This window comes from Acidovorax sp. LjRoot74 (assembly GCF_964254355.1).
In the GTDB taxonomy this organism is placed as follows: domain Bacteria; phylum Pseudomonadota; class Gammaproteobacteria; order Burkholderiales; family Burkholderiaceae_C; genus Acidovorax.
The window spans coordinates 3,183,408-3,294,774 of the sequence record NZ_CAXUTI020000001.1; the positions used below are offsets into that span (position 1 = coordinate 3,183,408).

Sequence of the window (111,367 nt, forward strand, 5' to 3'; positions counted from 1 at the left end):
CAGCCGGGCAAGCCCGCCTGAAGGGTGACGCCATGACGGGCAACGAATCCTTCCAGCTCGCATCCCTGTCCAAAGCCATGACCGCCGCCCTGGTGGCCCACTGGGTGGAACAAGGCAAGCTGCGCTGGGACAGCCGCCCCACCGACCTGCTGCCCGAAGCCGCCGCCAAGCAGCACCCGGCCTATACCAACGCCACCCTGGCGCAGTTGCTGGACCACCGCAGCGGCCTGCCCACCTTCAACGACCCGGGCGAGGTTGCGCAGATTGCCGACTTTGTGGCCGCCCTGCCCCTGCCCCACCCCGCCACCGATACAGCGCGGCGCCGCGTGCTTTCGGGCTGGCTGCTGTCGCTGACGCCCGTGGTCGGTGCCGGGGAGTTTGCGTACTCCAACGCGGGCTACACCGTGGCCGGGGCCATGCTGGAGGCCGCCACGGGGCAGGACTTTGAGACGCTGATGCGGCAATGGGCCGAGCCACGCGGCCTGCAGCCGCAGTGGCAGCCCCCAGCCAACGCGGCGCAAGGCCATGAGGGCCCCGCCCCGGGCCGGTTGCAGCCCGCCACCGCTTTTGCACCCGAGGTGCAACCCTGGGTGGATGCGGCCAAGCCGTCGGGGGACGTGTGGATGACTCCCGCAGGCTACGGCCGGTGGCTGGCCGAACACCAGCGCGCCTTTCAGGGCCGCAGCCACAGCCTGCCTGCGGCCTATGTGCAGCGGCTGCGCGCCCTGCGCAGCGGCGACTACGCGCTGGGCTGGGAGGGCTCCTGGCTCCACGGCAAGGGGGCCCTGGTGCACAGCGGGGCCAACCAGGGGTTCATGGGCCTGACGGTGCTGGCACAAGACGGGCGCAGTGCCTACTTTGCGCTGACCAACACCTTGAGCGTGGAGCCCGACAGCACCAGCTGGGTGATGGATGCGCTGAACCGGGGGCTGCTGGACCTGCTGAACCGCTGACCTGCGCCACCATGTATCGCCAACAAACACCACCCCCTGCGATCCCCACCCACCGCATGGTCCAGGAGGCCCCCGTCGATGCGGGCGACTTTGCCGACTGGCTGGACCACACCCTGCAAGGGCTGCACAGCGGCACCATGGCCCCGGTGCCCTGTGGCGACTGCCGGGGGTGCTGCGCCTCGGGGTACTTCATCCCCCTGACACCGTCAGACTCCGCCGCCGCCATGGCCATCCCTGCACCACTACTGAGCCCGGCCCCGGGCATGCCACCCGGCTACCAGGTGCTAGGCCGCACCGCCCAGGGCGCCTGCCCCATGCTGGAGCACAACCACTGCAGCATCTACCCAGCAAGGCCCCAGGCCTGCCGCGCCTACGACTGCCGCGTGTTCGCCGCTGCGGGCATGGCCGCAGGCCCCGACAGCTTCTCGCGCATCAATGCACGGGTGCGCGCCTGGCGTTTCTCCTACGGCAGCAGTCACGCACGGGCCGCCCACCAGGCCGTGCAGGCGGCAGCCCGGTTCATGGAGGAGAAGGCATCGGCCTTCCCCGGCGGCCGCGTGCCCCGCAGGCCAGACGAACTGGCCCTGCTGGCCCTCAAGGTGCATGCGGTGTTTCTGCGGGCGGATCTGCCCACCCTGACCGGCACCGCCATCGCGGAGGCCGTCATTGCCTCTAGCCGCGATTTCGATGCCAGAGGCCCCGACGCCCACCCACGGCAATGAGGCCCGCAGCGTGCACCACTCGCCCCCGGTGCCTGCGCGTGACCTGCGGGCGCAGGGTGTTGATCACTGCACAGGCATCGGCCGCACCAACCGCACCGGCAGCCTGCTCGCCCGTGCCGCATCGCCCCGCGCCTCGCCGGTAGACAGGTTCACGGCCCACCCGTTGATCATGGCGGCCTGCCGGGCGCTGTCACCCGCGCGGCCTTGGGCGATGTTGCCGTAGGTGTATTGGTTGACGCTGGGCGCACTCACGTTGCTGGTGGCCGACCAATGCCACTGGCCTGGGGCGGCGGGGAACAGGATGGGGTTCAGGCCGGGGGGCGATAGCGATTTGTCCACCAGCCGCTGCAGCTCGGCCGCGCGGGGAATGCGCCAGCCCACGCCTTCGGCCTTCCAGCGCTCGGTGGCCAGGGCCGTGGCTTCGGCGCGGTCCAGCAGCTGGGGTTTGCCTGTGCAGGTTTTGCCGGTCCATTGCATGCCTTCCACGCAGCGGGGCCAGGCCAGGCCCGCGCGGTGGTCCAGCACATAGGCGCCGTCGGTAGACAGCGACCAGTCTTGCGTTGCGGTGGAATCAGCAGCACGCACAGGCAGGGTAACGAAGGCGCCCACCAGCAAGGCAGAAAGTAGCGGGAGTGGTTTCATAGTCAAAAGCAGGCCAGGGAAAGGCGGTTGAAGACGGCAGGCTCAGCAAGTTGGATAGCGACACCCTAACCACCCCACCGGATCGGCGCCCCCCCGCAGATCAAGAAAGCTGCATTGCGCTTTTATTTGGCTTACCTGGCTTGGCGGGCACGCCAGCCGGTGCACCCGACGCTGCCAGTGCCTCGGCCAGAAACCCCACAAACGCCTGCACGCGGGTGGAGAACTGGTGGCGCTGGGGGTACACCGCATAGATGTCTGCCGCCGGGGTCTGGTAGTGCGGCAGCACGGGCTCCAGCAGGCCCTGGGCCAGGTGGCGGTTCACGTCCCACTCGGCGCGCATCACGATGCCGTGGCCCTGCAGCGCCCACAGCACGGCGATCTCGCCGTCGTTGGTGGTGAGGTTGCCGGTGATCTTGATCGACTCGGTGTGCGCCTTGCTGCCGCGCCCGGTGGTCAGGCGCCACAGGCCATAGGCCTCGTCGCCCTGGCGGATGCCGATGCACTGGTGCTCCATCAGGTCGCGCGGCACGCGGGGCCTGCCGTGGCGGTCGAGGTAAGCCGGGGCGGCGCACAGCACGCGCCGGTTGGGGGCGATGCGGCGGGCAATCACGCGGCCATCGGGCGGCTCGCCAAAACGCACGCACAGGTCATAGGCGTCGTCGGTGATCGGCGGTGGGTGCACCGACAGCTGCAGTTGCACATCCACCTCGGGGTAGCGGCGCACAAAGTCCGAAATCACCGGGGCAATGTGCATGCGGCCAAAGCCCAGCGTGGCGTTCACGCGCAGCAGGCCCTTGGGGCTGGCCTTGGACTGCACGATGAGTTCATCAAGCGCATCGATCTCGCGCAGGATGCGGCGCGCGTGCTCCAGCAGCAGCTCGCCCTCGGGCGTGAGGCTCATGCGGCGCGTGGTGCGGTTGACCAGCACCACGCCCAGCCGCTTTTCCATCTGCGCGAGGTGCTTGCTGACCGCCGCTGTAGAGACACCCATTTCGCGCCCGGCGGCGCTGAGGCTGGGGCTGGCGGCCAGCGCGGAGAAAAAGCCCAGTTCTGTGGGCTGAATGGTGGAACTCATCGAATAGATCTCGCGCAGTCTTTTAACTGCAGGTTAACGATGGATTCACTCTAGCGCCGTTCTGCAAAGGCGTCCAGGCCTACAGTCCTTCTCACCGTTTGGTTTCTCTTGTGTCTCTTTTCCACGCCCGGGCTTGCTGCGCGGGCTTTCCAGACTCTTCTACACCCAGGCATCTGCATGACAACCTATCAAATCGCCACCATCCCCGGAGACGGCATCGGCAAGGAAGTGATTCCTGCGGGCCAGCGCGTGCTCGAAGCGCTGGCTGCGCGCCACCCCGGCCTGCAATTCCAGTTCGAAAACTTTGGCTGGGGCGGCGACTGGTACCGCGCCCACGGCGTGATGATGCCGGCCGATGGGCTCGATGCCCTGCGCGCCAAAGACGCCATCCTGTTTGGCTCGGCGGGCGACCCGGACATCCCCGACCACATCACGCTGTGGGGCCTGCGCCTCAAGATCTGCCAGGGGTTCGATCAGTACGCCAACGTGCGGCCCACGCGTATCCTGCCCGGCATCGACGCACCGCTGAAGCGCTGCACGCCCAAGGACCTGGACTGGGTCATCGTGCGCGAAAACTCTGAGGGCGAATACTCGGGCGTGGGCGGCCGCGTGCACCAGGGCCACCCCATCGAGGCGGCCACCGATGTGTCCATCATGACCCGCGTGGGGGTGGAACGCATCCTGCGCTTTGCCTTCCGCCTGGCGCAGTCGCGGCCCCGCAAGCTGCTCACCGTCATCACCAAGAGCAACGCCCAGCGCCATGCGATGGTGATGTGGGACGAGATCGCCGCGCAGGTGGCGACCGAGTTCCCGGACGTGAAGTGGGACAAGGAACTGGTGGACGCCGCCACGGCCCGCATGGTCAACCGCCCCGCCACGCTCGACACCATCGTCGCCACCAACCTGCATGCCGACATCCTCAGCGACCTGGCCGCCGCGCTGGCGGGCAGCCTGGGCATTGCGCCCACCGGCAACATCGACCCCGAGCGCCGCTACCCCAGCATGTTCGAGCCCATCCACGGCTCGGCGTTCGACATCATGGGCAAGGGCCTGGCCAACCCCATCGGCACTTTCTGGTCGGTGGTGATGCTGCTGGAGCACCTGGGCGAAGTAGATGCCGCCCGCGCCGTGATGCAGGCCATCGAGCAGGTCACCGCCAACCTCGCCCTGCACACCCGCGACCTGGGCGGCACGGCCACCACGGCGCAGGTGACCGATGCAGTGTGCGCGCTGATCGGCAGCGCACCGGCTGCACGCAAAGCGGCCTGACCGCACATGCCCCAGGCCCGCACAGACGGGCCGGGGCGCCACCCGGCGGGCAAAAAAACAAGGCCGCCGCACCCCCATCCTTTCGGAGACAAACCATGCACCGCCCTACCCGCATCGCCACCCCGCAGCGCCGCCAACACCTGATGGCCCTCGCAGCCGTGGCCGCCGCTTGCCTGCTGCCCGGCACGGCCGTCCACGCGCAGGCCTGGCCCAGCAAACCCGTCACCATCGTCGTGCCGTTTGCCGCAGGCGGCACCACCGACGTGCTGGCGCGTGCGCTGGGCGAAAAGCTCAGCACCGCATTGGGCCAGCCCGTGATCGTGGAAAACCGGGGCGGCGCGGGCGCCACCATTGGCGCCGACTATGTGGCCAAGGCCGCACCCGACGGCTACACCCTGCTGATGGGCGCGGTGCACCACACCATTGCCACCAGCGTCTACAAGAAGCTCGGCTACGACTTTCAAAAGAGCTTTGCGCCCATCACCACCGTGGCCCTGGTGCCCAACGTGCTGGCCGTGAGCGCCACCACACCCGCCAAGGATGTGAAGGAACTCGTGGCCCTGATCAAGGCCGCGCCCGACAAGTTTTCGTATGGCTCCAACGGCGCGGGCACGGCGCAGCACCTGATCGGCACGCAGTTCTCCACCGCCATCGGCCAGCCGCTGCTGCATGTGCCCTACAAGGGCAGCGGCCCGCTGACCACCGACCTGCTGGGCGGGCAGGTGTCAATGTCGTTCGACACCATCACGCCCGTGCTACCCCACATCAAGGCGGGCAAGCTGCGCGCGCTGGCGGTGACCACGGCCAAGCGGTCTTCCTCGCTACCCGACGTGCCCACGCTGCAGGAGGTCGGGTTTACGGGCTTCGATATCGGCACCTGGTTTGGCGTGCTGGCCCCGGCACGCACGCCTGCCGATGTGGTGGCCAAGCTCAACACCGAGATGGTCAAGGTGATCCAGTCGCCCGACTTCAAGAAGCGCATGCAGGACATCGGCGCCGAGCCCATCGGCAACACACCCGCGCAGATGGCCGAGCAGATCGCCAGCGACACCACCCGCTTTGGCAAGCTGGTGGTGGACAACAAGATCACGACCGATTGATTGAGCGTGATCTGGCGGGGGCGGGTTGGTATAACGCCAGCCATGACGCCCACCACCATCGAGCCCACCGTCCCCGCCGCCCTGATCCGCGCCCTCGAAGAGCGCGCCTTCAACGCCTGGCCCGCGCGCCAGACAGTGTTCCACCGGGGCTGGGTGTTCCGGCTGTCGGGCGGCTACACCAAGCGCGCCAACTCGGTCAACGCACTGCTGCCCGGCGCGCCGTTTGACGGGGTGCGCGAGGCGGCCACCACGCTGTATGCGCGGCACGGGCTGCCCGCCGTGTTCCGCATCTCGCCCCTGGCCCCGCCCGAGGCCGACCAGGAGCTGGCCGAGGCGGGCTACCAGCACTTCGACCCCTCCCTGGTGTTGCACCGGCCGCTGGCCCTGGGGTCGGCCGGCAAGCCTGATGGCAGCACCCACATCAGCACCACGCCCACCGCCGCCTGGCTGGAGGGTTTTGCCGCTGCCAACAGCGTGCCCCTGCACCACCGCGCGCTGCACAACAGCATGCTGGACCACATCGCCCACCCTGCCGCGTTTGCCCTGCAGCACGATGCGCAAGGCCAGCCCGTAGGCTTTGGGCTGGCGGTGCTGGAACGCGGCGCCGTGGGCCTGTACGACCTGGCCGTGGCGCCCGAGCACCGGGGCGGCGGGCGCGGGCGCGCGCTGGTCACCGCCCTTCTGCACTGGGCGGCAGAGGCCGGGGCGGCCAGTGCCTATTTGCAGGTGCGCGCGCAGAACGTTCCGGCGCTGCGGCTGTATGAATCGATGGGTTTCAAGACAGCGTATGGCTACCACTATCGGGTGCCAGGCTGAGGGGGGTTCAGCCCCCTCTCCCCTCGCGGGAGAGGGTTGGGGAGAGGGGGTGAATCGATGCGGCGTGCCTGCGCGCCCCCTCTCCCCGGCCCTCTCCCACGAGGGGAGAGGGAGTGAAGACAGGGGCGGTCATGGATGCGGCTATTGAGACCGTAATCTGAAGAAAAAATGGCCGCCTGCGCGCGTCCATCATCCCTTTATAGCTATTAAATGAGTAGCACAAAGAGTCGGTAGAACAACACTTACCGGTGGCTCAATCTGCGCACCGCCCAGTCGCCCAAACTCTGCACGGCCTGTACAAAGAAGATCAGTACCAGCACCACGGCCAGCATGATCTCGGGCAGGAAGCGCTGGTAGCCGTACCGGATGCCCAGGTCACCCAGACCACCGCCGCCAATCGCACCGGCCATGGCCGAATAACCGGTCAGGCTCACGAACGTGATGGTCAGGCCCGCCACGATGCCGGGCAGCGCCTCGGGCAGCAGCACCTTCCACACGATCTGGCTGGTGGTGGCGCCCATGGCCTGAGCGGCTTCGACCAGGCCGTGGTCCACCTCGCGCAAGGCGGCTTCGACCAGGCGGGCCACGAAAGGCGCAGCGGCAATGGTCAACGGCACCACGGCGGCGGCGGTGCCGATGGACGAGCCCGTGATGAAGCGCGTGAACGGGATGATGGCCACCAGCAGGATGATGAAAGGCGTGGAGCGCACGGCGTTTACCAGCCAGCCTACGAGCTTGTTGACGGGGCCGTTCTGCAGCACGCCGCCATGGTCCGTGAGGCGCAAAAACACGCCCAGCGGCACGCCGATGAGGCCGCCCACGATGCCGGAGATGCCCACCATGATGAGCGTCTCCCACAGCGAGGAGGCAAAGAGGTCCAGCATGGCCGGAGTGAAATGGTCGAACATGGTTGGCCTCTTCCTCAGATTTCAATCGTGACTTCTTGCACCGCCACGCCGCCCGCGCGCAGATGCTCCACCGCGCCGCGCAGTTGCATGGGCTGGCCGCTGGCATACACCGCCAGCGAGCCGAAGGTCTCGTCCTGGATCTCGTCCACCTGGCCGTGCAGGATGCTCATGTCCACACCAAACTCGCGGATCAACTGCGACAGGATGGGCTGGTAGGCGCTGTCGCCCGAGTACGACAGGCGCAGCAGCCGCCCCGCGTGGTCGGGCGCCGTGGCGGCCAGCTGGCGGGTGAGCTTGCGCACATGGTCGAGCACGCTCACGGGCAGCTCTTGCGGCAGGATCTCGTCGATCAGGCTCTTGGTGATGGCCTGCTGCGGGCGGGTGAACACGTCCAGCACGCGGCCCTGCTCCACGATGCGCCCGGCCTCGATCACGGCCACGCGGTCGGCCACCTGCTTGATGACCTGCATCTGGTGGGTGATGAGCACCACCGTGAGGCCCAGCTCGCGGTTGACCTGGCGCAGCAGGTCGAGGATGGAGCGGGTCGTCTCCGGGTCCAGCGCCGAGGTGGCTTCGTCAGACAGCAGCACCTTGGGGCGGCTGGCCAGCGCACGCGCAATGCCCACGCGCTGCTTTTGCCCGCCGCTGATCTGCGCGGGGTAGCGGTCGGCCAGGTGCGCCAGGCCCACCAGCTCCAGCAACGGGTTCACGCGCTCGCGGATCGCGGCCTTGTCCATGCCCGCCAGCTCCAGCGGCAATGCGGCGTTGTCGAACACGGTGCGTGACGACAGCAGGTTGAAGTGCTGGAAGACCATGCCGATCTCGCGGCGGGCCTCGCGCAGTTGCGCGTCGTTCAGCTGGGTCAGGTCGCGGCCATTGACGATCACCTGGCCGGTGGTGGGCCGGTTGAGCAGGTTGATGACGCGCACCAGCGAGCTTTTGCCCGCGCCGCTCTTGCCGATGATGCCGAACACTTCGCCCGGCTGGATGCTGAGGTCGATGCCACGCAGGGCTTCGACGGGGCCTTGTGAGCCCTGGTAGGTTTGGGTGATACCCCGTAAATCGATCATGGAAAGCAGTGCGCGGCAGCGGCCTCACGGTGAGTGGCCGCTGCCGCGCGGGTCTGAAAAAGGATGGGCGACTGTATCGGCGAATCGTAAGTTCACAAACGATTAAAAAATCGGGTGATTAGATCGCTGAGTTATGAAGGCCGTGGTACACAGACTTCGATAACTATGAATTTCATAGCTATCAGGGCAATACCTTAGAGCGGTAAGCGCCATTTTTCCTTGAATTTTCCTGACACCCACGGAGGTGGCATCTGGCAACATTTCTATATTTCAACTTTTGTTGTATTATCGAACCATGCAAGAAACCGACGTCATCCGATCCCTCGCCGCCCTCGCCCAAGAAGTGCGCCTGCGGGTGTTCCGCGCCCTGGTGGTGGCGGGCCAGGAGGGGCTGACGCCCGGCGGGCTGTCCGAGCAGCTGGGCATTGCACCCAACACGCTGTCGTTCCACCTCAAGGAGCTGACCCACGCGGGCCTGGTGAGCCAGGAGCGCCAGGGCCGCAACCTGATCTATCGCGCCTCGTTTGCCACCATGAACGACCTGCTCGCCTACCTGACCGAGAACTGCTGCCAGGGCGCCGCCTGCCTGACCGACGAGGCCACCGCTGCCTGCAAGTGCTGATCACCCCCACCAACCCCCACGACCCCCAGCCGAAAGGAAGCCACCATGAAGCGATTCCACGTCCACATGCATGTCGATGACCTCGCCAAGAGCATCGCGTTCTATTCCAGGCTGTTCGCGGCCGAGCCTGCGCGGGTCGAGACCGACTACGCCAAGTGGATGCTCGAAGACCCGCGCGTGAACTTCGCCATCTCCACCCGGGGCGACAAGCCCGGCGTGGACCACCTGGGCTTCCAGGTCGATGAGGCGGACGAGCTGGCCGAGCTGAAGGCCCGCGCCCAAGGCGCCGACATGGCCCTGCTGGACGAAGGCGCCACCACCTGCTGCTACGCCCGCAGCGACAAGCACTGGATCACCGACCCGCAGGGCGTGGCGTGGGAACACTTCCACACGCTGGGCAACATCCCCGTGTTCAACGAAGCCGCTGCACAGCAACCCCAGCCAGCCCAGGCCGCCTGCTGCCCCACGGGCGCACCGTCGGCCCCCGCGCCCGGCCAGGCCGCCTGCTGCGGCCCCACCGCCAACAACCCCAACAAATGCTGCTGAGCCCAGGCCTACGATGAGCACCCCACGCAATCCTTTGAACGTGCTGTTTCTTTGCACGCACAACTCTGCCCGCAGCATCCTGGCCGAAGCCCTGCTCAACGCCATGGGCCAAGGCCGCTTCAAGGCCTATTCAGCCGGCAGCAGCCCGCGCGACACCCAGCAGCCCCACCCGCTGGGCCTGCAGGCGCTGGCCCATGCAGGCATCCCCACCGAAGGGCTGCGCAGCAAAAGCTGGGACGAGTTTGCCGCCCCAGGCGCGCCGCACATGGACCTGATCGTCACCGTGTGCGACAACGCGGCGGGCGAGGTCTGCCCCTTCTGGCCCGGCCACCCGGCCACGGCGCACTGGGGCTATGCCGACCCGTCGGCGGGTGATGGCTCGGACGCCGACAAGGCCGAAGCCTTCCGCAAAACCCTGCACGCCATCAAGCAACGCCTGGAACTGCTGGTGAACCTGCCGGGCGACAAGCTCGCCGCTACCGTGCTGCAAGCCACGGCCCGCAACCTGTCCGCCCACTGAACCTGGATTGACATGACGCTGCAGCAAAACCCATCAGCATCCGCACTGGCCGGTGCCCAGCCCCCCTCCCCCGCCGCAGGCATGGCGGTGTTCGAGCGCTACCTCACCGTCTGGGTGCTGCTGTGCATCGTGGTGGGCATTGCGCTGGGCCAGTGGCTGCCCGGCGCGGCCCGCGCCGTGGGTGCGCTGGAGGTGGCGCGGGTCAACCTGCCGGTGGGCCTGCTCATCTGGGTGATGATCATCCCCATGCTGCTGAAGGTGGACTTTGGCGCGCTGGCCGAGGTGCGCCAGCATGTGCGCGGCATTGGCGTGACGCTGTTCGTCAACTGGCTGGTCAAGCCGTTTTCGATGGCGCTGCTGGGCTGGCTGTTCATCCGCCACTGGTTTGCGCCCTACCTGCCTGCCGACCAGATCGACAGCTACATCGCCGGGCTCATTTTGCTGGCCGCCGCGCCCTGCACGGCCATGGTGTTTGTGTGGAGCCGCCTCACCGGGGGCGACCCGCTGTTCACGCTGTCGCAGGTGGCGCTCAACGACAGCATCATGATCGTGGCGTTTGCGCCGCTGGTGGCCTTCTTGCTCGGCCTGTCGGCCATCACCGTGCCGTGGGACACGCTGCTCACCTCGGTGGTGCTGTACATCCTGATCCCGGTGGTGATCGCCCAGTGGCTGCGCAAGCGCCTGCTGCGCAAGGGCCAGGCTGCGTTTGACGCCGCCGTGGCGCGCACCGGCCCCTGGTCCATCGCCGCGCTGCTGGCCACGCTGGTGCTGCTGTTCGCCTTCCAGGGCGAGGCCATCCTGCAGCAGCCGCTGGTGATCGCGCTGCTGGCCGTGCCCATCCTCATCCAGGTGCTGTTCAACTCCGCCCTGGCCTACGGCCTGAACCGCGCGGTGGGCGAAAAGCACAACATCGCCTGCCCCTCGGCGCTCATCGGCGCGTCCAACTTCTTCGAGCTGGCCGTGGCCACGGCGATCAGCCTGTTTGGCTTTCACTCCGGTGCAGCACTGGCCACCGTGGTGGGCGTGCTGATCGAGGTGCCGGTGATGCTGGCGGTGGTGGCCGTGGTCAACCGCAGCAAGGGCTGGTACGAGGCGCGGGGCTGACGGGTGCACCGCTGGGGCAGTTCAGGCCCCTGCGACAGCGCCGCGCGCCTGCACCCGGCGTGAGATCAGCAGCCCCAGCACAAAGATACCCACCGCCGCCACCGTGAACACCGGCGGCAGCCAGCCCCGGTCCACGCTGAACGCCACCAGCAGCACACCCGTGGACTGGCCGAGGAACAGCAGACACGCAAACAGCGTGACCGCCGTGCCGCGCGCCTCGGGCGCCATCTGCGTGGCCTGCACCTGCAGCGTGTTGTGCAGCATGTAAAAGCCGATGCCCGCCAAAAAGCAGCCCAGCATGGCCCAGCCCACCGCAGGCGCCCAGGCCAGCGACAGCAGGCCGATGGCAATGAAGCTGGCCCCCAGCACGGCCAGCCCCCGTTCGCCCAGCGCCGCCAGCCAGCGCCGCGCAAACACGCTGTAGATCAGCCCGCCCACGCCATACAGCACCATCACACCGCCAGCTGCTGAGGCCGACAGGCCAAAGCCATCGACCATGCGCGCGGGCACAAAGGCCAGCGTGCCAAACGCGAGTGCGCCCTCAATCGCCACCACCGTCAGCACCCAGCGCACACGCGGAATGCGCAGCAGCGCCGCCGTGCCCGCAAGGTAGTTGGCCAGCGAAAACGCCGGTGCACCCGGCGCCACCGCCCTGCGCAGCGCCCCGCTGGCACGCGCATGGCGCAGCAACAGCGTGGCGGCCGTGAAGAACAACACGGCCAGCACCCCCAGCGCCGCGCGCCAGCCCAGCGTTTCGGTCGCAAAGCCGCCAAACCACTGGCCCGCCATCATCCCGGTCACCGTGGCCACCATCAGCCGCGCCAATGTCTCTTGCCGCTGCTCGTAGGCCACCTCATCGCCAATCCACGCCATCGACAGCGGAATGATCCCGGCCGCCGCCGCCCCCATGGCCGCCCGCGCCACCACCAGCACGTTGAAGCTGGGCGCCAGCGCCGTCATGGCGCTGAACACCGCACAGGCCGCCGTGGCGCCGATGATCACGCGCACCTTGCCCACCCGGTCGCCCAGCGGTCCATACACCAGCTGCAGCACGCCATAGGCCACGGCAAACGCCGCAATCACGGCCGAGGCGTCGCCCGTGGTGATCTGGTATTCCAGCGACAGCGCCACCAGCATCGGGTCGCACACGCGCATGGACGCCATGCTGCAAAAGGCCGCCAGGCTGATCAGCCGCAGCATCGTCGAAGAAGAAGTCATGGGCGCCGATTGTGGTGCGGCACGCGCCTGCGCGCTGGCGGGGTGCGCCATGCACCCTGGGGGTTGAAGGCCACAGGGCACGCATGCCACACGACACATACGGCATGTGCTGCACGCGCACACAGGTACTGACACTTTTTTGGGTGGCAAGCGCCAGTCCTGCGCTTACCATGCGCCCCGGATTGATGCGCCCCATCCATCGATCAATCAACCAAGCAAACAACACACGAGGAGAAACCGAGCATGAACAAAAGAAACTTTGTGGCTGCCAGCGTCGGCCTGGCAGGCCTGTGGACCGCCACCACCAGCAGCCACGCAGCCCCACCCGCCAAAACATCCGCCAGCCCCGCCCTGCTCACCATCAGCGGCGCCATCACCCAGCCCAACCGGGGCGCGCTCGATGCCACCATCGACCAGATGATGGGCAAACACGGCATCCAGTTCGACAAGGCCCACGCGCTGGACGCCGCCGCCCTGCAGCGCATGCCCGCCGTCACCATCAAGCCCACGCTCGAATACGACAGCAAGCCCCACACGCTCAAAGGCCCGCTGCTCACCACCGTGCTGGCCGCAGCGGGCGTGGCCGCTGGCAGCCCCGTGCAGCTGGTGCTGCGCGCAGTGGACGGCTACAACGTCACCATCAGCCTGGCCGACGCGCAGACCTACCGCATGATCGTCGCCACCCACATCGATGGCCAGCCCATGGCCCTGGGCGGCCTGGGCCCGCAGTGGGCCGTGTACGACGCGGATGTGCTGCCCGCCTTCAAGGACAAGCCCGTGAAGGAACGCTTTGGCCTGTGCCCCTGGGGGCTGTATCACATTGAGGTGAAGAAGGCCTGAGCCAACACATGCCACTGCCCGCCTGCTTCAACTGCCGCGCCAGCGTTGCTCCCGGGAGCAGCACCTGCCCGCGCTGCGGCACCTGGTTCAGAGGCCACCCCTACATGCCCCGGGATGATCTCAGCCCGCGCGAAGCAGGCTGGGGTTTGTCCAGCAACCTGGTACAGAGCGCAGGTTTCCGGTGGGCGTCGCTGCTGGCACCCCTCTGGCTACCGCCCTGCATCATGGTCTGGCTGGGCGCCCCACCCGTTGCGGTGGCCCTGATGCTGGCCCTGTTCATCTTTATCCCGGGGCTGTATGTCGTCACCAACCTGCCAGGCTGGTCGCCCTGGGCCAAGCTCGCAGCCTCCATCGGCTACGTGGCGGTATCAGGCACCCTGGGGCTGGCTTGCATGGCGTGGGTTGGCAGGCTGCTGCAGCCAGCCTGACCCTCGCATCTCTTACTGGATTTCGCTCTCTTTTTGATAGCTACCAGCGCTTACCCATCAGGCGGTAGAGCCCATTTTTATTCAAATCAACTTGCCCGCCGCGCCACCCGCACCCCCAGCGCCGCCAGCGACGCCACCGTGGCCAAACCCACCACCCCCAGCCAGCCCCACTGCGCCAGCACCAAGGCGCCCAGCGCCGCACCGGCCGACATGCCGATGAACATGCCGGTGAACAGCAGCGCATTGAGCCGGCTGCGCGCCGCGGGGTCGATGCCGTAGACGATGGTCTGGTGCGCCACCAGCGTGGCCTGCACGCCAAAGTCAAAGCCGATGGCACTGGCCACAATCAAACCCAGCTGCGCCTGCGCAGGCAGCAGCGGTGCCAGCGCCATCACCGCAAACGACGCAGCCGCCAGCCCCGCGCCATAGCGCGTCACCACCTCGGGCCCACGCTTGTCGGCCAGGCGCCCGGCCAACGGCGCAGCCAAAGCCCCAGCCGCCCCCGCCAACCCGAACGCGCCCGCCGCCGCCGTGCCCAGCCCAAACTGGATGTGCAACATCACCGCCAGCGTGGACCAGAACGCGCTGAAACCCACCGCCAGCAGCCCCTGCGCCCAGGCCGCGCGGCGCAACGCGGCGTGCTGGCGCCACAGCGCCACCATCGATCCGATCAGCGCGCCATAGCCCAACTGCGTGGTGGGCGCAAAGCGCGGCAGCCCGCGCCACACCGCCACCGTCAGCAGCGCAATGGCCACCGCCGCAGCCACATACACCGTGCGCCAGCCCCACTGCTGCGCCACAAAGCCGCTGACCACGCGCGACAACAAAATGCCCAGCAGCAGCCCCGTCATCACCGTGCCCACCATGCGCCCGCGCTGCGCGGCCGGGGCCAGCGTAGCGGCGGCGGGCACCACGTCTTGCGCCACCGTGGCCGCCAGGCCCACGGCCAGGCTGGCCGCCAGCAGCGCGCCCATGCCGGGCGCCAGGCCGCTCAGCAGCAGCGCCAGCATCAGCGCGATGGACTTGATGACGATGATGCGGCGCCGGTCAAACCGGTCGCCCAGCGGCGCCAGCAGCAAGATGCCAAGCGCGTAGCCCAGCTGCGTGAGCGTGGGCACCAGCCCCACCACGCGGCTGTCGGCCTGCATGTCGGGCCCCAGCACACCCAGCATGGGCTGGCTGTAGTACAGCGACGCCACGCTCAGCCCCGCCGTGGTGGCCAGCAGCAACAGCAGCGGCGCACTCACCGCCCCCTCCGCAGGGGGCACCACCGGGGCCCGCCCCGCTGCACCGCTTGCATGCACATTTTGAATGGAAGACATCACAACACCATTGGTTAGAAAGGAATGGTGCGATTGTTCTAGCCCGCCGCCGCACTGGGTAGTGGGCTGCACTGCAGATTCGTTATACGCTTGGCGTATGACCAGCACCCAGCCAGCCTTGCAACCCGGCGCCGACCGCATCGAGCTGATGCAGACCTTTGTCCGCATCGTCGAGGCTGGCAGCCTGTCTGCCGCCGCCCAGCAACTGGGCACCAGCCAGCCCACCGTGAGCCGCCGCCTGCAGGCGCTGGAGCGCAGCCTGGGCATCAAGCTGCTGCAGCGCTCCACCCATGTAATGAAGCTCACCGAAGACGGCGACCGCTGCTTTGCCCACGCCAAGGCCCTGCTGGAAGACTGGCGCGCCATGGAAGACGACCTGCGCGGCACCGCCGACACCCCGCGCGGCACCCTGCGCGTGCTGGCGCCACACGCCTTTGGGCAAGACCAGTTCATCGCCCCGCTGATGGCCTACCTGCGCCGCTACCCCGAGGTGGACGTGGAATGGATGCTGCACGACCGCCGCCCCAACTTCATCGCCGAAGGCATCGACTGCGCCATCCAGGTCGGCGCGGTGGACGACCCCAGCGTGGTCGCGGTGCGCCTGGCCGAAGTGCCCCGCATCGTGCTGGCCGCCCCCGCCCTCATGGCCGGGCGCCCCACGCCCCAGCACGCACAAGACCTGCAGCCCCTGCCCTGGCTGGCCCTGAGCACCTTCTACCGCCGCGAGGTCACGCTGACCCAAGAGCCCGGCGGCGAGGCCCACACGTTTGGCATCACCCCGCGTTTGGCCACCGACAGCCTGTACGCCCTGCGCAGCGCCGCCCTGGCCGGGCTGGGGGCGTGCATTTCATCGGCGTGGATCGTGGACAACGATGTGCGGCAGGGAAAACTGCTGCACTTGGTGCCCAACTGGCACGCGGCGCCGCTGCCGGTGTACTTGGTGTACCCGTATGCACGGTTTTATCCGGCGCGGTTGCGGTTGTTTTTGGAGGCGATGCGGGGGGCGATGCCGGGGTTGGTGGGGATGCGGGCGGTGGGGTGAGGGTTGAGGCTAGTCACAGGGATCTGACAAAGTGCTTGCAGCCTGTCAGGCCTCACAGCCATCTGCGCACTCTCCCTTTGTATGCCTCGTACTCTGCCCCAAAGAGCGAAGCCAACACGCGTTCTTCCGGGATGATCTGGAATCGGGTGATGTAAAGCACGAACCCCAGAGCCCATAGGACAGCGAGCGGATTTTCCAGAAACACTGCCCAGGCCAACAGGGTTAGCAAGAACCCAACGTACATGGGATTGCGCGTGCACCGGTAGACGCCTTGAACAACCAAAGAAGACGCCGAGCTTGCCTTTGTCGGGCTCACTGTGGTCTTGGCGCGCCGAAACGCAACGACTCCGGCAAAGCTGATGCTCAGGCCAACGCACACCAAGACAACAGCAAAGAGCACGCTGACCGGATGGGGCAACTGCAAGAGGCCTCCAGCGGACGGCGTCGTCATCCACATAAGAAGCGCCAGGACAAGCGCAACGACCGGGGGCGGAACCTTCAGTTCAAGCAAGCTCATATCACCGTATCACTCCATGACGAGGTCGTGCCCGGCATGCACAGCCACAGACTCACCGGATCGGCGGCAAGTGTTGCGGCTCGCTTCGTCGCCACGACCGTGTTTCTCGCAATAGCCCACAGCAACCCCAAAAGGGTACTCGGCGTCCTCAAACCACCATTGATTGCTGGGCAAAGATGCCCGCCATCGCGCCCTGCCATGTTGACTGGGTGACCGAGGGCAAGAAGGGCGTCGCGAGGTCGCCAGCTGCGTAGATGCCGGGCACGCTGGTTTGGCGGCGCTCATCAACCTTGAGGACGATGCCGGTGGGCGTATCGACCGTGGCGAGGCCCAGTGATGCATGCAGGCTTGCGGACGGCTTGTTGCGCGGCTGGGCAAACAGGATATCGACGGCGACGTTGCGGCCGGTATCGAGATTGACGGTGGCGATGTGACCCTGCTGGTGGGCGATTTCGACGATTCGGCCATCGGCAACTGGGATGTTGCGGCGCGCCAGATCGGCCAGGACATCTGGCGCAATGTCATGGCCATCGGCAAAGACCGTCAGCTTGTCAGTCCAATCGCGGAACAGCCTGACAGACTGGAACGACTGCGGGCCCGACCAGAGGACGCCCCAATGCTGGTCGGCGACTTCAAAGCCGTCGCAATAGGGGCACGGCACGATCGACGTGCCCCAGCTTTCGGCGAAGCCTGGAACATTGGGCATCTGGTCGGCGACGCCATAGCTCAGGATCAGGCGACGCGCCCTGAGGCTTTCTTTGTCGTCAGTGACGACGCAGAAGTCGTCGATGGCGCCAGACACGCTCTCGGCCCGGGCACTGACCAGTCTGATCGCAGGATAGCGCGCCAGCTGCTGCCGCGCCTCAGCCAGGATGTCCAGCGGTGGCTTGTGATCGTGACCGAGCAGGCCATGCGAGTGATGACCGAAGCGATTGCGCGGCCGCCCCGTATCGAGAACAGTGACTTTGCGGCGGGCACGGCCGAGTTGCAGGGCGGCGGCGAGGCCAGCAAAGCTGCCGCCGATGATGATGACGTCATCCATGGTGATGGGCTCCATGTAGGCTGATTTATTATTGGACTTACAAGTACAGTAATATAAGATTTATATAATGTACAGTCAAGTACACTATATAGACCATGTCAACCTCCCTATCGCCCTCGCCCTCGCCCTCGCCCTCGCCCTCGCCCTCGCCCTCGCCCTCGCCCTCGCCCTCGCCCTCGCCCTCGCCCTCGCCCTCGCCCTCGCCCTCGCCCTCGCCCTCGCCCTCGCCCTCGCCCTCGCCCAAGTCCCAACGTGGCCGACCACGCGATCCTGAGCGTGTGCGGCGCATCCTGGAGGCGGCACAAAAACACTTCAATGAGCATGGCCTGGAGCGTGCCAGCGTGGATGCCATCGCAGCGGATGCTGGTGTGTCCAAGATGACCGTTTACAAAAACTTCGGGTCCAAGGAGGGACTTTTCCACGCGGTCGTGCGCGACAGGACAGCGGTGGTGGTGGCGGACGTCCCGGGCGCCGAGGCGCTGGATCCGGCCGAGCCAGAGAAGGCACTGCGGACAATCGGCACCCGGTTCCTTGCATTGACACGTGGGGACGACGCGCTTGGCGCGTTGCGCTCCGTCTACGGAGTCGCGGGGGCGCAACCGGAAGTCTGCCGCGAGTTTTACAAGGTAGGCCCGGAGCGTGCAACCAGCGAACTGGCGGCGTACCTGCGGCGCGCCCACTTGGCGGGCACGCTGAAGGTGCGGAACCCGCTTCAGGCTGCGGACCTTTTCCTGTCCATGTTTCTGGGTTCCGGACACTTCCGCGGGTTGCTAATGCTCGACCGGCCAGATCCCCGGGAAAACAACGCCCTGCTGCGCGAGGCCGTACGGGTCTTCATGGCGGCCTACGGCGCGTAGTCAGGCCCTGCCATGCAGAAGGGCACCGCGAGTGTGAGCCGGGCCGCGCAGACCGCCTGCAAGTGCGCCGCTGACCTCAAAATGATGGAGCAAGGCGCAGCAGCGCTGGTCGCCCCCTCTAAACCACTAGCCGCCCGACACGCTCAGCAGCCACCGACACATGGCGCAGCAACTCCGCCTTGCAAGCATCGAAACCCGCACTAAATCCTTCCTCGTCCTCCACCCGCCGAACAAACACCTGCGCCATCGCAAGCCCCTCTTTCCACGCCGCCGCGCTGACCTGCTCCCCCACCGTCAGTTCCAACGTCCGATCCGGCAACCCTCCCCCCGCCGTGGGTGCAAACGCCATGGGCGTCATGTCATACACAGGCGCCAGCTCGTAGGGCCTGCGCCCCTCTGACAAACACGACAGATTGCCGCTGTGCATGTCGGTGTTGCCGATCAGCGTGCCAAACGCCCACAGCAGGCAGGCCGTGTCAAAGGCCTGGGGGGTGATGACCCCGGTCTTCAGCAACGCCCTGGCAATCACCGGCCAGTTGCCGCCGCTGCCGACAAACTCGGCATCGAGCGCGGCGAAGGAGTGCAGCGCCCTGCGCCCGCGCGCGCCCAGCCGGTCAAACCGCTGCACCTCCAGAAACCGTTGGGTGCCGTGCATCCAGGTCATGGACTGCGCGGCAGGCACGCCGTGGTCGCGCAGCACCTGCAGGGCGATGTGTTCGGCCAGCAGCAGGTCGCGCCAGCGGGCGCTGACGGGGGTGTCGAGTTCGGCGGTGAACTTGACCATCACATGCGCGGCGGTGCCGTCGGCTTGCTCGGCGTAGGCGGTGAACTTGGGCTGCTCGCCAGCGGCTGACGAGCCCGCGACTTCGCCGCGCGCGGCCAGGTCGGCCAACTGGGCGTAGGTGTGCCGCTTTTGCGCGGCTGCAATGGGCACGGGGTCGGGCGCGTTGACGAACTGGTCGCGGGCGGTGGGGCCGATGAGCAGGTTGCCGGGCATGTCGTCGCCCTGGTCCAGGATGGCGCGCAGCGCGTGGGTGTCGCTCCAGTCGCCCAGCCGCTCGGGCAAGCCCAGGCGCTGACCGTGCCGCTGGCAGTAGGCGCGCCCCAGGTAGCCCTGCGGGCGCATGTCATAAATCCACCACGGCAGGCCGTCGCTGTGCAGCCGGGCCCCGCCCGCTTCGACCATCACAAAGCCCTGCGGGCACACCGGGACGAGGGTGCCCAGGGTTTCCAGCGCGCCCTGGGGGGTGACGCGGTACACGGTGGCCTCCAGATCGGCGCGGACTGGATCGCGGAGGGTGTATTGAATAGATCTTGCGGCGCCGAAGTGCACCACCTCGTCACCCAGCGTGTTGAGTGCGCGGGAGACGGTGGGCTGGCTGATTTGGAGCGCCTGGGCTAGCGCCTGCGCCTTGGCGGGGCCGAGGCGCAGCAAGGTGCGGATGGCGTTGGCGTGGGTCTGGGCGGCGGAGGGCATGGCTCAAGCATACGCCGGTTGAATTGAAAATTGAATAGATAAAGAAATAGATTAAGCAGGCTGGATTAACGCCTAGTTTGTTGCGTTTTTTAGTTATTTATTGACAAACAACTATTTAATACAACACACTTGTGGCGTGCCATCAGTCCCCCTCACCGCCCAAGAAAACACGGTGCTTGAGCTTGCCCAACACCAACCCCTGCTCCGCGCGCGCGACCTGGGTGCGCATGGGCTGCCCACGGTGCTGCTGACCCGCCTCGTCGCCGCAGGCAAGCTGGACCGCGTGGCGCGCGGCGTGTACAGCCTGCCCAGCCGCGCCGTCAGCGAGCACCGCTCGCTGGCCGAGGTGGCGCTGCGGGTGCCCAAGGGCGTGGTGTGTTTGCTGTCTGCCCTGCGCGTGCATGGCATTGGCACGCAGGCGCCTTTTGAAGTCTGGATGGCTATCCCACCCAGCACACCCACTCCCCATATAGACAAACCAGCGCTGCGCGTGGTCCGCATGTCTGGCCCTGCGCTGACGGAAGGCGTGGAGCTGGTGGAAATCGACGGCGTGCAGGTGCCCGTGTTCAACGCAGCAAAGACGGTGGCTGACTGCTTCAAATACCGCAACAAGATCGGGCTGGATGTAGCGCTGGAGGCGCTGCGCGACGGCTGGCAGAAAGGCAAGCTGCCCATGGATGCGCTATGGCACTACGCCACAGTGAACCGCATGGCCAATGTGATGCGACCTTATCTGGAAAGCGTGACCGCATGAGCCAGCGCAACGTGGCGGCCTCCATCCGCGCGCGGCTCAAGCAGCATGCCGATGTGCACCAGCAGGACTTCAACCTGACGCTGACCCGCTATGGGCTGGAGCGGCTGCTGTACCGGCTGTCGCTCTCGCCACACGCCAACCGCTATCTGCTCAAAGGCGCCCTGCTGTTCTCGCTGTGGTTCGACCAGCCCCATCGGCCCACGCGCGATGCGGACCTGCTGGGTTTTGGACCCGAAGACATCGGATCCGCCGTGCTGGCGTTCCGCGAGATCTGCCAGATCGAGGTGGACGATGGTTTGGCGTTTGACCCGGCCTCGGTCAAGGGCGCCACCATTCGCAAAGAGGCGGGGTACGGCGGTGTGCGGGTGGACCTTCTGGCCACACTGGATGGCGCACGCATTGCGCTGCAGGTGGACATTGGTTTTGGCGACGCGGTGACCCCGGCGCCCGAGGCGGTGCACTACCCGGTGCTGCTGCAAGACCTGCCCGCACCCCGGTTGCGCGCTTATCCCAAATACACGGTGGTGGCAGAGAAGTTTCATGCGGTATGCCTGCTGGGCATGGCCAACACGCGCATGAAGGACTACTTTGACCTGTGGGTGCTGCTGACCGAAGGCGTGTTGGACCCGCAAGAACTGCACTGCGCGGTGGCTGCCACGTTCCATCGGCGCCAACTGGCCTTGCCCAATTCCATTCCCTCGGGCCTGAGCGATGGGTTTGCACAAGATGCAGCAAAGCAGAAGCAGTGGGCCGCATTCCTGAAAAAGAACCGGCTGCAAGCACTGGTCCTTGCAGAGGTGGTGGGACTGCTGCGGAGCGAGTTCCAGAAGCTGCAGACGCTGTGAAGCGAGGGCCATGGGGTTGATCAGGGGCCATACACCCCACACAGCGGGCAGACTCCATCAATGGCTTGGCGGGCGGTGTGCGTAGCGCCACTGCACATTCATCACCATTGCCTCCCCCTGCGCCAGTGTGCGCAGGCCGGGCTGCCCGGGCTGGTGGAAGGCGTTGATGGGCTGGGTGATGGGCTCAAAGCAGAACGCCGGGCCCTGTGGTGGGCGGTAGACCAGGCAGTAGTGCTGGGCCGTGCCGCCATCCTTTTCAAAATCGGGCATGTGGGCCGTCAGGCGCAGGCCACGCTCGGGCCAGTCGATGTGCGCCGTGCCACCCCAGCCGGTGTAGGCGTTGTCGATGAGGCCGCCGTTGGCGGGTGCGCCGCTGTTCAAGTCCCAGCCGGGCGGGAAGTGCTGTGTGTGCTGCGTGGGCAACGGGTCGTCGCCACACAGCCATACGCCCTGCACTGGCGCCGTGATGCGCGTGGCGGGCGTGCGCGGAAACCAGGGGTGCAGGCCCAGGCCATAGGGCAGCGGCAGCGCGCCCAGGTGGCGCAACTGCACCGACTGGTCCAGGCCGCCGTCCACCAGCCGGAAGGTCTGCACGCATTCGTACTCGTAGGGGTTACCGTCAAAGCGCTCAGAGCGCAGCTGCATCTGCAGCGTGTCGGGCGCGGGCTGGGCCAGCTGCCAGGGCTGCAGCCAGCCGTCGCCGTGGATGGGATACGGCTCGCCCACGCGGTTGGGCCGCATGGGGTGGAACTGCCCCGCATGCTCAAACCCGCCGCCGCTGATGCGGTTGGACCAGGGCACCATGGCGAAGGATGCAAGCTGGTACAGGTCGGGTGTGGCGCCATCCCACGGCCGCCACAGGTCGATGCGTGCGCCAGCCTCTTGCGGGTCGTCGATCTGCCAGGCCGCCACGCTGCCGCCCAGTGTGGGCACCAGGCCCAGGTGCTGCCCCGCGTGGTGCAGCCAGACGATGGGGTGGGATGAAGAGGCCTCGGTCATGGGCGGTGTGCTTTCTGCGGGATGGAGAAAAAGAATGGCGGAGCCACGGCCCCGCCGCTGCGCGTGGGGTCGGCGTCAGCCGCCAAACGGGTGTGCGGAAAGGCCGGGCGTGCTGACGTCCACGGCAAACAGTGCACCGGCCAGCGGCTCGGCCGCGAGCTGCTCGGACGTGAGGCCGGTGCGGGCCGATGTGATGTACAGCGTGCGCAGGTCCGCACCGCCAAAGGCGCAGTTCGTGACCTGGCTCACGGGCAGCGTGGTGCGGGCCAGCTCGTCGGCCGTGTCGGCATCGTGGCAGGTGACGCAGCCACCGCCCCAGTGCGCCACCCACAGGCGGCCCTGCGCGTCGGTGGTCATGCCGTCAGGCACGCCGTCGGCGGCGGGCCAGCGCTTCCACAGGGTCTTTTCGCTCACGGCACCCGTGGCCGGGTCGCAGCGGTAGCGGTAGGTGGTGCCCTGCACCGTGTCGTTGAAAAACATGGCCGGGCCCTGCGCGGTGGGGGCCCAAGTGGGGCCGTTGGTCACGGCAAAACCATCGTCGTGCCGCACGCAGTCGCCGCTGGCGGTGTAGGTGTAGAGCGCGCCCGTGGGGGCCTCGCACGCAAAGTCCATGCTGCCACCCCAAAAGCGCCCCTGGGCGTCGCACTTGCCGTCGTTGAATCGGTTGCCGGTGCGCTCTGGCTCGGGCTGGTGCAGGTAGCGTGGGGCGATGTCGGCAGCGGGGTCGAACAGCGCAAAGCCCCGGCGCAAGGTGACGATGAAGCCGGGGGCGTTGGCGCGCTCGGCGATGGCGGAGATTTCTTCATCAAACGTCCAGCGCTGGTGGGCGCCCGTGGCCGGGCTCCAGCGGTGCAGTTCGCGCTGCAGGATGTCCACCCAGTACACAGCCTGCTCGCGCACCGACCACAGCACGCCTTCGCCCAGCGCGCTGCCCAGGGCGATCACGCAGCGCACGGCGCCGGTGGTTGTTGGCACAGAGGCAGACGCGCCGCTGGACGGTGGGATGGGGGTATCCAGCGAAGGGCGCACGTTGGTTGTCTCCGGTCGTTTTTTTGCATCGGCCTGCCGCCAGGCACTTGACGAGCGGCATCTTATCAACGCCAATTGATGCTTGAAATGAATTTTTTTGCCATTGATTGATTGCAATATTGATATGACACAGCTTTTTACCCCCTCCTCTTCGTCGACCGACGCCACCGGCGCCCCCCAGGGCCTGGCGAAATTCCCCAGCCTGCAAGGCCGCGCCGTGTTTGTGACGGGCGGCGGCAGCGGCATTGGCGCGGCCATCGTGGCGGCGTTTGCCGAGCAAGGTGCCCGCGTGGCGTTTGTGGACGTGGCGCGCAATGCCAGCGAAGCCCTGGCGCAGCACATTGCCGACGCAGGCCTGCCCCGCCCCTGGTGGCGTGTGTGTGATGTGCGCGATGTGAACGCCCTGCAGGCCTGTGTGGCCGAAGCGGCGGCCGAGCTGGGCAGCGACTTTGCGGTGCTGGTGAACAACGTGGCCAGCGACGACCGGCACACGCTGGAGTCCGTAACCCCCGAGTACTACGACGAGCGCATGGCCATCAACGAACGCCCCGCCTTCTTCGCCATCCAGGCCGTGGTGCCGGGCATGCGCAGGCTGGGCGCGGGCTCGGTGATCAACCTGGGTTCCACCGGCTGGCAGGGCAAGGGCACGGGCTACCCCTGCTATGCCATTGCCAAGTCGTCGGTGAACGGCCTCACGCGCGGGCTGGCCAAGACGCTGGGGCAGGACCGGATCCGCATCAACACGGTGTCGCCGGGTTGGGTGATGACGGAGCGGCAGATCAAGCTGTGGCTGGACGCCGAGGGGGAGAAGGAGCTGGCGCGCAACCAGTGTTTGCCGGACAAGCTGCGGCCGCATGACATTGCGCGGATGGTGTTGTTTTTGGCGTCGGATGATGCGGCGATGTGTACGGCGCAGGAGTTCAAGGTGGATGCGGGGTGGGTTTGATTTTTTGAGTCTTTTTGGGCGATTCCGCCTGTCTGGTAAGCTTTTTTAGCTATTGTTTTTATAGTTTCTTTTGGGAGTCCAAGCGGTTGGGCTGAGTCTGTCGGAGCCTGTTTTCAGATTGAGCTGCGTGCTTGAGTTAAGGGCGGAGGCCGGGGTGTGCGCCCGGCGGCGCAGTGGCTTTCTTTTGCTTCGCCAAGAGGGTGTAGAAGAAATCTATTTCAACCGCCCCAGCAGCATCCGCGCCTGCGCCAGCCAAACCCATGCCTGTGCATAGAACGGCTTGCGATCGTGGTGCATCACCAGCCTGCGGTTGCGCTCCAGCCAGGCATGGGTGCGCTCCACCACCCAGCGCTTCTTGGGCATGACCATCGGCTGCTCTTCGCTCCACAGGGTTTGCTGAGCATCATCCCAACGATGGCGTGCGCTGTTGCGCACGATCTGCACCTGCAGCCGGTGCACCCTTTCGATCTCTTGTGCACATTGCCCGGCATATGCGCTGTCGGCCCACAATACCTTCAGAGCGCCGCCCGTGCGTGCGCATGCCTGCGCCACTGCTTGCCCAGCCGCTGCGCGGTCCGCTACGGCAGCGCTGGTGACCACCACAGCCAGCAGCAAACCCAGCGTATCCACGACCAGATGGCGCTTGCGCCCTTGAACCTCAAAGCCCAGCGCTCCTCCCTGCGGGCTGCCACGGTTGGATTGGGAGTCGATCACGGCTTCACTGGGCTGCTCGGCACGCTCCACACGTTGGCGCCACTGCTGGCGCAGACGCTCGTGCAGCGCTTCGAACTTGCCTTGGCGAGCCCAGCGCACAAAGGCCTTTTGCACGGATTGCCAGGGCGGATAGATCTGCTCGGGCAGGTTGCGCCAGGACGAGCCGGTGCGCAGCACGTAGCAGCACGCTTCGACCACGCTGCGCCGGGAGTACGTGGCAGGCCGACCTCGCGCGCCGGGCTCTGGCTCGAACAGGTCCTGGGCCAATGCCCATTCAGCGTCTGTGAGGCAGAGGGCCATGCCTGAGTCGCTGCGGGGGCGATGCAGGGTGGTGTAGCCGTAGCGCGTGCCAGGCTGCTGGGGGTTAGCGCGCGCCAGTTGCTTTGTGGGCCGTGTGCGCTGCAAGCCGGCCGCTTTGAGCGCTGCGCGCAGCGTGACCGTGCTGGGCGCGTTGCGGCCCATGCGCTCAGCCCAGGCCAGGGCCAATTCGGGCAGTGTGGCCTGGGGGTTGTCGCGCACCACTTCGCGCAAGGCCGCGTACTCTCCAGGAGATATCACGGGCGGTCGGCCTATCTTTGCCATTGCGTTGCTCCCGCTTAGTCAGTGCGACGGGATCATAATTTATTTCTTCTACACCCTCTTGGCGAAGCAAAAGAAAGTGAGTCGCCTGCCGGGGCGACAACCCGGCCTCCGCCCTGAACCCAAGCATGCTCTAAAGACCAGCACGCCAAGGCTTCGACAAGCTCAGACCGAACGGTTAGCGAGCAACATGAACTTCGACAGCCACGACCCTTACAGCCAGTAGGCGTTTACTACAAAAACAATAGCTATTAACGCTTTACCAGCAGGCGGCAGCCATTTCAACCAAAAAAATCAATCACCTACCTCCAACCTCCGCCCATACTGCACCAGACTCGTCTGCTTCAACGCCTTCATCATCACCTTCGCCGCTGGCGACAACAGCCGGTCCGACCGCGTGATGATCCCGAACGCATCCATATGGCACGGCATCGCCAGCGGCAACACCGTCACGAGCCCATGCGCCGCGTAATAGCGCGCCACATCCTCCGCCACCACCGCAATCATGTCGCTCTGCTGCAGCATGCGCGTGATGAACAACAAGGCCGATGTCTCCACCGTGTGCAGCGGCGGCGCCAGCCCGTCCTGCTGGAACATCAGGTCAAACCGGTGCCGCAGCACGCTACCCGCAGGCGGCACGATCCAGCTGGCCGACACCACGTCGCGCAGCGTCAACCCGCTCATGCTCGACAGCGGGTGGCCCGGGCGCGTCATGGCGCAAACCAGCTCCTCCGTCAGCGACTCATAACGCAGGTTCTCCTTGTCGTGCTCCTCATACAGGCGGCCCACCACGATATCGAGCTTGCCCTGCTCCAGCCGCTCCAGCAGCACCGGGCTGGTTTCAATGTCCAGCGAGATGCGCAGGCTGGGGTGCTCCTGCTTGACCTGCGCCACGGCGGCGGGCAGCAGGCTCAGGCCGGGTGAAGTGATGGCGCCGATGCCCACCTGGCCGTAGTGCCCGCGCTTGAGCGCACCGATCTCATCGTGCGCCTGGTTCAGGTTGGCCAAGGCCATGCGCGCGTGGCGAATCATGGTTTCGCCATACCAGGTGGGCCGCATGCCACGCGGTAGGCGGTCGAACAGCGACACCTCCAGCACGTCCTCCAGATCCTTGAGCAGCTTGGACGCGGCGGGCTGGGTCATGCTGAGCACCTGGGCAGCGCGGTGGATGTTGCCCTCTTCGGCCAAAGCCACCAGCAGCAGCAATTGGCGCGTCTTGAGGCGGGCGCGGATGAACCAGTGGTTGTAGGTGCTCATGGATGGATGGAAGGCAGGGCGAGAAAAGGGAGGGGTTTTCCAGAATGCAAGGAACGATATGTATTTTGTCTAAAAAACGATTGGATTGATATCAAAACCTTCCATAGACTTCGCCGCAACTGCAACAAAGGCTCCTCTCCATGAAGCTCGGCGATCTCCAGCTCAGCCCCCGGCACCTGATCAATGGCCGGTGGGAAATCGGCACCACCACCGGCATCAGCACCAACCCGTCGGACACCCGCGAGGTGGTGGCCGAATACGCCCGCGCCGACCGCAACCAGACTGAGCTGGCCGTGCGCGCCGCAGCCGATGCCCTGCCCACCTGGAGCCAAAGCACGCCCCAACGCCGCGCCGACGTGCTGGACATGATCGGCAGCGAGCTACTGGCCCGCAAGGACGAGCTGGGCGCGCTGCTGGCGCGTGAAGAGGGCAAGACCCTGCCCGAAGGCGTGGCCGAGGTGGCGCGCAGCGGGCAGATCTTCAAATTCTTTGCAGGCGAGGCGCTGCGCATTCAGGGCGAGCTGCTGGCCTCCGTGCGCCAGGGTGTGCAGGTGGATGTGACCCGCGAGCCCGTGGGCGTTGTGGGCATCATCGCGCCGTGGAACTTCCCGTTCGCCATCCCGGCCTGGAAGATCGCCCCGGCCCTGGCCTATGGCAACACCGTGGTGTTCAAGCCCGCCGAGCTGGTACCCGCCTGTGGCTGGGCGCTGGCCGAAATCATCAGCCGCAGCGGCCTGCCCGCCGGTGCGTTCAACCTCATCATGGGCAGCGGCCGCGAGGTGGGTCAGACGCTGGTGGACCACCCGCTGATCAATGCGCTGAGCTTCACCGGCTCTGTCGCCACAGGCGACCGTATCCTGCGCGCCGCCAGCCAGCGCCGCGCCAAGGTGCAGCTGGAGATGGGCGGCAAGAACCCGCTCATCGTGCTGGCCGACGCCGACCTGGACCAGGCGGTGGACTGCGCGCTGCAGGGCTCGTACTTCTCTACCGGCCAGCGCTGCACGGCGTCGAGTCGCCTCATCGTCGAGGCCGAGGTGCACGACGCCTTTGTGGCGCGCCTGCGCAACCGGCTGGCCAGCCTGAAGGTGGGCCACGCGCTGGAGCGTGGCACCGAGATGGGCCCGGTGGTGGACGACAACCAGCTGGCGCAGAACCTGGGCTATATCGACATTGCGCGCAATGAGGGGGCGGAGCATGTCTGGGGTGGCGAGCGCTTGGAGCGCCCCACCCCAGGCCATTACATGAGCCCTGCCCTCTTCCTGGCCCGGCCCGAGCACCGCGTAGCGCGCGAGGAAATCTTTGGCCCCGTGGCCTGCGTGCTGCGGGCCGATGACTACGAACATGCGCTGGCCCTGGCCAATGACACGCCCTTTGGCCTGTGCGCGGGCATCTGCACCACGTCGCTCAAGCGCGCCATGCACTTCAAACGCCACGCCGCCGTGGGCATGACCATGGTGAACCTGCCCACGGCGGGTGTGGACTTCCATGTGCCGTTTGGCGGCCGTAAGGAATCGAGCTACGGCGCCCGCGAACAGGGGCGCTACGCGGCAGAGTTCTACACCACCGTCAAGACGGGCTACATGCTGGCCTAAGAAGGTGGGAAGGAACCCAACATGCCCGCTCATGTCGCCAGAACACTCCCGCTCGTCGTTGCAAATGCTCGCCATAGCCCGAGCTATGACTGCGCTTTGCGCCTAGAGCGGAAGCGTTTTGGCAACCTGCTCTGGCACGCTGGATCCCTTCCCACCTTCTGAACCATCCTTTATCGCATCGCTGCTTTCCATCCCGCAACCGTCGTCAACCAACCATTACAGACAGGAGACAAGATGATGAAAATGAACCGCCGCACCGTTGCTGCCGCCTTGGCCAGCGTGCCCGTGGCCGCCTTGCTGCCCGGCGCCGCCTGGGCGCAAAAGCCCCTCGTGCTGGGCTTCAGCCAGGTGGGGGCCGAGAGTGAATGGCGCACCGCCAACACCGAGTCCATCAAGTCCGCCGCTAAAGAGGCTGGCATTGAGCTGAAGTTCTCGGACGCGCAGCAAAAGCAGGAAAACCAGATCAAGGCCATCCGCTCGTTCATCGCACAGAAGGTGGACGTGATTGCGTTCTCGCCCGTGGTGGAGTCTGGCTGGGAGCCCGTGCTGCGGGAGGCCAAGGCCGCCAAGATCCCCGTGGTGCTGACCGACCGCGCGGTGAACACCAAGGACACGTCGCTGTATGTGACCTTCATGGGCTCAGACTTTGTGGAAGAAGGCCGCAAGGCCGGCCGCTGGCTGGTGGAGAAGATGAAGGACCAGAAGGGTGAGGTCAACATCGTCGAGCTGCAGGGCACTGTGGGCTCCGCCCCCGCCATCGACCGCAAGAAGGGCTTTGAGGAAATCATCAAGGCCGACCCCAAGTTCAAGATCATCCGCAGCCAGACCGGCGACTTCACCCGTGCCAAGGGCAAGGAGGTGATGGAAGCCTTCTTGAAGGCCGAGGGCAAGAAGATCAATGTGCTGTACGCACACAACGACGACATGGCGATTGGCGCCATCCAGGCCATCGAAGAGGCCGGCATGAAGCCCGCCAAGGACATCGTGATCATCTCCATCGACGCGGTGAAGGGCGCCTTCGAAGCCATGATCGCCGGCAAGCTCAACGTGAGCGTGGAATGCAGCCCCCTGCTGGGCCCGCAACTCATGGCCGCAGTCAAAGACATCAAGGCTGGCAAGGCCGTGCCCAAGCGCATCGTGACCGAGGAAGGCATCTTCCCGATGGAAGTGGCGGCCAAGGAAATGCCGAACCGGAAGTATTGATCTGTTGCCCCCCTGAGCCGCCTGCGGCGTCTTCCCCCAAGGGGGACGCCAACGGCGCGGCGGGGCGGCCCTTGCGCGGTGGCACTCGCATTGGCCAGCGACAGTTTCATAGCGCCTTGGCGAAACCAAGCGTCAACCAAATCAAAACAACATCAGGAGACAGGAACCCATGAAGCGTGCAATTTTCAAGGCCGTGTTGGCCACCGTGGCCTTGGCTACCATTGGCGCCACTTCCGTGGCATCGGCACAGGACAAGGGCACCATCGGCATCTCGATGCCCACCAAGTCCTCGGCGCGCTGGATTGCCGATGGCGACAACATGGTCAAGGTGCTCAAGGACCGGGGATACAAGACCGACCTGCAGTACGCCGAAGACGACATCCCCAACCAGCTCGCGCAGATCGAGAACATGATCACCAAGGGTGCCAAGGTGCTGGTGATCGCGTCGATTGATGGCACCACGTTGTCCAAGGCGCTGCAAAACGCGGCCGACAAGGGCGTAAAGGTCATCGCGTACGACCGCCTCATCAAGGGATCGAAGAACGTGGACTACTACGCCACGTTCGACAACTTCCAGGTGGGCGTGCTGCAGGCCACCTCCATCGTGGACAAGCTGGGCCTCAAGCAAGGCAAGGGCCCCTTCAACATCGAGCTGTTCGGCGGCTCGCCCGACGACAACAACGCCTTCTTCTTCTACGACGGCGCCATGAGCGTGCTGCAACCGTACATCGACAGCGGCAAGCTGGTGGTGCGCAGCAAGCAGACGGGCATGAACAAGGTGGGCACGCTGCGCTGGGACGGCTCGGTGGCCCAGGCGCGCATGGACAACCTGCTGTCGGCCTACTACGGCAAGGACAAGGTGCACGCCGTGCTCTCGCCGTATGACGGCATCTCCATCGGCATCCTGTCCTCCCTCAAGGGCGTGGGCTACTGCACCGCCCAGCAGCCCTGCCCCGTGGTCAGCGGCCAGGACGCTGAAGTGCCTTCGATCAAGTCCATCCTCAAGGGCGAGCAATCTTCCACGGTGTTCAAGGACACCCGCGAGCTGGCCAAGGTGGCCGCCAACATGGTGGACGCCGTGCTGACAGGCAAGCAGCCTGAAATCAACGACACCAAGACCTACAACAACGGCGTGAAGGTGGTGCCCTCGTACCTGCTCAAGCCGGTGGCGGTGGACTCCTCCAACTGGAACGCGGTACTGGTCGGCAGCGGGTATTACAAAGAGTCTCAGATCAAGTGAGCACGAGCGGCTTCTGCATCTAAAGCCGCCGCCTGCGATTGCCATTGGGGCAGCGCGGGCGGCCTGCAACCGGGATGGGGCCAGAGGCCCCGCCAACAGACTGAGAGACCATGCTTCTTGAAATGCGGAACATCCGCAAAACCTTCCCCGGCGTAGTGGCGCTGAACCAGGTCAACCTGCAGGTGCAGGCCGGGGAAATCCACGCCATCGTCGGCGAAAACGGGGCGGGCAAATCCACGCTGATGAAGGTGCTGTCGGGTGTGTACCCGCACGGCAGTTACAGCGGGCAGATCCTGTTCGACGGGCAGGAGCGCGAGTTTGCGGGCATCCGCGACAGCGAGCACCTGGGCATCATCATCATTCACCAAGAGCTGGCGCTGGTGCCGCTGCTGTCGATTGCCGAGAACATCTTCCTGGGCAACGAAACCGCGCGGCACGGCGTCATCGACTGGATGGCCGCCCACAGCCGCGCCCAGGCGCTGCTGCACAAGGTGGGCCTGCGCGAATCGCCCGACACGCCAGTGGGCCAACTGGGGGTGGGCAAGCAACAGCTGGTGGAGATTGCCAAGGCGCTGTCGCGCAAGGTGCGCCTGCTGATCCTGGACGAGCCCACCGCCAGCCTGAACGAGAACGACAGCCAGGCCCTGCTGGACCTGTTGCTGGAGCTGAAAGCCCAGGGCATCACCTGCATCCTGATCTCGCACAAGCTCAACGAAATCTCGCGCGTGGCCGATGCCATCACCGTGCTGCGCGACGGCAGTACCGTACAGATGCTGGACTGCCGCGAAGGCCCGGTGAGCGAAGACCGCGTGATCCAGGCCATGGTGGGCCGCGAGATGAGCGACCGCTATCCGCAGCGCCAGCCGCAAGTGGGCGACATTGTTTTTGAGGTGCGCAACTGGCGCGCCCACCACCCGCAGCGCAGCGACCGCGAGCACCTCAAGGGCATCGACCTGAACGTGCGGCGCGGCGAGATCGTGGGCATTGCGGGCCTGATGGGCGCAGGCCGCACCGAGCTGGCCATGAGCATCTTTGGCCGCTCGTGGGGCCAGCGCATCAGCGGTGAGGTGCGGCTGCACGGCCAGCCCATCGATGTGAGCACGGTAGAGAAAGCCGTGAGTCACGGCCTGGCCTATGTGACCGAAGACCGCAAGGGCAATGGCCTGGTGCTGAACGAAGACATCCAGTTCAACACCTCGCTGGCCAACCTGCCGGGCGTGTCGTTCGCCAGCGTGATCGACAGCGGCCAGGAACACCGCGTGGCGCAGGACTACCGCGAGAAGCTGCGCATCCGCTGCTCGGGCGTGGACCAGAAAACGCTCAACCTGTCGGGCGGCAACCAGCAAAAAGTGGTGCTGAGCAAATGGCTGTTCACCAGCCCCGAGGTGCTCATTCTCGACGAGCCCACGCGCGGCATCGACGTGGGCGCCAAGTACGAGATCTACACGCTGATTGCCCAGCTCGCGGCCGAGGGCAAGTGTGTGATCGTGATCTCCTCCGAAATGCCCGAGCTGCTGGGCATCACGGACCGCATCTATGTGATGAACGAAGGCCGCTTTGTGGCCGAGATGCCAACTTCAGAGGCCTCGCAAGAAAAGATCATGCGAGTCATCGTGAGTGCCCCCCCTGAGGCGCTTCGCGCCATCCCCCCCAAGGGGGACGCCGCCCGTGCGGCGGGGCGGCCCTTGCACGGCGGCCGCGCGTAGCTGCAGCGCCCCTTTTCAGCGCCTGATGACCCGCACAACGCATTGAACTGATGACCGAAATGAGCCAGACCACCCATCCCCCCGCCAGCACGCTGGCCGACGGCAGCACGACAGCAGCGGCGCGGCACGACAAACCGCTGCTGCAGCACCTGCAGCACAACCTGCGCGAATACGGCATGTTGATCACGCTGGTGGCCATCATGGGCTTCTTCCAGTACATGACCGAGGGCACGCTGATGCAGCCCTTGAACCTCACCAACCTGGTGCTGCAGAACAGCTACATCGTCATCATGGCGCTGGGCATGCTGCTGGTCATCGTGGCCGGGCACATCGACCTGTCGGTGGGGTCTGTGTGTGGCTTTATCGGCGCGCTGGCAGCGGTGCTGATGGTCGAATACAACTGGCACTTCGTGCCCGCCACGCTGGTGTGCCTGCTGTGCGGCGGGCTCATTGGCGCCATTCAAGGCAGCTTTGTGGCGTTCTCGCGCATACCCTCGTTCATCGTCACGCTGGCAGGCATGCTGGTGTTCAAGGGCCTGGCGCTGGCACTGCTGGCGGGGCAGTCGGTGGGGCCATTCCCCTCGGCGTTCCAGATGCTCAGCTCGGGCTTTATCCCTGACCTTTTCAGTGTGGAAGGGCTGCGCATGACCTCGCTGCTGCTGGGCGCCGCCGTGGCTGCGGCCCTGGCCGTGGGCGGCCTGCGCCAACGCGCCAACCGGCTGCGCCACGGCGTGCAGACAGAGCCTGCGGGCCTGTTCATCGCGCGCACCGTGGTGTTTGGCGGGTTGCTGGTGTACTTCAGCTACCTGCTGGCCTCGTACAAGGGCCTGCCCAACGTGCTCATCGTGATGGCGCTGCTGATCGTGCTGTTCGACTTTGTCACCAGCCGCACCACCATCGGCCGCCGCATCTACGCCATGGGTGGCAACGAGAAGGCGGCCAAGCTCTCGGGCATCAAGACCGAGCGGCTCACTCTGTATGCCTTTATCAACATGGGCGTGCTGGCGGCCCTGGCCGGGCTTGTGTTTGCAGCGCGGCTCAACACCGCCACGCCCAAAGCGGGGCTGGGTTTTGAGCTGGACGTGATTGCGGCCTGCTTCATCGGCGGCGCATCGGCCTCGGGCGGCGTGGGCAAGGTGATGGGCGCAGTCATTGGCGCGTTTGTGATGGGCGTGATGAACAACGGCATGTCCATCCTGGGCATCGGCATCGACTACCAGCAGGTCATCAAGGGCGTGGTGCTGCTCGCCGCCGTGCTGGTCGATGTCTACAACAAGAACAAGGCGTGATGGCCGCCATGGACGCATCCACCGCCCCCGCCCCTGCTGCTGCCCCGGTGCTGCAGCTCTCGGGCATCCACAAACAGTTTGCGGGCATCACCGTGTTGCGCGATGTGCAGTTCAACCTCTACCCTGGCGAGATCCATGCGCTGATGGGGCAAAACGGTGCGGGCAAGTCCACGCTGATCAAGGTGCTGACGGGCGTGCTGGAGGCCAGCGGCGGCCAGATGCGGCTGGGCGGTGAAGCCGTTTGGCCAGACTCGCCGCTGGCCGCGCAGCGCCTGGGCATCAGCACGGTGTACCAGGAGGTCAACCTCTGCCCCAACCTCTCGGTGGCCGAGAACATCTTTGCAGGCCGCTACCCGCGCTGCGGCATTGCGCAGGGCTTTCGCATCGACTGGGCCACGCTGCACCAGTGCGCCCGTGACCTGGTGGCGCGCATCGGGCTGCAGATCGACGTGACGCACCTGCTGTCGGACTACCCCGTGGCCGTGCAACAGCTGGTGGCGATTGCGCGCGCACTCAGCATCGAATCGCGTGTGTTGATCCTGGACGAACCCACCTCCAGCCTGGACGACGACGAAGTGCAAAAGCTCTTTGAGGTGCTGCGGCGCCTGCGCAGCGAGGGGCTGTCTATTGTCTTTGTGACGCACTTTTTGAACCAGGTGTATGCCGTGTCCGACCGCATCACCGTGCTGCGCAATGGCAGCTGGGTGGGCGAGTGGCTGGCCAAGGACCTGGGCCCGCAGGCGTTGATTGCCGCCATGCTGGGCCGCGACATGGCGGCTGCGTCGGAACAACCCGCACCAGCACCCGCTGTGGACAGCCGCCAAGCCACGCTGCTGCAAGCCGAGGGGCTGGGGCAGGACACGCAACTGCAGCCGCTGGACCTGCAAATCCGCGCGGGCGAGGTGGTGGGTCTGGCCGGGCTGCTGGGCTCGGGCCGTACCGAGCTGGCGCGCCTGCTGTTTGGCCTGGAGCAGCCCGACCGGGGCGCACTGCGCATCGACGGGCAGGTGGTGAGGTTTGCGAACCCCATGGACGCGATTCGCCACGGCCTGGCCCTCTGCCCCGAGGAGCGCAAGACCGACGGCATCGTGGCCGAGCTGTCGGTGCGCGAGAACATTGCACTGGCGCTGCAGGCCCGCATGGGCGTGGGCAAATTCCTCTCGCGCGCCGAGCAGACGGCGCTGGCCGAACGCTACGTGAAGCTGCTGGGCATCAAGACCGAGACAGTGGACAAGCCCATCGGCCTGCTGTCGGGCGGCAACCAGCAGAAGGCCATCCTCGCGCGCTGGATGGCCATCGAGCCGCGCCTGCTCATCCTGGATGAACCCACGCGCGGCATCGACGTGGCCGCCAAGCAGGAAATCATGGACCAGATCCTGCGCCTGGCACAGGCGGGTATGGCCGTGCTGTTCATCTCTTCCGAAATGAGCGAGGTGGTGCGCGTGGCGCACCGCATCGTGGTGCTCCGCGACCGCCGCAAGGTGGGTGAGCTGCCAGCGGGCAGCAGCGAAGACGCCGTCTACGACCTGATTGCTGCCGAACATGTCTGAACGCTCCCCTTCCCTTTTGGTGGCGCTGCTGCGCCACCGCCTGGCCTGGCCGCTGATCACGCTGGCGCTGCTGCTGATCGTGAACACCGTCTTCAACAGCAGCTTCCTGCACATCGAATGGCGCGACGGCCACCTATACGGCAGCCTCATCGATATCCTGAACCGCGCCGCACCGCTGGTGCTGGTGTCGCTGGGCATGACGCTGGTGATCGCAACGCGCGGCATCGACATCTCCGTGGGTGCGACGGTGGCCATTGCAGCGGCCGTGGCAGCGTGGCTGATCGGCGGCTCGGTATCGGGCAACGAAAGCCGCTTCCCCCTCCCAGTCGCCATCTTGGGCGCCATCGGCATCGCACTGCTGTGCGGGCTGTGGAACGGCGTGCTGGTGGCCAAGGTGGGCATGCAGCCCATCATTGCCACGCTGATCCTCATGGTGGCGGGCCGGGGCATTGCCCAGCTCATCACCGACGGGCAGATCATCACCATCTACTACACGCCCTACTTCTTCATGGGCGGCGGGTACCTGGCGGGGCTGCCTTTCTCGCTGTTTGTGGTGGCTGTGGTCTTTGCCGTGCTGTACCTGGCCATCACGCGCACGGCGCTGGGTCTGTTCATCCAGGCGGTGGGCATCAACCCCACGGCAGCGCGCGTGGCGGGCGTTCAGGCGGGGCGACTCATTGTGGCGGCCTATGTGTTCTGCGGCGTGTGCGCGGGCATTGCGGGGCTGCTCATCAGCTCCAACGTGAAAAGCGCGGACGGCAACAACGCCGGGCAGCTGCTGGAGCTGGACGCCATCCTGGCCGTTACGCTAGGCGGCACCGCCCTGACCGGCGGACGCTTCAGCCTGGTGGGCAGCGTGATTGGCGCGCTCATCATCCAGACGCTGACCTACGCCATCTACTCGCTGGGCGTGCCGCCCGAGATCAACCTGGTGGTGAAGGCCGTGGTGGTGTTCATCGTGATGCTGCTCCAGTCGCCCGAGTTCCGGGCGCAAGTCGGCGCGCTGGCACGCCGCCCCGGTGCGGGAGCCTTGCAATGAGCGCCGTTCCCCAGACTGCAGGCTTCAACAGCGTGAGCCACCCTGCCTCACCGACTGCCGATGCGCGCGCGCGGTTCAACCCCAAGTACCTGCCGCTGGCTGCCACCATCTCGCTGTTCGTGGCCATGGCCACGCTGGGCTCGGTGCTGTACACCGGCTTCTTCTCGGCCCAGGTGTTCCTCAACCTGCTGATCGACAACGCCTTCCTCATCATCGTGGCGGTGGGCATGACCTTCGTGATCCTGTCGGGCGGCATCGACCTCTCGGTGGGCTCGGTGGTGGCGCTCTCCACCATGGTGCTGGCTGCGCTGGTGGAGCACCGGGGCTGGAACCCGATGGTCGCCATCCCGCTGGTGCTGCTGATGGGCACGGCGTTTGGCGCGTTCATGGGTTTCCTCATCGAGCGCTTTCGGCTGCAGCCCTTCATCGTCACGCTGGCAGGCATGTTCCTGGCGCGCGGGCTGTGCTACCTGATCAGCATCGACTCGATCAGCATCACGCACGAAGGCTATTCGGAACTGGCCCAGTGGCGCCTGCCACTCTGGGAAGGCGCATCCCTTTCGCTGGGCGCGCTCATTGCCATCGCCGTGCTGCTGGTGGCGCTGTTTGTGGCGCATTGCACGCCGTTTGGCCGCAGCGTGTATGCGGTGGGCGGTAGCGAGCATTCGGCCGTGCTCATGGGCCTGCCGGTGCGCCGCACGCTGATTGGCGTCTACACGCTGTCGGGCTTTTGCTCGGCGCTGGCGGGTGTGGTGTTCACGTTCTACATGCTCTCGGGCTATGGCCTGCATGCCGTAGGTATGGAGCTGGACGCGATTGCCGCCGTGGTCATTGGCGGCACGCTGCTCACGGGCGGCGTGGGCTATGTGGCGGGCACGCTGTTTGGCGTGCTCATGCTCGGAATCATCCAGACCCTGATTTCCTTCGACGGCACGCTCAGCTCCTGGTGGACGCGCATCGTCGTTGGTGTGCTGCTGTTCGCTTTCTGCCTGCTGCAGCGGCTGCTCTCGCGCCGCTCGGGCAAGGCCCGTTGACCCTTCATTTCCCCTCTTTCTCTCGCACCCCACCATGACCACCCCCAAGCGCAAACTCCGCTCCACCGAATGGTTCGGCACCGCCGACAAAAACGGCTTCATGTACCGCAGCTGGATGAAGAACCAGGGCATCCCCGACCACACGTTCGACGGCCGCCCCGTGATCGGCATCTGCAACACCTGGTCCGAGCTGACCCCGTGCAACGCCCACTTTCGCAAGATTGCCGAGCATGTGAAGCGCGGCATTTACGAGGCGGGCGGCTTTCCGGTGGAGTTTCCGGTGTTCTCCAACGGTGAATCCAACCTGCGCCCCACGGCCATGCTCACGCGCAACCTGGCCAGCATGGACGTGGAAGAAGCCATTCGCGGCAACCCCATCGACGCGGTGGTGCTGCTGGTGGGCTGTGACAAGACCACGCCCGCACTGCTGATGGGCGCAGCCAGCTGCGACGTGCCCGCCATCGTGGTCACGGGCGGGCCCATGCTCAACGGCAAGCTCGACGGCAAGGACATCGGCTCGGGCACGGCCGTGTGGCGCCTGCACGAATCGCTGAAGGCGGGCGAGATCAACGAACACCAGTTCTTTGCGGCCGAGGCCGGCATGTCACGCTCTGCCGGCACCTGCAACACCATGGGCACGGCCAGCACCATGGCCTGCATGGCCGAGTCGCTGGGCACATCGCTGCCGCACAACGCGGCCATTCCGGCCGTGGATGCGCGCCGCTATGTGCTAGCCCACATGTCCGGCAAACGGATCGTGGAGATGGCACACGAAGGGCTCACGCTTTCCAAGATCCTCACGCGCGAAGCCTTCGAGAACGCCATCCGCACCAACGCGGCCATCGGCGGCTCGACCAACGCGGTCATTCATTTGAAGGCCATTGCAGGCCGCATCGGCGTGCAGCTGGACCTGGAAGACTGGACGCGCATCGGCCGTGGCACGCCCACCCTGGTGGACCTGCAGCCCTCGGGCCGCTTCCTGATGGAAGAGTTCTACTACGCGGGCGGCCTGCCCGCCGTGCTGCGCCGCCTGGGCGAGAACGGCCTGCTGCCCCACCCCAACGCGCTCACCGTCAACGGCAAGAGCCTGTGGGACAACGTGCGCGAAGCGCCGCAATACAACGACGAGGTGATCCGCCCGATCAACAACCCACTGATTGCCGACGGCGGCATCTGCATCCTGCGCGGCAACCTGGCGCCGCGTGGCGCGGTGCTAAAACCGTCCGCAGCCTCGCCCGAGCTGCTCAAGCACCGGGGCCGCGCCGTGGTGTTCGAGAACCTGGAGCACTACAAGGAACGCATCGTCGATGAGAACCTGGACATCGACGCCAGCTGCGTGATGGTGCTCAAGAACTGCGGCCCCAAGGGCTACCCCGGCATGGCCGAGGTGGGCAACATGGGCCTGCCGCCCAAGCTGCTGCGCCAGGGCGTGAAGGACATGGTGCGCATCTCCGACGCGCGCATGAGCGGCACCGCCTACGGCACGGTGGTGCTGCACGTGGCGCCCGAGGCCGCAGCACTCGGCCCCCTGGCTGCGGTGCGCGATGGAGACTTCATCGAGCTGGACTGCGAGAACGGCCGCCTGCATCTGGACATCAGCGACGAGGAACTGGCAGCACGCCTGGCCGCATTGGCGGGCACGGACAACGGCGGGCGCGGCGGCTACCAGCGCCTGTATGTGGACCACGTACTGCAGGCCGACGATGGCTGCGACTTTGACTTTCTGGTCGGCTGCCGTGGTGCCGCCGTCCCGCGTCACTCTCATTGAAAGATGCACTCCCGAAGTCGCTTCGAGCCTTCGCCGCGTCAGCCACAGGGAAACGCTACATATTTAATAGCTATCTGCGCTTTATAGACAGGCGACAGCGACCTATTTCACTCCATTTTTTTACCCACGCCCGCCATGCCAGCTACCCATTCACGCCAGAACCCTCGCTATCGCGGCATCTTCCCCGTCGTGCCCACCACCTTCCACGAAGACGGCACGCTCGATCTCGACAGCCAGAAGCGCTGTCTCGACTTCATGATCGATGCTGGCGTGGATGGTGTGTGCATCCTGGCCAACTTCTCCGAACAGTTCTCGCTGTCGGATACCGAGCGCGAAGTCCTCACCCGCACCTCGCTGGAGCATGTGGCGGGCCGCGTGCCCGTCATCGTCACCACCACCCATTACGGCACCCGCGTGTGCGCCGAGCGCAGCCGTGCCGCACAAGACATGGGCGCGGCCATGGTGATGGTCATGCCTCCCTACCACGGCGCCACTTTCCGCGTGCCCGAGGCGCAGATATACGAGTTCTATGCCCACGTGTCCGACGCCATTAGCATCCCGATCATGGTGCAGGACGCGCCCGCCAGCGGCACCGTGCTGTCGGCCCCGTTCCTGGTCCGAATGGCGCAGGATATCGAGAACCTGGCCTACTTCAAGATCGAAGTGCCCGGCGCCGCCAGCAAGCTGCGCGAGCTGATCCGCCTGGGCGGCGACGCCATCGAAGGCCCGTGGGACGGTGAAGAAGCCATCACGCTTCTGGCCGACCTGGATGCCGGTGCCACGGGCGCAATGACGGGAGGCGCCTTCCCCGACGGCATTCGCCCCATCATCGAAGCGCACCGCCAGGGCGACATGGACCAGGCATTTGCGCTCTACCAGCGCTGGCTGCCCCTCATCAACCACGAGAACCGCCAGGGCGGCATCCTCACCGCCAAGGCCCTCATGAAGGAAGGTGGTGTGATCGCCTGCGAGGCGGGCCGCCATCCCTTCCCGGCCATGCACCCCGAGGTGCGGCGCGGCCTGATCGACATTGCGCGGCGGCTGGACCCGCTGGTGCTGCGCTGGGCGCGTTAAGCAGGAAACACATGGTGCCCGCACGTTTTCTGGTGCCCGCCGAAGCGGGCCTCATTGCCCTGGACTGGGGCACCAGCGCGTTGCGCGCCTTCCGCATGGGCGCGCATGGCGAGGTGCTGGAGACGCGGCACCGGCCCTGGGGCATCATGAATTTGCCCCCAACCGCGAGCAATGCGGCCAACCCTGAACCCGGCGCTGCTTTTGAACACGCGCTGCAAGACACTTGTGGCGACTGGCTGGCCGACACACCCGGCCTGCCCCTGCTGGCCTGCGGCATGGTGGGCAGTGCCCAGGGCTGGCGCGAGGCCAAGTACCTGCCCACGCCCACCTCTCTACACGAACTGGCTCGGGGCCTGACGGTGGTGGCGCGACGCAATGGCCCACCGTTGCACATCGTGCCGGGCCTGCTGCAGCCAGGCGCGCTCCCCAACGTGATGCGCGGCGAAGAAACCCAGGTGCTGGGCGTGCTGGAGGGCCTTGCACTGCCTGCGGACGCGCCCGTGCTCATTGGCCTGCCTGGCACGCACAGCAAATGGGTGCTGGCACGCCGGGGCCGTATCGAGCAGTTCCACACCTTTATGACGGGCGAGGTTTTTGCTGCACTGCGCGGCCACACCATTTTGGGCAAGACCATGCAGGCCGCAGCCGCGCCCGACGACGACGCCTTTGCGCGCGGACTGGAGGTGGCGCGCGGCAGCGATGCAGCACTGGGCCTGCTCTCGCACATCTTCAGCACACGCACGCTGGGGCTGACCGGCACACTGGCGCCCACAGCCCAAGCGGACTACCTCTCGGGCCTGCTGATCGGGCACGAGGTCGCCAGCTTGGCCCGTGTGCAGGATCAGACGCAGACCACACCGCAGACGCTGGTGCTCTGCGGCGAGCCCGACCTGTGCCGCCGCTACGCCATCGCGCTGCAGACCTACGGCTTTGCCGCCCCCACCATCGCCACGCAGGCTACGGCCACCGGGCTGTGGCAAATCGCGCTGGCGGCGGGGCTGGTTATTGCGCCAGCGCCCCCCTCCTCACACCCCTTTAACGCCGGGAGCCTGCCCGCATGAACCCCATCGACAAAGCCCTGTTCCACATCCTGCAGCGCTGCGGGCTCATCGCCATCCTGCGCGGCGTGCAGCCGCACGAGGTAGTGGCCATCGGCCACGCGCTGTACGACGCGGGGTTTCGCATCATCGAAGTGCCACTCAACTCGCCCGATCCTCTGGCCAGCATCCGCGCACTGCGCGACGCACTGCCCGCCGACTGCCTGGTGGGCGCAGGCACCGTGCTCTCCATCGAGGCCGTGGCCGGTGTGGCCGCAGCCGGTGGGCAGATCATCGTCATGCCCCACAGCGACCCCGATGTGATCCGCGCCGCACGTGCCGCTGGCATGGCCTGTGCACCGGGCGTGGCCACACTGACCGAGGCCTATGCCGCGCTGGCGGCGGGCGCCAACATGCTCAAGCTCTTCCCGGCCGAGGCGCTGCCGCCCCATGTGCTCAAGGCCTGGCGCGCCGTCATCACGCCGCCCATGGCACTGGTGCCCGTGGGCGGCATCGTGCCGGAGAGCATCGCCCCTTACGCAGCAGCAGGGGCCAGCGGCTTCGGCTTGGGCTCGGCCCTGTACCGGCCGGGCGACAAAGCCCCCGACGTCGCGCACAAGGCAGCAGCGTTTGCGCGGGCGTGGCAGGCGTCCTTTGGCACAGCGCCCGCCACTGCCTGAACCGCCCCCTACTCGCTCCAGACAACCCAGCATTTCTGAACTGACTGCCCAGCCCCCATGAAGATCACCCGACTCACCACATTCATCGTCCCGCCACGCTGGTGCTTCCTCAAAATCGAAACCGACGAAGGGATCATCGGCTGGGGCGAGCCCGTGCTGGAAGGCCGCGTGCACACCGTGGCGGCTGCGGTCGATGAACTGGCCGACTACCTCGTTGGCAAAGACCCACGCCACATCGAAGACCACTGGACTGTGCTGTACCGGGGCGGCTTCTACCGGGGCGGCGGCGTGCACATGAGCGCGCTGGCCGGCATCGACCAGGCGCTGTGGGACATCAAGGGCAAGGCGCTGGGCGTGCCCGTGTCCGAGCTGCTGGGTGGCAATGTGCGCAGCCATATCAAGGTCTACAGCTGGATCGGCGGTGACCGCCCCAGCGAGACGGCCGCCGCTGCCCAGGCCGCCGTGGCGCGCGGCTTCACGGCCGTGAAGATGAACGGCACCGAAGAAATGCAGTACGTGGACAGCTACGACAAGGTGGAACGCTGCCTGCAGAACGTGGCCGCCGTGCGCGAGGCCGTGGGGCCGAACGTGGGGATTGGCGTGGACTTCCACGGCCGTGTGCACCGGCCCATGGCCAAGGTGCTGGTCAAGGAGCTGGAACCCTACAAGCTCATGTTCATCGAAGAGCCTGTGCTGAGCGAACACGAAGAGGCGCTGAAGGAAATCGCCCGCATCTCCTCCACCCCCATCGCCCTGGGCGAGCGCCTGTACTCGCGCTGGGACTTCAAGCGCGTGCTGCAAGGCGGCTATGCCGACATCATCCAGCCCGACCCCTCGCACGCAGGCGGCATCACCGAGACCCGCAAGATCGCCAGCATGGCCGAGGCCTACGACGTGGCCCTGGCCCTGCACTGCCCGCTGGGCCCCATTGCCCTGGCGGCCAACCTGCAACTGGACGCGGTTTGCTACAACGCCTTCATCCAGGAACAGAGCCTGGGCATCCACTACAACCAGGCCAACGACCTGATGGACTATGTGTCCAACCCCGAGGTGTTTGCGTACAAAGACGGGATGGTGGCGATACCGAACGGACCGGGGTTGGGTATTGAGGTGAACGAGGACTATGTGCGCGAGCGGGCGCAGGAGGGGCACCGGTGGAGGAATCCAGTGTGGAGACACAAGGATGGGAGTTTTGCGGAGTGGTGAGACGGGTTGAAAGCCTCCGCTAATTGATTCAGCGGTATTGGCCTGCTCCAGGCCGGACACTGCCTTTCGCGCCAAGTCGGATTTCTGGAAGCTCTATCGGCACTGTTCCGTCATTGGGAGGATGGCAGACAGCTCGTCGTGGAGAGCACCGGCGGTGCCCCAATGATCCCGCCTGTCACCCGTTGTAGGAGTAGATGAGCAATCCCAGGGCAGGGACAACCACCAGATCCTGCTCATGGCCCGTAGTGAAAAATGCCCCTTCTTCGCCTGCTGCGCGTACGGCCTGCTCCAGCAATTCAGACGGCTCACCTGCACAGCTCTGCCCACGAAACAGATGTTCATGCTCAGCAGCCGGTGTGACTTTCCACGGTTGGTACAGGTGGTACGGCTTGCCATCCCGTCCGAGATGAGCTGTAGCAAAGTAGGCCAGCCCCTGGCTGCGGATGCGCGTCAGGTTGTCTTCTGACAGCCGGAAGATTGCGTATCCACAACCTTCTCTGAAACCACTGATCTCATCGTGGTGCACGACTTTCTGCAGCTCGAACTGCGGTGGAATCGCTTGGCGGTACAGCTCCACCTGCATATGGCTGCACCCTTTCATGGGCAAGAGTATCAGCACAAGCAGGGCGCAGGCCCAGGAGGTCAACCGCAGCGCGACGGCGGGTGGTTGATATCCGAGTAACTGGTGGGAGGCATAGCCGAAACCTCTAGCCATGCCCCTTGCCAGAAAGAAGCTCGCCAACCCAAAAATGGCCAGGCACAGCAGGCCGATGCCCAGCACGATTGCAATAAACATGGGTACCTTTCAACCCAAGAAATCCTGGGCGTTGGGCGCCAGTATTCGGTGGCAGCGTGAGGCCAACATGAAGTCTGTGAGGCGTGTGTGATCTTCTGGCTACCTACCCATCTGCACTAGGCTGAGCACAGCCATCCACGCTACAGACATCGGTAGAAACAGGAAAAAGGGACGCAGACATCCGTCCGCGCCCCTCTTGTTTTGCGCTATCAGGCCAGCAAGCCGACCCAGTGCGCATCATCACGGCACCAATGCGGCCATTTCTCCTGCGGGGACCACCCCATAGTGGTCCAGCTGCATCGAATACTGCGCACGCCCCGAAGACAGAGCGCGCAGGCTGCCGATGTAGCCGAACATCTCTTTCAGCGGTACCTCTGCCTCGACCGTGGCGGCGTTGCCACGTTGGCCCTGGCCCCGCACCATTCCTCGGCGGCGGTTCAGGTCGCCGATGGCGTCGCCCAAGTAGTCAGCCGGCGTGATGACCTCCACCGCCATCACGGGTTCCAGCACCTGGGGCCCGGCCTTGGCAAAGGCTTCGCGGAAAGCAGCCATGGCCGCCAACTCAAAGGCCAGTGTGGACGAGTCGCGCTCATGGAAGCTCCCGTCCACCAAGATGGCCATAAAGTCGGTGGAGGGAAAGCCCGCCACTACGCCTGCCAAGGCTGCTCGGCGGATGCCTGCCTCCACGGCCGGGATGAACTCGCGAGGCACGGCGCCACCAACGATGCGGTTTTCAATGCGGATGCCTTCGCCCCTGGGCAGGGGTTCGAGCAGCAGCTTCACCTCGGCGTACTGGCCGGGGCCTCCTGATTGCTTCTTGTGCACATAGGTCACCTCCGCACTCCGTGCAATGGTCTCGCGGTAAGCCACCTGGGGGCGGCCGACCGACACATTCACGCCGTGGCGTGCGCGCAGCTTCTCGATCGAGACTTCGAGCTGCAGCTCGCCCATGCCGGACAGGATGGTCTGGCCGGATTCTGCGTCGTGCTGCAGCCGCAGGCTCGGGTCTTCGCGCAGCAGGGACTGCAGGGCCTTGGACAGGCCTTGCTGGTCCGCGCTCGCCTTGGGCTCGATGGCCACGTGGATCACCGGCTCGGGCACGCTGATCTGCTCCAGCACCACAGGGTGGGCCGGATCGCTCAGGGTGTGCCCTGTCAGCGTGTCCTTCAAGCCAACAACAGCGGCAATGTCGCCCGCCACCAGTTCGTCGCGTTCGATGTGCTTGTCGGCATGCACTTCATACAGGCGAGACACGCGCTCGGTCTTGCCCGTGCTGGTGTTGAGCACCACATCGCCCCGCCCCAGCCGGCCGCCGTACACGCGCACGAACACTTTGGCACCATGGTCGTCAGTGACCACCTTGAACGCCAGGGCCGAGAACGGGTCGGCAGCCGTGGCCAGCTTGCCACCGCTGCCTTCGCGCACGATGTCGTCCGGCGAAGGCAGGTAGTCCACCACGGCGTCGAGCAAAGGCTCAACACCCCGGTTCTTGAAAGCCGAGCCAGCCAGTGCAGGCACGAAGGCACCTGCCAAAACACCCTTGCGAATGCTGGCACGCAGTACGTCCACGGCGATCTCCTCGCCGTTCACGTAGGCCTGCAGGGCGGCATCTTCCTGCTCCACCGCAGCTTCCACCAGGCGGGCGCGGGCGCGCTGGGCCTGCTCCAGCAGGTCGGCAGGCACATCGGCTTCGCGGTAGGGGGCACTGGCGTCGTCTTTGTCCCAGATACGAGCACGCATGCTCAGAAGATCCACCACGCCGCGGAAGTCGCCTTCCACGCCAATGGGAATCTGCAGCGGCACCACGCGCACGCCCAGGCGCTCTTCCATCATGGCCACCACACGGTGGAAATCGGCACCCACGCGGTCGAGCTTGTTGATGAAGGCGATGCGCGGCACGCGGTACTTGTCGGCCAGGCGCCAATTGGTCTCGGTCTGCGGCTCCACGCCAGCCACGCCGTCGAACACGACGACGGCACCGTCGAGCACGCGCAGCGAGCGGTTCACCTCGATGTTGAAGTCGATATGCCCGGGTGTGTCGATGAGATTGAGCTGCGTGCCCTTCCAGTGAACGGTGACGGCCGCGCTGTGGATGGTGATGCCGCGCTTTTGCTCCTGCGGGTCGAAGTCCATCTGGGCGGTGCCGTCGTTCACATCACCAATGCGGTGGCTCTCGCCGGTGTAGTACAGGATGCGTTCGGTGGTCGTGGTTTTGCCCGCGTCAACGTGGGCGATGACACCAAGGTTGCGAAGATGGGCGTTGCTGACGGTGCGTGAATTTCTCATGGCGAATCTTTCTTGCGGCTGCACTCGGCTCTGCGAGCAGCTGCCGCCTGGTTGGCATTGCGCCAGCCCAGGCGATGGATTCGCCTGATGGCTAGCGTCGATGGGACGTTGTGCTGTCGCCGAAGCCCGGGCGCACGGAACTCAAGCTCCGGCGGTCGGGAATCGTGGCAATCAACTTGTCGTAGGTACGCATGGGTTGCTCGTTGAATGAATCGGTCAATGGATGGGGCAGAAAACAAAAAACCCCGGAGGGACGGAGCCTGCCGGGGTTCTTTTGACCGGAAGGCGCACAGCCCTCCGATACGCGATCGAGGGGCGCAACTAGGTGGCGAACGATGCCTTGATCACGTTGGTCAGAATTTTCATAGAAGCGAATTATCCTCCTCGTGCGCAAAGCGTGCAAGCGGGCTGTCTGCGCACGCCAGATCGGTTGAAGGCCACGGGTGCAGTCTGTCAAAGACCGCCGTGAGTGTTCGTGCGACAAATCTGCGCCGCACGCTGGCGCCTGGCCGACCTTCCTCCTGACCCGATCAGTCAGCCAACGTTGCTGAGCAGTGGCTGGACATGGCACGCGCAACGTGTGAAGAGGTCTCACGTCCCAACGCCGAACTGATGTACACCCCGGCCTGGATCAACCTGGGCAGATCAATGCCAGTCTCGTAGCCCATGCCGTGAAGAAGGTGCACAACGTCCTCGGTGGCAACGTTGCCTGAAGCGCCAACAGCGTACGGGCAGCCTCCCAACCCCGAAACGGAGCTATCGAAAGCGCGGATCCCCAGTTCGAGAGACGCAACAATGTTGGCAATGGCCATGCCGTAGGTGTCGTGGAAATGGCCAGCCAACTGCGACGCGGGAATCACACGGATGCAGGCCTCCAGCATGCGTCGTGTGGAGTTGGGGTTTCCACGACCGATGGTGTCCCCAAGTGAGATCTCATGACACCCCATCTCGCTCAGAAGGAGCGCTACTTCAGAAACTTTCTCGGGTGTGATGTCCCCTTCGTAGGGGCACCCCAAGACGCAGGAAACGTAGCCACGCACCCGCAGCTTGTTGTCCAGCGCAACCTCAATGACCGAGCGAAAACGCTCCAGGCTCTCGCGTATCGAGCAGTTGATATTGCGCTGCGAAAACGTTTCTGAGGCGGCCCCGAAGACCGCCACTTCCTCACAGCCTGCAGCGATGGCAGCCTCCAGCCCTTTGAGATTGGGCGTGAGCGCTCTGTAGTGCACACCTGCCGTGCGCGGCACCCGCTGCATGACTTCGGCGCTGCCGGCCATCTGCGGCACCCATTTCGGAGACACGAAAGACGCCGCCTCGATGTGTTTGACGCCTGCATGGACCAGCCGCTCGATCAGCGCGACCTTGGTGTCCACGACAATCGGCCTCGGCTCGTTCTGCAACCCGTCGCGGGGTCCGACTTCAACAATCTTGACGTGTTCTCTCATGGGATACGTTGGCGCTCAGGCGGGCCGATCTACAAGGACTGGTCAACCGCTCTTTGATGAAGACAAAGGGGACTTCAATGCGCCATCGAGCGTGGTGCCCCAATCGCACATGGCACCGCTGATCGGAATGCGGCGCAGGTGCCCGAGCGGCTCCGGGGGCGGCAAAGCGGCTCTTAAAGGGGCACGGCTGCGGCGGACTACCCGATCCGGCCGCCACCTGGTCCAGGCCCAGGCAGTGCAGGTCACCGGGGGTGTCTCCATGTTCCCTCACGCGGTGCCAATGCGATCACTCGATAGCTACCTTGGCCGTTTTGACGTACTCCCCCCAACGATCGATCTCGCTGAAATAGAAGTTCTGGTACGCACGCTGGTCCATGTGTTCGACGACGAAGAACATTTTCTTGGTCTGCTCAACGATGGCGGGCTCTTTGAGGGTGGCGTCGATGGCGTCGTGCACGCGCGAGATCACGTCTGTCGGCATACCGGCTGGGCCGAAAATTCCCACCCATGGTCCCCGTTCGACATTGAGACCGATTTCCTTCAAGGTCGGAACATCCTGAAACTCCGGCAGGCGCTGGGGCATTGAGACGGCCAGCAAACGCAGCGTGCCGCTGCGGATGTGAGGCTCAACGGTTGACAAGACGTTGATGGAGCAGTCCACCTGTTGAGACAGCTGGGCATTCAGCAGGGGCGCGGTGCCGTTGTAGGGCACATGCAGGAGATCAACGTTCTTCGCCACCTTGAGCGCCTCCATCATGAGGTGCCCGGACGTAGCGGTGCTCCATGAGCCGAAGCTCATCGGGGTCTTGGCGTCCTTGGCCATCTGCAGGAACTGGCTCAAGTTCTTGGCTGGGTGTGAAGCGTTCACCACCAGGGCCGCCGGGAAGAATCCCAGCGGGGCAATGGCGACGAATTCCTTCTTGGGGTCGTAAGGTGTCTTCTTCATCGCATGGGGCGCGATGGTGTGAGACTCCATGCCGCCGTAGACAAGCGTGTAGCCGTCGGCCGTGCTGCGCGCTGCAGCGACGCTGCCGATCGTTCCGACGGCACCTGGGCGGTTGTCAACCACGATGGCCTGGCCGAGCCGCTTCTGAAGACTCGTTCCCATGAGACGCACGATCACATCCCCTCCACCCCCTGCGGCCCAGGGAACGATGATCTTGACTGGACGGTTGGGGAACGCAGCGCTCTGGGCGAGCACGGGGGATGCCAGCGTTGACAACATCGTGGCGCCGAGGGAACCGAGCATGGTGCGGCGCTTGAGTTGAGGTTGTGTCATTTCTATAGTCTCCAAGTTATTAGATGGGTGAAGGGTCTGACTGGCTTCGGGGTCGGCTTAATCAGCCACCCTGTCGGCAACGGTGGCGGTGTTATTTGCGGCGCATTTCTTCCAGCAAGGCGAGCGCCCGGTCGGTGCGTACGTCGTGCTCGGCAGCCATACGTTTGGCGATGGCATCCACCTCGTCGCCCGTGGCTCCGGCGACCAGGGCGATGTTGCGGGCGTGCAATGCCATGTGGCCGCGCTGGATGCCTTCTGTGGCCAGGGCACGCAGCGCCCCGAGGTTCTGGGCCAGGCCCACGGCGACGGCCACCTCCCCCAGCTCCTGCGCCGACTTGACGCCCATGATCTTCAGGGACAGTTGGGCCAGCGGGTGTGTCTTGGTCGCGCCCCCCACCAGGCCCACAGGCATGGGCATTTCGATGGTGCCGACCAGCGCGCCCCGAGTGTCTTTCTCCCAGGTTGTCAGCGAGGTGTAGCGGCCGTTTCGGCTGGCATAGGCATGGGCGCCAGCCTCGACCGCACGCCAGTCGTTGCCTGTGGCAACGATGACGGGATCAATGCCGTTCATGATGCCCTTGTTGTGCGTCGCTGCGCGGTACGGATCGATGGCCGCGAACGTGTAGGCATCGAGCACGCCTTCGATGATCTCTTCGCCGGTGCGCTCCCTGGTTGTGAGCGTTTCGGGCGTGAGCCGCACGCGGGCACGCGACAGACGCAGGTCGGCCAGGTTGGACAGAATGCGCAGCCGCACGGTGCCGCCTGTGAGCTTCTCTACCAAGGGCGAAACCGACTCGGCCATGGTGTTGACGGTATTGGCACCCATCGCATCACGAACGTCAACGATCAGATGCATGACGATCATCGGACCGCGTGCCGTGTCAGGAAACACATGGACCTCAATGTCACGGCAGCCGCCGCCTAGACCGATGAGGACCTTGTCGCGGCTGTTGGCGACCGCCAGGATCTCGTCGCAGTGCTTCAGAAGCGCGAGGCGCGCCCCATAGGGGTCGGTGATGCCGATGACCTGTACCTGGGCGCGCATCAGCGGTCCCGTGCTGGAGGTCTCGAAACCACCACCGTCGCGAGCGAGCTTGGCCATGAACGAAGCTGCAGCAACGACGGAAGGCTCTTCAACTACCATCGGCACCAAGACATCGCGGCCATTGATCTGGAAATTGCCGCCGATGCCAAAGGGAAGTTCGAAAGTCCCGATGACGTTCTCCACCATGCCATTGGCGCGCTCGACGTTGAGCGCGCCGGGTTGGGCGATGAGCGCGATATCGCCCTCGGACAGGTTGGCGATTCGCGCGACATGCTCCAGGCGCTGTGCAGGGCTGAGGGATCGGAAGTTGGGGAGTCGTGAATCGACCATGGAGTGTCTTCTGAGTAGTGGATACGGTATGGGTAAACTTTAAAATCACCGTACCAAATAGAAAAGGTACAGTTTGGCCAAACAGTTTCTTTCCTGGCCATGCCAGAGCTGACCAATGACAGTTGAAGGACGCTCCCAGACACGCCGCGCCAGAGCAGCCACGTTGCCCGTGTCGGTCGCCGATGACATCGAAAGGCAGATACGCGACGGTGCCTACAAGGTCGGCGACAAATTGCCCTCGCTGCGCGAGATGGCCGAACTCCACAAGTACGCCAAAAACACGGTGGTCACGGCTTTTGAACTTCTCGTCTCGCGCGGGCTGATCGAGCCTCGTCGAGGTGCCGGGTACTTCGTGGTCGAAAAGCCTCCGTCCAAGGCGGCCGACGATGAGGCGGGAAGTTTGGGGCGGGCAAAAGACATCGTTTGGCTGATGCGTGAACAGCTCAAGACGGAACCGGGCGCCCTGGCCATCGCCGATGGCTTCCCGCCAGTGGAGTGGCTCTCGGACGTGAGGCTGGACAAGTACCACCAGAAAGTCGTGCGGACGGGGCTGGGCTCCCTGTTCCGCTATGGCAGCCGCTTCGGGTACACGCCACTGCGCGAGCATCTGGTGCGCAAACTCGCGGACTTCGGGATCGGTGCCGAACCCCGGCAGATCGTCCTGACGCACGGCGCCAACGAGGCGATGGACATCGTCATCCGCTACTTCGTGCCGCCCGGTGGCAAGGTGTTGGTGGACGACCCCGGCTACTACCCTTTGTTCGGCAAGTTGAAGATGGCCAGTGCCGAGGTGCTGGGCGTGCCACGTCTGCACGATGGGCCAGACCTGGAAGCCCTGGAGCAGCTGTTGATCACCCAGCGGCCCAGGCTCTTCTTCACGCAGTCGCTTGCACACAACCCGACAGGCTCGGACCTGTCCGCAGCAAAGGCCTTCCGCGTGCTGCAACTGGCGCAAAAATACGATTTGCTGATTGTTGAAAACGATCCGCTTGCAGACTTCAAACCGACCTCGTCGCCGCGCCTGGCTTCTTTGGACCAACTTGAACGCACCATCTACATCGGCAGCTTCTCCAAGTCATTCTCTGCAGCACTGCGCGTGGGCTTCATCGCTTGTGGCGCGGATTTGGCCAGTGACCTTGCTGACCTGAAAGCGCTGATCCACGTGAGCAGTTCTGAGTATTGTGAACGCACCGTCGATGTCATGTTGAGCGAAGGCCACTACCAACGGCATCTGACCCGGTTGCGCAGTCGGCTCGGCGAAGCGACGGAAGGTGCGCGGGCGCTGTTTGAATCTGTCGGAGCGAACATCTTCGCAAAGAACGCCCAGTCTCTCTACCTGTGGGCATCCATGCCGGGTGTGGATGATTCGATGGCCCTTGCAGACGCGCTGCTGCCACACAACGTCCGGCTGGCGCCGGGCATGATCTTCAGCGTCGATGCCTCAACGGCCTCGCCATGGTCGCGCTACAACGTGGGAGCGGTGATGGACCCGAGGTTCAAAAAAGCACTTCAAAGCACGTTGACGCAACTGGGTTCCGCCTAGCATCGCTCGATGCCAAAAAACTTCGCTGCAGCCTATGCATGGTGGTGAAGCCCAGGTAGCTGTCCCTCACCAGCGCCACAGGGAGGGGCTGCTGAGGGCTGGTTTCGGGCACCACCAAAGAGCACATTCCAGAAAACTCCAGTGAACTGCTTGCGAGTCCTCGCTGTGGCATGGCAAGAATGCTCACATTTTAATAGCTATCAGTGCTTACCTATTAGGCGGTAGAGGCTAATTTTTCCCATAGTTTTCTGCGCCCCCGCCCTCCCGTCAAAAAAGCGGCATCCGCCAGACACTGTGATTAAAATCAGTATCACGCCAGCCCACCCACCCCGCTATGACGGCGCTGCACTCCCCCACTTCGGCCCCCCCGCCCTCCACCACCATCACCCGCTTTCACCGCACCCGCCTGATGCAGATCTGGCGCTCGGCGGGGTGGCCATGCAAGGATGGGCTGGAGATTGACCTGCTGGCCGCCGGGCTGATCACGCTGCAGGTGGCACCGGATGGCTGCGAGACCCTGCGACTCACCGACGAAGGCATCCGCACCCTGGCACAAGCCCGGCAGCGCAGCGTGCGGGCACTGAGCCTGCACGACCGGCTGGGGCAGAAGTTTGCGGCGCAGCTGCTGGCCTCGGGCCGCATTGTGTGGACGGAGCTATCGCTGCGCGCGGTGATCGACAGCGTGCCGGTGGGGGATGTGGCACCGCCTGCGGCCACGGCTGATGCGCCTGCCAACGCGGCACCCGCCATGGTGCCTCTGTGGGCCGACGATGACCACGCTCCGGCCGCCCGCACCGCCGCCAATGTATGGCGCATGGCGCGGCCCGATCTTTTCTCGGTGCGCAACACCTCGGTGCCCGCCTACCTGCAGCCCATGGTGCATGAGGTGAAGGCCAGCCGGGCCGACCTGCTGTCGGACCTGCGGCATGACGCCAAGCGGCAGGCCTACCAGTGGCTGTGCGAGGAGTGCTACTACGTCTTCCCGGCGGGCATTGCCGAACCGGATGAAATCCCCGAGCACTTCGGCATCTGGGTGCTGCACGGCAGCGTGGACGACGGGCGCTTTGAGCTGCTGCGCCCCGCGCGGCACAACCGCTGCACGCTGCCCTTTGCGGTGTGGATGGCGCTGTGCAAGGCCACACCGCTGCGCAGCGAGGACGACCCGGCACAGGCCCACCTGGGCGAACTGCCCGCCCCTGGCACCAACAGCCCCCAGCCCGCGCCATGACCTACACCGTGGCGGTGCGCGAGCTGTGCGAGTTCACCGCCAAGCAAGGTGATCTGGACCTGCGCTTTACGCCCGCACCCACCGCGCTGGAAGGCATCGCAGGCCATGCAGTGGCTGCATCGCGCCGGGGCGCGGGCTACCGCGCTGAAGTGGCACTGAGTGGCAGCTACCAAAGCCTGTGCGTGCGGGGCCGGGCCGATGGCTACGACCCGGCCCAGCAGCGCATCGACGAGGTCAAGACCGTCAAAGGGCGGCTGGACCGCCAGCCCGCATCACACCGCCACTTGCACTGGGCACAGGCCAAGGTGTACGGCTGGCTTCTGTGTGTGCAAGAGCAGCTGGCACACATCGACGTGGCCCTGGTCTACCTGGACGTGGGCACGCAACAAGAGACGGTGTTTACCGAGCGCTGTAGCGCCGACGATCTGCGCCAGCACTTCGAGGCGCAGTGCCGGCGCTTCATTGCCTGGGCCGAACAGCAGGTGGCCCACCGCGTGGCACGCGATGCGGCATTGAGCACCCTGGTGTTTCCGTTTGGCGGCTTTCGCACCGGCCAGCGCCCGCTGGCCGAGGCCGTGTACAAGGCGGCGGTCGCTGGCCGCTGTCTGCTGGCGCAGGCCCCCACGGGCATTGGCAAGACCATGGGCACGCTGTTCCCGCTGCTCAAGGCCGCGCCCACGCAGCGCATCGACAAGGTGTTCTTTCTGGCCGCCAAAACCTCGGGGCGACAGATGGCGCTGGACGCACTGGCGCGCCTGTCCGACAGCGCACCGGCGCTGCCACTGCGCGTGCTGGAACTGGTTGCGCGCGACAAGGCGTGTGAACACCCGGACAAAGCCTGCCACGGCGAATCGTGCCCGCTGGCCCGGGGCTTCTACGACCGGCTGTCTGCCGCCCGCGCCGCTGCGGTGGCCGACACCCGCGCAAGTCTCCCAGCCCCCGCCCTGCTACAAGCCCGCGTGCGTGAGGTGGCGCTGCAGCACGAGGTCTGCCCCTACTACCTGAGCCAGGAGCTGGCCCGCTGGGCCGATGTGGTGGTGGGCGACTACAACTACTACTTCGACCTGGGCGGCCTGCTGCACGGCCTGGCCCAGGCCAACCAGTGGCGCACGGCGCTGCTGGTGGACGAGGCGCACAACCTGGTGGAGCGCGGCCGCAAGATGTTCACGGCCGAGCTGCACCCCGCCGCCCTCGCCCAGGCCCGCAGCAGCCCCATCGCAGCGCAACACTCGCCGGTGAAAAAGGCGCTGGACAAGGTGCGCCGCGCCTGGGTGGCGCTGGACAAGGCGCACCCGACCCCATACACAGTGCTCGAAACCTTCCCCGACAAGCTGCTGGCCGCGCTGCAGCAGTGCACCACCACACTCACCGATCACTTTACCGATCACCCCACGGAACCCGACAGCGCGCTGCAGACCTTCTATTTCGACGCCCTGCACCTCCAGCGAATGGCCGACCTGCTGGATGCACATTCGATGGTGGACATCACCCAGTCCTCTAGCGCCCACCCCCACCGGGCCTCCAAACCCGGCGATTCGGTGATCTGCATCCGCAACGTGGTGCCCGCACCCTTTCTGCAACCGCGCCTCGCTGCGGCACACACCAGCACCTTGTTCTCGGCCACGCTGCAGCCCGCGCGCTACTACGCCGACCTGCTGGGTCTGCCCGACGACCATGTATGGGTGGATGTGGAATCTCCCTTTTCCGCGCACCAGCTGCAGGTGCAGGTGGCGCGCCACATCTCCACGCGCTACCCGCACCGTGCGGCATCGCTGGCGCCGATTGCGGCGTTGATGGCGCAGCAGTTTCGCGCGCGGCCCGGCAACTACCTAGCGTTTTTCAGCAGCTACGACTACCTGCAACAGGCCGCTGCACTGTTTGCGCAGCAGCACCCCGATATACCGCACTGGTGCCAGTCGCGTCGGATGCTGGAGGGGGAACAGCGCGAGTTTCTGGCGCGCTTCACCGACACCAGCCAGGGCATTGCCTTTGCGGTGCTGGGCGGTGCGTTTGCCGAAGGCATCGACCTGCCGGGCAAGCGGCTCATCGGCGCCTTTCTGGCCACGCTGGGCCTGCCGCAGGTCAACCCGGTCAACGAGCAGATCCGCGAGCGCATGCAGGCACTTTTTGGCGCGGGGTATGACTACACCTATCTGTACCCCGGCCTGCAAAAGGTGGTGCAGGCTGCGGGCCGCGTGATCCGCACACCGAGTGATGAGGGCACGGTGCACCTGATGGATGACCGGTTTGCGCAGACGCAGGTGCGTGCGTTGCTGCCGGGTTGGTGGACGGTCGGCTGACGGAAAAAAAGGGCCAGCCACCTTGCGGCGACCGGCCTTGAAAGACTGTGGTTCCTGCCATCGCCCTGGAGCGGCGCCCGGCAGGCCTTGCAGCCAACAGAGAGTCAATCAGTACACAGTGTTCGTCACGTTGTGGCGGGCTCCGCCACCGCCAGTTCCTTCGCCTTGCCCCGCTGGCGGAAGAACACAAAGGTCTGCCACAGGATGAACGCAGCGATCAGGCTGATCAGCGTGCCGCTGATGGGGCGGTTGATGAACACTTCAAAGCTGCCGCGCGACAGCAGCATGGAGCGGCGGAAGTTCTCTTCGAGCATGGGGCCCAGGATGAATCCCAGCATCAGCGGTGAAGGGTCCATCTCCAGCCGCATGAACAGGTAGCCCAGCGCACCAAACGCCACGGTGATGAACACGTCGTCCAGGTTGTTGTTAATGCTGTAGGTGCCGATGCAGCAGAAGAACAAGATTGCCGGGAACAGCACGTTGTACGGAATCTTGAACACCGACAGCCAGTAGCGCACCAGCGGCACGTTCAGCACCAGCAGGAAGCAGTTGCCGATCCACATGCTGGCCACCAGGCCCCAGAACAGTTCTGGGTGGCCGGAGATCATGTTGGGACCAGGCTGGATGCCCTTGATGATGAACGCAGCCATCATCAGCGCCATCACGGCGTTCTCGGGGATACCGATGCTCATCAGCGGGATGAAGCTGGTGCGCGCAGCCGCCTCGTCCGCCGCAGCCTGGCCTGCCACGCCTTCGATGCAACCGGTGCCGATTTCGTGCTTGTACTTGCTGACCTTCTTGTCCAGCGCGTAGGCCGCAAACTGGGCAATCACGGGGCCACCGCCGGGCAGAATGCCCAGGATGGAACCCACCACGCTGCCACGCAGCGCACTGGGGATGATGCGCTTGAACTCGGGCCAGGTGGGCATGAGCTTGATCTTGCCGTTGAAGGGCGAACGCTCTTCGCGCGAGTCAAGGTTCTTGGCGATTTCAGCGATGCCGAAGCAGCCCAGCGCAATGCTCACAATGCCCACACCATCGGCCAGAAATGGCATGTCCAGCGTGAAGCGGGCCAGGCCGCTGTTCACGTCCGTACCGATGGAGCCCAGCAGCACGCCCACCATGCACATGGCCAGGCCATTGAGCAGACTTCCGGTAGTCACAAAGCTCACGCACACAAAACCCACCAGCATCAGCGCGCAGTAGTCGGCGGGGCCGAACAGGAAGGCCACCTCGCCCAGGCTGGGCGCCAAGAACGTCAGCACCACGATGGCCACGGTACCTCCGATGAAGCTGGAGAACCCGGCGGTGAACAGGGCCAGCCCCGTTTTTCCTTTCAGCGTCATCGCGTACCCGTCGATACACGCCACGATGCTGCTCGCGTGCGGGATCTTCATGGTGATGGCGCTCACGCTATCGCCGTACTGCGCACCGTAGTAAATGCCGGCGAGCATGATGAGTGCGCCAGTGGTGTCGATGGAGTAGGTCAGCGGCAGCAGCAGGCTGATGGTGGCCAGCGGGCCCAGGCCCGGCAGCAAGCCCACCAGGGTGCCCACGGTGCAGCCCAGGGCGCAGAACATCAGGTTCTGCAGCGTCAGTGCGTGGCTGAAGCCAAACGCGAGGTTGTTCAATACTTCCATGGCTGCGACCTCAGTACAGCGGCAGGCTCACGCCCAGCAACTTTTGGAATGCAAACGCGATGCCGACCAGCACCGCAGCGATCTTCAGGTTGCGCTTCCACGAGTACGACGTACCCGCAAAGCCCGAGCAGAACACCAGAAACACGATGCCCGCGATCATGTTCACAAAGTGCGACAGCAGGGCAAAGCCGCACAGGCTGCCCAGGATGATGGCGATGTTGCGCACCTGGAAGTCCATGTGCACCGGCGCCACCAGGCGCGCGCGCACCACGGTAATGGCCCCAATCACAAACAGCATGCAGCTGACGATGAACGGGAACATGCCTGGCCCTGCGCGGCCGAGCGTCCCCAGTGAATAGCCCATCGACGGCAGGCCGAAGCCCAGCGCCAGGGCCATGAGGGCAAAGCCTCTGACGAGATTGCGGTTGATCATGAAAAAGTTGTCTCCTGAAGGCGTTGCAAACCACCCCCAGGCCTCTGCGAACGCTGCACGGGGCTGGGGTATGCTGACGCTCGAACTATTCCCACCCAACCTGATCGCTGGCTGATCGCAGCCATGCGTAATTTCACGTAGAGCCCGCCCTGCCATGCGCCTCCTTCTGGTGGAAGACGACCCCATCCTCAGCCGCACCATGGCCCAGGGCCTTGAAAACGCGGGCCACCGCGTTGAGCTGGCACACACCGTGGAAGAAGCCCAGCACTGGTGGGCCGTGCAGCCATTCGATGCTGTGCTGCTGGACCTGAACCTGCCCCACGCCGCCCACGCACGCAGCGGCCTGGGTAGCGGCCTCGCGGCCCTGCGCAGCGCACGCGCGCGCGGCGACCGCACCCCCGTGCTGGTGCTCAGCGCGCGCGACAGCACCGAAGACCGCATCGCAGGGCTGGACGCTGGCGCCGACGACTACCTGGGCAAGCCCTACGAGCTGAAAGAAGTGGAAGCACGCCTGCGCGCCTTGCTGCGGCGCGCCAGCGGCACAGCCGACACGGTCACCGTGGGCCAGCTCTCGCTGGACCGGCAAGCGCGCCGATTCAGTATTGGTGGCCAACCGCTGGAGCTGCCTGCTCGCGAGTTCGACCTGCTGTGGGAACTGATGACACCGCCCGGCCGCGTGCTCAGCAAGGGCGACCTGTCAGCCCGCCTGTCCGACGCGGGCGAAGCCGTGGGCGAAAACGCGCTGGAGGCCTCGTTCTCGCGCCTGCGCCGCAAGATCACCGGCAGCGGCGCCACCATTCGCACGCTGCGCGGGCTGGGCTACCTGCTGGAAGACGAGGCCCAATAGGGCACCATGCCCCGCCACAGCCCCCCGTACACACCATCGTGAACCGCTGACATGGACCGCCCTCAGCCCCCCGCCCTGCGCCAGCGCATCGGCCGCCACGTGCTGCTGTCGCTGGTGCTCATCTGGGGGCTGGGCAGCGCCGTGGTGCTGGGCGTAGGCAACCACTTTGTGGCCCAGGCGTTTGACCGCGCCTTGCTGGACGATGCCCACGCCCTGGCGGCCCACGTGCGCGGCGGGGAAGCGGCCACCACCAGTGGCAGAGGCCGCAACGCCGAGCCATTGCACCTGGACCTGACCCCGCGCGAGGTGGGCCTGCTGCGGTTTGACCAGAGCGAAACTGTTTGGTTTGCCGTGTATGGGCCCGACGGAACCTTGGTGGCGGGTGACAGCCACCTGGCCCCAGGCACCATCGCTGAACGCGCCTTTCATGCGTTTTCCAACCTGGACTACGAAGGGCGCGAACTGCGCCGCGTGAGCCTGCGCATCGACGGGCAACCGCCCTTCACCATCGTCATGGCGCAAACCACGGCCGAGCGCACGCAGTTGCTGCGCCGGCTGCTGGTGTACTCCGGCCTGGCCCAGTTGTGGCTGCTGGTGGCCCTGGGCTCGTGGTTGCTGCGTGGCATAGAACGTGACCTGCAGCCGCTGACGGACCTGCAAGACGCCGTAGACCACCGCGACGCCGCCGACCTGCAACCCCTGCCACCGTCGCTCACCCACGAAGCCGCCACGCGCGATGTGCAGCGCCTGGGCGAGGCGCTGGACGGCCTGTTCGCCCGCGTGCAGCAAGGCCTGCGTGCCCAGCGCGAGTTTGCGGGCAACGTGGCGCACGAGTTGCGCACGCCCCTGGCGGGCATCCGCGCCCAGGCTGCCCATGCCTTGGCCAGCAACGACCCCGCCGTGTGGCGCAGCGAACTGCAAGGCATTGCCCAGGCCGAGTTGCGCGCCAGCCGCACCGTGGACCAGTTGCTCGCATTGGCGCGTGCGGCCGAAAGCGGCATTGCGCTGACGCTGGAGACCCTTGCGCTGGAAGCCCTGGTGCGCGACGTACTGCTGCGCTTTCTGCCCCGCGCCGACGCATTGGGCGTGGACCTGGGCGCTGAAGGCATTGATGCTCCGGTGCCCGTGCGCGGCAACACCGCGCTCATCGAAGGCATCCTGAACAACCTGCTGGACAACGCACTGCGCTATGGGCGCGGGCAGCCACCGCGCATCACCGTGGCGCTGCACATGGGCTCCAAGTCCGGCTTTGCCGAACTGCGCGTGACCGACAATGGCCCCGGCTTGGAAGACACAGCCTTGGCCCTGCAACTGCAGCAGCGCTGGGCCCAAGGCGACCAGGGCCTGCGCCTGGGACAGGGCGCGGGGCTAGGCCTCTCCATCGTGGCGCGCTATGCGCAACTGATGGGCGGGCAGCTGGAACTGGCCGCAGCCCCCGGCACCGGCCTGTCCGCCAGCGTGTGGCTCCCGTTGGCCGATGCCAGCAACCCCTCTAGACAGTCCTTGCCATCCAACGTCTCCACATGACCTCGGAGCCCTCACCCACCCCATCGCCCGCACTGACGGAAGCAGAACACACTGCCTTCCTGCAGTCCATTGCCCGTGTGCGCAGCGCCGCAGCGCGGGCACTGCAGGCCGCCCGTTCTACGGCCCTGCAGCGCGCGGCAGCTACAGGCGCTGAAGCGCACAAGACCATCGAGGCAGCTGCTCAGGCTGCAGTGGGCTTCATCACACAGTTGCACCGCGGATTGGACTCGGTGGCCGACCACGCCCGCACCACCGGCCCCCGGCCCGCCTGCCAGACCGGATGCTCTCACTGCTGCCACCTGCGGGTCGAGGCCACCGAGCCAGAAGTCTTTCACATTGCCCAGCACCTGCAGGCACAGCCCCCGGCGGCACTGGCAGACACCATCAGTGCCCTGCTGCGGCATACAACCACCGCTGCCCTGGACCCGGCCAACCCCGCACGCCAGGCCTGCAGCTTTCTGGTGGACGACCGCTGCAGCATCTATCCCGTGCGCCCCGCCGCCTGCCGCAAGGCGCATTCGCTGTCGGCCACGCACTGCGCGGACCAGTCCACCACCATCCCGCAAAACCTGCGCCTGCTGGTCGATGCCGAAGCCCTGATGGCAGGCACGGCACTGGCCTACCGCGACCAGCCCTTGCCCGCCAGCGCCCACGAGCTGAACGCTGCCGTGCTGGCGGCCCTTGCCGACCCCACGGCCCTGCACCGCTGGCACCAGGGTGACCCGGAGGCTTTGGGGCAGGATGCACACGCACCCAGCACCCAGCCGCACTCTTGACCTCCATCAAGCCCTGCCCTGCCCACCGGCCCACAATGCCGTCCATGAGGTCTTTGCACAACACACTCGCCGCGCACTGTCGCGCATTGGCCCGCCGTTCGCCTGCACCCCATGCACTGGTTGTCGCCGCCCCCTTGCTGCTCACCCTGCCACTGTGGCTGCTGGCAGGCTGCAGCAAGCCAGAGCCCACAGGCCCCGCCCAGACATCGTTTGCCACGCTGGCCACCGCCTGCACCCAGTTCCTCGCCACCCGCCAGCCCCACGTGCGCCCCAGTGGCCCCGGTGAATGGACGCTGACGGGCTACAGCCCTGCCCTGATCCAGCCCGAAGTCACCCACACGGAATCGCCCGTGACGCCGTATGTGGGCAAACTCGTCATCAAGGACAACGAGGCCCAGGCCCACGCGCCCACCGAAGCGGCTGCCCAGGCCATCACGCTCACGCCCGCGCACCTGCTCTCCAACCGCACCCACACCTTCATCTACAGCTTTGACGGCCAACAGTGGCGCTGGCAAAACGGCCAGCGGCTGACCAAGATGCCGGGGCAGAACGACCGGCTGGAGGCAGTGACGCTGGCCGAGGTGTCTGCAGCAGGGCCCAAGGGGTTTGCAGGGTGCGTGCCGCGCTGAGCCAGACTTTTTGCGGTGAAACAAGTGGCACCACCGGATGGCAACAACAGGTGACACCAGCAGCAAGCCAAACAGGCTCCCCGGAACGCGGGGCAATGCAGAACCGTCCCGGTGGCCGGAATACATATGCCCCGTGCTGCACGCACTACCTGCAGAGGAAATTGGACGCAGTCCAGGCGCATGCCTGGGCTGCGCCAGCCCGCTCAGCGCACCAACGCCTCCTTCGTGTTGCCTGGGCTGCCCGTGCCACCGCCGTGGCGCTTGACCAGCCCAATCAGAATGTGGATGCCCACCGCAAACGCCACCAGCACTATGGCGCCCACGCCCCACAGCGCCCAGGCCAGGAAGGTGACGCCACCTGCCAGAGCAGGCATGGCGTCGAGTGAAGCTTGCACCATGGGGCCCAGTGACGAAAAGACTGCCTCCCACTGGTCGATCAACTGAGGGGGTATCCAGGCTTTGAGCCAGCCCGGCACCAGGACGGCGTCTTTCACCGTACTGCCGCCTGCCAGTGCGCCCGCATTGGACACCACCCAGACCGTCACCGCATGCGCCCCCCAACAGGCCACAGACCAGAGGGCAAGCAGAGCCAATGAAAGAAACCAGTTGATTGCGTAGAACATGTGAAAGCTTCCTCTGTATTGAAATTGGCAAGCGGTGAGTATGGGCAAACCCGCGCGACATAGACACCAGACCCAGCCGCACCTAGCATTCGGCTTTTTCGAACCTGAGCCTGCCTATGCTGAACTACCGCCACCTTTACTACTTCTGGATGGTTGCCAAGGAAGGAGGCTTTGCCAGGGCTGCAGACCGGCTGGAGATGGCGGTGCAGACCATCAGCGCCCAGGTGCGTGATCTGGAGAAGGCGCTGGGCCACCAGCTCCTCAAGCCCTCTGGACGCGGTGTGGCGCTGACCGAAGCGGGGCAAGCTGCATTCACCCGTGCCGAAGAGATTTTTCAACTGGGCCAGTACATCGAAGAAGAGGTGCGTGAGGCCGCGACTGCCCGCGTCGCCCGGTTGTCGGTGGGGCTGTCGGATGGCATCTCCAAACTCGCAGCGCATGCACTGCTGGAGCCTGTGCTGGCCACACCCCACCTGCGGCTGGTATGCCATGAGGGAGAGTCGGACGAGTTGCTTTCTGAGTTGGCCCTGCACCAGCTGGATGTGGTTCTGGCCGGGCAAGCAGCGCCGCGCAACCCCCACCAGCGCCTGACCAGCGAGCGCATCGCTCGGTCTGCACTGCAGTGGTATGGCCCGGCGTCACTGGTGAAAAAGCAAGTACGCGACCGTTTTCCCCAGTCGCTGCAAGACTTGCCGGTGCTACTGCCCACCCACCATGCACCATTGCGCGCCACCCTGGATGCCTGGTTTCAGGACCTGGGCGTGCAGCCCCGGGTGGTGGGGGAGTTTGAAGACAGTGCCTTGCTGGCCGTGTTTGCTGCGCGGGGGCTGGGGGTGTTTCCGGTGAGCCGGTTGGGTGCTCAGGACGTGGGGCTGGTGCGCGGGCTGCGCCTGCTGGGTGAATGCCCACAGCTTTTTGAAGAAGTGCATGCCATCTGGTCCCGCAGAGGGCAGCACCACCCGCTGGTTCGACAACTGGTCGATGCATCCAAGGGTTAGGGCGAAGCATGGAAAACGACGCACGGCCCGGCTGCAGCCGTAATGGCCCGTGCGACCGCACACAACACACCGCTCCGTCAGGCCGCCATGGCGAGCCACCTGCTGTTCCGCGCCACAGGCACCACATCCATGTGCCATTGCTGGCGCACCGCGTTCATCAGCAGCCACTCGGCAGGAGCCAGGTGGTGGTCTGCAGCGGCCGCTGTCTCTGCAAACTCTAGCGCCTTGCGCCGCAGCGCAGGGTCGTCCACTTCAGCCAACAGCAGGGCCAACGTAGGCCCATCGATACTGGCTGTCAAAACCCGCTGCTCATGCGCGCCCATCCACAGGTCCTCGCACAGGCCATGCAACACCTTGGCGAAGTCACCCTGCGGCAAGCCCAATTCTTGCTCCATATGCAGTCCGTGCAATGCCTCCAGTTCGGACCGGCTCACATGGCCATCTGACACCAACAGCAAGGCGATGATTCGGGCGACAGCTTCGGGGCTGTTGCGGGGATAGGTTCGCATCTCTACTCTCCTTGAAACGGGGGGTGATTCAACGATACGGGTGACAAGCAAGCGACAGTGCACCCACGGCGCCGCCTCAGCGGCGAGAACGAGAGCGTGGCTGCCAACCGTCGCGGTACTGGGCTTGTACCCGCAGCGGCACCTTGACAGGCACGCGCCGCAGCACGGGGGATGGCACCACAGAAAAGCGAGAAATCCAGCGCTCAAGGCGATGGCGCAGGGAGTGGATGAGCGACGAAATTTCTGACCAGAGTTTCATGAATGGCTCCTTTGAAGTGGAAGATTCCAAACGGGGAAGAGCCTCGAATGTGGGGCCTCTACCCGCTGGCAAGAAGCAGGTTTTCTCTGATCAGTGAATCTAAAAAACAGAAGCTCTATCGGCATGGCCGATTGCCTCCAAGGCACAGGATTTTTGGTCGCCTTGTGCAGAAATTTCCTGCTGGATGGGATCCAGACTGCGGGCTACGGTGTCACCCTCAACTCAGGAGATTGCCCATGCAGATTCTTGTCAGAACCCATCACCCCGAAGCTGCGCAAATGCGTGAGACCGTGGAGCGCCGCGTGCGCTTTGCCTTCAGGCGACTGAATTCGCTGGTGCCCCGTGCAGACATCAAGCTCGACGACATCAACGGCCCCCGGGGTGGCCCAGACAAGCGCTGCCAGATTGCGCTGCGCACTGACGGTGCAGGGGCCGTGGTCGTGTCTGCGGTAGCCAAGGACTGGCGCTCAGCACTCGACGAGGCGCTGACCAGCGCTGCTCGCTACCTTCTGCGTACGTGGCGCCGCAGTTCCACACCCCACAAACAACGCCGCCGCGATGGGGCAGCTGACGCCAAGCGGCAACGCGGCACCGAAGACTTCGCCTGAAAACTGGCCAAGCCCCCGTGGCTCGGCGCAACGCGCAAGCAGCACATGCGTCCGGGCCACGGCTGGCAACAGGCACCTCGCGCGACCCAGGGTGGTCAGGAAGTTGGCCTTTTTGGCGCCACGCTGAGCATGCCCCCGCCCGATCAAGCCTCTTGCTCGGGAGATGCGCCCAAAGATACCGCCTGCTCCACCATCTCCCGCGTGAGGGTGGGCACAAAGCTCTCGATGAAACGGTAGGCATAGCCCCGCAGCCATGCACCGCGACGCAGGCCCAGGCGGGTCAGGTTCACTTCAAACAGATGGCCCGCATCGATCAGGCGCAGGTGGCGGTCGCGGTCTTCATCGACCGCGATGGAGGCCACGATGCCCACGCCCATGTCCAGCTCCACATAGGTCTTGATCACGTCGGCGTCCATGGCGGTGAGCACGATGTCTGGCGCCAGGCCCGCCTGGGCGAAAGCAGTGTCGATGTGGGCGCGGCCGGTGTAGCCCAGCTCATAGGTGATGATGGGGTGCTCTGCCAGCTGCTCCAGCGTGACGGGGCCGGGGTGGGCCAGCAGCGGGTGGCCAGGGGGCACGACGATGCTGTGCGTCCAGCGGTAGCAAGGCAGCGTGACCAGTGCGTCGTAGCTGGCCAGTGCCTCGGTGGCCACGCCAATGTCGGCCTCGCCACTGAGCAGCATCTCGGCCACCTGGCGCGGGGAGCCCTGGTGCAGGTGCAGCGACACCTGCGGGAACATGGCGCGGAAGTCGCGCACCACCTGGGGCAGCGCATAACGCGCTTGCGAGTGTGTGGCGGCCACAGACAGGCGGCCCTGGGCGCTGTCGCTGAAGTCCTGCCCCGCGCGCTTGAGGTTGTCGGCCTCCAGCAGCAGGCGTTCCACCGTGGGCAGCAGCAACTCACCCGGTGGCGTCAGCCCCGTGAGGCGCTTGCCCGCGCGCACAAAAATCTCCACCCCCAGCTCGTCCTCCAGTTCACGGATCTGGCGGCTGATGCCGGGTTGCGAGGTGTGCAGCATGTGTGCCACCTCGGTCAGGTTGAAGCCGCGCCGCGCGGCTTCGCGCACGGAGCGCAGTTGCTGGAAGTTCATGGTCTGGTACCGAGGTCTTGCACATGCCAATTGCTATTATTTAGATAGCTTAAAAGGCTTACCCATCAGGCGCAAAGGCCCTTTTTTATTCGAATATTTCGCTCTTCAGGTGTGCAACAAGCCTTCACATGCCACGCTCGGCCAGGTCGGGCACGTAGCGGTCGGCCTGGATGTCGGGCGAAAGCCCGTGGGTAATCACCTCGTCGGTGATGGGCAGGAACTGCGCGTCCCACTGCTCCCACGCCGTGCGCAAGCGCTCAAACACATCGGGGTGCTTGTCGCGCAGGTTGGCGCGCTCCAGCGTGTCGGCTTCCACGTCGAACAGAAACTCGTTGTCGTTGATGCGCAGGTACTTGAAGCGCCCCTCGCGCACAGCGCGCTGGCGCTGCGACCTGTAGCGCCAGAACAGCGTGCGCGGGTGTGCGGGCGCATCGCCCAGCAGCACGGGCAGGATGTTCTCGCCGTCTGGCGGGTAGTCAGCCGCAGGTGCCACGCCTGCGGCGGCCAGCAGCGTGGGCAGCCAGTCCATGGTGGCGGTGACCTGGTCGCTCACCTGCGGCGCGATGCGCGCGGGCCAGCGCAGCAGCGTGGGCACGCGGATGCCGCCTTCCAGCAGCTCGGTCTTCTGGCCGGTGAAGGGCCAGGTCTTGGAAAAGCGCTCGCCGCCGTTGTCGCTGGTGAACACGACGATGGTGTTGTCGGCCAGGCCTTGCGCCTTCAGGGCGTCCAGCATCTGGCCCACGGCCTTGTCGAGCGAGCGCACCATGCGCGCATAGGTGGCCAGATTGCCGCCGTCGTAGTGAAAAAGGTCTTTCAGGCCCAGCGATATTTCTTCGTCCTCCGGCCCCACCCAAGGCCAGTGCGGCGCCGTGAAGTGCAGCGACAAAAAGAACGGCTTGGCCGCGCTGCGCTCGCCAATCCAGCGCGTGGCCTCGTCAGCCAGCAGCTGCGTGTAGTAGCCCACGCGCTCCACCGGCACTTCGCCTTCGTACAAATCGCGCGCCACGGCGTCACCCACGCCGGGCTTGTGCGTGAAGTAATCAATGGCGCCACCGTAGTTGCCAAAGAAACGGTCGTAGCCACTCTTGAGCGGGCCGAACGTGGGCAGGCTGCCCAGGTGCCACTTGCCAATCAGCGCCGTGTCATAGCCCGCACCGCGCAGCAGCGATGGCAGCGTAGGGTGCTCGGGCGGCAGGCCGTGCACATGGGCCTTGCGCACCAGGGGTTCTTCCAGCCCGCCACGCAGCCGGTACTGGTAGCGCCCGGTGATCAGCGCAAAGCGCGTGGCCGAGCACACGGCCGAGTTGGCATAGGCCTGCGTGAAGCGCACGCCCTCGCCCGCCAGCGCATCCAGGTGCGGCGTGGTGAAGTCGGCCTGGCCGTACACGCTCAGGTCGGCCCAGCCCAGGTCGTCGGCCAGGATGAAGACGATGTTGGGCGCTTGCGCCGTGGTGTTGGTGGCGGCGGTGCTCATGCCGCCCCCTTGGCCTTGCCAGCGGCATCGGTCTCGCGCCACTGCTTGTCGAGCTTGAGGTCCTTGACGGCTTGCTGCACAAAGGTGGGTTGGAACCAGGCTTTCACATCAAAAGGTTGGCGGATCAGCCCCAGCTTGACGCCGTCATCCAGCACACCCTGGTAGCCGGCGATGAACCCCTCGTCGAGCAGCGGCGAGTACCGCGCATTGAGGTTGTCGCCCGCCAATTCTTCGCGGAACGACAGTTCGGGGTTGCCGCTGTTGTCGGCGTACAGCTTGATGAGCGCCTCGCGGTTGCTCTCTTGCGAAGACCAGTGGGCGGCGCGCACCAGCTGGTGCACCAGGCGCTGCGTGAGCTGTGGGTTCTGCGTGGCGAAATCCTCGGTGGCCAGAATGCCGGAGTTGATGGTGTAGTCGGGCCCCCGGCCCTTGGTGCTCAGCGCAATCTGCACGCCCTGCGCCTTGAGCAGGAACAGGTCCGGGCCCCCAAACGTGGCATCGATCTGCCCGGCCACCACGGCGGCCTTGGAGGTGGGCCAGTCCATGTTGATGAGCTTCACGTCTTTTTCGGTCAGGCCCGCTGTGGCCAGCAGGTTGTCGAACGTGCGCTGGTAGGCCGTGCCCTTGAGCACCGTGACCTTCTTGCCCTTGAGGTCGGCCACGGTCTTGATGCTCACGCCCGGCGCCGTGGCCAGGTAGCTGTTGCTGCCCCGGCCTGTAGCCGCGATGAAGCGGGTGGGCAGGCCGCGCGCGCGGCCGATGACGGCAGCCAGGTCGCCCAGCGAGACGATGTCGAGCTGCTTGGCCGACAGCGCCTCGTGCACGGCCGGGCCTGCGCCACGAAAGAAGTTCCACTCGATCTTGATGCCGTCTTTGGCAAATTCATCTTCGAGCCACTTGTTGGCCTGCAGCACCGCAAACACGCTGCCGCCGGGCGAGGGCTTGCCGGCGGTGCCCAGGTCGGGCGAGCCGATGCGGATGACCTTGGCAGGCGACTGTGCGCGCAGCACCAGGGGGGTGGCCAATGTGGCAGCGCCAGCCACCAGCAGTGAGCGGCGTGTGGAGAAAGCGAGGGTGTTTTGTTGTGTCATGGGAATCTCGGGAGTCGGGAAAGGGAAGAACAAAAATCAAACGGCAAACTGCCACTGCGCAGCGGGTGCCAGCTGCTCGCCGCGCTTGAGCGGCGGCTCGGCCAAATCGGCTGCCGGGTGGCCGGAGAACTCGCGCAGCACGCTGTCCTTGATGGCGGTAAACGCATGCGAGGTGCGCTCGCGCGGATGGGGCAGCCCCACCGGCACGGTGCGGCGGATGCGACCGGGGCGCGGCTCCATCACCACCACGCGGTCGCCCAGGTACACGGCCTCTTCCACGTCGTGCGTCACCAAAATCATGGTGATGCCCTCTTGCTGCCAGATGCGGTGCAGCTCCTGCTGCAGGTGGGCGCGGGTCATGGCGTCGAGTGCGCCAAAGGGCTCGTCCAGCAGCAGGATGTCGGGCCGGTTGACCAGCGCCCGCGCAATCGCCACGCGCTGCGACATGCCGCCCGAGAGCTGGTGCGGGTAGGCCGTCTCAAAGCCTTGCAGCCCCACCAGTTCGATGTGCTCGCGCACGGTGGCGCGCTGCTGGCCTTCGGTCAGGCTGGAGTTGAGCAGGCCCAGCGCCACGTTCTTCTCGACCGTGAGCCAGGGAAACAAGCGGTGCTCCTGGAACACGATGCCCCGGTTCAGGCTGGTGCCCACAATGCGCTGGCCGTTGAGCAATATCTCGCCCTGGTAATCGCCCTCCAGGCCAATCACCAGCCGCAGCAGCGTGGACTTGCCGCAGCCGCTGGAGCCCACAATGCTCACGAACTCGCCCGGCTCGATGGTGAGGTGGATGTCCTGCAGCACAGGCAGGGCTTCGCCCTTGACCTCGTACTGTTTGTTCAGGCCGCGAATGGCCAGGGTACCGGCGTGTGCCATGGTGTGTTCCTTTTCAAATGACGTTGTTCTCGGCCATGGCCCGCAACTGGCGCGGCCCAGGCCAGCGCCCCCGGGGAGCTGGCTTTGCCAGGCCCCTGGGGGCGTCCCCCTGAGGGGGATGGCGCGCAGCGCCTCAGGGGGCTCAATACCGCGCTACGGTGCGGTCGCGCCAGGCCAGCAGGCGCTTTTCCAGCGCACCAAGCAGCGCGTTCAGCGCAAAGCCCACCAGGCCCACCACCACCACGCCAAACAGCACCAGGTCCATCCAGAAGTGCTCGCGCCCGTCGATGAGCGTGTTGCCAATGCCCTTGCCCGAGGCCAGCAGGTATTCGGCCCCCAGCGTGGCCAGCCAGCTGTAGATGAGCGAGAGCTGGATGCCGGTGAACAGCGAGGGCGCCGCCGCAGGCGCCACCACGCGGCGCAGCGTTTGCCACACGCTGAACTCGTACACGCGGGCCACCTCCAGGTATTCGCGCGGCACGCTGCGCAGGCCCTCCAGCGTGTTGAGCACCACGGGGAAGAACGCCGCCATTGCAACGAACGCGATCTTTGCGGCATCGCCCAGGCCAAACCACATCGACAGCATCGGAATCCACGCAAACAGCGAGATCTGTTTGAGCGTGTGGAAGGTGGGCCCCACCAGCCGCTCGGCCCAGCGCGACCAGCCCAGCAGCGCCCCCACCGCCAGCCCGATGCTCGAACCAATGCCAAACCCCCAGGCCATGCGCCACAGGCTGGCCGACAAGGCCACCCACAGCTCGCCACTGACGACCTGGCCCACGCCGCGCTGCCACACGGCCAGCGGCGACACCAGCAGGGGCGAATCGGACGCCCCCGAGGCCACCACCGCCCACCACACAGCCACAATCAGCACGGGCAGCACCCAGCCCCGCAGGCGTGGGGGCACTTTGTGGAACAGGTTGCGTTGCACGTTCACAGAAGACATTCGCACACCCCTTTCACAGACCCGGCTTGCGCCAGCGCAGCAGCCACGCCTCGGACACGGCCAGCAGCTTGTCGATCACAAACCCCACGATGCCCACGGCCAGCACGGCTGCCAGCACCACGTCCAGCTGAAAGAGCTGGCGGCCGTAGACGATGAGGAAGCCGATGCCCTCAGACGACGCCAGCAGCTCCACCACTACCAGCGCCAGCCAGGCATGGGTGAGCCCATAGCGCACGCCATTCCAGATGGGCGCCGTGGCCGCCGGAAACACCACCTTGCGCAGCATTTGCCAGCGGGTAAAGCCATACACACGCGCAACCTCCACCAGCCGGTTGGGCACGTTCTGGATGCCCTGGCAGGTGTTGATGGCCACGGGCACCAGTGCAGCCTTGGCGATCAGCAAAAACTTCAGCTCTTCATCAATGCCCACCACCAGGATCAGCAGCGGCAGCCAGCCGATCACCGGCACCTGGCTGAACGCCTTGAACAACGGAAACACGTAGTCGCGAAAGGTGGGCGAGAGGCCCATAGCCCCGCCCAGCAACAGACCGAGCGACAGGCCAATGCCAAAGCCCGCAAACACGCGGACCATGCTGATGCGCAGGTGGTCCCATAGCTCGCCGCTGGCCAGCAGCTCGCCAAATACCTTGAAGACGGCAGCGGGCGGCGGCAGTACCTGCTCGGGCACCCAGCCCCAAACCGCCGAGAGCTGCCACAGCGCCAGCACGGCCAGCGGAAAGGGCCAGGCCCAAAGCGAGCGCCCTGCCCAAGCCCACGAGGCCTTGTTTCTCAAGGTCGCAACGCGGCGCGCATGCACCTCCGGCAGCGGCTCCAACGGGTGCGTGGGGCTGGCAGGCCCAGCCGCGTTCAGTGCGGGTATCGCCATCTTTTGCGTGTCCTTTCGGGTGGAAGAGGTGCTAACGCCCGGGGCTGGGCAGGCAACCTCGATAAAAACCAAAAGAAATGTAAAAGACGTTTGTTATAAAAATAAATGGTTAATACTCATATGCAATGACAAAGATGTTTGCGGCATGAGCAGCGGCGCTGACGTTATGAGCGGGGCCAGAAGCAGGCACAAAAAAACCCGCCGGGCACAGGGTGCCGGCGGGTTGCAAAGGGCGGCTTTCGCCAGCCCGTCCCCCTACCTACCAATCGTTATCTACGGCGGCTGGCCTGCGCTCAGAGTGCGGCGGCCAGTTCTCCATTGCGGCCATACACGGGCCAGTAGCCTTCCAGCTTCAGCTCCTTGAGCGCCGCGTCCAGGTAGCGGCGGTCAAACCAGCTGTCGATCTCAGGCTTCTTGCGGATCAGCCTGAGCTTGTGGGCCTCGTCGGCCGCGTCCTTGTAGCGCGCGACCAGAAACGGGTCGAGCAGTGGCGACAGGCGCACACGCAGCGGCTGGCCGATGAAGTCTTCGCGCCACACCTTCTCGGGGTACTCGGCCTTGCCCCACTGTGCAAACAGTTCGGCACGGCGGTCTTCGTCGGAGTACTTGTGGGCGTAGCGCACCACGGTCTTCACCACGCGGTGCACCACCTGGGGGTGGCGGGCGGCAAAGTCATCGGCGACAAGCAACGCTGTCTGGCGGGTGTATTTGTAGGAGTCTTCCGCTGCCGACCACACCACCTTGGCTAGGCCCTGGTCGCGCAGCTTGAACAAGCCCACGTAGCCAAACGCGGCATCGATGTCCTTGCTGACCAATGCGGCGTCGGCACTGGGCAGGTCCAGGTTCACCAGCTTCACGTCGCGCTCGCTCAGCCCCTTGTCGGCCAGCGCGCGCACGGCGGCCAGGTGCAGGTTGGTGCCCTTGAACACCGCCACCTTGCGGCCCTTGAGGTCTTCCAGGCGGCGGATGCTGGAATCCGGCGGTACCGCTAGGTAAAGCCCGCCGCGCACACCGCTGCCCAGGATGATCCTGGTCTTCACATCGCTGGCCCGGTGCACGATGGAAGGCAAATCGCCCTGCCACGCAAAGTCGAGTTGCTTGTTGACCAGCGCCTCGTTCACGGCGGGGCCTGCGCCCTTGAAGAAGGTCCACTGCACCTTCACGCCGTCTTTCTTGAACTCCTCTTCCAGCGCGCCGTCGGTGTAGGCCAGCGCGGCCGAGGTGCCGCCATGGCGCACCGGATCGCTGCCCACGCCACCGGTGGCAATGCCGATGCGGATCACCTTCAGCGGCTCCGGCGTCTGCGCGGCTGCGCCGCCCATCGACAGGCCCCAAACCATTGCCGCGCCCGCTGCCGCTGCGGCCCTGCGCAGTGCGGTACTCCATCGCGTTTTTTTCATGTGTTGACCTTTCGTGCCTGTTGTCATGAATCGACAACGACTCTAGGCAAGCCCGCTGCAGCAGCCAACGACCAAAAACAGATATGCAAATTTGGGCACACCAGGCATCCAGCGCGCCGCCACAGGGCGCGGTTTTCCGACTATGCATATGCGAACTGCTTCGTTGATGCGCCGCACATGCACTGTCCCAATGGCATGGCAGTTCTCTTTCCACCACCCTCGTTTCAGAAAGCAGCACCATGTCCAATCTCAACGATTTGCACCCCACCTTCACCCGCTTTGCGGTCGAGCCCTACACCCCCACCATCGGCGCCGTCATCCACGACCTGGACCTGCGTCAGCCGCAGGATGCGGCTACCCAGGCCGAGCTGCGCCAAGCCCTGGCCGTGCACGAGGTGCTGTTCTTCCGCGACCAGCACATCACGCCCCAGCAGCAGGTGGACTTCACCCGCAGCTTTGGCAACGTGGCCGAGGTCAAGGCGTTCTTCCCCCGGCTGGAGGACCACCCCGAAATCGAGATCGTGGAAAGCACCGCCGAGCGCCCCAAGGCGTCGAGCAACTGGCATGCCGACATCACCTGGCGCGAGCAGCCACCGCTGGGCACCAGCCTGTATGCGCAGGTGATTCCGGCCAGCGGCGGCGACACGCTGTGGGCCAGCCTCACGGCCGCCTACGCCAGCCTGTCGCCCGCCTTCCAGGCCTACCTGGAGACGCTGACGGCCGTACACACCTGGGAGATCAGCGGCTGGACGGAGTACCTGCTGCGCAAGGACGCCAGCGGCGATGAGCTGAAAGCCGCCCGCGCCAAGTACCCGCCGGTGGAACACCCGGTGGTGCGTGTGCATCCGGTCACGGGCAAGAAGGTGCTGTATGTGAACTCCACCTTCACCAGCCACATCAAGGGCCTGTCGCGCGTGGAGAGCGATGCCCTGCTGACCCAGCTGTTTGCCCTGCCCCAGGTACCCGAGTTCCAGGCCCGCCTGCGCTGGGCGCCGGGCACGCTGGCCGTGTGGGACAACCGCTCCACCCAGCATTACGCAGTGGGCGACTTCTTCCCGCAGCACCGCAAGCTGCATCGCATCACAGTGACTGACTAGCCCCCCTGAGTCGCCTTCGGCGCCATCCCCCGAGGGGGACGCACCCCCTGGCCCGGCAAAGCCGGTTCCACGGGTGCGCTGGCCTGGGCCGCGCCGGTTTCGCAGGCCGCGCGCTTGATTTAAACCATCGACATTCTTATGACCCAATCTGAAACCCCACGCAAACTGCGCCTCGGCGCCTTCATCATGGCCACGGGGCACCATGTCGCCGCCTGGCGCCACCCCGGCTCGCAGGTCGATTCGGGAGTGAATATCGACCACTACATCGAGGTCGCACAAACGGCAGAGCGCGGCCTGTTCGACCAAGTGTTTGTGGCCGACAGCCCGGGCGTGTGGCACAAGGGCGACCGCGAGTCCTTCAGCCGCCAGGGGCGCATCTCGCACTTCGAGCCCGTCACGCTGTGGGCGGCGCTCTCGGCCGTCACCAAACACATCGGCTTTGTGGCCACGGCATCCACCACCTACGAAGACCCCTACCTGCTGGCACGCAAGTTCGCCTCGCTCGACCACATCAGCAAGGGCCGCGCCGCCTGGAACGTGGTGACCACCAGCGCCGAGAACGTGCATGGCAACTTTGGCCTGGACACCCACCCCGACCCCGCCGTGCGGTATGAGCGCGCCCACGAGTTTGTGGACGTGGTCAAGGGCCTGTGGGACAGCTTTGACGACGATGCCCTGGTGCGCGACCAGGCGAGTGGCATCTACTTCGACCCCGACAAGCTGCACGCGCTGAACCACGTGGGCAAACACCTCAAGGTGCAGGGTCCGCTCAACATCGAGCGCTCGGTGCAGGGCCACCCGGTCATCGTGCAGGCGGGCTCTTCCGAAGACGGCAAGGAGCTGGCCGCTGCCACGGCCGAGGCCATCTTCACCGCCTGGACCAGCCTGGCCGAGGCCCAGGCGTTCTACAAGGACGTGAAAGGCCGCATGGTCAAGTACGGCCGCCACCCCGACGAGCTGCTGGTGCTGCCCGGCATCTCCCCGGTGATCGGCCGCACCGAGGAAGAAGCCCAGGCCAAGTGGGCCGAGCTGCAGGCGCTGATCCACCCCAGCGTGGGCCTGGCTACGCTGGCGCCCTTCTGGCCCGGCGAAGACCTGGCCCAGTGGAATCTGGACGCGCCGCCGCCCTACATTCCCGAGCCGCCCAAGGGCATCAACAGCCGCGCCCACGTGGTGCTGCAGCTGGCCCGGCGCGAGAAGTACACCGTGCGCCAGCTGTACGAATACCTGGCCGGCGCGCGCGGCCACTGGGTGGTGGTGGGCACACCCCAGGCCATTGCGGACCGCATGCAGGAATGGTTTGAGAACGGCGCGGCCGATGGCTTCAACGTGATGCCGCCCGTGCTGCCCCAGTCGCTCAACGAGTTTGTGGACCTGGTCGTGCCGGAGCTGCAACGGCGCGGCCTGTTCCGCACCGCATACGAAGGCAACACCCTGCGCGAGAACCTGGGCCTGGCGCGCCCCGCCAGCCGGTACGCCACGCCACTGGCCAAGGCGGCGTGACGCCTGGGGCCTGACCGGTCAGCGCGATGAACTGGCCGGTCGTGCTCTGCCACCGCCCCCTTGCCCATGTGCTGCCTTTTCAGGCAGACTGTGGCAGGTAGCTGGGCCGCGTGGCCGTCATCGCGAGCTTGACGTGCTGCGTGAGTTCATCGGCCAGCACCTCGTCCGCACCTGCTTCCAGACCATCCAGCGCACGCCGCACGATCTGAACCGGGCTGGTCTTGGGTACATCGAAGCCGCGCGTGAGGTCGGTGTCCACATACGCCATGTGCAGCCCGAGGACCTGCGTTTTTTGCGCTGCCAGCTCGTGGCGCAGTGCATTGGTGAGCGACCAGGCGGCTGATTTGCTGGCCGAGTACGCCGCCAGCTCGCCGCCATTCACCCACGATGCCACCGACAGCACGTTGAGCAGCGCCCCGCCCCCGTTGGCCTGCAGCACAGGCGCAAAGGCCTTGCTGACGCGCAGCACGCCAAAGACATTGGTCTCAAAAATGCGGCGCATGACCTCCTCGCTGTCGGCCGCCATGAAGCCGCCAGGCTGGGCGATGCCCGCGTTGTTGATGACCAAGGTTACGTCGGATGCCAGCGCAGCAGCCGCCGCGACGTCTTCGGGGTTGTTGACGTCCAGACGCAAGGCCTGCGCGCCGGGTTGCGGGGCGATGGTGGATGGGTCACGCGCAGCGGCGTAGACCTTGCGCGCACCGCGTGCGAGCAGCTCGCGGACAAAAGCCAGGCCAATGCCGCGATTGGCACCGGTGACGAGGACAACAGCGTTTTCGATCTTCATGGGAATCTCCAGGGGTGGGTTGGGAATGGACAGTGAGGTGCGGGTCAAACGTGTCGGGGATCAATGCGCAGCGAGCAATCGGTGGGTGCGGGTAACCGCCAGCGAACAGCTCAGCGCACCTTGACCACGACCTTGCCCTTGGCGCGGCCGGTGTCCACGTAAGCGATGGCTTCGTTGGTGGCGTCAAAGGCAAACACCTTGTCAATCACCGGGCGGATGGCCCCGGCGTCGATCAGGCGTGTGATCTCTTGCAGCTGGCTGCCCTGTGCCCGCATGAACAAGAACCCGTAGCCAACGCCCAGCGCCTGAGCGCGGCGCCGGGTGCCTGCGCTCAACAGGCGGAACACCAACCGCAAAAAGCCGGGGGCGCGAATGGTTTCCCCAAATGTGGGGTCTGGCGGGCCCGAGACAGAGACGAGCTGGCCGCCGCGCTGGAGCACGCGCAGGGACTTGGCCAGCGCCTTGCTGTCCTGGCTGTGCAGCACCATGTCGTAGTCGCGCAGCACCGCTTCAAAGTCCTGCTGGCGGTAGTCGATGACCACATCGGCGCCCAGGCTTTGGACCAGTGCGGCATTGCCTGCGCTGGCGGTGGTGGCCACGGTGGCACCCAGGTGCTTGGCCAGCTGGATGGCGATGCTGCCCAGCCCGCCCGAGCCCGCCTGGATGAAGACCTTCTGCCCTTTTTTCACCTGGGCCTTCTCGACCAGGGCCTGCCAGGCCGTCAGGGCCACCAGGGGGATAGACGCCGCCTCTTCCATGGTCAGGCTGCGGGGCTTGAGGGCCAGCGAAGACTCCTTGACGGCGATGAGTTCCGCAAAGGTGCCAATGTGAAAGTCGTCCGCCCGGGCATAGACCTCGTCGCCGGGCTGGAACTGCCGCACGCGCGGCCCCACACGCACCACCACGCCCGCCACGTCGTGCCCCAGGATGAGCGGCATCTTGTAGGGCAGGATGAGCTTGAACTCCCCGTCCCGGATCTTGGCGTCGAGCGGATTGACGCCCGCTGCATGCACCTCCACCAGCACCTCGTCGTCGCGCAAAGAGGGCGCAGGAACGTCGGCGGGCCTGAGCGCGCCCTTCTTGGCGTAACGATCCAGAACAAACGCTTTCATGGGGCTTCCTTTGCGGCGGGAGCCTGAAGAGGCCCCCCATGGTTAGAAGGGCTGGATTCGATAATTCGCATGACAAACATCATATAAAATGCAAAAAAATGCGTGCCATCGCACGAAGATCACAATCAAGAACAGCGCCTGGTGAGTGGTTTTGCGTCAGGCCGCTTCCGCAGGCAACAGGTGCTTGAGCGCGGCCTCGCGCAGGCTGTCGGACAGCGCAGCATCGTCCACCGCCCGGGCAAGCACCAGGGCGCCCACCATGGTGGACAGGGTGACGAGCGCCTGCTCATGGATCTCTGGCTGGCCCCACTGCGGCGACTGGCGCGCAATCAGGTCCACCATTTCCTTGATGTGCCGGGTGGAGACCCGACGCACTTCGGGCGACTGGCGCGAGGTTTCAGAGCCCAGCGCAGCCAAGGGGCAACCGGTTTCCACGCTTTCGACATGCTGGCGCGAGAGATAGGCCTTGAGCACGGTGGCCATCGCCTGCGAGGCGGGCTCCCCCGCCACGGCGCCGGCCACAGTGGCCACAGACTGGGCACAGGCCTGCATGGCTGCTTCGGCCAGCATGGCCTCGCGCGATTCGAAGTGCGCATAGAAGCCGCCATGCGTGAGGCCCGCCTCCTTCATGATGTCTGCCACCCCGGTGCCGTGGTAGCCGTTGCGACGGATCGCCCGCGCGGCCACCGACACGATGCGCTCGTGGGTCGCTTCCTTGGCGGCGGCTCGGGCACTGGGTTGTTTATTTCGCATGACACATATCATACGTTTTATCAGACACACCTGCAAGCGGGCCATCTTGCAGGTGCTCCCTGCCAGCCCCGAGCCTGGTCAGCACCAAAAACTCAGGCCTTGTAACAAGGCCTGAGAGGTGAAGTGCGCGGTACGAGCCGCTTTGGCTTGCTGCGAAATTTGCTACGCTTTCAATAGCATCCTGCGCCCATCCACAGCGCGCAGGCTGCCTGTTCGGCCCAAAAATCGGATCACAGCTTGGCGATCGACACCTCGGTGGACTTGACCAGCGCCACCACATCGGAGCCGACGACCAGGCCCAGGTCGTCCACCGAGCGGGTGGTGATGACGGAGGTGACGATGCCCCAGGGGGTTTCGACATCGACCTCGGAGACGACATCGCCGCGAATGATCTCGCGCACTTTGCCCTTGAACTGGTTGCGAACGTTGATGGCTTGGATGGACATGGGGTTCTCCTAAAAAGTCCGTTGACGAAAACAATGAGGAATTCCGGATCACTCAGCGTTGAACGCTGCGCTCGGAACTGGCGCGCTCCAGGCCAGTGCCACCGTGGAACTGGCTTTGCCAGGCCACCGGTGGCGTTCCCCTCCCGAAGGAGAGGGGGAAGGCGCGAAGCGACTCAGGGGGTGCTTCTTTCATTCACACCGCCCAGCGCAGCCCGTGCGCAGGCACGCCGGGCCACTTGGGTTCGGGGGTGGCCTCCACATCGGGCTTTTGCAGCACGCGGTCGAGGATGCGTTTTTCAAGCTGCGCAAAAGCCGCCTCGCCGTGCACACGCGGGCGTGGCAGGTCGATGCGCTGGTCCAGCGCGATCTGGCCGTCTTCGATCAGGATCACGCGGTCGGCCAGGGCCACGGCCTCCTGCACGTCGTGGGTGACCAGCAATGCGGTAAAGCCTGACTGGCGCCACAGGCCTTCGATGAGGCGGTGCATCTCGATGCGGGTAAGCGCATCGAGCGCGCCCAGGGGTTCGTCCAGCAGCAAGAGGCGTGGGTTGTGCACCAGCGCACGCGCCAGGGCCACACGCTGGCGCTGGCCGCCCGACAGGCGCGCGGGCCACTCGCCCAGGCGGTCACCCAGGCCGACGCGGGCCAGCACATCCGCCGCCGCGTTGCGGCGTTCGCGCGGCAACCCGAGGGCCACGTTGTCTGCCACGCGCTTCCAGGGCAACAGACGCGAGTCCTGGAACATGATGCGGGTGCCGCTACTCAGGCCGTCCACAGGGTCACCGTCGATGCGGATGTCGCCGCCGGAGACGGATTCGAGCCCCGCCACCAGGCGCAGCAGAGTGCTTTTGCCGCAGCCGCTGCGGCCCACGATGGCGACGAACTCGCCGGGCTCGATGACCAGTTCGGTCTTCTGGAGCACATCGCGCGTGCCGTAGCGTTTGTCCACGCCGCGCACTTCCAGGCGCACGCCTTGGGGTTGTGAGGATGAATTACTGTTCAAAATGGCCTCCTGCGCTTTACCATAAAACGCTAGCAGCTATAAAAATGTGAGCATTTGAGAAACAACTTTCCTGGAGGGCGCGGCCATGCGAGGGACGCAGAGCAAGGGCCGCCCCGCAGCGAGTGCGTTGTCCCCCTGCCCGCATCGCGCAGCGATGCGAGAGCGGGGGCTGAGGACTGCGGCTCCAAGCCTGCCTGCGCAGGGTTGGACAGTCCGAAGAGCTCCCGCCTCTGGCGGCTGCACCGAGCGGTCGCGCCTCAGGGGGGCGTCATGTCTGATAACCGGGATGCCAGCGCAGCCAGTAGCGCTCCAGCCCCTTGGCAAACACGTCGGCCAGCTTGCCCAGCAAGGCGTAGAGCAAGATGCCCACCAGCACGATGTCGGTCTGCAGGAACTCGCGTGCGTTCATCGTGAGGTAGCCAATGCCCGCCTGCGCAGAGATCGTCTCGGCCACGATCAGGATCACCCACATCAGTCCCAGCGAGAACCGCAGCCCCACCAGGATGCTGGAGAGCGCGCCGGGCAGGATGATCTGCTGGTACAGCTGCCAGCGGCTGAGGCCGTAGGTGCGGCCCATCTCGATCAGCCCCGGGTCCACATTGCGGATGCCGTGGAAGGTGTTGAGGTAGATCGGGAAGAACACCGACACGCTGATGAGGAACAGCTTGGCCGACTCGTCAATGCCAAACCACAGGATCACGAGCGGAATGAGCGCCAGTGCGGGGATGTTGCGCACCATCTGGATGGTGGAGTCGAGCAGCGTCTCGAACAGCTTGATGGAGCCCGTGAGCAGGCCCAGCAGCAGCCCCAGGCCGCCGCCAATTGCCAGACCGGCCAGCGCACGGCCCGCGCTGACCTTGACGTGGGTCCACAGCTCGCCCGAGGCGGCCAGGGTCCACGCAGCTTTGACGACCTCCAGCGGCGCAGGCAACACGCGGGTGGACAGCCAGCCTTGCGACGAGGCGATCTGCCACAGCACGATGAGGCCCACGGGCACGGCCCAGGGCAACAGGCGCTGCGCCACGCTGGCGAAGAAACGGGCGAATGGCGTGGGCAGCAAAGGCCCTTCGATGGGCAGGTCCACCGCGTCGGCCAGCGGGGATACCTGCAGTTCTCTGATGGTCTGTGTCATGGGACAGGTTCCGTTGGGGGTTCTGGTTCGGGCCGGGTCAGCTTTGCGACGCACGTGGCACAAAGTCGTTGGCCACGGTTTCGCCAAACGGGCCCAGCGGGTTGCCAAACAAGGGGTTGCCGCTGGCGAGCTGGTTGCGCAATGGCAAGGGCAGCAGCGGGAACACCAGCTCGGCAAAGCGATACGCCTCGTCCAGGTGCGGGTAGCCCGAGAGCACAAACGTGTCCAGCCCCAAGGCAGCGTATTCCTCGATGCGTGCGGCCACGGTCTGCGGGTCGCCCACCAACGCCGTCCCCGCGCCGCCGCGCACCAGGCCCACGCCCGCCCACAGGTTGGGGCTGATCTCCAGGTCCTTGCGGCTGCGCTTGGCGCCACCGGCGTGCAGCGCAGCCATGCGGCGCTGACCTTCGGAATCCATGCGCGCAAACACGGCCTGGGCGCGCACCACGGTGTCGTCGTCCACATGGCTGATGAGTTCTTCGGCAGCGGCCCAGGCCTGCTCATCAGTCTCACGCACGATGACGTGCAGGCGGATGCCGAAGTTGACGGTGCGGCCATGCTGGGCTGCGCGGGCACGCACGTCGGCCACCTTCTTGGCCACCTCGGCGGGCGGTTCGCCCCAGGTCAGGTAGGTTTCGACCTGCTCGGCCGCCAGGTCGTGCGCGGCGGGCGACGAGCCGCCAAAGTACACCGGCGGGTGCGGCTGCTGCAGCGGCGGAAAGAGCAGCTTGGCGCCCTTCACCGACAGGTGCTGGCCTTCAAAGTCCAGGCTTTCGCCCCGGTGGCTGCGCGCCAGAATTTCGCGCCAGATGCGGATGAACTCGGCCGACTGTTCGTAGCGCGTGGCGTGGTCCAGAAACACGCCGTCGCCCTCCAGCTCGGCCTGGTCGCCGCCCGTCACCAGGTTGATGAGCAGGCGCCCGCCCGAGAGCCGGTCGAATGTGGCCGCCATGCGTGCCGCCAGCGCAGGCTGGTGCAGGCCGGGACGCACCGCCACCAGAAACTTGAGGTTGCGCGTGACGGGCAGCAGGCTGGACGCCACCACCCACGGGTCTTCGCAAGAGCGGCCGGTGGGGATGAGCACACCTTCGTAGCCCAGGCTGTCGGCGGCCACCGCCACCTGCTTGAGGTAGTCGTGGTTGAGCTGGCGCGCGCCGTTGGAAGTGCCCAGGTAGCGGCTGTCGCCATGGGTGGGGATGAACCAGAAAATTTTCATGGATGCCTCGGGGTAGGTATTCGATGGACTCAGCGAGCGCATGCGGCTCAGGGCCTGGCGCTGGCAGCCGCCAGCTGCGCTGCCGCAGGCCGCCACACGATGTCGGCCACGTTCACGGGTTTGGGGATCAGGCCGAGCTTGAAAAACGCATCGGCCACGCGCTGCTGGTCGGCCACGGTGGCGGGCGAAAGCAGGCCCACGGGCGACGAGGGTCGGCGCTGGATGAACAGGCTCACCACACCCGCGTCCAGGCCGCTGAAGTCGGCAATCAGCTTGATCGCGTCCTTGCGCGCCTCTTGCGCCAGGCGGTCGGCGCGGCTGAGTTCTTCAAACAGCACACGCAGCACTTGCGGGTGGGCTTGCACAAACGGGCGGGCCGCCAGGTAGAACGAGTTGTTGCTGCTGGCCAGGTCGCGGCCCGTGGCCAGCACGCGGGGCTGGATGGCGAGTTCGGTGGCGGCGTAAAACGGGTCCCAGATGGCCCAGGCATCCACGCTCTTGCGCTCGAACGCGGCGCGGGCATCGGCCGGGGCCAGGTACACGGGCTGGATATCAGCCCACTGCAGGCCCGCGCGCTCCACGGCACGCACCAGCAGGTAGTGGGCGCTGCTGCCCTTTTGCACGGCGATGCGTCGGCCCTTGAGGTCGGCCAGGGTGCGCAGGGGCGAGTCCTTGAGCACCAGCAGGGCCGAGCTGTCGGGCTTGGGCGGCTCGGCCCCCACGTAGAGCAGGTCTTTGCCTGCGGCCTGCGCAAACACGGGCGGCGAGTCGCCAGTCAGGCCAAATTCGAGGCTGCCGACCGACAGCGCTTCAAGCAGTTGCGGCCCGGCCGGGAACTCCAGCCAGCTCACGCGGGTGCCGGGGAAGCGCTTTTCCAGCACGCCCTGCTGCTTGAGGATGACGAGGTTGACGGCGGACTTCTGGTAGCCGATGCGCAGCTGCTCAGGGCCTGGCACAGCCGGGCTTTGTGCGTGGGCGTAGCGGCTGGCCAGCACCCAGTTAAAGGCGGTGACACCCAGCAGTTGCAGCGCGCGGCGGCGCTCGTTGCTCAGGGGAAGGTGGGCCATGGTGACTCCTTTCAGTGCGGTGCTGCCAGGCCCTCAAAGGTCCACCGGCGCGGCGTGCAGCAGGTTGAGCTTTTTGGGGATGAGCTTGAGGTCGAAGAAGGTGTCGGCAATCGCCTGCTGCTCGGCCAGGATCTCGCGCGTGACGGGCGCGGTGCCGAAACGGGCGCGGTTCAGGTACAGCTCGGTGATGGACTTGTCGAGGCCCAGCACGGCCGACAGCTCGGCAGCGGCGGCATCCTTGTTTTTGGACGCCCAGGTGTCGATGGCGTTGACCTCTTCGATCGCGATGCGCAGCACATCGGCGTTCTTGGTGGCGAATTCGCGCGAGGTGAAGTAGTAGGCGCGGTTGTTGACCACGCCCGTGGCGTCGGCCAGCAGGCGGGCGTCCAGCGTCTTTTGCGCGGCGGCGAGGAACGGGTCCCAGATGATCCAGGCATCGACCGCGCCGCGCTCAAAGGCAGCCCGCGCGTCGGCCGGGGCCAGGAAGACGGACTGCACGTCGCCGTACTTCAGGCCGTGTTTCTCCAGCAGCTTGACCAAAAAATACTGCACGTTGGAGCCCTTGTTGTAGGCCACGCGCTTGCCCTTGAGGTCGGCCACGCTGCGGATCGGCGAGTCCTTGGGCACGATCACCGCCTCCAGTGCGGGGCGCGGCACCGTGGCACCGGCGTACACCAGCGGCGCACCCGCAGCCTGGGCAAAGATGGGCGGGGCCTCGCCCACGTCGCCAAAGTCGATGGAGCCGACGTTGAGCGCTTCAAGCTGCACGGGGCCGGCGTTGAATTCGGTCCAGGTCACCTTCACGCCCAATGGGGCCAGGCGCTTTTCGAGCGTGCCACGGCCCTTCAGGATGGAGAGCCAGCCCTTTTGGTGGCCCACGCGCAGCACGCGGGGGGCGCCAGGGGCCTGGGCCCAGGAGGCAGACGGGATCGCCGCAGCGGCAGCGGTGGCAGCACTGGCGGCCAGCAGGTGGCGGCGTTGCAGGGAAAAGCGGTTCAGTTCATTCATGGTGCGGGTTCCAGCAGCAAATCGGGTGGGAGGAGCACCGTGCGGGCTGGCAGCAGGCGGCACACCGCCCTGCCCGCGCACCCGGCGCAGCAAAAGTCAAAAATGGAAGTGAAGGGGAAGGAAGGTGGCGCTGGCACTGCGGGCCTGCCGCAGCGCCGGGCCCGCGTCAGACGCTACATCGCACCTGCGAGAACGGCACCGGCGCAAACCGGGTGGCCTGGGCGGGCGACGGGCGCAGGGTTTCGGTCACCAGCACGTTCACCGCGTCGTCCAGCCGGGCGGCGATGTCGGCCTGCACGTGGTAGGTGCCCTCGGGCGTGAGCGTGACCTGGGCGTCGGTGGCGTAGATGCCGGGCAGGATGCTTTTGGCGCCGAGCGACTGCAGCACGGGGCGCAGCGCGTAGTCGAGCGCCAGCATGTGGTGCGGGCTGCCGCCCGTGGCCAGGGGCAGCACGACCTTGCCCTTGAGGGCGGTTTGCGGCAACAAATCCAGAAACACCTTGAGCACGCCGCTGTAGGCCGCCTTGTAGACGGGCGTGGCCACCACCAGCACGCTGGCGTCGGCCACCTGGTCGATGGCATGCACCACCGTGGGGTGCCCAAAGTCGGCCAGCAGCAGCGCCTGGGGCGAAAGGTCGCGGATGTGGATGCGGTCCACCAGCGCACCGCGCACCGAGAGGCGCTGGGCTACGGCGTCGAGCAAGGCGGCGGATCGGGAGCGCTCCGAAGGGCTGCCGGCGATGAGCAAGGCGGACATGGTGTGGATTCCTTGAATACTACTGTTTTGATAGCTATCAGCGCTTGATGGACGCGCGCAGAAGGCTGTTTTTTCTTATAAAAAGGACGTGCAGCGCCCCACCCGGCCCACAGGGGCTGGGTTTCTTTCATGAAGACTGGGGGCTGCCCTGCCGCGCACAGAGGCGGGCGGGCTTGCTGGCTTACTTACTTGCGGGTGTAGATCTGGTCGAAGCTCGCGTTGTCGGCAAAGTGATCCTTGGCCGCCTTGTCCCAGCCACCAAACGCGTCGTTGATGGTGAACAGGTTCAGCTTGGGGAACTGCTTGGCGTACTTGGCCTTGGCCTTGTCGGACACGGCGGGGCGGTAGAAGTGTTTGCCCGCAATGTCCTGGCCTTCTTCGGTGTAGAGGTACTGCAGGTAGGCCTCGGCCACAGCGCGGGTGCCCTTCTTGTCCACGTTCTTGTCCACCACCGAGACGGCAGGCTCGGCCAGGATGGAGATCGAGGGGGCGATCACGTCGAACTTGGTGCCGAACTCTTTCTCCAGCAGGTAGGCCTCGTTCTCCCACGCGATCAGCACGTCGCCCTGGTTGCGCTGCGCAAAGGTGATGGTGGAGCCCCGCGCGCCGGTGTCCAGCACAGGCACGTTGCCGTACAGCTTGGCCACGAAGTCCTTGGCCTTGGCATCGCCGCCGTACTTGCGCTTGGCGAATTCCCACGCGGCCAGGTAGTTCCAGCGCGCGCCGCCCGAGGTCTTGGGGTTGGGCGTGATCACTTTCACATCCGGGCGGACCAAGTCATCCCAGTCCTTGATGCCCTTGGGGTTGCCCTGGCGCACCACCAGCACGATGGTCGAGGTGTAGGGCGAGCTGTTGTGCGGCAGGCGCTTTTGCCAGTCTTTGGGGATCCAGCCGCCGTTGGTGTGCAGCGCATCGGTATCACCCGCCAGAGCTAGCGTGGCCACGTCGGCATCCAGCCCGTCGATGATGGAGCGGGCCTGTTTGCCCGAGCCACCGTGGCTTTGCTTGATGGTCACGTCCTGGCCGGTCTTGGCCTTCCAGTGCTTGGCAAAGGCCTGGTTGAAGTCCACATACAGCTCGCGCGTCGGGTCGTACGACACATTGAGCAGCGTCACAGACTGTGCAAACGACGGCAATGCCGTCAGGGCCAAACTGCCCACCAGGGCGGCGGCGAAGGGAAACTTGATAAAGTCGCGGCGAAAGTTCATGGAAGGGCCTCTTTTAAGAATGTGTTGCGGTGCAAAACACCGATGGAACGCATTCTGGGAGGCCCTCTTCAAAACTGGAACTACTGAGATTTCAGTTCTTAATATCCAAATCATCTGAGCGAAGCCTTTTTTCGCTCGCCCCCACTACAAGGAATTACCATGGCACGCACTGTTCAATGCATCAAGCTCGGCAAGGAAGCCGAAGGCCTCGACTTTCCGCCCTACCCTGGCGAGCTGGGCAAACGCATCTGGGAAAGCGTGAGCAAGGAAGCCTGGGCGGGCTGGCTCAAGCACCAGACCATGCTGGTCAATGAAAACCGCCTGAACCTGGCCGATGCCCGTGCCCGCCAGTACTTGGCGCGCCAGATGGAGAACCACTTCTTTGGCGGCGGCGCGGATGCCGCAGCGGGCTACGTCCCGCCCAGCGCATGACGCAGCGCAACGCACCCCGGAGCGGTTCGCGGTAAAAACCGCCTTCCCTTTCCAACAGGCCGGCGCCACGCCGGCCTTTTGCCGTTCCCATGACTGAACCCATCGAGTGGCTGCCGGACGGCACCCCCTACAGCCCCCGCTTCGGCGACCGCTACCACAGTGAAAACGGAGGCCTCACCCAGGCCAGCCGCGTGTTTCTGCACGGCTGTGGCCTGCCCGAGGCCTGGGCCGGGCAGCCGCAGTGGCGCATTCTGGAAACCGGTTTTGGCTTTGGCCTGAACTTTCTGGTGACCTGGGCCGCCTGGCGGGCCGACCCAGAGCGCCCCACGCTGCTGCACTTCGTATCGACCGAGGCCTGGCCCGTGAGCGCGGCCGACCTGCTGCGCGCCACCTCGGTCCACCCCGACCTGGCCCCGCTGGCCGAAGCACTGCACCAGCAATGGTGGGGCTTGCTGCCGGGCGTGCACCGCCTGCGTTTTGACGGGGGCCGCGTGTTGCTCACCCTGTATGTGGGCGACACCCAGGCCATGCTGCGCCAGCAGAGCCTGACCGTGGACTCCATCTACCTCGATGGCTTCAGCCCCCAGCGCAACCCCGACAGCTGGGACCTGCACACCCTGAAGGCCGTGGCGCGCTGTTGCCGGCGCGGCACCCAGCTGGCTACCTGGACCATCGCCCGCGCTGTGCGTGATGCGCTGGCGCAATGTGGCTTTGAAGTGAACCGCGTGCCCGGCGTGCCACCCAAGCGCGACAACCTGCATGCCACCTTCAACCCGCGCTGGGAGCCGCGCACCTCACGCCAAGCAGAGGCGGCACCGGCACCCTCCCCGCCCGGCCCCTGCATCGTGATCGGTGGCGGCATTGCGGGCGCAGCCGCCGCTGCCAGCCTGGCCCGGCGCGGCTGGCAAGTCACGGTGCTGGACCAGGCACCCGAGCCTGCATCAGGCGCCTCGGCGCTGCCTGCCGGGGTGTTCGCCCCCCATGTGTCGCCCGACGACAGCGTGCTGTCGCGCCTGTCACGCAGCGGTATCCGCACTACGCTGGAGCAGGCCCGCTGGCTGCTGAACGAGGGGCTGGACTGGGCGCATTGCGGCGTGCTGGAGCACCGCACCGATGGCACGCCCGGCCTGTCGCCCGATTGGACCCAAGGGCCGGGCGCCGCCTGGAGCGAACCTGCGCCATCTGCGGCCCTGGCCGCTGCCCAGTTGCCGCCTGACGCGACCGCCTGCTGGCACCACCAGGCGGGCTGGGTGCGCCCGGCGCGCCTGGCCAAAGCCTTGCTGGGTCAGCCTGGCATTCAATGGCGGGGGAATTGCGCAGTGGCCCAGTTGCGGCGTGCAGAGGCACCCGCCACTGCGCACAGCCCCGCCACCACCTGGCAGGCACTCGATGCCCAAGGCCAGGTGCTGGCCGAGGCGCCCACCGTGGTCATTGCCGCAGGTGCGGGCAGCCTGGCCCTGCTGAACCACCGCTGGCCGCTGCAGCCGGTGCGCGGGCAGGTGTCGTGGGGCGTGCATACCGATCCGGCAACGCCGCTGCGGCCATTGATTCCGTTTCCGGCCAACGGCAACGGCAACCTGGTGCCCCGCTTCCCGCTGGGCAATCAAGCCGATGGCGACCAAGGCTGGGTGATGGGTTCCACCTTTGAGCGCGATGTGCGGGCCCTGCCGCCCAGCGATGCCGAAATCCACGCTGCCCACGCCACCAACTGGGCCAAGCTGCAGGGCCTGCTGCCCGACATCGCTCCGCAGTTGGAGCCCTTGTTCGCCCAGACGCTGAGCGCCCCGGCGCCCTTGTCCGCCCCCGGCGAGCCCCCCGCCTTGCGCACCTGGGCTGCCGTGCGCTGCACCGCACCCGACCGCCTGCCCATCGTGGGCCCCGTGGATGCAGCCCAGCTGCCGGGCCTGTGGGCCAGCACGGCCATGGGTGCACGCGGGCTCACGCTGGCACTTTTGTGCGGCGAGCTGCTGGCCGCCCGCCTGCAGAGCGAGCCGCTGCCGCTGGATGCGCGGCTGGCGAAGGCGCTGGGCACCGAGCGCCTGCAGTAACTCCAGCGCGGCAGGCGGCCCCAGCAGCCACCCTGCCAACCCGCGCCAATGCTTGCTTATAAACAAATGGACATATTGGCAGAGCAAAACAATAGTTTGCATCCATAAGAAGCCCCTCTACATTCGCCGCCATGCATGAATTGGCGTTTGTTTTTGCGGGCTTTGCCGTCGGGCTCATCGTGGGCCTGACGGGTGTGGGCGGCGGCTCGCTCATGACGCCGATCCTGATCTTCTTCTTTGGCGTGAAGCCCCATATGGCCGTGGGCACCGACCTGCTGTTTGCGGCCTTCACCAAGATGGGCGGCACCGTGAGCCTCGCCCGCCAGCGCCTGGTGCCCTGGAAAGTGGTGGGCCAGCTGTGTGCAGGCAGCATTCCGGCCGCGCTGCTCGCGCTGTGGGCGCTCAAGGTGATGGGCCCGGCCAGCGGCGCTGCGCAAGCCATCATGACGACCACGCTGGGCTTTGCCCTGCTGCTCACCGCAGCGGCCACGCTTTACAAGGTGATTGCCTTTTCCGCCCAGCGCCAGGCAGCCGAAGCGGCCGCCCGCAAAACCCAGACCGGCGACCCCACCCGCCCCCGCCACTGGAGCCTGCCCGTGCTGCTGGGCGCCGTGATTGGCACGCTGGTCACCTTCACCTCGGTGGGCGCAGGCGCCATCGGTGTCACGGTGCTGCTGCTGGTCTACCCCTTGCTGCCGCTGCCGCGCATCATCGGCGCCGACATTGCCTATGCCGTGCCCTTGACCCTGGTGGCGGGCCTGGGCCATGCCTCACTGGGCTCGGTGGACTGGCCTTTGCTTGCACAATTGCTGGCTGGCTCGCTGCCGGGCATCTGGCTGGGTTCGCGCCTGGTCACCCGCACACCCGAGCGCCTGATTCGCTCCGCCTTGTCCATTCTGCTGGCCTGGGCAGGCTTCAAACTGATTCTGATCTGAGTCCCCTATGTACCAATACACCGCCTTCGACACCCAGTTCGTCAAGCAACGCGCCGCGCAGTTCCGTGACCAGCTCACGCGCTGGCAGACCGGCAAGCTGAGCGAGGACGACTTCCGCCCCCTGCGCCTGCAAAACGGCTGGTATGTGCAGCGCTACGCGCCCATGCTGCGCGTGGCCGTGCCCTATGGCGAGATCGCCAGCCGCCAGCTGCGCGTGCTGGCGCAGATTGCCCGCGAATACGACGAGCCCGAAGCGGCAGTCTTCAAGGCCGCCATGGAAGGCCAGGGCAAGCTGGGCACCACCTTTTTGCCCAAGAACTGCGCCCACTTCACCACCCGCACCAATGTGCAGTTCAACTGGATTCCGCTGTCCAAAAGCGCCGACGTGATGGACCTGCTGGCCAGCGTTCAGCTCCACGGCATCCAGACCAGCGGCAACTGCATCCGCAACACCACCACCGATGCCCTGGCAGGCATCGCGGTGGATGAGATCGTGGACCCGCGCCCCTATGCGGAGCTGATCCGCCAGTGGTCCACGCTGCACCCCGAGTTCGCGTTTTTGCCCCGCAAGTTCAAGATCGCCATCACCGGCGCCAAGGACGACCGCGCTGCCACCGGCTGGCACGACGTGGGCCTGCACCTGGTCAAGAACGATGCGGGTGAGATCGGCTTCAAGGTGTTTGTGGGCGGTGGCATGGGCCGCACGCCGGTGATTGGCACTGTGATCCGCGAGTTCCTGCCCTGGAACCAGATCATGAATTACATCGAGGCCATCGTGCGCGTGTACAACGAGCACGGCCGCCGCGACAACAAGTACAAGGCCCGCATCAAGATTCTGGTGAAGTCCGAAGGCCAGCAGTACATCGACGATGTGGAAGCCGAATACGGCCAGATTCTGGAGATTGACGGTGGCCCCCACACCATCCCGCAGGCCGAATTTAACCGCGTGGCCGCCTGCTTTGTGGCACCGAAGTTGGCTGACATTGCCGACGTGGCGCCAGAGGCCCTGCAAGCCCAGTTGGACGCCCAGGCCGCAGAACACGTGATGTTTGGCCGCTGGCTGCAGCGCAATGTGCACGCGCACCAGAACCCCCAATTGCGTGCCGTGACGCTGTCGTTCAAGCGCCCTGGCCAGTCGCCCGGCGATGCCACCAGCGACCAGCTCATCGCCCTGGCCGACCTCGTGGACAAATACTCCGCTGGCGAAGCCCGCGTGACGCACGACCAGAACGTGCTGCTGCCCTGGGTGCACGCCAGCCGCCTGTTCGACCTGTGGCAAGAGGCCAAGGCCCTGGGCCTGGCCAGCGCCAACGTGCAGTTGCTCACCGACATGATCGCCTGCCCCGGCGGCGACTTCTGCGCACTGGCCAACGCCCGCTCGCTGCCGATTGCCGAGGCCATCACCCAGCGTTACCAGGACCTGGACGAGCTGGACGACATCGGCGAGATCGACCTGCACATCAGCGGCTGCATCAACAGCTGCGGCCACCACCACAGCGGCCACATCGGCATCCTGGGCGTGGACAAGGATGGCAAGGAGTGGTACCAGGTCACGCTGGGCGGCTCCGATGGCTCCGACCTGTCGGGCGCTGCCGTGGCGGGCAAGGTGATAGGCCCGTCGTTCTCGGCGGCCGAAGTGCCGGACGTGATCGAGGCGGTGCTCAGCACCTACCGCGACCTGCGCGAAAGCGGCGAAACCTTCCAGGCGGCCGTGCGCCGCACGGGCCTGGACCCGTTCAAGGAAGCCGCAAAGCTTGCCCGCCACAAAGAACCAGAAACCGCCGCTGCCTGAGCTGGCACCCGATAGACCAGCCCACAGCCCAGCCCCACAGACAAGATGTTGAAACTACTCGCCGCCCAAGACCACCAGCCGCCTGCAGAGGGCGATGCCCGCACGGTGGCCCTGCCCAACGATGCCGACGCTATGGCCCTGCCACTGGAAGGCGTGGCCCGTGTGGACCTGCATTTCCCCAGCTTCACCGATGGCCGCGCGTTCAGCCAGGCGTTTTTGCTGCGCCGCCGCCGCGGCTTTGCCGGCGAGATCCGCGCCACGGGTGACGTGCTGATCGACCAGCTGGTGCAGATGCAGCGCACGGGCTTCAGCAGCGCCGTGCTGCGCGAGGGCGTGGACCCCGCCGATGCCCAGCGCCAGTTTGAAATGTTCCCTGGCTTCTACCAGGGCGACGCCGTCAACCCCCAGCCGCTGTTTGCCGGCAAGGCCGCCTGAACGGCAGCCCGGCCCCCGCCTTCCTGAGCCCCACACCATGAGCCAATTCGATCTCGCACGCATCAACGCCGAACTCGGCCGCAACGCAGAAGGCCTCGTCGCCTGGGCGCTGGGCCTGGGCCAGCGCCCCATCGTCACCACCAACTTCCGCCCCTTCGAGGCGGTGATCCTGCACATGGTCACGCAGGTCAACCCCGATGTGCCCGTGGTCTGGATGGACAACGGCTACAACACCGAAGCCACCTACCGCTTTGCCGACGAAGTGACGAAGCAACTGGGCCTGAAGCTGCAGATCTATCTGCCCCGCCGCTCGCGCGCGCACCGCGAAGCCGTGGAAGGCCTCACACCCGCGCTGGACGACCCACGCCACGCCGCCTTCACCGAAGAAGTCAAGCTGGAGCCCTTCACCCGCGCCCTGCGCGAGACCGCGCCCCAGGTGTGGTTCACCGCCCTGCGCGCCACTGACACCGCCGTGCGCGCCCAGATGGACCCGGTGAGCATCAACCCCGACGGCCTCATCAAGGTGGCGCCGCTGCTGCACTGGTCGTCCAAGGACCTGCACGAGTACTGCGTGAAGCACGGCCTGCCCAACAACTTCGACTACGTGGACCCGACCAAGGGCGAAGACAACCGCGAGTGCGGCCTGCATATTGCGCACTGAGCACCCAGCTCCGCCCAACCCGCATCCGACCATGAACGCCCGCACCGATGCTGCGCTGCTGCAGAACGACAACAACATGAGCTACCACCTGAACAACTCGCACCTGGACGCGCTGGAAGAAGAAACCATCTTCATCCTGCGCGAAGTCGCCGCCGCCTTCGAGCGCCCCACCCTGCTGTTCTCGGGCGGCAAGGATTCGCTGGTGATGCTCAAGTGCGCTGAAAAAGCCTTTGGCGCGGGCCGTATCCCCTACCCGCTGCTCATGATCGACACGGGCCACAACTTCCCGGAGGTGACGGACTTCCGTGACTTCCGCGCGAAGGAACTGGGTGCCGAGCTGATCGTGCGAAGCGTGGAGGACTCGATGGCACGCGGCACCGTGCGCCTGTCGCACCCTGGCGAGAGCCGCAACGTGCACCAGTCGGTCACGCTGCTCGAAGCGATCGAGGAATTCCGCTTTGATGCGCTGATTGGCGGCGCCCGCCGCGACGAAGAAAAGGCCCGCGCCAAGGAACGCATCTTCAGCCACCGCGACAGCTTCGGCCAATGGCAGCCCAAGGCCCAGCGCCCCGAGCTGTGGACTCTGTTCAACACCCGCCTGCAGCCGAACGAGCACTTCCGCGTGTTCCCCATCAGCAACTGGACCGAGCTGGACGTGTGGCAATACATCGACCGCGAGAACATCGCGCTGCCCAGCATCTACTACACGCACAAGCGCCAGGTGGTGGACAAGAAGGGCCTCTTGATGCCCGTGACCGAACTGACCCCGCCGCGCGAAGGCGACGTGGTGGAAACGCGCGACGTGCGCTTCCGCACCGTGGGCGACATCACCTGCACCGCACCGGTGGAGAGCACCGCCGCCACCCCCGCCGAGATCGTTATCGAGACCCTGGCCGCCGACGTGAGCGAGCGCGGTGCCACGCGCATGGACGACAAGACTTCCGACGCTTCGATGGAGAAGCGCAAAAAAGACGGCTATTTCTGAGACAGGTATTTCTGATGACCACTATCAATTCAATAGCTGCCAACGCTTACCAGGCAGGCGACAAGGCCCAAAACGACCATGTTTCCGCCCTCAAGTTCATCACCTGCGGCAGCGTGGATGACGGCAAGAGCACGCTGATCGGCCGCCTGCTGGTGGACAGCAAGGCCGTACTGCAGGACCACCTGGCCGGCGTGCAGCGCCAGGGCGAGACCGACCTGGCCCTGCTGACCGACGGCCTCAGCGCCGAGCGCGAGCAAGGCATCACCATCGACGTGGCCTACCGCTACTTCGCCACCGAAGAGCGCAAGTTCATCATCGGCGACGCGCCCGGCCACGAGCAGTACACCCGCAACATGGTCACGGCCGCCAGCAGCGCCGATGCCGCTGTGGTGCTGGTCGATGCGACCAAGCTCGACTGGAAGAACGCCAACCTCGCCCTGCTGCCGCAGACCCGCCGCCACTCGCTGCTGGCCCACCTGCTGCGCGTGCATTCGCTGGTGTTTGCCGTGAACAAGCTCGACGCGGTGGAAGACCCCGCGCTCGCCTGGAAGCACATCCAGGGCGCGCTGCAGTCCTTCGCGCAGGCCGCTGGCATCACCGTGCGCGCCACGGTGCCCGTGTCCGCCCTCAAGGGCTGGAACGTGGTTGATGCCCACGCAGGCTGGTGCGGCTACGAAGGCCCCACGCTGCTGCAGGTGCTCGAAGTGCTGCCCAACACACCCGCCGACACGGCGCTGGCCCCTGCCTTCCCGGTGCAGTGGGTCGAGAAGTTCTCGTCGTCGTCCGACACCAGCCAGGGCCGCCGCGTGTTCTGGGGCCGCGTGGCCGCAGGCAGTTTTACGCCCGGCACCGCTGTGCAGGTCTTCCCCAGCGGCCAGCTGGCCACCGTGGCCCAGGTGCTGGACCATGCCCGCCGCCCCACCGATGTGCCCGCAGGCACCAGCGCAGGCATCATCCTCGACCGCGAGGTGGACGTGTCGCGCGGCGACTGGATCCTGGCAGCGCCCACGGCAGCCGCCGCGCCTGCTGCCGACGACGACTTTGGCGACACACCCGCCGCCACCCCGGCCTGGCCCGCTAGCCGCGAGCTGCAAACCACCATCGCCTGGATGGACGACGAGCCCCTGGTCGCTGGCCGCGTGTACTGGGCGCTGCACGGCCACCGCTGGGTCAAGGCCAAGGTCAAGGCCGTGGTGCACAAACTCAACATCAACACGCTGGCCGAAGAAAACGCCACGCAGCTCGACCCCAACGCCATTGGCCATGTCCAGCTCGTGCTGCAAGAGGCCATCCCGGCCGCCGCGTTTGGCACCGCCCGCGTGCTGGGCTCGCTGATCCTGGTGGACACCGCCAGCCACAAGACCGCTGGCGCCGTGCTGGTCAACTGATCCAAATCAGCACCCCAACCCCCAGTCACCCCATCAGGGTGAGGGACCCTGTAACCAAAGGTCGGTGAAAGCTTTTAAAATCGAGGGTTTTCACCGACCCACACAACTCCTGTCATGACCCACGTCGTCTCCGAAAACTGCATCAAGTGCAAGTACACCGATTGTGTGGACGTGTGCCCCGTGGACTGCTTCCGCGAAGGCCCGAACATGCTCGTCATCGATCCTGACGAATGCATCGACTGCGCCGTCTGCATCCCCGAGTGCCCGGCCAACGCCATCTTTGCCGAAGAAGACCTGCCGGCAGACCAGATCGCCTTCATCAAGCTCAACGCTGACCTGGCCTTTGCCGACGGTTGGAAGAGCATCACCAAGCGCAAGCCCGCACTGCCCGACGCCGACGAGTGGAACGGTAAGCCCGGCAAGGTCAACGACCTGATCAAGTGACCCCCCTGAGTCGCTTCGCGCCATCCCCCAAGGGGGACGCCACCCGTGGCCTGGCAAAGCCAGTTCCACGGTGGCACTGGCTTGGGGCCGCGCCAGTATCGGTCGCCGCGCGCATGGTGGCACCGGCATGATTCAAGAAACCGACGCCGTCGTCATCGGCGCAGGCCCCGTGGGCCTGTTCCAAGTCTTCCAGTTGGGCCTGCAAGGCATCACCGCCTCTGTCATCGACGCCCTGCCCCATACGGGCGGCCAGTGCGTAGAGCTGTATGGCGACAAACCCATCTACGACATTCCGGGCATCCCGGTCTGCACAGGGCGCGAGCTGGCGGATCTTTTGCTGCGGCAGATCGCGCCGTTCAAGACCCAGTGGCACCTGAACACGCTGGTATCGGCCCTCATGGTGCAGCCTGACGGGCGCCTGTTGGTCGAAACACCCCAAGGCGCGCAACTTCTGGCCCGCAGCGTGTTCATTGCTGCAGGCGTGGGCGCCTTTGTGCCGCGTACGCTCAAGGTGGACGGCATCGAGCGGTTTGCAGGCACCCAGCTGCACTACCAGAACCTCCCCGCCAGCCTGGATGTGAGCGGCCTCCATGTGGTCGTGCACGGCGGGGACGAGCCCGCTGTGGCCCGCGCCGTGGAGCTGGCCGAGCAAGGCCAGGCCGCCCGCGTGAGCCTGCTGCACCGCCGCGATGTGTTCCAGGCGCCTGACGCGTTGCTGCAGCGCCTGCAGCAATTGCGTGAGGCAGGCCGCATCCACGTCGAGGCTGCGCAGATCACCGGCATCGAAGCCACTGGCAACCAGCTCACCGCGCTTCAAGTGGTGGACGCCGATGGCAGCACCCGCGCCCTGGCGTTGGACGTGCTGGTGGCCGTACTGGGCATCTCGCCCCGCCTCGGTCCCATTGCCGACTGGGGCATCGCCATGGACCGCAAACAGCTGGTGGTGGACACCGAAGCCTTCCGCACCAGCGTGCCGGGCATCTACGCCGTGGGCGACATCAACACCTACCCCGGGAAGCGCAAGCTCATCCTGTGCGGCTTCCACGAAGCCACGCTGGCCGCCTTTGGCGCGGCCGAGGCGCTCAAGGGCGACAAGGTGGCGTTGCAATACACCACCACCAGCCCACGCCTGCACCAGTTGCTGGGGGTGTCGCCAGTGCCTGCATCTGCCCCAGCCCCTTCCGTCGGCGCATAGTCCTGGTGCGTCAGGACAGCGCTACGTCAAGGCAGCACGGCGCGCCCACAAATAAGCACAAAATGTCCAAAAGGCGCGCAGGCGCCCGGCACGATGGCGTCTCCATCCACCCACCAGGAGCGCACCATGAGCCAACAGCCCCTTCAATCCATCTGGGACACCTACACCGCGTCGTGGAAGACCAACTCGGCTGCAGACAGGGAGACCCTGTTTTCCCAGTCCCTCGACCCGGACTGCACCTACAACGACCCGCTGGCCACCGCCCAGGGCTGGAGCCAGCTCACCGCCTACATGGACGACTTCCACCGCCAGGTGCCGGGCGGCCATTTTGTGACCCACTACTTCGCCAGCCACAACCAGCAAAGCATTGCCAAATGGAACATGCTGGATGGCAGCGGGCAGGTGATCGGGGAAGGCGTGAGCTATGGTCGGTACAACGACCAGAACCGGCTGGTTGCCATGACCGGCTTTTTTGACACCCCTTGAACGGACGGATGCCACCGTGCTCTATCTCCGGCAAATCCAAGAGGGCATCGACTTCATCGAAGCCCATCTCGAATCCGACATCCAGCTCAGCGAGGTGGCACGGGCGGCGGGGATGAGCCAGTGGCACTTCCAGCGCATCTTCAAGGCCCTGACCAACGAGACCCTCAAGACCTACATCCGGTCACGGCGGTTCTCCCGGGCGCTGGAGCAGCTGACCAGCACGCGGCTCCCCGTGCTCGACATTGCGCTGGCGTCAGGGTACGAGACACAGGAGAGCTTTACGCGCGCGTTCCGCGATTGTTTTCGGATCACGCCGTCGCAGTACCGCAAGATGGGCAACCGCTCGCTGTTCGTGCGCAAGATCCGGTTCGATACAAGCTACATCGCACACCTGCACCACAACATCTCCCTGGTGCCCGACATCCAGGAGCAGCCTGCCATGCAGCTGGTCGGGCTGCCCACGGACTACTACGGCATCGACTCCGAAAAGAACAACCTGGGCCAGAAACTGCCGCCCCTGTGGGCACAGTTTCTGCCCCGGTTGGGCGAGATTGAACACACGGTGGCCGGTGTCTGCTATGGCGCCGTGGCACCGGCGGGGCCCCACACGGAAGAGCTGCGCTACCTGGCGTGCATCGAAGTGCATGACCTTGGCACGCTGCCGCAGGGCATGGTGGCGATGGAAATCCCCGCATCCACCTACGCACGCTTCACCCACCGGGGCCCGGCACAGAATGTCGATGCAACGGTGAACTACATCTATTCGAGCTGGCTGCTATCGGCCGACCATGCGCACACCCTCGGGCCGGATCTGGAAATCTACGGTGCGCAGTACCACCCGACCTCCGGCGACTCGGTGATGCACTACGCAATCCCCATCGGCCATCCCGCGCCCTGAGCACCCCACTACAATGGCCCCGCGCTCCAACGGGAGCGCCCACGCTAGGGGTGTCGGGACCGGGCCACCGGAACCGACTGAGAGAGTCCCTTTGAACCTGATTGAGATCATCCTCGCGCAGGGAAGCATGTCTGTTCTGGCCAGCCTCTGAGTGATCTCGGGCCGTGCTGGCAGGCCGCCGCCCTGCTCTGTATCTGCTTACGGAGCCTTTGCATGTCTTCATCTCCCGCCACGCACGCCACCAACGAAGCGCTGGCCCCCGTCTCCCCCGATCGCCGTGTCTTCCAGTGGCATGACCACGCCTCGCTCTGGTTCAGCCTGGGCGTGGGCCTGCTCGTCATGCAGGTCGGGGCGTATCTGATGCCCGCGCTGGGCACCCAAGAAGCGCTGATTGCCATCGTGGCCGGCTCCATCGTCGGCGCGGGCTTGCTGGGCTGGGTGGCCAAGCTGGGCTGCGACAGCGGCCTGGCCAGCGCGGGGCTGATGCACGCCGTGTATGGCCGCACGTTTGCCAGCCTGCCCATCATCCTGAACATCGTGCAGCTGGTGGGCTGGGGCACGTTCGAGCTGGTGGTGATGCGCGATGCCACCGTGGCCATCGGCCAGCAATCCGGCACCATGGCCGGCGCCCATTGGCCCGTGCTGGCCACACTGCTGTGGGGTGGCGTGGTGATGCTGCTGATCAGCGGATCGATGGTGCAGCTGGTGCGCAAGCTGATTGCGCACATCGCGCTGCCGCTGGTGGTGCTGTCGCTGCTGTGGCTGTCATGGCAGTTCCTGTCGCTGGCACAAACGCAAGGTTTTGAAGCGCTGTGGACGCGCCAGGGCGCGGGCGGCATGGGCGTGTTGCCCGCGCTGGACCTGGTGATTGCCATGCCGATCTCGTGGCTGCCGCTGGTGGCCGACTACGCGCGCCATGGCAAGAACGGCGGCTCGGCACTGCGCGGCACCTGGCTGGGCTATGCGCTGGCCAACATGTGGTGCTATTCGCTCGGCGTACTGGTGGCGCTGACCTTGCCCAGCAAGGACCTGGTGCAGGCGCTGCTGCTGGCCCAGGGCGGGCTGCTTGCGCTGTCGCTGATCCTGATCGACGAGGTGGACAACGCCTATGGCGACACCTATTCGGGCGCCGTGTCGGCCCACAGTCTGCTGCCACGTTTTGGCGTGCGCGCGTGGGGCCTGCTGGTGGCCGCGCTGTGCACGGGGCTGGCGCTGGTGCTGCCCATGCACAGCCTGGAGCCGTTTTTGCTGCTGCTCAGCTCGGTGTTTGTGCCCCTCTTTGGCGTGATTTTGGGGCGCCTGGCCTTTGGCACCGATGCAGCCGCCCTGCTGGCGGCCGCGCGCAAGGTGAATGCGGCACCCGTGGCCATCTGGCTGGCGGGCATTGCGGTGTACCACCTGGCGCCCCAGGTGCTGCCAGGTGCGGGTTCGGCCCTGCCTGCGCTGGCATTCAGCTTTGCACTGGCTTGGGCCACGCGCCCACGCGGCCAGTGATTGCTATCAATTAATGAGCTATCAGCGCTTGATGTACGGGCTTTGAGGCTCAAAAACACTCAAACTTCTTCCCGCAACACCTGCTGCGCCACCGGCGCATACCCATGGTTCAACGGGCCATGGCCACGCCCGGTGGTCACATCGGCGCCTGCTGCAATGGCACCCAGGATATAGGCCCGGGCGCGTTCCACCGCCTGCGGCAAGGACGCGCCCAGTGCCAAGTGAGATGCGATGGCCGACGACAGCGTGCAGCCGGTGCCATGGCCGTTGTGTGTGGCAATGCGTTGCGATGCGAGGCGCTGGCAGGTCCCATCGGGCAAGGCCAGCACATCCACCACCCAGTCTCCGGGCAAGTGCCCGCCCTTGAGCAGCGCGGCCGGGGCGCCCAGCGCGCGCAGGGCCTGCGCGGCGGCGTCCAGCGCGCCCACACCGTCGATCTTGCGGCCCAGCAACCAGCCCGCTTCATCGAGGTTGGGGGTGATCACCTCGGCCAGCGGGAACAGCTCCTGCACCAGCACATTCACGGTTTCCGCAGCGATGAGCCGGTCGCCGCTGGTGGCCACCATCACCGGGTCCAGCACCACGTGGGGCAACTGGTGGGTGCGGATGGCCTCGGCCACCACGCGCACCACCTCGGGCGAATGCAGCATGCCGATCTTGACGGCATCCACGCCGATGTCCTGCACCACCGCGTCGATCTGCGCCTTGAGCATCTCGGGCGGGATGCCGTGGATGCCCGTGACGCCGCAGGTGTTCTGCGCCGTGATGGCGGTGATGGCCGTCATGCCGTAACAGCCCAGGGCAGCAAAGGTCTTGAGGTCGGCCTGGATGCCTGCGCCGCCGCCGCTGTCGGAGCCTGCAATGGAGAGCACACGCACATAGCGGCGCGTGGAGGACGGGGACGGCGTGGAGGGCGACGGAGTCGAAGAAGTCATGGCAAAAATTATGGCCTATGCGCTGGCGCAAAAAGGGCGGCGCGGGCTTGTGCTGTAATTTGATTTTCCGGACGAAACAGGGGTGTCCCACCAAGATGGTGTGCGACTGAGAAATACCCTGGGGCTGCGCAGAACCCTGCGTTGCGCTGCGCGCAATGGCCCCGCTACCCGATCCAGGTCATGCTGGCGTGGGGAGTTTCCAAGAGCGGCCCTGCCCCCGTTTTGTCCCTGGTTGCCTGCCAACACACGGACCACTGAAACACGGACAGACCGACTTATGCCACTTCAACCCTCTTCTTTTGCCATCCTGGGCGCGGGCCTCATGGGCCGATTGCTGGCGGTGGAGCTGGCGCGCCAGGGGCACCGGGTGGACATCTATGACGCGGGCAGCCCCGCTGCCGAAGGCTCGGCCGCCACGGTGGCCGCCGCCATGCTCGCGCCCCTGGCCGAATCGGCCATCACAGAACCCGGCGTGGTGCGCATGGGCCACCATGCCCTGGCCCGCTGGCCGCAGCTGCTGGCGCCGCTGGCCGAGCCCGTGTTCTTTCAGCAGGCAGGCACACTGATAGTGTGGCACCGGCAGGATGCCGCCGAAGCCCAGCGCCTGACCCGCCAGCTGGAGGCCAACCAGAACACCGTGCCCGAGCTGCCCCGGCTCGAAAAGCTGGGCAGCGAGGGCCTGGCCCAGGCCGAGCCCACGCTGGCCCACCGTTTTGCCCAGGGTCTGTACCTGCCGGGCGAAGGCCAGCTCGACAACCGCCAGCTGCTGGCGGCGCTGGTGGTGGAGATGGAGCGGCTGGGAGTGCGCACCCACTGGTACAGCCCCCAGTCGCCCGAAGCCTTCTGCCCCGGCGCCCCCGGCCAGCCCGACTGGGTGCTGGACTGCCGGGGCCTGGGCGCCAAGGGCCAGTGGAGCGCGCTGCGGGGTGTGCGCGGCGAGGTGGTGCGCATCCATGCGCCCGACGTGACGCTGCAGCGCCCCACACGCCTGGTGCACCCGCGCTACCCCATCTACATCGCGCCCAAGCAGGACCACCTGTTCGTGATCGGCGCCACCGAGATCGAGTCGGACGACCTCTCGCCCGCAAGCGTGCGCTCCACGCTGGAGCTGCTCAGCGCCGCCTATGCCGTGCACCCCGGCTTTGCCGAGGGCCGCATCCTGGAGCTGGCCACGCAATGCCGCCCCACGCTGCCCGACAACCTGCCCGCCATTCGCCAGACGCGCCCGGGCGTGCTGGAGATCAACGGCCTGTACCGCCACGGCTTCATGATCGCGCCTGCCATGCTCGATGTGACGCTGGAAGTGCTGAACACAGGACAATCGGAGCTTTCGCAACGTTTTGACCTTGCGCTGGACCTGGCCCCTGCATGCGTGCCAGCCACCAGTGCTGCCCCGGCCCTCGCATGAATATCTCCATCAACCAGACCCCCCACGAACTGCCCGAGGGCGCCACCGTGGCCGATGCCGTGGCCGCCGTCGCGGCGCGCCCGCCTTTTGCCGTGGCGGTGAACACCACCTTTGTGCCCAACAACCGCTACGCCGCCCATGCGCTGCAGCCGGGCGACCGCGTGGAAATCATCTCGCCGGTGACCGGGGGCTGACCTGGCACTGAAAAATTGAGAAAAAAAGGCCCTCTGCGCGCGCTCATCAAGCCCTGATAGCTATCAAAAACATAGTAAACACATGACCACTCCGACGCCCCAAGATCCGCTGGTGCTGTACGGCCAGACGTTCGCCAGCCGCCTGCTGCTGGGCACCTCGCGCTACCCCTCCCCCGCCGTACTTGAAGCCGCTGTGCTGCGCGCCCAGCCCGCCATGGTCACCGCCTCGCTGCGCCGCCAGGGCAGCAACCCGGCCGAAAGCGGCAGCAGCTTCTGGGAGCTGCTGCGCAAACTCAACGTGCCCGTGCTGCCCAACACCGCCGGCTGCCACAGCGCACAAGAGGCGATCACCACCGCGCAGATGGCGCGCGAGGTGTTCAACACCCCGTGGATCAAGCTGGAGCTGATCGGCGACGACTACACCCTGCAGCCTGACACGCTGAACCTGGTGGGCGTGGCCGAACACCTCATCAAGGAAGGTTTTCAGGTGCTGCCCTACTGCACCGAAGACCTGGTGCTGTGCCAGCGCCTGGTGGATGTGGGCTGCCAGGCAGTGATGCCCTGGGCCGCACCCATCGGCACTGGGCGCGGCCCGGTGAACCCCTACGCCTTGCAGACGCTGCGTGAGCGCCTTCAAGTCCCCATGCTGGTCGATGCCGGGCTGGGCCTGCCGTCGCATGCCTGCCAGGTCATGGAATGGGGCTTTGACGGTGTGCTGCTGAACACCGCCGTCGCCCTGGCACAAGACCCCGTGGCCATGGCCGGTGCGTTTGCCGATGCCGTCAGCGCCGGGCGCGCAGCCCGCCTGGCGGGTGCCATGGCCGCACAAGACGCCGCCCAGCCCAGCACACCCGTGCTGGGCACCCCTTTCTGGCACCACGCCCATGCATGACACCACCGCCCTGGCGCACGCCATCTTGAGCCACCACGCGGCCACCTTTGCGGGGTTTCCGCCCGAGCCCGTGCCCACACCCACGTCGCAAGAGCCCGTCTACCTGGCCGCGCTGCAAGCCTGCAGCCAGCTGGGCTTCATCGCCCACGACGCCGAATGCCTGGCCCGCGCCTGGCAGGCGCGCGCGGTGCGCACCGGCAGTGCGCAGCCCGAGGCGTGGCCCGACGCCCCCGAAGACTTCGGCCTGCAACCCCTGCCACGCACCCACCAGTTCGTGCCCTGCCCCGAGCACCTGGGCCTGTACGCCGTGCTGCCCGATGCTGCCTGGGTAGGCCGCATGGCCCGCGCGGGCGTGCCCACGGTGCAGCTGCGCTTCAAGTCCGACGATGCCGCTGCAGTGGAGCGCGAAGTGCGCGCCGCCGTGCAGGCCGTGCAGGGCACGGGGGCGCTGCTGTTCATCAACGACCACTGGCGTGTGGCCATTGAGGCCGGTGCCTATGGCATCCACCTGGGTCAGGAGGACCTGGACGCGCTGAAGGCCGACGAGCTGCAGGCGCTGCGCAGCTCGGGCCTGCGCCTGGGCGTCAGCACCCATGGCTATGCCGAAATGGTGCGCGCCGACGCTGTGGGCCCCAGCTACATCGCCATGGGGGCCGTGTTCCCCACCACGCTCAAGAAGATGGCCACCGCCCCCCAGGGCGTAGGCCGGTTGGGGGTGTACGCGCGACTGATGCGGCACTACCCGCAGGTGGCGATTGGTGGCATTGGCGCCGAGCAGTTTGCGCAGGTGCTCGCGACGGGGGTGGGCTCCATCGCCGTGGTGCGGGCCCTGGTGAACGCGGTAGATCCTGAAAGCGCGGCAGCCCAGCTGATGCAGCACATGGCGCCTGCCTGACGGCGGCGCCAAGGCGCTCGGGGGGCATGGCGCCCCCCGTCAGGGCTTATTGGGGGAGTGCTGCGCCGAGCATCGGCGACGAAGTCAGGCGCCGCCTCAGCGCATCAACAGCACCCACCTCCGCAACGCAGGGGCAGGGGCAACAAGCCACCGGCCCGGCTTTGATCCAGACTTACTTGCTGCGATCGGTCTTGTGCTTCATCTGCTCCAGTTCCAGCCGCAGTTCCATCAGGTCGTTCTCCATGCCAAAACCCACGGCCTGCCCGGAGGGTGGCGGGGGTGTCACGGGCACGGGCGGCAGGTCACTGAGGGTCAGGTGCAAAGGCTCCGACAGGTCCAGGTCCAGGGGTGCATGGCCACTGTCGTTGCCGATGGCGGCCGGGGCGGTGGCCACGGGGGCGTTGTTGTTGCCTGCGGCCGGGCGTGGCGGCATGGCCCCAAAGTCAAACTCCAGGCTGGCCGCGAGCGAATCCAGGGGCGCATCGTCCCGCTGCAACTCAGCCGACACCGGGGCTGGGGCAATCATCGATTCAGCCACCAAGGCCTCGACCCGGGGAGGAGCCAGGGGGGTGGTGCGCTTGCGCGGTGGGGGTTCACCCCGTGCGCTGGCGGGCGTGGTCTGCGCGATGGACAGCAGCAGCAGCAGGTCGTCGTAGGCTGCGAGGTCAAACGGCTCCACGCTCTCGGCCCCGGTGCGGCGGAACAGGAGCGTCTCCAGCAGGCCCAGCACCTCGGGGGATGTCCACAAGGCCTCGATGTCGGCCAGCGCATCGGTGTAGTGGTAGAGCATGCGCCCCGTGCGGTGGAAGCCGGAAAACTCGGGCACCTGCGCATTGAAGGACTGCATGAACTGCGCGCGCAGCTGGGCAAATTCGTCCACCCGGCTGAGCGTGTGGTACAGCCGCAAAAGCTCCAGATAGGCCAGTGGCGAGGTCTCGCGGTGCTCGGCAATGTGGTTCTTCAGGACTTCGATGGCCTGCTGGTGCTCGCCCACCGAAATAAAGAACTCGGCCTGCTGCTGGATATCAAAAAGCTCTTCCGGGTTGACGATGTGCAGCGATGCCGAGGCGGCTGCCGGTGATGGAAGCGGGACCGGTGCACTGACCAACGGCGGTCTGGCCGCAGCAGCCACCACCGGCGCCGGGCTGGGGGCGGGCACCGTGACAGGAGCGGACGGCCCGGCGGCGGACGGGGCATCCTCCTCGGGCACAGGCTGCGTGTCAGACGGCAGCCAGGAATCGCCAGAATCGCGCGTCAGGCCCAGCGCCTCCTCAGCTGCGGCGGTATCGCGTGACCCCAGGGCCACCGAGTCGCCCCAGGCCCGCACCGCGTGCTGGGACGCCTTGCGCAGGCGCATCCACATCCACGCAGCCGCCAGCAGGGCCAGTGCCAGCAGGGCCCCCAGCGCATACACGATGGTGGCAGGAAACCGCTCTTGTTCGGCCAGCTCCAGTTGCTGCTGCAGCTGAGCCGCAGCGGCGCGTTCCTTGGCAGCCTGCGCGCGCAGGGCGACGGCCTCGGATTCCAGTGATTTCAGTTGCTCGCTGTCCTTGAGCAGGGCTTCCGGCTGCGCGTTCAAGGCCTTCCACAACGCAATGGCCTGCGCGCGCTGGGGCGACATTTCTTCGGATGGTGTGGCCGACAGCTCGGGGCTTGAACGCAGCGGAACGGGGCTGTCCAGCCAGATGTCCAGAGGCTCAATCACCAGGCGGGGGCGGTTGGTGGGCGCTGCCGCAGGGGCCTTGCCAGGGACCGGCGCCCGTGCCGCAGGTCGCACCGGGGGCGTGGCCGTGGCTGGCGCTACCGGCCGGGCCGCTGCAGGCGCCCTGGGCACCAGGGGCTGGGGCGTGGCGCGCGGGTCCGGAGAGGCTGGCACCGGGCGGCTGTCCTGCGCCCTGGGTGCAGGCCGGGCCGCTTCAGCACCAGCGGCACCTGGCAGGCGCGACAGGTCAACCGGCAACGCCGATGCGGAACGGGTGGCAATGGTCGGGAGGTCAGAAAGAAAGGTATAGGTGCGTGTGGTCTTGCCCGCACACCCTGCCGTGAGGGTTACTGTCAGCACGGGTTCGTCGAGCGCGATCGATGCCATCACCCGCACGCCCGAGGGGCGGCCCCGCACTTCTGGCAGGGGCATGACGCGCACCTTGCTGTCAGCAACAGCGTTGTCGCCAGCCACCAGCTTGGCGGTGACGCAGGACGACGCGACATCGGTGCCGGGGTCAGGCTGCAATTCAAACGCCAGATCGACGGGAGACCCCAACACCACCGTGCCACTGCCACTGCCCAGGGACAGCGCCGAAGCTCCAGCTGCAACCACCCACAGCCCCGGTCCAAATATGGTGTTACGGATTTTCACAATAAGTTCTGTTTCTGGTCCGAGGCATTCTTGCACATAAGTCCCAGGTAAGGCCAGAGCCATAATGGCGCTATGAAAATTCAGTTTCCCACCATCGCCATCGTGGGCACCGGCGCCATGGGCCGGGGCATTGCCCAAATCGCAGCCCAGGCCGGCAGCCAGGTGTTTCTGTTCGACGCCAACCCCGGCGCCGCTGATGCGGCCCAGGCCGCTCTGCAGGACCAGTGGGCTAAGAGCGGCTAACAAAACGGAAGAAGATTGCGAATGCAGATGATGCAGCAAGCTAGGGAAAGCAGGGCCACATGAACGTCGATGCGGCGCTCGAAGCGGGTGCGCAGCTTGCCAAAGGCAGCGAGCCAGGCATGGGTGCGCTCGACAACCCACCGATGGCGCCCGAGCCGGTCATTGCGCTCGATGCCTTTGCGGGCGATGCGATCCTGGATGCCTCGGCGCTTGAGGTGGGCACGGCACCGAGGGTAGTCATAGCCTTTGTCCGCATGCAGCTTCTCGGGCCAGCGGCGGCGCCTGCCGCGCTTGCCGCCCACCGCTGGCAATGCGTCAACCAGCTCATCGAACACCACCGAGTCATGGCGGTTGGCTCCGGTGACGCAAAAGATCAGCGGGATGCCCTGGCGGTCCGTGATGATGTGGCGCTTGCTGCCGAGTTTGCCCCGGTCCGTGGGGTTGGGGCCCGTGTACGGGCCCCCCGGGGGCTGGGCACGCTGGCCCCATCCACGCTGGCGCGGCTGAAGTCAAGTTTGTCTGCACTGCGCAGTTCGTCCAGTAACGCCAGATGCAGACGGTGCCACACACCGGCGGCCTGCCAGTCACGCAGTCGTCTCCAGCAGGTCATGCCACTGCCAAAGCCCAGTTCCTGGGGCAGGTGCTCCCAAGGCGTGCCCGTGCGCAGCACGAACAGGATGCCATTCAAGGCCAGCTCATCACTCAGTCGCGGCCTGCCGCCCTTGGGCGAGGGTTTCGCGGTCGGCAGCAACGGCTCAAGCCTTTTGTACAGCGCCGCGCTGATTTCTTTGTTCCTGTTTTTTCCCATGCCGTATCAAACGCACATCGGGCATTGGGCGATGACAGGCTTTTGTTAGCCGCTCTAAGCTGGTGTCCAAAGGCCGCATCGACGAAACCCAGGCCAGCGCGCTGGCCGCACGCCTACACCCTGTGAAGGCCGTGGCCGACCTGGCAGGCTGCGACTTGGTGGTGGAGGCCATCGTCGAGCGCCTGGATGTGAAGAAGGCGCTGTTTGCCGAGCTGGAAGCCGTGGTGCGCCCGGATGCCGTGCTGGCCACCAACACCTCGTCGCTGTCCGTCACCGCCATCGGCGCTGGCCTGCAGCGGCCAGAACGCCTGGCGGGTTTCCACTTCTTCAACCCGGTTCCGCTCATGAAAGTGGTGGAAGTGATTGCCGGGCTCAAGACCGATGCCGCCGTGTGCACGACCCTGGCCGCCTACGCACGGGAAATGGGCCACACGCCCGTCCAGGCGCAAGACACGCCCGGTTTCATCGTGAACCACGCAGGCCGTGGCTTTGGCACCGAGGCCCTGCGCATCGTGGGCGAAGGCGTGGCCGACTTTGCCACCATCGACCGCATCCTGCGCGACCAGGTCGGCTTCAAGCTCGGGCCTTTCGAGTTGATGGACCTCACGGCGCTTGACGTATCGCACCCGGTGATGGAGTCCATCTACCGCCAGTATTACGACGAGCCCCGCTTTCGCCCCAGTGTGATCACCGCGCAGCGCCTGGCAGGCGGCGTGGTGGGCAAGAAGGTGGGCGAAGGCTTTTACCGCTACGTGGATGGCGTGGCGCAAGTACCCGCAGAGGCGCCGCCGCCCGTGGTGACCGAGATTCCCCCCGTGTGGGTCTCGCCCCGTGCCGCGCGCCGTGCGGAGCTGTACCAATTGCTCAAGGACCTGGGCGCCACCATCGAAACCGGCCAATCGCCCTCGCCCCAGGCCATCACGCTGGTCGCGCCGCTGGGGTTTGACATCACCACTGTGGCGGTCGTGGAGCGGCTGGACCCGGCCCGCACCATCGGCATTGACATGCTGATAGACGACGCCGCCACCAAGCGCCGCGTGCTGGCCACCAACCCCGCTACGCGCGTGGACATCCGCAACGCGGCGCATGCGCTGTTTGCCCGCGACGGCAAGCCGGTCAGCGTGATCCGCGACAGCGGTGGCTTCGTCACCCAGCGCGTGGTGGCCACCATCGTCAACATCGCCAGCGACATCTGCCAGCAAGGCATCTGCACCCCCAAGGACCTGGAGACTGCTGTGACCCTGGGCCTGGGCTACCCGCTGGGCCCGCTGGCCATGGGCGACCGCTGGGGCCCGACGAACATCCTCGAAGTGTTGTTCAACATGCAGACCGTGTATGGCGACACCCGCTACCGCCCCAGCCCCTGGCTGCGTCGGCGCGGCGCCATCGGCCTGAGCCTGAGCCACGTCGAAGAAGCCTGATCGCCCAGCACTACGGCCACTCCACCGAAGACCGCCATGCCCGCAGAACTCCGAAGCACCAGCCAGGGCCAGACCCTGATCCTGACCCTCAGCAACCCCGAGCGGCGCAACGCCATTGACCCGGCCATGTATGCCGCCGGAGTGGAGGCGCTGAGCGTGGCTGAGAGCAGCGCCGATATCCGCAGCGTGGTCATTACCGGGTCAGACGGCATGTTCTGCTCGGGCGGCAACCTGCAGCGGCTGCTGGCCAACCGCCAGCAGCCGCCCGAGGTGCAGGCCCAGAGCATCGAAGGCCTGCACAACTGGATAGAAACCATCCGCACCTACCCCAAGCCGGTGATTGCAGCGGTGGAAGGCGCGGCGGCCGGTGCAGGCTTTTCGCTGGCGCTGGCCTGCGACTTCATCGTGGCGGCGCGCAATGCAGTGTTCGTGATGGCCTACAGCAACGTGGCGCTGTCCCCCGATGGCGGCTCCAGCTGGAGCCTGTCGCAGGCCCTGCCCCGCCAGATCGCCACCGAGATCCTCATGGGTGGCGAGCGCATTGGCGCCGAGCGCCTGCATGCCCTGGGCCTGGTCAACCGCGTGGCCGAAGCAGGCTCCGCACTGGACGCCGCGCTCGCACTGGCCGAGCAGCTCAATGCCAAGGCCCCCAACGCGCTGGCCAGCATCAAAGAGCTGCTCAACGAAGCGCCCCGCGCCAGCCTCACCCAGCACCTTGGCCATGAGCGCGACCACTTCGTGAAAAACCTGCACCACGCCAACGGCGGTGCAGGCATTTCAGCCTTCCTCGAAAAACGCGTGCCACGCTACGAATAGCGCGCACAAACACCCAACGCTCAGCGCTTCAGGCCCCTGGCTGCCACAACGGCAGCCAGGGGCTTTTTTTTGCGCGGGCTCGGCGCAGAGGTGGCAGACGCGCAGGTGACAACCCTGACGCAGCGCGCAGGTCCCTCACGCGACAATGGCCCCGTTACCAGTCACGCAAAAGACAGACCATGGACGACCCGATTCTTACTATCGAAGAACGTGAAGCGATCAACTCCGGTCGCTGGTTTTCATCACTCTCACCTTCGCTACGCCACGACATCCTCCGATGTGCATACGTCAAACGCTTCAAGGACGGCGGCCTCATTGCCGCACGCGGGGATCCACCCGAGGAGTGGATTGCCTGCGCGCGCGGCGCGGTGCGGGTGAGTTCCACCTCCATCTCGGGCAAGCAGATCACGCTGACGTATGTGGAGCCGGGCATCTGGTTCGGCGACGTGGCGATCTTCGATGGGGACCGGCGCACACACGACGCCTACGCACACGGCGACACCACCATCCTGTGCGTGGCCAAGGCCGACTTTCGCAAGATCCTGGCCGTGCACACCGAGCTGTACGAAGCCATGCTGCGCTTGCACGCGCGGCGCATTCGCCAGCTCTTCGGGCTGGTGGAAGACCTCAACACGCTGCCCCTGCGATCGCGCCTGGCCAAGCAGCTGGTGCATCTGGTGCGCAGCTATGGGGTGCCCAGCCTGTCGGACGGCAGCGAAATGCGCATCAGCCTGCAACTGGCGCAAGAAGAACTGGCACAGCTGCTGGGCGCATCACGCCAGCGCGTGAACCAGGAGCTCAAAGCCATGGAGCGCGAGGATGCCATCCGCATCGAGCCGGGCGGCCTGGTGGTGCGCGACCGCGATGCACTCATGCGCATTGCGGAAACCGACAACTGAAGAACAACAAACTCTCCGCCCTTCTCTCATGAGCAACTTTGACCATTTCGTTGGCACCCGGCCCGTTTCTGACCAGCACGCGTTTGACACTGCCGCGCTGAGCACCTGGCTCGCACAGAACATGAAGGGCTTTGCGGGCCCCCTGACGGTGGAGATGTTCAAGGGCGGGCAGTCCAACCCCACCTACAAGCTCATCACGCCCACCACCAGCTATGTGATGCGCGCCAAGCCCGGCCCGGTGGCCAAGCTGCTGCCCTCGGCACACGCCATCGAGCGTGAATTTGCCGTGATGAGCGGCCTGTATGGCACCGACGTGCCCGTGCCGCGCATGTTTGTGCTGTGCGAAGACGAATCGGTCATCGGCCGCGCCTTCTACGTGATGGAGTGCATGCAGGGACGCGTGCTGTGGGACCAGTCCCTGCCCGGCATGTCGCAGGCCGAGCGCGGCGCGATTTACAACGAAATGAACCGCGTGATCGCCGCGCTGCACACCGTGAAGTTTGCAGACCGGGGCCTGGCCAGCTACGGCAAACCCGGCAACTACTTCGAGCGCCAGATCGGCCGCTGGAGCAAGCAATATGTCGCCTCCATCACGCAGCCCATCCCCGAGATGGACAAGCTCATGGAATGGCTGCCCGCGCACATGCCCGCCAGCGCGCGGGACGAGGGGCAAGTGTCCATCGTGCATGGCGACTATCGCCTGGACAACCTCATGTTCCACCCCACCGAGCCCCGTGTCATCGCCGTGCTCGACTGGGAGCTTTCCACCCTGGGCCACCCCCTGGCCGACTTCAGCTACCACTGCATGAGCTGGCACATCCCCGCCGCCATGGGCCGGGGCATTGCAGGCCAGGACCTGGCGGCGCTCGGCATCCCCAGCGAAGACAGCTACATCCGCCTGTACTGCGAGCGCACCGGTATCGCGACGCCCGAGGCGCTGCGGGCCGACTGGAACTTTTACCTCGCCTACAACATGTTCCGCATCGCGGCCATCCTGCAGGGAATTGCCAAGCGCGTCGAGGCGGGCACTGCTTCCAGCGCGCAGGCCAAGGCCTCGGGCGACACCGCGCGGCCTATGGCAGAACTGGCCTGGTCGTTCGCACAGCGCGGCTGAGCACGCGGCAAGGGCGCCACAGCAAAGACACTGGCAAAAACGCCGCCCCACGATTACCAACGGAGAAGAAACCCATGGACTTTGACTACTCGCCCAAAACCAAGGAACTGCAGGCCAAGCTGCTCCAGTTCATGGACGACCACATCTACCCGAACGAAGCCACGTACACCGCCGAACTGGCGGCCAACACGGCTGCGGGCAAGCGCTGGAGCGCGCTCAAGACCATCGAAGACCTCAAGCCCAAGGCCCAGGCCGCAGGCCTGTGGAACCTGTTTCTGCCGGTGGACAGCGCAGCCGCCTCGGGCTACAACGGCGCGGGCCTGACCAACCAGGAATACGCCCCCCTGGCCGAAATCATGGGCCGCGTGCCATGGGCGAGCGAGGTCTTCAACTGCTCGGCCCCCGACACTGGCAACATGGAAACCATTGCGCGCTATGGCGACGAGGCCAACAAGGCCCGCTGGCTCAAGCCCCTGCTCGAAGGCAAGATCCGCTCGGCCTTCGCGATGACCGAGCCCGATGTGGCATCGAGCGACGCGACCAACATCGAGACGCGCATCGAGCGCGACGGCGACGAGTACGTCATCAACGGCCGCAAGTGGTGGATCTCAGGC

Annotated in this window: 105 protein-coding genes, 2 pseudogenes and 1 riboswitch (2 of these 108 only partly in view); of the genes and pseudogenes, 63 read left to right on the forward strand and 44 right to left on the reverse strand. The window is 65.8% G+C overall.

The annotated features are described in order from the left end of the window. Both ACSQ3O_RS14840 and ACSQ3O_RS14845 read left to right on the forward strand, forming a co-directional pair. Nucleotides 1-953: the 3' portion of a serine hydrolase domain-containing protein gene (locus tag ACSQ3O_RS14840; RefSeq protein ID WP_436139449.1), read on the forward strand. The gene continues 241 nt to the left of window position 1, outside the view; 953 of the gene's 1,194 nt are visible here — the last part of the coding sequence; its start codon lies beyond the left edge, outside the window; the stop codon is at nt 951-953. 11 nt (nt 954-964) lie between these two features. Then, the gene (locus tag ACSQ3O_RS14845) at nt 965-1,675 is read left to right on the forward strand and encodes a YkgJ family cysteine cluster protein (protein WP_436139450.1); all 711 of its coding nucleotides are present in this window, start codon (nt 965-967) and stop codon (nt 1,673-1,675) included. Nucleotides 1,676-1,738: 63 nt separating this feature from the next. Here the strand turns inward: ACSQ3O_RS14845 and ACSQ3O_RS14850 are convergent, their stop codons facing one another. After that, nucleotides 1,739-2,317 carry a DUF1566 domain-containing protein gene (locus tag ACSQ3O_RS14850; RefSeq protein ID WP_249368274.1) on the reverse strand — a complete coding sequence of 193 codons (579 nt, stop codon included), beginning with the start codon at nt 2,315-2,317 and terminating at the stop codon, nt 1,739-1,741. Nucleotides 2,318-2,417: 100 nt separating this feature from the next. After that, a complete protein-coding gene (locus ACSQ3O_RS14855; RefSeq protein WP_436139451.1) occupies nt 2,418-3,392 on the reverse strand; it encodes a LysR substrate-binding domain-containing protein in 975 nt (324 codons plus the stop codon). A gap of 177 nt (nt 3,393-3,569) precedes the next feature. Between ACSQ3O_RS14855 and ACSQ3O_RS14860 the strand changes: the two genes are divergently transcribed. From ACSQ3O_RS14860 to ACSQ3O_RS14870, 3 genes are all read left to right on the forward strand, one after another. Beyond that, nucleotides 3,570-4,661, forward strand: a complete 1,092-nt coding sequence (locus ACSQ3O_RS14860; protein WP_436139452.1) for a tartrate dehydrogenase — start codon at nt 3,570-3,572, stop codon at nt 4,659-4,661. A gap of 95 nt (nt 4,662-4,756) precedes the next feature. Beyond that, nucleotides 4,757-5,761, forward strand: coding sequence for a Bug family tripartite tricarboxylate transporter substrate binding protein (locus ACSQ3O_RS14865; RefSeq protein WP_137748911.1), 1,005 nt, complete (start codon nt 4,757-4,759; stop codon nt 5,759-5,761). Between the two features lie 42 nt (nt 5,762-5,803). Further along, nucleotides 5,804-6,577 carry a GNAT family N-acetyltransferase gene (locus tag ACSQ3O_RS14870; RefSeq protein WP_137748910.1) on the forward strand — a complete coding sequence of 258 codons (774 nt, stop codon included), beginning with the start codon at nt 5,804-5,806 and terminating at the stop codon, nt 6,575-6,577. A 242-nt stretch (nt 6,578-6,819) separates the two neighbouring features. On the opposite strand, the gene ACSQ3O_RS14875 is transcribed toward ACSQ3O_RS14870, so the two are convergent. Both ACSQ3O_RS14875 and ACSQ3O_RS14880 read right to left on the reverse strand, forming a co-directional pair. After that, nucleotides 6,820-7,485 carry a methionine ABC transporter permease gene (locus ACSQ3O_RS14875; protein WP_055397552.1) on the reverse strand — a complete coding sequence of 222 codons (666 nt, stop codon included), beginning with the start codon at nt 7,483-7,485 and terminating at the stop codon, nt 6,820-6,822. Between the two features lie 14 nt (nt 7,486-7,499). Continuing rightward, nucleotides 7,500-8,555: a methionine ABC transporter ATP-binding protein gene (locus ACSQ3O_RS14880; RefSeq protein ID WP_436139453.1), complete on the reverse strand. Its 1,056-nt coding sequence runs from the start codon at nt 8,553-8,555 to the stop codon at nt 7,500-7,502. 295 nt (nt 8,556-8,850) lie between these two features. Here ACSQ3O_RS14880 and ACSQ3O_RS14885 point away from each other — a divergent pair, with 295 nt between their 5' ends. From ACSQ3O_RS14885 to arsB, 4 genes are all read left to right on the forward strand, one after another. Then, nucleotides 8,851-9,177 (forward strand): ArsR/SmtB family transcription factor, encoded by a 327-nt coding sequence (locus ACSQ3O_RS14885; RefSeq protein ID WP_063463005.1) that lies wholly within the window; start codon nt 8,851-8,853, stop codon nt 9,175-9,177. Nucleotides 9,178-9,222: 45 nt separating this feature from the next. Then, nucleotides 9,223-9,723: an ArsI/CadI family heavy metal resistance metalloenzyme gene (locus ACSQ3O_RS14890; RefSeq protein WP_436139454.1), complete on the forward strand. Its 501-nt coding sequence runs from the start codon at nt 9,223-9,225 to the stop codon at nt 9,721-9,723. 13 nt (nt 9,724-9,736) lie between these two features. Then, nucleotides 9,737-10,243 (forward strand): arsenate reductase ArsC, encoded by a 507-nt coding sequence (locus ACSQ3O_RS14895; RefSeq protein WP_436139455.1) that lies wholly within the window; start codon nt 9,737-9,739, stop codon nt 10,241-10,243. Between the two features lie 81 nt (nt 10,244-10,324). After that, complete coding sequence (gene arsB, locus ACSQ3O_RS14900) at nt 10,325-11,347, forward strand: ACR3 family arsenite efflux transporter (RefSeq protein ID WP_055397562.1); 1,023 nt, start codon at nt 10,325-10,327, stop codon at nt 11,345-11,347. A 21-nt stretch (nt 11,348-11,368) separates the two neighbouring features. Here arsB and ACSQ3O_RS14905 read toward each other — a convergent pair whose 3' ends face one another. After that, nucleotides 11,369-12,565, reverse strand: coding sequence for an MFS transporter (locus ACSQ3O_RS14905; protein ID WP_436139456.1), 1,197 nt, complete (start codon nt 12,563-12,565; stop codon nt 11,369-11,371). Between the two features lie 243 nt (nt 12,566-12,808). On the opposite strand from ACSQ3O_RS14905, the gene ACSQ3O_RS14910 reads away from it, so the two are divergent. Together ACSQ3O_RS14910 and ACSQ3O_RS14915 are read left to right on the forward strand one after the other, a co-directional pair. Further along, nucleotides 12,809-13,405 carry a molybdopterin-dependent oxidoreductase gene (locus ACSQ3O_RS14910; protein ID WP_436139457.1) on the forward strand — a complete coding sequence of 199 codons (597 nt, stop codon included), beginning with the start codon at nt 12,809-12,811 and terminating at the stop codon, nt 13,403-13,405. Nucleotides 13,406-13,413: 8 nt separating this feature from the next. Continuing rightward, the gene (locus ACSQ3O_RS14915; RefSeq protein ID WP_436139458.1) at nt 13,414-13,833 is read left to right on the forward strand and encodes a hypothetical protein; all 420 of its coding nucleotides are present in this window, start codon (nt 13,414-13,416) and stop codon (nt 13,831-13,833) included. Between the two features lie 86 nt (nt 13,834-13,919). Here the strand turns inward: ACSQ3O_RS14915 and ACSQ3O_RS14920 are convergent, their stop codons facing one another. Beyond that, nucleotides 13,920-15,155 carry an MFS transporter gene (locus ACSQ3O_RS14920; protein WP_436139459.1) on the reverse strand — a complete coding sequence of 412 codons (1,236 nt, stop codon included), beginning with the start codon at nt 15,153-15,155 and terminating at the stop codon, nt 13,920-13,922. A 97-nt stretch (nt 15,156-15,252) separates the two neighbouring features. On the opposite strand from ACSQ3O_RS14920, the gene ACSQ3O_RS14925 reads away from it, so the two are divergent. Beyond that, nucleotides 15,253-16,197: a LysR family transcriptional regulator gene (locus ACSQ3O_RS14925; RefSeq protein WP_260667791.1), complete on the forward strand. Its 945-nt coding sequence runs from the start codon at nt 15,253-15,255 to the stop codon at nt 16,195-16,197. Between the two features lie 52 nt (nt 16,198-16,249). Here ACSQ3O_RS14925 and ACSQ3O_RS14930 read toward each other — a convergent pair whose 3' ends face one another. After that, nucleotides 16,250-16,714: a methyltransferase family protein gene (locus ACSQ3O_RS14930; RefSeq protein WP_137748903.1), complete on the reverse strand. Its 465-nt coding sequence runs from the start codon at nt 16,712-16,714 to the stop codon at nt 16,250-16,252. 148 nt (nt 16,715-16,862) lie between these two features. Then, nucleotides 16,863-17,756 (reverse strand): NAD(P)/FAD-dependent oxidoreductase, encoded by an 894-nt coding sequence (locus ACSQ3O_RS14935; RefSeq protein ID WP_436139460.1) that lies wholly within the window; start codon nt 17,754-17,756, stop codon nt 16,863-16,865. A gap of 278 nt (nt 17,757-18,034) precedes the next feature. Here ACSQ3O_RS14935 and ACSQ3O_RS14940 point away from each other — a divergent pair, with 278 nt between their 5' ends. Then, a complete protein-coding gene (locus tag ACSQ3O_RS14940) occupies nt 18,035-18,613 on the forward strand; it encodes a TetR/AcrR family transcriptional regulator (protein WP_171012356.1) in 579 nt (192 codons plus the stop codon). A 118-nt stretch (nt 18,614-18,731) separates the two neighbouring features. Here ACSQ3O_RS14940 and yjjJ read toward each other — a convergent pair whose 3' ends face one another. Further along, on the reverse strand, nt 18,732-20,090 hold the full coding sequence (yjjJ, locus tag ACSQ3O_RS14945; RefSeq protein WP_436139461.1) for a type II toxin-antitoxin system HipA family toxin YjjJ: 1,359 nt from the start codon (nt 20,088-20,090) through the stop codon (nt 18,732-18,734). A gap of 172 nt (nt 20,091-20,262) precedes the next feature. Here yjjJ and ACSQ3O_RS14950 point away from each other — a divergent pair, with 172 nt between their 5' ends. After that, nucleotides 20,263-20,844 carry a type IV toxin-antitoxin system AbiEi family antitoxin domain-containing protein gene (locus tag ACSQ3O_RS14950; protein ID WP_436139462.1) on the forward strand — a complete coding sequence of 194 codons (582 nt, stop codon included), beginning with the start codon at nt 20,263-20,265 and terminating at the stop codon, nt 20,842-20,844. Beyond that, nucleotides 20,841-21,689: a nucleotidyl transferase AbiEii/AbiGii toxin family protein gene (locus ACSQ3O_RS14955; protein WP_436139463.1), complete on the forward strand. Its 849-nt coding sequence runs from the start codon at nt 20,841-20,843 to the stop codon at nt 21,687-21,689. The genes ACSQ3O_RS14950 and ACSQ3O_RS14955 overlap by 4 nt, the downstream gene beginning before the upstream one ends. 57 nt (nt 21,690-21,746) lie before the next feature. Here the strand turns inward: ACSQ3O_RS14955 and ACSQ3O_RS14960 are convergent, their stop codons facing one another. After that, a complete protein-coding gene (locus ACSQ3O_RS14960) occupies nt 21,747-22,688 on the reverse strand; it encodes an aldose 1-epimerase (protein WP_436139464.1) in 942 nt (313 codons plus the stop codon). A 75-nt stretch (nt 22,689-22,763) separates the two neighbouring features. After that, nucleotides 22,764-23,717, reverse strand: coding sequence for an SMP-30/gluconolactonase/LRE family protein (locus tag ACSQ3O_RS14965; RefSeq protein ID WP_436139465.1), 954 nt, complete (start codon nt 23,715-23,717; stop codon nt 22,764-22,766). Nucleotides 23,718-23,841: 124 nt separating this feature from the next. On the opposite strand from ACSQ3O_RS14965, the gene ACSQ3O_RS14970 reads away from it, so the two are divergent. Continuing rightward, the gene (locus tag ACSQ3O_RS14970) at nt 23,842-24,663 is read left to right on the forward strand and encodes an SDR family NAD(P)-dependent oxidoreductase (RefSeq protein ID WP_055401789.1); all 822 of its coding nucleotides are present in this window, start codon (nt 23,842-23,844) and stop codon (nt 24,661-24,663) included. A gap of 213 nt (nt 24,664-24,876) precedes the next feature. Here the strand turns inward: ACSQ3O_RS14970 and ACSQ3O_RS14975 are convergent, their stop codons facing one another. Both ACSQ3O_RS14975 and ACSQ3O_RS14980 read right to left on the reverse strand, forming a co-directional pair. Beyond that, nucleotides 24,877-25,959, reverse strand: a complete 1,083-nt coding sequence (locus ACSQ3O_RS14975; protein ID WP_436139466.1) for an IS5 family transposase — start codon at nt 25,957-25,959, stop codon at nt 24,877-24,879. 291 nt (nt 25,960-26,250) lie between these two features. Next, entirely contained in the window at nt 26,251-27,213 is a 963-nt protein-coding gene (locus ACSQ3O_RS14980) for a LysR substrate-binding domain-containing protein (RefSeq protein ID WP_298457673.1), read from the reverse strand. A gap of 140 nt (nt 27,214-27,353) precedes the next feature. On the opposite strand from ACSQ3O_RS14980, the gene ACSQ3O_RS14985 reads away from it, so the two are divergent. The 13 genes from ACSQ3O_RS14985 (at nt 27,354) to dgoD (ending at nt 43,631) form a co-directional block, all read left to right on the forward strand. Next, the gene (locus ACSQ3O_RS14985) at nt 27,354-28,805 is read left to right on the forward strand and encodes an aldehyde dehydrogenase family protein (protein ID WP_436139467.1); all 1,452 of its coding nucleotides are present in this window, start codon (nt 27,354-27,356) and stop codon (nt 28,803-28,805) included. Between the two features lie 237 nt (nt 28,806-29,042). Beyond that, nucleotides 29,043-30,008, forward strand: coding sequence for an ABC transporter substrate-binding protein (locus ACSQ3O_RS14990; RefSeq protein WP_056642400.1), 966 nt, complete (start codon nt 29,043-29,045; stop codon nt 30,006-30,008). A gap of 169 nt (nt 30,009-30,177) precedes the next feature. Further along, entirely contained in the window at nt 30,178-31,248 is a 1,071-nt protein-coding gene (chvE, locus tag ACSQ3O_RS14995; protein ID WP_436139468.1) for a multiple monosaccharide ABC transporter substrate-binding protein, read from the forward strand. Between the two features lie 110 nt (nt 31,249-31,358). Beyond that, on the forward strand, nt 31,359-32,954 hold the full coding sequence (gene mmsA, locus ACSQ3O_RS15000; RefSeq protein ID WP_436139469.1) for a multiple monosaccharide ABC transporter ATP-binding protein: 1,596 nt from the start codon (nt 31,359-31,361) through the stop codon (nt 32,952-32,954). A 59-nt stretch (nt 32,955-33,013) separates the two neighbouring features. Next, nucleotides 33,014-34,243 carry a multiple monosaccharide ABC transporter permease gene (gene mmsB / locus ACSQ3O_RS15005; protein ID WP_436139470.1) on the forward strand — a complete coding sequence of 410 codons (1,230 nt, stop codon included), beginning with the start codon at nt 33,014-33,016 and terminating at the stop codon, nt 34,241-34,243. A gap of 8 nt (nt 34,244-34,251) precedes the next feature. Further along, nucleotides 34,252-35,793 carry a sugar ABC transporter ATP-binding protein gene (locus tag ACSQ3O_RS15010; RefSeq protein WP_436139471.1) on the forward strand — a complete coding sequence of 514 codons (1,542 nt, stop codon included), beginning with the start codon at nt 34,252-34,254 and terminating at the stop codon, nt 35,791-35,793. Continuing rightward, nucleotides 35,786-36,832, forward strand: a complete 1,047-nt coding sequence (locus tag ACSQ3O_RS15015) for an ABC transporter permease (RefSeq protein ID WP_137746560.1) — start codon at nt 35,786-35,788, stop codon at nt 36,830-36,832. Before ACSQ3O_RS15010 ends, ACSQ3O_RS15015 begins: the two co-directional genes overlap by 8 nt. Beyond that, nucleotides 36,829-37,866, forward strand: a complete 1,038-nt coding sequence (yjfF, locus tag ACSQ3O_RS15020) for a galactofuranose ABC transporter, permease protein YjfF (RefSeq protein ID WP_436139472.1) — start codon at nt 36,829-36,831, stop codon at nt 37,864-37,866. The genes ACSQ3O_RS15015 and yjfF overlap by 4 nt, the downstream gene beginning before the upstream one ends. 34 nt (nt 37,867-37,900) lie before the next feature. Further along, complete coding sequence (locus ACSQ3O_RS15025; RefSeq protein ID WP_436139473.1) at nt 37,901-39,634, forward strand: IlvD/Edd family dehydratase; 1,734 nt, start codon at nt 37,901-37,903, stop codon at nt 39,632-39,634. Between the two features lie 135 nt (nt 39,635-39,769). Beyond that, a complete protein-coding gene (locus ACSQ3O_RS15030) occupies nt 39,770-40,708 on the forward strand; it encodes a dihydrodipicolinate synthase family protein (RefSeq protein WP_436139474.1) in 939 nt (312 codons plus the stop codon). 11 nt (nt 40,709-40,719) lie between these two features. After that, a complete protein-coding gene (locus tag ACSQ3O_RS15035; RefSeq protein WP_436139475.1) occupies nt 40,720-41,769 on the forward strand; it encodes a 2-dehydro-3-deoxygalactonokinase in 1,050 nt (349 codons plus the stop codon). Further along, a complete protein-coding gene (locus ACSQ3O_RS15040; protein ID WP_436139476.1) occupies nt 41,766-42,425 on the forward strand; it encodes a 2-dehydro-3-deoxy-6-phosphogalactonate aldolase in 660 nt (219 codons plus the stop codon). Before ACSQ3O_RS15035 ends, ACSQ3O_RS15040 begins: the two co-directional genes overlap by 4 nt. A 57-nt stretch (nt 42,426-42,482) precedes the next feature. Further along, nucleotides 42,483-43,631, forward strand: coding sequence for a galactonate dehydratase (gene dgoD, locus ACSQ3O_RS15045; RefSeq protein ID WP_436139477.1), 1,149 nt, complete (start codon nt 42,483-42,485; stop codon nt 43,629-43,631). A gap of 175 nt (nt 43,632-43,806) precedes the next feature. Here dgoD and ACSQ3O_RS15050 read toward each other — a convergent pair whose 3' ends face one another. The 5 genes from ACSQ3O_RS15050 to ACSQ3O_RS15070 form a co-directional block, all read right to left on the reverse strand. Then, the gene (locus ACSQ3O_RS15050) at nt 43,807-44,427 is read right to left on the reverse strand and encodes a hypothetical protein (protein ID WP_436139478.1); all 621 of its coding nucleotides are present in this window, start codon (nt 44,425-44,427) and stop codon (nt 43,807-43,809) included. Between the two features lie 240 nt (nt 44,428-44,667). Further along, nucleotides 44,668-46,713, reverse strand: a complete 2,046-nt coding sequence (gene fusA / locus ACSQ3O_RS15055) for an elongation factor G (RefSeq protein ID WP_436139479.1) — start codon at nt 46,711-46,713, stop codon at nt 44,668-44,670. A gap of 530 nt (nt 46,714-47,243) precedes the next feature. Beyond that, complete coding sequence (locus ACSQ3O_RS15060) at nt 47,244-48,158, reverse strand: hydroxymethylglutaryl-CoA lyase (RefSeq protein ID WP_436139480.1); 915 nt, start codon at nt 48,156-48,158, stop codon at nt 47,244-47,246. A 286-nt stretch (nt 48,159-48,444) separates the two neighbouring features. After that, the gene (locus tag ACSQ3O_RS15065; RefSeq protein WP_436139481.1) at nt 48,445-49,437 is read right to left on the reverse strand and encodes a Bug family tripartite tricarboxylate transporter substrate binding protein; all 993 of its coding nucleotides are present in this window, start codon (nt 49,435-49,437) and stop codon (nt 48,445-48,447) included. A 91-nt stretch (nt 49,438-49,528) separates the two neighbouring features. After that, entirely contained in the window at nt 49,529-50,812 is a 1,284-nt protein-coding gene (locus ACSQ3O_RS15070) for a hydroxymethylglutaryl-CoA reductase, degradative (RefSeq protein ID WP_436139482.1), read from the reverse strand. A gap of 115 nt (nt 50,813-50,927) precedes the next feature. Here ACSQ3O_RS15070 and ACSQ3O_RS15075 point away from each other — a divergent pair, with 115 nt between their 5' ends. The 3 genes from ACSQ3O_RS15075 (at nt 50,928) to ACSQ3O_RS15085 (ending at nt 55,883) form a co-directional block, all read left to right on the forward strand. Further along, nucleotides 50,928-52,355 carry a PLP-dependent aminotransferase family protein gene (locus ACSQ3O_RS15075; protein WP_436139483.1) on the forward strand — a complete coding sequence of 476 codons (1,428 nt, stop codon included), beginning with the start codon at nt 50,928-50,930 and terminating at the stop codon, nt 52,353-52,355. A 334-nt stretch (nt 52,356-52,689) separates the two neighbouring features. Then, nucleotides 52,690-53,583 (forward strand): hypothetical protein, encoded by an 894-nt coding sequence (locus ACSQ3O_RS15080; protein WP_436139484.1) that lies wholly within the window; start codon nt 52,690-52,692, stop codon nt 53,581-53,583. Continuing rightward, the gene (locus ACSQ3O_RS15085) at nt 53,580-55,883 is read left to right on the forward strand and encodes an ATP-dependent DNA helicase (protein WP_436139485.1); all 2,304 of its coding nucleotides are present in this window, start codon (nt 53,580-53,582) and stop codon (nt 55,881-55,883) included. The genes ACSQ3O_RS15080 and ACSQ3O_RS15085 overlap by 4 nt, the downstream gene beginning before the upstream one ends. Nucleotides 55,884-56,008: 125 nt before the next feature. Here the strand turns inward: ACSQ3O_RS15085 and ACSQ3O_RS15090 are convergent, their stop codons facing one another. Continuing rightward, on the reverse strand, nt 56,009-57,523 hold the full coding sequence (locus tag ACSQ3O_RS15090) for a tripartite tricarboxylate transporter permease (protein ID WP_436139486.1): 1,515 nt from the start codon (nt 57,521-57,523) through the stop codon (nt 56,009-56,011). Nucleotides 57,524-57,533: 10 nt separating this feature from the next. After that, nucleotides 57,534-57,956: a tripartite tricarboxylate transporter TctB family protein gene (locus ACSQ3O_RS15095; RefSeq protein ID WP_436139487.1), complete on the reverse strand. Its 423-nt coding sequence runs from the start codon at nt 57,954-57,956 to the stop codon at nt 57,534-57,536. A 154-nt stretch (nt 57,957-58,110) separates the two neighbouring features. On the opposite strand from ACSQ3O_RS15095, the gene ACSQ3O_RS15100 reads away from it, so the two are divergent. From ACSQ3O_RS15100 to ACSQ3O_RS15115, 4 genes are read left to right on the forward strand one after another with little or no spacing between them, the layout of a single operon-like run. After that, on the forward strand, nt 58,111-58,803 hold the full coding sequence (locus tag ACSQ3O_RS15100) for a response regulator transcription factor (protein ID WP_137748016.1): 693 nt from the start codon (nt 58,111-58,113) through the stop codon (nt 58,801-58,803). Nucleotides 58,804-58,854: 51 nt separating this feature from the next. Continuing rightward, nucleotides 58,855-60,330 carry a sensor histidine kinase gene (locus tag ACSQ3O_RS15105; protein ID WP_436139488.1) on the forward strand — a complete coding sequence of 492 codons (1,476 nt, stop codon included), beginning with the start codon at nt 58,855-58,857 and terminating at the stop codon, nt 60,328-60,330. After that, nucleotides 60,327-61,106, forward strand: coding sequence for a YkgJ family cysteine cluster protein (locus tag ACSQ3O_RS15110; RefSeq protein ID WP_436139489.1), 780 nt, complete (start codon nt 60,327-60,329; stop codon nt 61,104-61,106). The genes ACSQ3O_RS15105 and ACSQ3O_RS15110 overlap by 4 nt, the downstream gene beginning before the upstream one ends. Nucleotides 61,107-61,150: 44 nt before the next feature. Next, nucleotides 61,151-61,735: a hypothetical protein gene (locus tag ACSQ3O_RS15115; protein ID WP_436139490.1), complete on the forward strand. Its 585-nt coding sequence runs from the start codon at nt 61,151-61,153 to the stop codon at nt 61,733-61,735. A gap of 203 nt (nt 61,736-61,938) precedes the next feature. On the opposite strand, the gene ACSQ3O_RS15120 is transcribed toward ACSQ3O_RS15115, so the two are convergent. Beyond that, nucleotides 61,939-62,358, reverse strand: coding sequence for a hypothetical protein (locus ACSQ3O_RS15120; protein ID WP_436139491.1), 420 nt, complete (start codon nt 62,356-62,358; stop codon nt 61,939-61,941). Between the two features lie 116 nt (nt 62,359-62,474). On the opposite strand from ACSQ3O_RS15120, the gene ACSQ3O_RS15125 reads away from it, so the two are divergent. Beyond that, nucleotides 62,475-63,356, forward strand: a complete 882-nt coding sequence (locus ACSQ3O_RS15125; RefSeq protein ID WP_298457625.1) for a LysR substrate-binding domain-containing protein — start codon at nt 62,475-62,477, stop codon at nt 63,354-63,356. Nucleotides 63,357-63,433: 77 nt separating this feature from the next. Here the strand turns inward: ACSQ3O_RS15125 and ACSQ3O_RS15130 are convergent, their stop codons facing one another. Together ACSQ3O_RS15130 and ACSQ3O_RS15135 are read right to left on the reverse strand one after the other, a co-directional pair. Beyond that, complete coding sequence (locus ACSQ3O_RS15130) at nt 63,434-63,865, reverse strand: TerB family tellurite resistance protein (RefSeq protein WP_298457623.1); 432 nt, start codon at nt 63,863-63,865, stop codon at nt 63,434-63,436. Nucleotides 63,866-63,941: 76 nt separating this feature from the next. Beyond that, nucleotides 63,942-64,124, reverse strand: a complete 183-nt coding sequence (locus ACSQ3O_RS15135; protein WP_298457620.1) for a hypothetical protein — start codon at nt 64,122-64,124, stop codon at nt 63,942-63,944. 236 nt (nt 64,125-64,360) lie between these two features. Between ACSQ3O_RS15135 and ACSQ3O_RS15140 the strand changes: the two genes are divergently transcribed. Further along, nucleotides 64,361-64,732 (forward strand): HPF/RaiA family ribosome-associated protein, encoded by a 372-nt coding sequence (locus ACSQ3O_RS15140; protein ID WP_137748023.1) that lies wholly within the window; start codon nt 64,361-64,363, stop codon nt 64,730-64,732. 143 nt (nt 64,733-64,875) lie between these two features. On the opposite strand, the gene ACSQ3O_RS15145 is transcribed toward ACSQ3O_RS15140, so the two are convergent. The 7 genes from ACSQ3O_RS15145 to ACSQ3O_RS15175 all read right to left on the reverse strand — a co-directional run bounded on the left by ACSQ3O_RS15145 (nt 64,876) and on the right by ACSQ3O_RS15175 (nt 72,430). Next, a complete protein-coding gene (locus ACSQ3O_RS15145; RefSeq protein ID WP_137748024.1) occupies nt 64,876-65,823 on the reverse strand; it encodes a CysB family HTH-type transcriptional regulator in 948 nt (315 codons plus the stop codon). 124 nt (nt 65,824-65,947) lie between these two features. Further along, a complete protein-coding gene (locus ACSQ3O_RS15150) occupies nt 65,948-67,297 on the reverse strand; it encodes a sulfatase family protein (protein ID WP_436139492.1) in 1,350 nt (449 codons plus the stop codon). Further along, nucleotides 67,294-68,388 (reverse strand): ABC transporter substrate-binding protein, encoded by a 1,095-nt coding sequence (locus ACSQ3O_RS15155; protein WP_436139493.1) that lies wholly within the window; start codon nt 68,386-68,388, stop codon nt 67,294-67,296. The genes ACSQ3O_RS15150 and ACSQ3O_RS15155 overlap by 4 nt, the downstream gene beginning before the upstream one ends. Nucleotides 68,389-68,424: 36 nt before the next feature. Then, nucleotides 68,425-69,258: an ABC transporter ATP-binding protein gene (locus ACSQ3O_RS15160; RefSeq protein WP_436139494.1), complete on the reverse strand. Its 834-nt coding sequence runs from the start codon at nt 69,256-69,258 to the stop codon at nt 68,425-68,427. Between the two features lie 142 nt (nt 69,259-69,400). Continuing rightward, on the reverse strand, nt 69,401-70,204 hold the full coding sequence (locus ACSQ3O_RS15165) for an ABC transporter permease (protein WP_436139495.1): 804 nt from the start codon (nt 70,202-70,204) through the stop codon (nt 69,401-69,403). Nucleotides 70,205-70,217: 13 nt separating this feature from the next. Next, nucleotides 70,218-71,090: an ABC transporter permease gene (locus ACSQ3O_RS15170; protein ID WP_436139496.1), complete on the reverse strand. Its 873-nt coding sequence runs from the start codon at nt 71,088-71,090 to the stop codon at nt 70,218-70,220. A gap of 293 nt (nt 71,091-71,383) precedes the next feature. After that, a complete protein-coding gene (locus ACSQ3O_RS15175) occupies nt 71,384-72,430 on the reverse strand; it encodes an ABC transporter substrate-binding protein (protein WP_436141132.1) in 1,047 nt (348 codons plus the stop codon). Between the two features lie 299 nt (nt 72,431-72,729). On the opposite strand from ACSQ3O_RS15175, the gene ACSQ3O_RS15180 reads away from it, so the two are divergent. Both ACSQ3O_RS15180 and ACSQ3O_RS15185 read left to right on the forward strand, forming a co-directional pair. Beyond that, nucleotides 72,730-73,587 (forward strand): TauD/TfdA dioxygenase family protein, encoded by an 858-nt coding sequence (locus tag ACSQ3O_RS15180; protein WP_436139497.1) that lies wholly within the window; start codon nt 72,730-72,732, stop codon nt 73,585-73,587. Between the two features lie 138 nt (nt 73,588-73,725). Continuing rightward, nucleotides 73,726-75,090, forward strand: coding sequence for an LLM class flavin-dependent oxidoreductase (locus ACSQ3O_RS15185; RefSeq protein WP_436139498.1), 1,365 nt, complete (start codon nt 73,726-73,728; stop codon nt 75,088-75,090). 79 nt (nt 75,091-75,169) lie between these two features. On the opposite strand, the gene ACSQ3O_RS15190 is transcribed toward ACSQ3O_RS15185, so the two are convergent. The 11 genes from ACSQ3O_RS15190 to ACSQ3O_RS15240 all read right to left on the reverse strand — a co-directional run bounded on the left by ACSQ3O_RS15190 (nt 75,170) and on the right by ACSQ3O_RS15240 (nt 85,579). Beyond that, nucleotides 75,170-75,877, reverse strand: coding sequence for an SDR family oxidoreductase (locus tag ACSQ3O_RS15190; RefSeq protein WP_137748033.1), 708 nt, complete (start codon nt 75,875-75,877; stop codon nt 75,170-75,172). Between the two features lie 110 nt (nt 75,878-75,987). Continuing rightward, a complete protein-coding gene (locus ACSQ3O_RS15195) occupies nt 75,988-76,989 on the reverse strand; it encodes an NADP-dependent oxidoreductase (RefSeq protein WP_436139499.1) in 1,002 nt (333 codons plus the stop codon). A gap of 156 nt (nt 76,990-77,145) precedes the next feature. Beyond that, nucleotides 77,146-77,754: a TetR/AcrR family transcriptional regulator gene (locus ACSQ3O_RS15200; protein ID WP_436139500.1), complete on the reverse strand. Its 609-nt coding sequence runs from the start codon at nt 77,752-77,754 to the stop codon at nt 77,146-77,148. A gap of 218 nt (nt 77,755-77,972) precedes the next feature. After that, nucleotides 77,973-78,188, reverse strand: a complete 216-nt coding sequence (locus ACSQ3O_RS15205) for a TOBE domain-containing protein (protein ID WP_015013774.1) — start codon at nt 78,186-78,188, stop codon at nt 77,973-77,975. Between the two features lie 193 nt (nt 78,189-78,381). Next, nucleotides 78,382-79,191, reverse strand: a complete 810-nt coding sequence (locus tag ACSQ3O_RS15210; protein ID WP_436139501.1) for an ATP-binding cassette domain-containing protein — start codon at nt 79,189-79,191, stop codon at nt 78,382-78,384. Nucleotides 79,192-79,459: 268 nt separating this feature from the next. After that, nucleotides 79,460-80,323, reverse strand: a complete 864-nt coding sequence (gene ssuC, locus ACSQ3O_RS15215; RefSeq protein WP_436139502.1) for an aliphatic sulfonate ABC transporter permease SsuC — start codon at nt 80,321-80,323, stop codon at nt 79,460-79,462. A gap of 37 nt (nt 80,324-80,360) precedes the next feature. After that, nucleotides 80,361-81,539 (reverse strand): FMNH2-dependent alkanesulfonate monooxygenase, encoded by a 1,179-nt coding sequence (gene ssuD, locus ACSQ3O_RS15220; RefSeq protein WP_436139503.1) that lies wholly within the window; start codon nt 81,537-81,539, stop codon nt 80,361-80,363. A gap of 47 nt (nt 81,540-81,586) precedes the next feature. Then, entirely contained in the window at nt 81,587-82,606 is a 1,020-nt protein-coding gene (locus ACSQ3O_RS15225) for a sulfonate ABC transporter substrate-binding protein (RefSeq protein WP_298457574.1), read from the reverse strand. A 33-nt stretch (nt 82,607-82,639) separates the two neighbouring features. Further along, entirely contained in the window at nt 82,640-83,614 is a 975-nt protein-coding gene (locus ACSQ3O_RS15230) for a sulfonate ABC transporter substrate-binding protein (protein WP_436139504.1), read from the reverse strand. 166 nt (nt 83,615-83,780) lie between these two features. Then, complete coding sequence (gene ssuE, locus ACSQ3O_RS15235) at nt 83,781-84,371, reverse strand: NADPH-dependent FMN reductase (RefSeq protein ID WP_436139505.1); 591 nt, start codon at nt 84,369-84,371, stop codon at nt 83,781-83,783. Between the two features lie 185 nt (nt 84,372-84,556). Continuing rightward, nucleotides 84,557-85,579, reverse strand: a complete 1,023-nt coding sequence (locus tag ACSQ3O_RS15240) for a sulfate ABC transporter substrate-binding protein (RefSeq protein ID WP_436139506.1) — start codon at nt 85,577-85,579, stop codon at nt 84,557-84,559. 159 nt (nt 85,580-85,738) lie between these two features. Here ACSQ3O_RS15240 and ACSQ3O_RS15245 point away from each other — a divergent pair, with 159 nt between their 5' ends. The 13 genes from ACSQ3O_RS15245 (at nt 85,739) to ACSQ3O_RS15305 (ending at nt 98,772) form a co-directional block, all read left to right on the forward strand. Beyond that, entirely contained in the window at nt 85,739-86,011 is a 273-nt protein-coding gene (locus ACSQ3O_RS15245) for an oxidative damage protection protein (RefSeq protein WP_010461281.1), read from the forward strand. A gap of 89 nt (nt 86,012-86,100) precedes the next feature. Further along, nucleotides 86,101-88,059 (forward strand): FAD-dependent 5-carboxymethylaminomethyl-2-thiouridine(34) oxidoreductase MnmC, encoded by a 1,959-nt coding sequence (gene mnmC, locus ACSQ3O_RS15250; RefSeq protein ID WP_436139507.1) that lies wholly within the window; start codon nt 86,101-86,103, stop codon nt 88,057-88,059. A gap of 131 nt (nt 88,060-88,190) precedes the next feature. Beyond that, on the forward strand, nt 88,191-88,994 hold the full coding sequence (locus ACSQ3O_RS15255; RefSeq protein ID WP_137748044.1) for a sulfite exporter TauE/SafE family protein: 804 nt from the start codon (nt 88,191-88,193) through the stop codon (nt 88,992-88,994). Nucleotides 88,995-89,001: 7 nt separating this feature from the next. Continuing rightward, nucleotides 89,002-90,786 carry a nitrite/sulfite reductase gene (locus tag ACSQ3O_RS15260; protein WP_436139508.1) on the forward strand — a complete coding sequence of 595 codons (1,785 nt, stop codon included), beginning with the start codon at nt 89,002-89,004 and terminating at the stop codon, nt 90,784-90,786. A 48-nt stretch (nt 90,787-90,834) separates the two neighbouring features. Continuing rightward, a complete protein-coding gene (locus ACSQ3O_RS15265) occupies nt 90,835-91,221 on the forward strand; it encodes a DUF934 domain-containing protein (protein ID WP_436141133.1) in 387 nt (128 codons plus the stop codon). Between the two features lie 37 nt (nt 91,222-91,258). Continuing rightward, nucleotides 91,259-91,882: a phosphoadenosine phosphosulfate reductase domain-containing protein gene (locus tag ACSQ3O_RS15270; protein ID WP_436139509.1), complete on the forward strand. Its 624-nt coding sequence runs from the start codon at nt 91,259-91,261 to the stop codon at nt 91,880-91,882. A gap of 31 nt (nt 91,883-91,913) precedes the next feature. Then, nucleotides 91,914-92,867 (forward strand): sulfate adenylyltransferase subunit CysD, encoded by a 954-nt coding sequence (cysD, locus tag ACSQ3O_RS15275; protein ID WP_436139510.1) that lies wholly within the window; start codon nt 91,914-91,916, stop codon nt 92,865-92,867. Between the two features lie 14 nt (nt 92,868-92,881). Further along, entirely contained in the window at nt 92,882-94,255 is a 1,374-nt protein-coding gene (locus ACSQ3O_RS15280) for a sulfate adenylyltransferase subunit 1 (RefSeq protein ID WP_436139511.1), read from the forward strand. Between the two features lie 114 nt (nt 94,256-94,369). Continuing rightward, nucleotides 94,370-94,699 carry a ferredoxin FdxA gene (gene fdxA, locus ACSQ3O_RS15285; protein WP_137748049.1) on the forward strand — a complete coding sequence of 110 codons (330 nt, stop codon included), beginning with the start codon at nt 94,370-94,372 and terminating at the stop codon, nt 94,697-94,699. 127 nt (nt 94,700-94,826) lie between these two features. Continuing rightward, a complete protein-coding gene (locus ACSQ3O_RS15290; protein ID WP_436139512.1) occupies nt 94,827-95,894 on the forward strand; it encodes an NAD(P)/FAD-dependent oxidoreductase in 1,068 nt (355 codons plus the stop codon). A 126-nt stretch (nt 95,895-96,020) separates the two neighbouring features. Next, a complete protein-coding gene (locus tag ACSQ3O_RS15295; protein ID WP_436139513.1) occupies nt 96,021-96,380 on the forward strand; it encodes a nuclear transport factor 2 family protein in 360 nt (119 codons plus the stop codon). Between the two features lie 16 nt (nt 96,381-96,396). Continuing rightward, nucleotides 96,397-97,278, forward strand: coding sequence for an AraC family transcriptional regulator (locus tag ACSQ3O_RS15300; protein ID WP_298457538.1), 882 nt, complete (start codon nt 96,397-96,399; stop codon nt 97,276-97,278). 36 nt (nt 97,279-97,314) lie between these two features. After that, nucleotides 97,315-97,419, forward strand: a riboswitch (TPP riboswitch). Between the two features lie 72 nt (nt 97,420-97,491). After that, complete coding sequence (locus ACSQ3O_RS15305; protein ID WP_436139514.1) at nt 97,492-98,772, forward strand: purine-cytosine permease family protein; 1,281 nt, start codon at nt 97,492-97,494, stop codon at nt 98,770-98,772. A 59-nt stretch (nt 98,773-98,831) separates the two neighbouring features. Here ACSQ3O_RS15305 and thiD read toward each other — a convergent pair whose 3' ends face one another. Then, entirely contained in the window at nt 98,832-99,707 is an 876-nt protein-coding gene (gene thiD / locus ACSQ3O_RS15310) for a bifunctional hydroxymethylpyrimidine kinase/phosphomethylpyrimidine kinase (protein ID WP_436139515.1), read from the reverse strand. 277 nt (nt 99,708-99,984) lie between these two features. Here thiD and thiO point away from each other — a divergent pair, with 277 nt between their 5' ends. The 4 genes from thiO to thiE all read left to right on the forward strand — a co-directional run bounded on the left by thiO (nt 99,985) and on the right by thiE (nt 103,096). Next, a complete protein-coding gene (gene thiO, locus ACSQ3O_RS15315) occupies nt 99,985-101,115 on the forward strand; it encodes a glycine oxidase ThiO (protein WP_436139516.1) in 1,131 nt (376 codons plus the stop codon). Then, entirely contained in the window at nt 101,112-101,309 is a 198-nt protein-coding gene (thiS, locus tag ACSQ3O_RS15320; RefSeq protein ID WP_436139517.1) for a sulfur carrier protein ThiS, read from the forward strand. Before thiO ends, thiS begins: the two co-directional genes overlap by 4 nt. An 82-nt stretch (nt 101,310-101,391) precedes the next feature. Then, nucleotides 101,392-102,201, forward strand: a complete 810-nt coding sequence (locus tag ACSQ3O_RS15325; protein ID WP_298457759.1) for a thiazole synthase — start codon at nt 101,392-101,394, stop codon at nt 102,199-102,201. Further along, nucleotides 102,194-103,096 carry a thiamine phosphate synthase gene (thiE, locus tag ACSQ3O_RS15330; RefSeq protein WP_436139518.1) on the forward strand — a complete coding sequence of 301 codons (903 nt, stop codon included), beginning with the start codon at nt 102,194-102,196 and terminating at the stop codon, nt 103,094-103,096. The genes ACSQ3O_RS15325 and thiE overlap by 8 nt, the downstream gene beginning before the upstream one ends. A 172-nt stretch (nt 103,097-103,268) precedes the next feature. Here the strand turns inward: thiE and ACSQ3O_RS15335 are convergent, their stop codons facing one another. After that, nucleotides 103,269-105,413: a hypothetical protein gene (locus ACSQ3O_RS15335; protein ID WP_436139519.1), complete on the reverse strand. Its 2,145-nt coding sequence runs from the start codon at nt 105,411-105,413 to the stop codon at nt 103,269-103,271. A gap of 111 nt (nt 105,414-105,524) precedes the next feature. On the opposite strand from ACSQ3O_RS15335, the pseudogene ACSQ3O_RS15340 reads away from it, so the two are divergent. Next, nucleotides 105,525-105,686 (forward strand): annotated as a pseudogene (locus tag ACSQ3O_RS15340) (3-hydroxyacyl-CoA dehydrogenase NAD-binding domain-containing protein); the annotation flags it as partial. 5 nt (nt 105,687-105,691) lie between these two features. Here ACSQ3O_RS15340 and ACSQ3O_RS15345 read toward each other — a convergent pair. After that, nucleotides 105,692-106,503, reverse strand: a protein-coding gene (locus ACSQ3O_RS15345) for an IS5 family transposase (protein WP_436139520.1) whose coding sequence is annotated in 2 segments (ribosomal slippage) — nt 105,692-106,173 and nt 106,173-106,503 — 813 coding nt in all. Because the reading frame shifts where the segments join, the coding sequence is not laid out codon by codon here. A 56-nt stretch (nt 106,504-106,559) separates the two neighbouring features. Between ACSQ3O_RS15345 and ACSQ3O_RS15350 the strand changes: the two are divergent. The 5 genes and pseudogenes from ACSQ3O_RS15350 to ACSQ3O_RS15370 all read left to right on the forward strand — a co-directional run. Then, nucleotides 106,560-107,924 (forward strand): annotated as a pseudogene (locus ACSQ3O_RS15350) (3-hydroxyacyl-CoA dehydrogenase); the annotation flags it as partial. A gap of 36 nt (nt 107,925-107,960) precedes the next feature. Continuing rightward, nucleotides 107,961-108,740, forward strand: coding sequence for an oxepin-CoA hydrolase, alternative type (locus ACSQ3O_RS15355; protein ID WP_436139521.1), 780 nt, complete (start codon nt 107,961-107,963; stop codon nt 108,738-108,740). A 179-nt stretch (nt 108,741-108,919) separates the two neighbouring features. Further along, nucleotides 108,920-109,639, forward strand: a complete 720-nt coding sequence (locus ACSQ3O_RS15360; RefSeq protein WP_137748061.1) for a Crp/Fnr family transcriptional regulator — start codon at nt 108,920-108,922, stop codon at nt 109,637-109,639. Nucleotides 109,640-109,667: 28 nt separating this feature from the next. Next, on the forward strand, nt 109,668-110,753 hold the full coding sequence (locus ACSQ3O_RS15365; protein ID WP_436139522.1) for a phosphotransferase: 1,086 nt from the start codon (nt 109,668-109,670) through the stop codon (nt 110,751-110,753). A gap of 74 nt (nt 110,754-110,827) precedes the next feature. Further along, nucleotides 110,828-111,367, forward strand: the start of a protein-coding gene (locus ACSQ3O_RS15370) for an acyl-CoA dehydrogenase family protein (protein WP_436139523.1). Its footprint extends 735 nt past the window's final position; the window shows 540 of its 1,275 coding nt (coding positions 1-540); the start codon lies at nt 110,828-110,830; the stop codon falls past the right edge of the window.

Bases quoted from the DNA above. Each gene is read 5' to 3' on its own strand.
- ACSQ3O_RS15205 (WP_015013774.1), bottom strand. From the start codon at position 78,188: ATGTCCATCCAAGCCATCAACGTTCGCAACCAGTTCAAGGGCAAAGTG.
- ACSQ3O_RS15360 (WP_137748061.1), top strand. From the start codon at position 108,920: ATGGACGACCCGATTCTTACTATCGAAGAACGTGAAGCGATCAACTCC.
- cysD (WP_436139510.1), top strand. From the start codon at position 91,914: ATGAACGCCCGCACCGATGCTGCGCTGCTGCAGAACGACAACAACATG.
- ACSQ3O_RS15150 (WP_436139492.1), bottom strand. From the start codon at position 67,297: ATGAGCACCGCCGCCACCAACACCACGGCGCAAGCGCCCAACATCGTC.
- ACSQ3O_RS14935 (WP_436139460.1), bottom strand. From the start codon at position 17,756: ATGGATGACGTCATCATCATCGGCGGCAGCTTTGCTGGCCTCGCCGCC.
- yjfF (WP_436139472.1), top strand. From the start codon at position 36,829: ATGAGCGCCGTTCCCCAGACTGCAGGCTTCAACAGCGTGAGCCACCCT.
- ACSQ3O_RS15035 (WP_436139475.1), top strand. From the start codon at position 40,720: ATGGTGCCCGCACGTTTTCTGGTGCCCGCCGAAGCGGGCCTCATTGCC.
- ACSQ3O_RS15080 (WP_436139484.1), top strand. From the start codon at position 52,690: ATGACGGCGCTGCACTCCCCCACTTCGGCCCCCCCGCCCTCCACCACC.
- arsB (WP_055397562.1), top strand. From the start codon at position 10,325: ATGGCGGTGTTCGAGCGCTACCTCACCGTCTGGGTGCTGCTGTGCATC.
- thiD (WP_436139515.1), bottom strand. From the start codon at position 99,707: ATGACTTCTTCGACTCCGTCGCCCTCCACGCCGTCCCCGTCCTCCACG.
- ACSQ3O_RS15125 (WP_298457625.1), top strand. From the start codon at position 62,475: ATGCTGAACTACCGCCACCTTTACTACTTCTGGATGGTTGCCAAGGAA.
- ACSQ3O_RS15325 (WP_298457759.1), top strand. From the start codon at position 101,392: ATGACCACTCCGACGCCCCAAGATCCGCTGGTGCTGTACGGCCAGACG.
- ACSQ3O_RS15240 (WP_436139506.1), bottom strand. From the start codon at position 85,579: ATGAACTTTCGCCGCGACTTTATCAAGTTTCCCTTCGCCGCCGCCCTG.
- ACSQ3O_RS14875 (WP_055397552.1), bottom strand. From the start codon at position 7,485: ATGTTCGACCATTTCACTCCGGCCATGCTGGACCTCTTTGCCTCCTCG.
- ACSQ3O_RS15145 (WP_137748024.1), bottom strand. From the start codon at position 65,823: ATGAACTTCCAGCAACTGCGCTCCGTGCGCGAAGCCGCGCGGCGCGGC.
- ACSQ3O_RS15280 (WP_436139511.1), top strand. From the start codon at position 92,882: ATGACCACTATCAATTCAATAGCTGCCAACGCTTACCAGGCAGGCGAC.
- ACSQ3O_RS15075 (WP_436139483.1), top strand. From the start codon at position 50,928: ATGACAGTTGAAGGACGCTCCCAGACACGCCGCGCCAGAGCAGCCACG.
- thiE (WP_436139518.1), top strand. From the start codon at position 102,194: ATGCATGACACCACCGCCCTGGCGCACGCCATCTTGAGCCACCACGCG.
- ACSQ3O_RS15255 (WP_137748044.1), top strand. From the start codon at position 88,191: ATGCATGAATTGGCGTTTGTTTTTGCGGGCTTTGCCGTCGGGCTCATC.
- ACSQ3O_RS15105 (WP_436139488.1), top strand. From the start codon at position 58,855: ATGGACCGCCCTCAGCCCCCCGCCCTGCGCCAGCGCATCGGCCGCCAC.
- ACSQ3O_RS14980 (WP_298457673.1), bottom strand. From the start codon at position 27,213: ATGAGCACCTACAACCACTGGTTCATCCGCGCCCGCCTCAAGACGCGC.
- ACSQ3O_RS15070 (WP_436139482.1), bottom strand. From the start codon at position 50,812: ATGGTCGATTCACGACTCCCCAACTTCCGATCCCTCAGCCCTGCACAG.
- ACSQ3O_RS15130 (WP_298457623.1), bottom strand. From the start codon at position 63,865: ATGCGAACCTATCCCCGCAACAGCCCCGAAGCTGTCGCCCGAATCATC.
- ACSQ3O_RS15245 (WP_010461281.1), top strand. From the start codon at position 85,739: ATGGCACGCACTGTTCAATGCATCAAGCTCGGCAAGGAAGCCGAAGGC.
- ACSQ3O_RS15230 (WP_436139504.1), bottom strand. From the start codon at position 83,614: ATGAATGAACTGAACCGCTTTTCCCTGCAACGCCGCCACCTGCTGGCC.
- ACSQ3O_RS14855 (WP_436139451.1), bottom strand. From the start codon at position 3,392: ATGAGTTCCACCATTCAGCCCACAGAACTGGGCTTTTTCTCCGCGCTG.
- ACSQ3O_RS15195 (WP_436139499.1), bottom strand. From the start codon at position 76,989: ATGAAAGCGTTTGTTCTGGATCGTTACGCCAAGAAGGGCGCGCTCAGG.
- ACSQ3O_RS15175 (WP_436141132.1), bottom strand. From the start codon at position 72,430: ATGGTTTGGGGCCTGTCGATGGGCGGCGCAGCCGCGCAGACGCCGGAG.
- ACSQ3O_RS15100 (WP_137748016.1), top strand. From the start codon at position 58,111: ATGCGCCTCCTTCTGGTGGAAGACGACCCCATCCTCAGCCGCACCATG.
- ACSQ3O_RS14870 (WP_137748910.1), top strand. From the start codon at position 5,804: ATGACGCCCACCACCATCGAGCCCACCGTCCCCGCCGCCCTGATCCGC.
- thiO (WP_436139516.1), top strand. From the start codon at position 99,985: ATGCCACTTCAACCCTCTTCTTTTGCCATCCTGGGCGCGGGCCTCATG.
- ACSQ3O_RS14975 (WP_436139466.1), bottom strand. From the start codon at position 25,959: ATGGCAAAGATAGGCCGACCGCCCGTGATATCTCCTGGAGAGTACGCG.
- ACSQ3O_RS14920 (WP_436139459.1), bottom strand. From the start codon at position 15,155: ATGTCTTCCATTCAAAATGTGCATGCAAGCGGTGCAGCGGGGCGGGCC.
- ACSQ3O_RS15095 (WP_436139487.1), bottom strand. From the start codon at position 57,956: ATGATCAACCGCAATCTCGTCAGAGGCTTTGCCCTCATGGCCCTGGCG.
- ACSQ3O_RS15165 (WP_436139495.1), bottom strand. From the start codon at position 70,204: ATGTCTTCTGTGAACGTGCAACGCAACCTGTTCCACAAAGTGCCCCCA.
- mnmC (WP_436139507.1), top strand. From the start codon at position 86,101: ATGACTGAACCCATCGAGTGGCTGCCGGACGGCACCCCCTACAGCCCC.
- ACSQ3O_RS14930 (WP_137748903.1), bottom strand. From the start codon at position 16,714: ATGAGCTTGCTTGAACTGAAGGTTCCGCCCCCGGTCGTTGCGCTTGTC.
- ACSQ3O_RS14990 (WP_056642400.1), top strand. From the start codon at position 29,043: ATGAAAATGAACCGCCGCACCGTTGCTGCCGCCTTGGCCAGCGTGCCC.
- ACSQ3O_RS14865 (WP_137748911.1), top strand. From the start codon at position 4,757: ATGCACCGCCCTACCCGCATCGCCACCCCGCAGCGCCGCCAACACCTG.
- thiS (WP_436139517.1), top strand. From the start codon at position 101,112: ATGAATATCTCCATCAACCAGACCCCCCACGAACTGCCCGAGGGCGCC.
- ACSQ3O_RS14845 (WP_436139450.1), top strand. From the start codon at position 965: ATGTATCGCCAACAAACACCACCCCCTGCGATCCCCACCCACCGCATG.
- ACSQ3O_RS15090 (WP_436139486.1), bottom strand. From the start codon at position 57,523: ATGGAAGTATTGAACAACCTCGCGTTTGGCTTCAGCCACGCACTGACG.
- ACSQ3O_RS14970 (WP_055401789.1), top strand. From the start codon at position 23,842: ATGACACAGCTTTTTACCCCCTCCTCTTCGTCGACCGACGCCACCGGC.
- ACSQ3O_RS15290 (WP_436139512.1), top strand. From the start codon at position 94,827: ATGATTCAAGAAACCGACGCCGTCGTCATCGGCGCAGGCCCCGTGGGC.
- ACSQ3O_RS14890 (WP_436139454.1), top strand. From the start codon at position 9,223: ATGAAGCGATTCCACGTCCACATGCATGTCGATGACCTCGCCAAGAGC.
- ACSQ3O_RS15200 (WP_436139500.1), bottom strand. From the start codon at position 77,754: ATGATATGTGTCATGCGAAATAAACAACCCAGTGCCCGAGCCGCCGCC.
- ACSQ3O_RS15185 (WP_436139498.1), top strand. From the start codon at position 73,726: ATGACCCAATCTGAAACCCCACGCAAACTGCGCCTCGGCGCCTTCATC.
- ACSQ3O_RS15015 (WP_137746560.1), top strand. From the start codon at position 35,786: ATGTCTGAACGCTCCCCTTCCCTTTTGGTGGCGCTGCTGCGCCACCGC.
- ACSQ3O_RS15115 (WP_436139490.1), top strand. From the start codon at position 61,151: ATGAGGTCTTTGCACAACACACTCGCCGCGCACTGTCGCGCATTGGCC.
- ACSQ3O_RS14880 (WP_436139453.1), bottom strand. From the start codon at position 8,555: ATGATCGATTTACGGGGTATCACCCAAACCTACCAGGGCTCACAAGGC.
- ACSQ3O_RS14860 (WP_436139452.1), top strand. From the start codon at position 3,570: ATGACAACCTATCAAATCGCCACCATCCCCGGAGACGGCATCGGCAAG.
- mmsB (WP_436139470.1), top strand. From the start codon at position 33,014: ATGAGCCAGACCACCCATCCCCCCGCCAGCACGCTGGCCGACGGCAGC.
- ACSQ3O_RS15120 (WP_436139491.1), bottom strand. From the start codon at position 62,358: ATGTTCTACGCAATCAACTGGTTTCTTTCATTGGCTCTGCTTGCCCTC.
- ACSQ3O_RS14985 (WP_436139467.1), top strand. From the start codon at position 27,354: ATGAAGCTCGGCGATCTCCAGCTCAGCCCCCGGCACCTGATCAATGGC.
- mmsA (WP_436139469.1), top strand. From the start codon at position 31,359: ATGCTTCTTGAAATGCGGAACATCCGCAAAACCTTCCCCGGCGTAGTG.
- ACSQ3O_RS15110 (WP_436139489.1), top strand. From the start codon at position 60,327: ATGACCTCGGAGCCCTCACCCACCCCATCGCCCGCACTGACGGAAGCA.
- ACSQ3O_RS15065 (WP_436139481.1), bottom strand. From the start codon at position 49,437: ATGACACAACCTCAACTCAAGCGCCGCACCATGCTCGGTTCCCTCGGC.
- ACSQ3O_RS15305 (WP_436139514.1), top strand. From the start codon at position 97,492: ATGTCTTCATCTCCCGCCACGCACGCCACCAACGAAGCGCTGGCCCCC.
- ACSQ3O_RS14915 (WP_436139458.1), top strand. From the start codon at position 13,414: ATGCCACTGCCCGCCTGCTTCAACTGCCGCGCCAGCGTTGCTCCCGGG.
- ACSQ3O_RS14960 (WP_436139464.1), bottom strand. From the start codon at position 22,688: ATGACCGAGGCCTCTTCATCCCACCCCATCGTCTGGCTGCACCACGCG.
- fusA (WP_436139479.1), bottom strand. From the start codon at position 46,713: ATGAGAAATTCACGCACCGTCAGCAACGCCCATCTTCGCAACCTTGGT.
- ACSQ3O_RS15030 (WP_436139474.1), top strand. From the start codon at position 39,770: ATGCCAGCTACCCATTCACGCCAGAACCCTCGCTATCGCGGCATCTTC.
- ACSQ3O_RS15190 (WP_137748033.1), bottom strand. From the start codon at position 75,877: ATGAAGATCGAAAACGCTGTTGTCCTCGTCACCGGTGCCAATCGCGGC.
- ACSQ3O_RS14925 (WP_260667791.1), top strand. From the start codon at position 15,253: ATGACCAGCACCCAGCCAGCCTTGCAACCCGGCGCCGACCGCATCGAG.
- ACSQ3O_RS14850 (WP_249368274.1), bottom strand. From the start codon at position 2,317: ATGAAACCACTCCCGCTACTTTCTGCCTTGCTGGTGGGCGCCTTCGTT.
- ssuE (WP_436139505.1), bottom strand. From the start codon at position 84,371: ATGTCCGCCTTGCTCATCGCCGGCAGCCCTTCGGAGCGCTCCCGATCC.
- dgoD (WP_436139477.1), top strand. From the start codon at position 42,483: ATGAAGATCACCCGACTCACCACATTCATCGTCCCGCCACGCTGGTGC.
- ACSQ3O_RS15160 (WP_436139494.1), bottom strand. From the start codon at position 69,258: ATGGCACACGCCGGTACCCTGGCCATTCGCGGCCTGAACAAACAGTAC.
- ACSQ3O_RS15040 (WP_436139476.1), top strand. From the start codon at position 41,766: ATGAACCCCATCGACAAAGCCCTGTTCCACATCCTGCAGCGCTGCGGG.
- ACSQ3O_RS15085 (WP_436139485.1), top strand. From the start codon at position 53,580: ATGACCTACACCGTGGCGGTGCGCGAGCTGTGCGAGTTCACCGCCAAG.
- ACSQ3O_RS15355 (WP_436139521.1), top strand. From the start codon at position 107,961: ATGCCCGCAGAACTCCGAAGCACCAGCCAGGGCCAGACCCTGATCCTG.
- ACSQ3O_RS15180 (WP_436139497.1), top strand. From the start codon at position 72,730: ATGTCCAATCTCAACGATTTGCACCCCACCTTCACCCGCTTTGCGGTC.
- ACSQ3O_RS15155 (WP_436139493.1), bottom strand. From the start codon at position 68,388: ATGACACAACAAAACACCCTCGCTTTCTCCACACGCCGCTCACTGCTG.
- ACSQ3O_RS15140 (WP_137748023.1), top strand. From the start codon at position 64,361: ATGCAGATTCTTGTCAGAACCCATCACCCCGAAGCTGCGCAAATGCGT.
- ACSQ3O_RS15010 (WP_436139471.1), top strand. From the start codon at position 34,252: ATGGACGCATCCACCGCCCCCGCCCCTGCTGCTGCCCCGGTGCTGCAG.
- ACSQ3O_RS15050 (WP_436139478.1), bottom strand. From the start codon at position 44,427: ATGTTTATTGCAATCGTGCTGGGCATCGGCCTGCTGTGCCTGGCCATT.
- ACSQ3O_RS15170 (WP_436139496.1), bottom strand. From the start codon at position 71,090: ATGGCGATACCCGCACTGAACGCGGCTGGGCCTGCCAGCCCCACGCAC.
- ssuC (WP_436139502.1), bottom strand. From the start codon at position 80,323: ATGACACAGACCATCAGAGAACTGCAGGTATCCCCGCTGGCCGACGCG.
- ACSQ3O_RS15260 (WP_436139508.1), top strand. From the start codon at position 89,002: ATGTACCAATACACCGCCTTCGACACCCAGTTCGTCAAGCAACGCGCC.
- ssuD (WP_436139503.1), bottom strand. From the start codon at position 81,539: ATGAAAATTTTCTGGTTCATCCCCACCCATGGCGACAGCCGCTACCTG.
- ACSQ3O_RS14885 (WP_063463005.1), top strand. From the start codon at position 8,851: ATGCAAGAAACCGACGTCATCCGATCCCTCGCCGCCCTCGCCCAAGAA.
- ACSQ3O_RS14905 (WP_436139456.1), bottom strand. From the start codon at position 12,565: ATGACTTCTTCTTCGACGATGCTGCGGCTGATCAGCCTGGCGGCCTTT.
- ACSQ3O_RS15025 (WP_436139473.1), top strand. From the start codon at position 37,901: ATGACCACCCCCAAGCGCAAACTCCGCTCCACCGAATGGTTCGGCACC.
- ACSQ3O_RS15225 (WP_298457574.1), bottom strand. From the start codon at position 82,606: ATGGCCCACCTTCCCCTGAGCAACGAGCGCCGCCGCGCGCTGCAACTG.
- ACSQ3O_RS15365 (WP_436139522.1), top strand. From the start codon at position 109,668: ATGAGCAACTTTGACCATTTCGTTGGCACCCGGCCCGTTTCTGACCAG.
- ACSQ3O_RS15295 (WP_436139513.1), top strand. From the start codon at position 96,021: ATGAGCCAACAGCCCCTTCAATCCATCTGGGACACCTACACCGCGTCG.
- ACSQ3O_RS15270 (WP_436139509.1), top strand. From the start codon at position 91,259: ATGAGCCAATTCGATCTCGCACGCATCAACGCCGAACTCGGCCGCAAC.
- chvE (WP_436139468.1), top strand. From the start codon at position 30,178: ATGAAGCGTGCAATTTTCAAGGCCGTGTTGGCCACCGTGGCCTTGGCT.
- ACSQ3O_RS14895 (WP_436139455.1), top strand. From the start codon at position 9,737: ATGAGCACCCCACGCAATCCTTTGAACGTGCTGTTTCTTTGCACGCAC.
- ACSQ3O_RS14955 (WP_436139463.1), top strand. From the start codon at position 20,841: ATGAGCCAGCGCAACGTGGCGGCCTCCATCCGCGCGCGGCTCAAGCAG.
- fdxA (WP_137748049.1), top strand. From the start codon at position 94,370: ATGACCCACGTCGTCTCCGAAAACTGCATCAAGTGCAAGTACACCGAT.
- ACSQ3O_RS14910 (WP_436139457.1), top strand. From the start codon at position 12,809: ATGAACAAAAGAAACTTTGTGGCTGCCAGCGTCGGCCTGGCAGGCCTG.
- ACSQ3O_RS15135 (WP_298457620.1), bottom strand. From the start codon at position 64,124: ATGAAACTCTGGTCAGAAATTTCGTCGCTCATCCACTCCCTGCGCCAT.
- yjjJ (WP_436139461.1), bottom strand. From the start codon at position 20,090: ATGCCCTCCGCCGCCCAGACCCACGCCAACGCCATCCGCACCTTGCTG.
- ACSQ3O_RS15060 (WP_436139480.1), bottom strand. From the start codon at position 48,158: ATGAGAGAACACGTCAAGATTGTTGAAGTCGGACCCCGCGACGGGTTG.